Here is an 86,169-nt window from a genome sequence, read left to right as displayed (position 1 = left end):
GTTAGAAGACAAGCGAGCAAGTCATCAAGAGAAGGTCACGCAGATCAAGGAAAGGCCTCCCTTGTTGGCCATTGCGCACCCATTGACGGGCCATCAACGGATGGAATGGGCTTTTTACACAGTCTGGTTTCGTCGGCCATGCATTTCTCCAACCCTTCCATACCCATCAAAGCGCCGCAAGGCGACGGCACACTTCCTCAACATTCGCACGACTGTTAAACGCGCTGATGCGGAAATACCCCTCGCCCGCCGAACCAAACCCACTCCCCGGCGTGATCACCACATTGGCCTCGTTCAACATCTTGTCGAACATCTGCCAGCTGGTCAGGCCATTCGGCGTGCCCACCCAGACATAGGGTGCATTCACTCCGCCAAAAACCGGCAATCCAATCGCCTTCACCGCCTCAACCAACAACGCAGCGTTGCCCATGTAATGCTCAATCAACGCCTTGATCTGCGACTTGCCCTCGTCCGAATAAAGCGCCTCCGCGCCCTTCTGAACAATGTAGCTCGCGCCGTTGAACTTCGTGCTGTGACGCCGACTCCACAGCGGATGAATCGGATAAGCCGTGCCATCCTTCTGATACCCCAGCAGCGTTTTCGGAATCACGATAAACGCACAACGCACCCCGGTGAAGCCACCGTTTTTCGAGAAGCTGCGGAACTCAATCGCGCACTCACGCGCCCCTTCGATCTCGTAAATGCTGCGAGGAATCGACTCATCCTGAATGAACGCCTCATACGCCGCATCATAGAGCAAAATGCTGCCATGTTTGCGCGCATAGGCCACCCACGCCGTCAACTGCTCACGCGTCGCGACGGCACCCGTGGGATTGTTCGGGTAACAAAGATAAATCAGATCCACCTTCTCCTCCGGAATGTCCGGCACAAACCCGTTTTCCGGACTGCACTTCAAATACGTCAGCCCAGCATACGCCCCATTCTCGTCCGCCTCACCCGTGTTGCCGATCATCACGTTGGTGTCAACATACACCGGATAAACCGGATCCGTGATGGCGATCTTGTTCCCCGCACCGAAGATATCGAGGATGTTCCCCGTGTCGCACTTCGAACCGTCACTGATGAAAATCTCATCTGCCGACACCTCAAGCCCACGCGCCTTAAAATCGTTGTCCGCAATCGCATTACGCAAGAAATCATATCCTTGCTCAGGACCATATCCCTTGAACGTCCCGCGATCGCCCATCTCATCCACCGCCTCATGCATCGCATAACGCACTGCCTCAGGCAAAGCCTCCGTCACATCGCCAATGCCGCAACGAATCAGACGCGCCGCGCCTTCAGGATTCGCTTCGGTGAACGCTTTAACGCGACGGGCGATCTCCGGAAAAAGGTAGCCCGCTTTGAGTTTGAGGAAGTTTTCGTTGATAAGAGCCATGAGAAAATAGGGAGAATTCGAAGGACGGAGAGTTTAGCGGCAGATTGATCGTTGCCAACTGATTCTCGCTGCATCACCCGCTCAATTCAAAAGCCTGCCTCCCGCAGGCCCGCCACCGCCGCCATGACAGCCCTTGAACCAAACTAGATTTTTCGCACTACCGTAATCTCGCCGTTGTTCTCCAGCACCGCCAGCTTTACCTCCGCCGGGCTGGTGCAGCCCTCACGACGCAGCGCCATGTCCAGTTCATGATGGGTCAACTTCGCACCCCGCATCACCCCCTCATCCACCTTGCCTTTGTGAATCAGCACCTGCGGCCGTCCCTCCACCAGCGCCTCGATCTTCTTGCTGCGAAACGTCGCCAGTCCAAAACCGTAATTCAACAAGATCAAGGCCCCCGCCGAAATCAATCCGCCAAGCAGTGAATTGTCGCCCGCATTCATCGCATTCTGCACCGAATTCGACAGCAGCAACAACAACACCAAATCAAACGGAGCCAGCTGACCCACCTGCCTTTTACCTGACATCCGCAGGATCACCAGCACAAACACATACACCACCACCGCGCGGAGAACGAGTTCCCACCAGGACACAGACAGCGACCACATATTCACACGACATCCTGCAATTTCAGCAGCTCAATGATTTCCTGAGGCACGCCTGGATACGCGCCGCCCAACGAGATGTTGCCCACATACCCCAGCTGCTTCCACGAACCACTGTGCGTGTAATAACCTCCCAGGGTCAACTTGCGGATCAGCGTGAAAAACTTTGCCCCCAACTGATGCTCCGCCTTCACCTCACCCGCCCCGCAAATGTCATCCACGATTTGAATCTGCCCCGTTGCATTCACCTCATCAAAGCGTTTTTCAAAACGCCGAAAACTTTCCGTATTCAACCACGCTATCCCGCCCCTGATCAACTCGCGATCTGCCACCTTGTCCTCATACGGCGCACTGATCCATTCATTGATAAACTCCGGCACCTTCAACTCACTCGCCGACGGTCCCAGCTCATCCTTCGGCAAAATGATGTCCGCCAAAACCGTCACCGTCTTCATCTCCTCCTCACTCAATAACTTCTCCCAGGGAAACACCGGCTTGAAAAAATCCGGATCATGAATCGGGTGCCGCCCCACCGTCGAAGCCGGGGCCGGACCCGTTTCATTTGGAGCCGCCATGGCCGGTGCTGCCACACCCGCCGCCGAAGTGCCCGCGAGCCATTTCAGAGCATCGCGACGTGAAATAGCAGAACGTTCAGGCTTCATATTGAATCGGAGGTTGAAATGAAAAAGTTATAATTGAGTTTTTGGCAATCCCGCATTGATCTTCCGTGCCAGTGCGTCGGCATCGTCCATCGAAAACTTTCCAGAAATCACCGCCTTCCCACCAGTAATTTGATCCTTGATGTTGGGCGCCGATATCACTTTGCCGTCAATAATAATGGCCAGCCGTTTGCCAATGCTTCGTTTGGTGACTTCAGCAAATTTCTTCGCTCCTAACTCGGTAAAATCGAGTCCAACTGTCGGCCCCATAACGGCATCGGCAAAAGCATAGGCTGACTTGATGTCTGAAGAGTCAATCAACGATACTTTCTCCACTTTGATGGAACTGAACTCAGGTTCGACATACGGATCGGCATACGGCAACACCTCCGAACTTCCCCCTTCAACCTCCGTCACCTGACTAAACCTAAGCGTCACCGCTTCCAGCTCTTCAGCGGCCACACAAAAAGCCATGCCAACCAGTATAAGAACACTTGGAACTATCAGACGTTTCATAGGATTTCCTTCAAATCTCCCCTCGTTTCATCTCCCCCATCAACCATTCACAGCTCCGCCACGCCAGCGCCAGAATTGTCAGCGTCGGATTCTTGTCCGGATTGCTCGGCAACACCGAACCATCCATCAAAAACAAATTCTTCGCCTCCCACGTCTGGCACCATTGATTGGTCACGCTATCTTGATCGCTAAACCCCATGCGCGCCGTGCCGACTTCGTGGATGATCTCACCCGGCTTCTGAATCGCATCCTTGCCCGACTTCGGTTTCGGATCGCCACCCATCTCGCTCAGCAATTCCGCAAACGTGTTCTGCATGTGCTCCGCCTGCTTGATCTCATGATCACTCCATTTCCAATGAAACCGCAACACCGGAATGCCCCATTGATCCACCACATTCGGATCAATCTCACAATAACAATCTTTGTTTGGAATCATCTCGCCACGACCCGAAAAACCAAAAGTCGATCCATAATATCGCCGCGCCGCCTCCTTCAGCTTCGTCCCATAAACCCCCTTCGCCTTGCTGTCCAAAATCCCCAATGAAGTCACCCCCGGCATTTGTCTGCCACCGCTCATCTCAATGTGATAACCCCGCGCGAACCCCAGCTTCGCATGATCGCGCACCAACCACCACGGCGAATAAGTATGCAACCCTCCCGCTCCATCCTCATTGTAAGGCGGCAGGCTCTCCATTGCCGGAATCTGCGCCCCCAGACTCGTCCCCACCGAGTCCATCAAGTTCCTGCCCAACTCGCCCGATGCATTGCCCAAACCTGAACGATCCCTGCCCTTTGAGTTCATCAAAATCCGCGTCGTCTCACACGTGCTCGCCGCCAGAATCACCACCCGCGCCTTCACCACACAATCGCGGCGCGGCTGCTTGTCGATGTAGTGAACCCCCGTCGCCTTGCCATCCGGTCCAACCAAAACCTCACGAACCATCGCATCCGTGATGATGTCCAGATTCCCCGTGGCCAACGCCGGTGGGATCAACACCGTGGTGCTCTGAAAATTCGCACGGATCGAACATCCGCGAATGCAGTTCGTCGCCCAAAAACACGGGGCCCGCGTGCTCATGTCCAATGCCATGATCTCCTGCGCCTTGGGATTGTCAGGAAACAACTCGCCCGCCAGTTTCTTGCCATCCATCGGCACCGACAACACCGCGCGGTGCGCTGCCACAATCGGCACCCCATGCTTCTTGCCCGCCCGCTTCGCCAGCAACTCGCCCACCTTCGGTTTCGGCGGCGGTTGCAACACCCCCGGCGGCGAATCCGGCGCGTTCTCAATCCCGTTCGCCTCGCCATAAATGCCGACCAGCTTCTCCGCCCGATCATACCACGGCGCCATGTCCTCATACGTCATTGGCCAGTCCACCCCCAAGCCATCACGCGACTTTGGCCTGAAATCGTGCTCACCAAATCGCAGCGAAATCCGCCCCCAGTGATTCGTCCTTCCACCCAGCATCCGCGCCCGCCACCACCAGAAGTTGCCCTCCGTTCCCGCCTTGTTCGTGTAAGGCTCTCCCGGCACCTGCCAGCCGCCAATCGTTGCATCGTAATAACCGAAAAACCGGTCCGGCGTCCGATCCCCCCTCAACGGTGCCATCTCCGGCGTATTGAACATCGGCGTCTCCGTTTGCGGTTCGTAATTCCGACCCGCCTCAATCATCAGCACTTTCGCACCGTTGAGCGTGAGAATCAGCGCCGCCATTCCACCGCCGGCACCAGAGCCGACCACGATGGCATCGTATTGCGTTTTCGTCTTGCGATCCGTGAGCAAGGGCATGGGTGAGTGAGAACTGGGTAAAAATGAAACCGCCAGACACCAACCGCCAGTGAGCATTCCGGCGATGGATAAAACCGACACTACCAAGAGCCTTGATCAAAACGCAAGCATGGTTTGTTGGCGATCAAAGAAATGAAGCGAACGTCTGCGCAGCAATCAAGGACGAGTTCAAGCACGAGTAGGAGGACGAGGACGATCTATTTGCCTGCAGCCCACACCTTCGCCAAGTGATCCACCAATCGTAACTTCTGCGCGACCTTCGTCGAAATCACAAACGGATACACCGCCGGCTGACCAAGACTCAGCGAAGTTTCATTCAACACCGTGGACAAACTCACCCAGCCCTGCAACCACGTCACGAACGCTTTATCCGCTTTTTCATCCTGCGGCAAACTGTTCGGCAACTGACCCGCCTCCACCGGAAAATTCACCACCGGCAACGCTATCCGCTTGGTCTCCAAACCCAACCCCTCGAACGTCTCTGAGCCCTCCAAAATCTGCAAATAGTGCGCCCAGGTCTCCGCCCAATCCTCCCAGGGATGTGACGCCGCATAACCACTGATGAACTGATCCGCCCAATCCTGTGGTGCTCCGAACTGATAATGCCAGCTCAACGCCGCCCCATAGTCGCGCCACTCATCCCCGAAACGTTCACGAAACGCCAACCGTTGCGGATCGTCCCAAGCCGCTTCACTCATCCAGCGCTGCCAGAAATAATGACCAATCTCATGCCGGAAATGCCCCAGCAACGTGCGCGTGCTCTCCCCCAACTGCTCACGATTGATCTGCCGATACGTATCGTCCGCCTCGTCCAAATTCACCGTGATCACCCCATTTAAATGCCCCATCGTCACCCCCGGCTGCGCCTGCGCACTCACGATATCAAAAGCCAGACCCGACTGCGCATCCATCACCTTGGAGGCTAATGGAATCCCCATCCGCAGTAGCGAGTAAACCAAACGCCGTTTTGCGCCTTCCATCCGACCCCACAAGCGCACATTGCGCTCCTCCTTCAAATTTGGAATCTTGCGATTCAGCGAACACGAAAAACACAGAGCCGCCTTCTCCGCCGCTGCCCCATTGGCAGGCACCACCCAGTTGCAGATCCCATATTGCACCCCGTTTCCACAGCGCTGACCCCATCCACCTGGCCGGATTACCACCATCTTCTGCGCATCCGGGTCATAGCCCACCTCTTCACCACATTGCAAACACCGTGAGCTCTCAAAGAAAAGCACATTACCGCAGTCACAGACAAATCGTTGCATAATTCATGGGGGATCCTGATTAGCCACATCATCCAGCATCCCAAGCTCAACGATGAAGGGCAGTGTCCGCTCATTCGACAGAATAGCCAGCCAAAACACACGCTTCACTCCACCCAATCGACGGTGACAATCACGCCAGCCGTGTTCATTTAGGTATCATTCCGAGAAAACCATGCGAAGGCTGTTCATGAATATTTCTGTATTGGAACTGGCCGAAATGGTGACTGCGCGTCTCCTCCCTGGAGACAACGACACCATGATCACCGGTTTCGCATCGCTTCGCGAAGCCCGTCGCGGCGACCTCAGCTTCTTTTCCGACCATCGCTACCGCGGCTGGCTCGCCGAAACCAAAGCCAGCGCCGTCCTCATCCCTGAAGGCTGGACCACGCTCCCTCCCCACGTTTCCGGACTCATCGTTAAAGACCCCTCCGTTGCCTTTGAAAAAATTGTCGACGCCTTCGGCTTCCACGCCACCCCCGCCACCGTCGGCATCCATCCCTCCGCCGTCGTCGCCGAGGGCATCATCACCGACCAAACCGGCGTCTCCATCGGTGCCAATGCCGTCGTTGAGGAAGGCACTCAGCTCGGCAACCATGTCAGCATCGGTGCAGGTAGCTACGTCGGTCGCAACGTCACCATCGGCGACAACACCCAGCTTTTTCCCAATGCCACGATTCAGGAAGGCTGCACCCTCGGGGCCCGAGTCATCCTGCACTCCGGCGTCGTCATCGGTGCCGACGGTTTCGGCTACGAATTCATCAACGGCGAACACCGCAAAGTCCGCCAGTCCGGCATCGTGCAGATCGACGACGACGTCGAAATCGGTGCCAACACCACCATCGACCGCGCCCGCTTCGGCCGCACCTGGATCGGCAAAGGCACCAAAATCGACAACCTTGTTCAGATCGCCCACAACGTCGTCATCGGCAAACATTGCATCATCGTCTCCGGCACCGGCATTGCTGGCAGCGCCCAAATTGGCGACTACGTCGTCATCGCCGCCCAGGCCGGCATCGCGGGCCACGTCAACGTCGGTTCCATGGTCACCATCGGCGGTCGTGCAGGTGTCACCAAGGACCTCCCACCCGGTCGCGAATCCTACATGGGCTTCCCCGCCACCACCGCTGGCGAAGAACGCCGCCGCGTCGCCGCCTCCCGCCGCCTTCCTGATCTCCTTGATCGCGTCCGCGAACTCGAACGAGCCAACCGCAATCTCGAAATCAAAGCCATCGTTTAAATTGGAAGGCGAGATTACCCGTCCCGCTCGCCATTCGTCCTCGGCATCTTGCCGAGAACCCGCCACCAGATCAAGCGCTCAACCCAAGTCGGGGATTCATTCCTTGATCACCCCGTGTCCTGACAGGACACTTCATATCAGCCCGGCACAAGGTGCCGGGTAAAGTCCTTACACTCCGCGTCCTGCAAGGACGCCTCATGCACCCAGCGTGCATCGACCACACAAAAACGGCAACCTCACCCCTCCGCCTTCGGCCCAAGGTGCTCCGCGACCAGTTTCCACGTTCCGCCATCCTTCAACATCGACCATGTTCCCCGCCCCGAACCTGCCACCGCCTGCCCTTCCATCCGCCCCGACCACTCAAAAACAAACGTGCAGACCGCAAACCCATCCGACTTCACCATCCAATGAAGCTCCGAAATGGCATACTTCTCATCCTCAATCAGCGCGAAGTTTCTACGAAAAGCCTTCTCCACCTCCTTGATTCCCCGATGCACACTGCCGTCAGAAAAAGTCACCGTGCACCGCGAATCCATCAACGGTTCCACCGCCTCCCACTTCTGTGAAGCCAGAGCCTTTTCATAGGCCACCACCAAATCTTCAGGACTCATCACGTTTTTCTTTTCAGCCTCCAGGATCCCCGCACCGCAAGCCATCATCATTGCAAGCCACAAAATCAAACTCAAATTCCAGTCTGCTAGTCTTTCCACAATCGGTTTAAACATACATTTCGTCGCTCACTGGATTGTCTCCGTTTCTCTTTGATCCACCTCCTCCTCAATACAACTTCCGAATATCGTGATCAAAGCTGGGGGTCTCCTCAACAAACACCTGCGGCTTCTCCGTCAACCAAAACACCACCGCCAACACCGCAAATACCGTGTGCGGCACCAGCAGCGCCACGCATAACCATTCGAACGCTCCAACCTCCTCCGGCCATCCCTCCCAAAACGGCGCGGAAGCCCCAAACGAAATCCCCATCCACACCAGCGTTAGAAAGCCAAACCGCCGGGCTCGAGGCTTGCCAAATTTTTGCCGCGTGCGCCAGCCTCCTCCGCAAATGATGGGCGAATCGGACTTCATACGCAGTTCGTCGATCCTGACATGGTTCGAAGGGCAGGTAAATCACAAAAAACATCGGCCAAGATCGAGGGCACTGAACATTCCTACCGCGCTGCAGCTTTTGCCCGAATTCCAACGTGCCTCTCCAGCCAGAACCCCTTGAAACCGTCCGCAACAACAACATCACTTGCAACCCCGCCCAACTGCCATTATCAACCCCCCGCACGATGAAGAAAGCCATTCTCGCCCTGGAAGACGGACGTTATTTTGAAGGAGAAGCCTTTGGTTCCACCCAGGCAGGCTCGGGGGAAATCTGTTTCAACACCTCCATGACCGGTTACCAGGAAGTCCTCACCGACCCCTCCTACCGCGGCCAGATCGTCGCCATGACCTACCCGATGATCGGGAACTACGGCATCAACCTCCTCGACGACGAAAGCGACGAACCGCATGTGCGCGGTTTTGTCATCGAAGAACTTTGTAATGTCCCCAGCAACTGGCGCAGCACCGAGAGCCTCGACGACTACCTCAAACGCTGGAACATCCCTGGCATCCAGGGCATCGACACCCGCGCCCTCACCAAACACCTGCGCACCCTCGGGGCCATGCGCGCCGTCATCACCAGCGAAGGCACCGTCGCCGACGCCATCCAGCTCGCCCAAAACAGCCCATTGATGAAAGGCAGCGACTTCGTCAAGGAAGTCACCGCCGCCAACCCCTACGCGTGGGACGAAACCAATCAACAAAGCCGTCTCTGGGACATCCCCAACCCCAGCCAGGGCCACAGCGGTCCACCCGAAGGCGTCTTCCACGCTCTCGGCGAAACCAAACACCGCGTGGTTGCCTACGACCTCGGCATTAAACGCAACATCCTGCGCCGCCTGCGCCAGGAAGGATTTGATGTCCACGTCGTCCCCGCCACCACCAAAGCCGACGAAGTCCTCGCCCTGAAACCCGACGGAATCTTCCTCAGCAACGGCCCCGGCGACCCCGGCGCCCTTGACTACATCCACGCCGAAGTCCGCAAACTCGCCGAACAAAAACCCGTCTTCGCCATCTGCCTCGGCCATCAAATGCTCGGTCACGCCTTTGGCGGCAAAACCTTCAAACTCAAATTCGGACATCGCGGCGGCAACCAGCCCGTCCAGGACGTCCGCACCGGCAAGGTCACCATCACCAGTCAAAACCACGGTTTTGCCGTCGATGCCGACTCCCTCCCCTCCAATCTCGAAGTCAGCCACATCAACTTGAACGACGGCACCGTCGAAGGCCTGCGCCATCGCGACCTCCCCGTCTTCAGCGTCCAATACCACCCCGAAGCCGCCCCCGGCCCCAACGACGCCAGCTACTTCTTCAAAGAATTCGCCTCCCTCATCGAGTCCAGCAAATAGCGAGAATTTGGGGAGCATACGCATCTTGCGTGTCGTTCTTGGCATCTTGCCAAGAACACGGACGCGAAGCGCCTCAGACGCTTGCCCAATTTCCCATGGGCCACCGTTGAAACCCGGGGACTTCGTGTTGCGCCGGTTAAAAAACGCCACCAATCGTGCGACCAACCTGCCCGTGCTCAGCCGCCTCCATCCGCCTACCTTCAAGCCCCTCACTCCTCAAAATCTTGGATCTTGGAATCTTGAATCTTGAATCTTTCTTGCCACTCCACCCCCCGACTGCTAAAAACGTCCCCAGTTATGCCAAAAATCAGAATCAACACCACCGACGGCTCGACCCTTGAGTTTGAACTCGAAGCCGAACGCTATCGCATCGGTCGCGCCCAGGACAACGACCTCGTCGTGCCCGACGGCTCCGTTTCCAGCTACCACGGCGAAATTTTTGTGACCCCCAACGGCATCGACTTCCATGATCTCGGCTCCACCAACGGCACCCACGTCAACGGCCAGCGCGTTGAAAAAGCCAGCCTCAGCCACGGCGAAGAATTCCGTATCGGCAGCTGCCCCGTCGTTTACGAAGGCGACGCTCCAGCGTCAGCTCCCGCCTCCGCCGACGAAGGCTCTGCCCCAGCCCCCACTTCCATCTACGAAGACGACGCTTCTGAACCCGACTTCTCCAACGAAAGCGCTGGCAGCGGCTGGGAACCCGCCACCGTCACCAACTCCGCCGCCGCCATTACCGGTCTCGGAGCCACCCCCTGCCCCGCCCACATGCGCCAGGGTTTTGGCCCCAAAGCGAAGAAAAAACAAGCGGGCAGCGGCCTCATGATCCTCGGCATCCTCGGCATCGTCTCCTGCATCGCCGGCGTCGTTATGATCCTGCAAATGGGCTCCTAACCTCTCTCTGCCGAGCACAAAACCCTCATTCGTCGTCCCGATCGGCTTGACGACACCCCTCCGTGCCTGTTTATCAGGGTGGAACATCGCGACCTGACCACGTCTACGTCTGTCTTTGCTCCCACGGCATCCCAGTTAGTCAGTTACCATTCCATCCAAAGCACATGTCAAACACCATCATCGTCGGTCTCCAGTGGGGAGACGAAGGCAAAGGAAAAATCGTCGATTATCTCACCGAGCGCAGTGACGTCGTCGCCCGCGCCCAAGGCGGCAGCAACGCCGGCCACACCGTCATCAACAACGACACCAAATACATCCTCCACCTCATCCCCAGCGGCATCCTCTGGCCCGACAAGATTTGTGTCATTGGCAACGGCGTCGTCATCGATCCCATCGGCCTGCTCGCCGAGATCGACAAACTGCGCGGACAAGGCGTCAACATCACGCCTGAAAACTTGCTCATCAGCGACCGTGCCCATCTCACGCTTCCCTACCACCAGTCCCTCGACAAAGCCCGCGAAACCCGTCGTGGCGAGAACGCCATCGGCACCACCGGACGCGGCATCGGACCTACTTATGCCGACAAAATCGAACGTCAGGGCCTGCGCATCACCGACCTGCGCGACACCTCCAAGCTCGCCGCCGAAATCGAATGGCGCGCCGCCCTGCACAACCAGGAACTCGAAGTCGCCGGTTATGAAAAAGTCAACGTCGCCGAAGTCGTTGAAAAAATCACCGCCGCCGCCATCCGTCTGCAGCCGCACATCACCAACACCGTCGTTTATCTCAACCACGCGTTGGACAACGGCATGAAAATCCTCTTCGAAGGCGCCCAGGGCAGCTACCTCGACATCGACCACGGCACCTATCCCTTCGTCACCTCCTCCAACACCACCGCCGGCGGTGCCTGCACCGGTAGCGGCGTCTCCCCGCGCAAAATCGATTGCGTTGTCGGCGTTGCCAAAGCCTACACCACCCGTGTTGGCGGCGGACCCTTCATCACCGAAAGCCAGGAAATCTCCGACATGCTCCACGGCATGGGCCGCGAATACGGCGCCACCACCGGACGCGAGCGCCGCTGCGGCTGGCTCGACCTCGTTCTCATCCACCACGCCGTGATGATCAACGGTTGCGATCAACTCGCCATCACCAACCTCGACGGTCTCGACACCCTCCCGACCATCCGCATCTGCACCGCGTATGAACTCGACGGCCAGATCATCAACCACCCTCCCTCCACCATCGCCGAGATCGAGCGTTGCAAACCCATTTACGAAGAGCACGAAGGCTGGTTGGAAGACCTCAGCGGCAAAACCGACTATGCCGACCTGCCCGACAAAGCCAAAGCCTACCTCGCCCGACTCGGCGAACTCGCCGGAGCCCCCGTCACCCTCCTCGGCATCGGCCCCTCCCGCGACCAGACCCTGGTGGTAAGTTAACTCCCCCCCTGGGAGCGCCGGACTCCAGGCCGGCTTTCCGAACAAGACCGGCATACGATCATGAAATGTTTCTACGATCCATCTCAAGACGCCGTCGGTTTGTGCCGCTCTTGCCTGAGAGCGGTCTCACAAGAACATCTCGTCGATTTAGGAAAAGGATTGGCATGTAAAGGCCGCTGCGAAACTGATGTTTCAAAGATCATCATGTCGATGGAAACCTATCATCAGTCCATCGAATCAAATCGGAGATCAACCGCCAAATTGGAGAATGCGCTGAAAGTGCAAACAAAGGTGGGCTATGGAAACTCTGTGCTTGCTTGTGTCCTGGGGGCCATGTTTGTAATCGCAGGAAAAGCAAGTTCCGAGATTGCTTTCATGTTTTACCTCGGTCTCGCCCTTTTTGTCTACGGAACTTGGCGGGCCATGTGGATCACCGCATACAGAAAAGCCGCGGCTTCGGATTAGACGACTCGGTGATCGCTCGATTCAGCATCAGCCCTCCATAGCAAAACCCACAGTTGAATCTCCCGTCTATCGAGCCCTGCAAACTGGTGGTCATTTGCATTGCGCCAATACACCATCGACAGCGCCCAAGATTTTCGCTCTACTGGCATTTGTCCTCAGCGAAAATTGCCGCGCCGTCATGTTCCACCGACTGATTCTCTACATCACCATCGGCGCACTGGCATCCGTCGTTCTCCTCACGCTCAATCCCGTCAGCAACACCCTGCTTAAACTCGCCTTTCTTGCCGCGCTGCTGACGTTCTGGTCGGGCTTGATCTACCTCATCTGGAACCGTCGTCCAGCGCGTCTCACCCTCCTGCTTCTCCCTGTCATCCCCTCCGTTCTCCTGCTCCTGCCAGCACGCCCGGTCGATACCAAACAACTCACCTCCAGCTACCTCAGAAATCTCACCAAATATGAATCCGTTCGCTACGTGTGGGGCGGCGAGAGTTTCTTTGGCATCGATTGCTCCGGCCTCCCCCGCCGCGCCTTGCGCGACGCTCTGTTGACCTACGGCCTCTCCCACCTCAACTCCAACGCCCTGCGGACCTTTCTCCAACACTGGTGGTTCGACGCCAGCGCCCTGGCCCTGTCCAAGGGTTATCGCAACTGCACCACCCCCGTTGGCACCAGCGGAACCATCAAGACCATGGACTACACCAATCTCCTTCCTGGCGACCTCGCCATCACCCGCGGTGGGGCCCATCTCATCGTCTATCTCGGCAACGATCAATGGATTCAAGCCGACAACGAAAAAGGAAAAGTCCTCACCCAAAGCGGCCGCACCGACGAGAACGGCTGGTTCCACGCCAAAGTCACCACCCATCGCTGGAATCTCATTTCTTCCCCGCGCTAGCCTTACTCATCCATTCGCCTTTTATCCTTCCTATGATGCGCCGCCACTTTCTCACCTCCGCCCTAGCTTCGATCCCCGCCATCGCCGCTGCCCAAGCCGAAGGCCGCAAACCTCGCATCGTCCTTCGCTCCTCCTGGCAAACCGTCAACATCGGCGACATCGGCCACACCCCTGGCGTCCTCGCCATTCTCGAAAAACACCTCCCCAATGTGGAAGTTATCCTCTGGCCCTCCGACGTCAGCAACGGCGTCGAACCCATGCTGCTCAAACGCTTCCCCAACCTCGTCATCACCAAAGACCGCCGCATCATCGACACCTGCGACTTCCTCCTCCACGGCTCCGGCCCCTACCTCACCGCCCATCGCGACGTCGCCATCTGGAAAAACGAAGTCAAAAAGCCCTACGGCATCTTCGGCATCACCATGGCCCCCGCCGGCGACCCCGGGCTCAAAATCATGAGCAACAACGGCCTCGACGACTACACCAAGGACCTCCTCGACACCGCCTCCTTCGTTTTCCTGCGCGACCCCAAATCCCTCCAGGTCGTCAAAGACGCGAACGTCAAATCCCCCATCATCGAATTTGGACCCGACGGCGCCTTCGCCACCGACCTCCGCAATGACGAAACCGCCCTCTCCTACCTGCAAGCCAACAAGCTCGAAGAAGGCAAGTTCCTCTGCGTCATTCCCAACCTCCGCAACGCCCCCTACTGGCGCATCAAACGCGGCACCAAATTCCATCCGGAAAAACATCGTCGCAACGAAGAAATGAAAGAGCACGACCACGTCCTGCTCCGCGAAGCCATCATCGCCATCCTCCGCGAAACCGACCACAAAATCCTCATCTGTCCCGAAGACTCCACCCAGATGCAGGAAGGCAAGGAGCTCCTTTTTGATCCGCTTCCCGACGAACTCAAACCCCGCGTTGTCTGGCGCGACAAATTCTGGCTCACTGACGAAGCCCTCAGCATCTACGTCCGCAGCGCCGGCCTCTTTGGCAGCGAAATGCACAGCCCCATTATGTGTATCGGCAACGGCATCCCCGCCATCGTCTGCCGTTTCGTCGAACAAACCACCAAAGGTTTCATGTGGGAACAAATCGGTCTCGGCGACTGGCTCTTCGATCTCGACAACCAAGAAAACCGCACCCGCCTCGTCCCCACCATCCTTGCCATGGCCAAAGACCCCAACACCGCCCAGGCCAAAGCAAACAAAGCCCGCCAATACATCCAGACCCGCCAGGCCGAACAATGCGCCATCCTCAAACGCCTGCTTTAACTCGACCATCCATCAAAAAATCTCAGCTTTGACTTTCCTTATCGACCGTATTTTTCTAAGCTGAAAAATCTCGTCCTCCCACGACGTCTCCTAAATCCCCAAGTTCCGCCCGCCCCATGAAGCATTCCCGTTCCCGTCTCCTCGCCCTCAAAGTCTGCGCAAGTCTTTGCATCGCCGCTGCCGCCGCCCCTTCTGGAATCGCCGCCCCCCTTTATTTTGACACGGTCAATGCCAACGGAACCCTCAACGCGGGCTCCTCCAACTGGTCGGCCGCCACCGTGACTTGGAACACCGCCTCCGATGGCAGCGCTGCTCCCCTGGTCGGCTGGACCACTGGCAGCGACGCCATCTTCCAAACCGGCGGCACCAACACCCTCACCCTCACCGAAAACCTCAGCGCCGCCACCATCCAGCAAACGGGAGCCGGAACCCAAACCACCATCGGTGTCGCTGCCGCCGGACCCGTCCTCACCCTCACCGGCAATGCCAACGCCGTCAGCAACAACAGCGGTTCCGCCCTCACCTTCGGCACCAACCTCGACATCCTGCTCGCCCCCATCGACAACCTCGTTGCCCAAACCTGGAACGCCGCCGCCAATTCCAGCATCCTCGTCAACGCGCGCCTCACCGGCGTTGCTGGCAGCGCCGCCACTGGTGGACTCAACAAAACCGGCGCGGGCCTGCTCGCCCTCTCCGGAGCCAACACCTACTCCGGCTTCACACGCCTCAGCGAAGGGATTCTTCGCGCCGATTCCGCCACCGCCTTTGGCACCAGCGGCATCATCTTCTCCGGCGGCACCCTGCAATACGGCACCGGCATCAACACCGACTTCTCTACCCAATTCTCCCAGGCCAGCAACACAGCCGCCTACAACATCGACACCAACGGCAACAACGTCTCCTTCGCCACCTCCCTCGCTGGCAATCAAGGCTTCATCAAAAAGGGCCTCGGCACCCTATCCATGTCGGCCAGCAACACCTTCACAGGCACCGTTATCGTCGAAGCTGGCATGCTCAAAGCCAACACCGGATTCAACCCCAACCCCTTCGGCGCAGCTAACAATCTCATTGATGTCCGGGACGGTGCTACGCTCGACCTCAACTGGCGCCGCGACACCGTCAATACTGCCCTGCAAACCTACACCTCAAGATACAATCTCACCGTCACCGGCAAAGGCATTGTCGATACCACCGGCCTGGTCTTCGGCGGCTACCTCGGAGCCGTCACCTCTTCCGGCACCTACAGCGCCACCGACAACCCCTTCACCAACATCACCATGACCGGTGCCACCACCTTCTCCACCACCCCCGGAGCTGCCCGCTGGGGAATCCTCAACATCAACGCCAACAATCACGACATCACCTTCGTCAACGCCGCCGGCATCAGCTGGCGCGCCACCAGCAACACCCAGGCCGTCAACGTCCGCAACATCAACATCGAACAAGGCCACGTCTACGCCGACGGCAACTTCTTCGGCGACGTCGCTGGCGGCGTCATCAACATCAACGCCAATACCCCCCTCACCACTGGAGGTCCTGTTGTCCGCGGCGCGCTGCAAAATTACGTCAGCACCAAAAACATCGCCAAAAATATCCGTCTCAACGGCGGCTTCATCCAGTTCGAAGGTCTCAATGCCGACCTCACCCCCCAAACCTGGTCCTTCTCCGGCAACATCGAACTCGCCACCAATCCCCTCGCCCGCAACAACATCAACGCCACCAACTACCTCCGCGACATCAAAATCACCGGCCAAATCACCGGCACCAACGGCTTCGACTACACCGGCATCGCCAACAGCACCGACCCCCGCTACACCGTCCTCACCATCGGCAACAACAGCAACAACTTCACCGGAATCATCCGCCACCAACGCGGCATCATCCGCATGTCCGACGGCTCCGTCAGCAGCAACGGCACGCTCGGCAACACCAGCAACGAATTCAACTTCGCCACCGCCGCCAACATCGCCATCCTCGACCTCTTCGGCACGTCTCAAAACATCGGTGCCCTCAACGGCGCCAGCGCCACCAACCACTTCGTTCAAAACAACCGCACCAACACCACCTCCACCCTCACCGTCGGCAACGGCAACACCACCGGTGATTTCGCAGGCATTCTGCGCGACTACGGCACCTTGCTTGCCGGCAACGCCTCAACAGGCAACGCCGCCTACACCGGCGATGGAGCCACCGGAGCAGCTCTCGGCTTCCGTAAAGTCGGCACCGGCACCCAAACCCTGCGTGGCGCGAGCACCCATACCGGCGACACCATTGTCGATGACGGCACCCTCCTCGTCCGCAACACCCCCGGCGCCGGCACCGCCGCCACCGGCCTCGGCAACTTCACCGCCAACGGCACCAGCATCGTCGGCGGAACCGGCAGCATCACCGGCGCTGACTCCAAAGACATCACCCTCGGCACAGGCACCTTTCTGATGGTCGGCAACACCCGCAAAACAACCACCGGCGGTGCCATCGCCTCCGAACTCCTGCTCGGTTCCGCCACCACCGTCGACATCGCCCTCAACGGCACCGTTCAGGTCGACATCTTCGCCAACACCGCCGGCATCGTTTCCACTGAAGCCGACCGGCTCAAACTCGTCAGCAACGGAGCCACAACTGTCGGCGGCATCCTGGAAGTCTTTGACACCACCGGCACCTCCACCACCTGGACCCTCGGCAACTCTTGGCAAATCATCGACTGGACCGGCGTCACCAATCGCACCGGCACCTTTGCCAGCCTCGTCCTGCCTACTCTCAATACCGCCCTCTACGCCTGGGACACCAGCGCCCTCTACACCACCGGCACCATCACCGTCGCCAACGTTCCCGAGCCATCTAGAGCGCTCCTTTTTGTCCTCGGCTTTACCCTTTTGGCCCTACGCCGCCGCAATCGCTGAAAGCATTCGTCAAGGAGGGGAGCACACGCATCCTGCGTGTCGTTCTCGGCATCTTGCCGAGAACCCGGACGCGCAGCGCCCCTTATCCTACACTCCACACGAAAGTGGGGGGTAAACTCCATACAAATTTTCCCCCTAACTCCGTATACTCCCCACAGCCACGCTTTCGAATTTCCCAACTCCGCACCCCGCCTTTCCCATGAACCGCCGCCACTTCCTCAAATCCGCCACCGCCGCAGCCGCGTTCGCCCCCTCTCTGTCGCAAGCCTCCTCCATCGCCCACATGCCCAAGGGCAAGGCCGAACACTGCATCTTCATCTGGCTCGGCGGCGGCATGTCCCAGGTCGATACCTTTGACCCCAAACAACGCGGCAATCCCAAGTCCACCCCGAAAATCGCGGGCTCGGACTACGCCGCCATCGATACCGCCGTTCCCGGTGTCCAATACACCGAACACCTCGCCAAAACCGCCAAACTCGCCGACCGCTGCACCGTCGTCCGCACCGTCAATCACCGCATCGTCGACGAACACGCCTTCGCCACCAACGTCGTCCACACCGGACGCATGATCAGCGGCACCGTCACCTACCCGTCCATTGGTTCCCTCGTTGCCCACCAGCGCGGTTCCGCCAGCGACGACGCCCCCGCCTACATGCTCATCGGCTATCCGAACGTCAGCCGCGGCCCCGGCTACCTCGGACCCAAACACGGCTACATCTACCTCACCGACACGGACAGCGGCCCCGCCGGATTCTCCCGTCCCGCCGGACTGCAAACCAGCCGCATCGAACGCCGCCAGCAACTTCTTAACCAGTTCAATACCGAGATCCCCGACGACTCCGCCCTCGCCGCTTACGAAGAAGTCCAGCAACAAGCCCTGCGCCTCGCCGGACCCACCTTCATGCGCAACTTCAACCTCAAGGAAGAACCCGCCGCCCTGCGCGAAGCCTACGGCAGCGAATTCGGCCAGCGCTGCCTCCTCTCCCGTCGCCTCGTCCAGGCAGGCGTGCGTTTCATCGAAGTCTCCCACAACCTCAACTTCGTCAACGGCACCGGCTGGGACACCCACAACGAAGGCCAGCTCAACCAGCACCTCCTCATCCAGGACCTCGACACCGCCCTCGCCGCCCTTATTGCAGACCTCGAAGACAAAAAGCTCCTCGACAAAACCTTGATTGCCCTCGGCACCGAATTTGGTCGCCCTTCCAGCTTCGACGGCGGCGGCGGACGCGGCCATCAAGGCACCAGCTTCAGCCTCCTGCTCGCGGGTGGCGGACTCAACCATTGCGGCGCTTACGGCGTCACCGATGAGCTCGGCAAAGAGATCCTCGAAAACCCCGTCTCCGTCCCCGACTACCACGCCACCATTCACGCCGCGCTCGGCATCGACCCTTCCAAAGAACTCCACGACGCCGGCCGCCCCGTCCCGATCACCGACGGCGGCAAGCCCATCGCCAGATTGTTCAGTTAAACAAAGGACCGCGAAGTTTCACTTCGCTCTCATCGATTGAGCTATTCACACTCCGGGGTTGAAGCGACGCCAAACGCATCACCGGTTCGGCCCATCCACCACTCCAAAGCGGAGAAAATCTCCGCACTCCAAAAGCCCGTCCCATTCCTCGACCTTTGGCAATCTCCTGCCAAACACATTCACTGCAAACCTTTGCAACCCGTCCATCGTAATCATACGCGATGGCCACCAACCCCGAAATCGACTCTTCCCCACCCTTGCCCGGCGAAATCCCGGTCATGGTTCTACCCGATTGCCATCTCTTCCCCGGCTGCCTGCTTCCCCTCTACATCTTTGAAGAGCGTTACCGCAAAATGCTCGATCATTTGCTCGGCTCCAACCGCATCTTCTGCATCGGCAATCGCACCGGAGAGGGCGATAAAGACATCAGCCCCTGCTCCACCGCCGGCCTTGTCCGCGCCTGCGTCCGTCAGGACGACGGCACCTCCCACCTTCTCCTCCTCGGCCTCCAGCGCATCCGCTTCACCGGCTGGCTCCAGCAGCGCCCTTTCCCCATCGCCTCCATCGAGCCCATCGTCTCCATCCAAGGCAATTTCGAACAGACGCGCCTTCTCAAAGACCGCGTGCTCGACCTTTTTTCCCAACACGGCGAAACCGCCAGCCAGCTTCGCGACACCCTCGCCGAAAGCGAAGACCTCGAACTCGTTGCCGACGTCCTCAGCTATCACTTCACCCGCTGCCCCACCCTTCAGCAAAAGCTGCTCGGAGAAGCCAACGTGCAACGCCGCTTCGAACTGATCATCGAAGCCCTTGAAAAACATAAACCGAGCGCCAAGTAGCCGCCACTCCAGCCGAGCGACAACCTACTTTTCCAACAGCTCGCGCACCATCACCGGATCATCCGTGATGATTCCATCCACGCCCGCCTTCGCCACCAGCGACGCCAGTGCTGGATCATTCACCGTCCACACATACAACTCCATTCCCGCGTCCTTCACCTTCTTCACCAAGGCATCCGACCACGGAAAATCCTTGCTCAACGAAATCCCGTCCAATCCATCCTCACGCGACTCTTCAATCACCCTCTCCACCGGGATCGCCCTCCTCTGTTTGTCCTTCGCCGAAGACAATCGATAAACCTTCAACCACGGCATCGCCTCTTTCACTTCCGCCACCACCGCCCTCTCAAAACACATCACCACCAACTGCTTCGCCCTCAACCTCATTCCTTCCAACTCCCTCTGCAAAGCCGGCACAATCTCCACGCCGCACTTGATCTCGATGAACGCCCTTTGATGCCCCACCGGCAACGTCGCCAAAGCCTGCGTCAACGTCGGCACCCGCTCGCCCTTCCACGTCTCCCCCTTCCAACTCCCCACATCCAGCTTGAACAAATCCGCAGCCGCCGTCTGCGCCACCACCAACCCCGGCTTGCCCCCCGTTTTCAACGTGTCCTTGTCATGCATCAGCACCATCTGCCCATCCGCTGACAACAGAATATCGAACTCACAAGCATCCGCCTTGTGCTCCCACGCCAGATTCAAAGCCGCCACCGTATTCTCCGGAGCCCGCAGCGAAAAGCCCCGATGAGCAATGATCTCAGTCGCCGTGGCATGCTTCACCCCACCACCAAACAAAACCAACAACAAAGCTGCAACAAAAACCTTCATCATCCTCACCAAACGTCATCTCCCATAACAAACCTGCAAGCCCACCACCAAAAAGGCAGTGCACGCTGAAATTGACACCACTGCACCACTGCACCATAATGCACCCATGAGACTCACCATCAATCTTGACGACGATCTCTATGCTATGGCCCGTGCCCACGCCGTCACTTCCAAGCTTTCCATCAGCAAGGCCATCAGTGATTTGCTTCGTCATACTCGCCAACCCGCCATCCAATCAATTCCTCACTCACAGGGCATTCATCCAATTTCGGGTTTCCCTGTTTCAAAAGGCGATGGCCGCCCACTCACCGAAGAAGACATCCGCCGCAGTATTGAAGACGAAGACGTCCGCCACCTCGAACTCATGGGCCTCACGCCCGAACAAATAGAAAAAGCCATGCAATCATGACCTGGCTCCTTGATGGCAGTGTTCTCGTCGCAATGACGCTTCCCGGTCATCCTCATCATGAACGGGTTCACCATTGGCTCGCGAGCCTCCGACTCGACTCCATTGCCACCTGTCCCATCACCGAAGGCACCCTTCTACGACTTCACCTTCAGCACGCCCAAGACAAATCCATCGCCGCCGCCTGGGCCGCCCTCACCTCCCTCCACGCCCATCCCCGGCACGTCTTCTGGACCGACTCCTTCTCTTACACCGCCATTGACCCCACCCGCCTCAGCGGCCACCGTCAGATCACCGACGCCTGGCTCGCCGAACTCGCCCACCGCAAAGGAGCCAAACTCGCCACCCTCGACCTCGCCCTCTCCGTCCTCTGGCCCCACTCCACCCAACTCGTCCCCGTCTAACCCACCGCATTCCTCCCAAGGCTCAGTGATTAGCCTTTATCCCTTATCCTTTATCCTTTCATTATGCCCGCCCTCACCGTCAAAGACCTCCATCGTCGTTACCACCTCGCTGGCCATGAAATCCATGTCCTTCGCGGCCTCACCTTCGACGTCGAGCACGGCGAGAAAGTCTTCCTTCGCGGTGCCTCTGGAGCCGGCAAAACCACCCTTCTTTACACCATGGGCGGACTCGAAAAACCCACCTCCGGCGACGTCCTCATCAACGGCCAGCCTCTCTACGCCGCCAGCAAAAATCAACGCGCCCACATCCGCAACCAGTCCCTCGGCTTCGTTTTTCAAAACTACCACCTCATCCCTGACCTCACCGCCCTCGAAAACGTCGCCCTTCCCTCGCTCATCCGAGGAAAACCCGCCCTCGAACGCGCCAGCCAGCTCCTCGAACGCGTGGGCCTAGGCGAACGACTTCAACACCTCCCCACCGAACTCTCCGGTGGCGAACAACAACGCGTCGCCCTCGCCCGCGCCCTCATCAACGATCCCAAAATCATCCTCGCCGATGAACCCACCGGCAACCTCGATGCCCAAAACGGCAAGCAAATCATCGATCTTCTTTTCGGCATCATTGAGGAATCCAACCGCACCCTCGTCGTGGTGACTCACGACGCCCAACTCGCCACTCGCGGCGACCGCACCCTCATTATCGAGAACGGCCAACTTGCCGCCTAAAGAGAAAATCCTCCTCTTCCTCTTACTCCTCCTCCTACTCCCCACGCTGCGCTCCACCATCACCCAGCGCCAGCAGACCACCCCTCGTTCCCTTTTCAAAAACTCGTCCTCGTCCTCGTCCTCCTACTCGAACTCGTCCTCGACCACCGCGCTGACCATCCGCCAGAAACCTTTTCAAATCACGCCAAGACATCCGACGGCCACCCTCTCCGGCATCCCCTTCCACAATCGAGGACGAGTTCGAGTAGGAGGACGAGGACGATCCCAAACCCAAACCCGTGCCCACCTCCCTCGTCATCCGCCTATCTCTTCTCAGCCTCCTTCTCACGCTGTCCACCATTTCCGCCACAGCCCAGGAAACGGAAAGCACCTGGCTGCGTTGGTTCAGCCGTGACCTCCGCACTCTCGAAACCCAAATCCAATCCACCCGCGACGCCCTCACCCAACTCGGCGTCCCCGTCATGGCTCAAACCACCGCCGAACTCGGCTACCAGCACCAGCAACTGCAAACCCCGCCCCCCACCTCACCGTGGATTCAAATCGACCTCGGCACCTCCCAACCCATCGATTGGGTGGTTCTCGTCCCCGCCCTCGTCGACTGGCAACCCGGCGAACAAAAGACCTACGGCTTCCCCCGCCGCTTCCGCATCGACATCTCCGACGACCCCGCCTTCACCACCTTCACCCCGCTCGCCGTTTTCACCGAAGAAGACTTCCGCTCCCCCGGCCTCGCTCCCGCAGTCTTTCGCGCCCGCGGTCTCCGTGGCCAGTTCATCCGGCTCACCGTCACCAAACTCGCCGAAGAAAACGGCACCCACTTCTTCGCCCTCAGCGAACTCATGATCGTTCAAGGCATCAAGAACATCGCCCTCAACAAAACCACCACTGCCACCGCCTCCAACTCCACCACCCTCCCCCCGCGTTGGAACCTCAAAAACCTCATCGACGGACGATCCCCCCTCGGCCCTCCCATCGAACGCCACCTTCTTCCCTACGACGGACTCTTCGCCGACCAGACCAGCCCCGCTGAACCCGCATGGATCGCCATCGACCTCGGTAAGTCTCAACCCATCGACGAAGTCCGACTCCACCCCGTCCACGCCCGACTCGGTGCCGACGTCCCCGGCTTCGCCTTTCCCCTCCGCTTCCGGGTCGAACTCTCCGACGCCCCTGACTTCACCAATCCCACCGTTCTCCTCGACGCCACCAACGAAGACTTTCCCAACCCCGGCAACAATCCCGTCACCACCCCCGTCAACCAACTCAGCGGACGACACCTGCGCGTCCTCATGATCCAGGACGCCCCCGGCCGCCGCAACTCCTTCGGCCTCTCCGAAATCGAAATCTTCTCCAACCATCAAAACCTCGCCCCCGCCGCCACCGTCACTTCAAGCCCCGACCGCTCCGATCGCCCCGAAAAACGCCCCCCTTCCCTCATCGTCGATGGCCACACCAGCTACGGTCACCTGCTGCCGCTCCCCCAATGGCTCGAACGCTGGCAATCCCGCCGACAACTCCAGGACCAGCTCTCCGACCTCCAATCCCAACACACCGAAATTGAAGACCGCGCCCGCCGTCGCGCCTGGACCCTTGCCGCCTCTCTCGCCCTCATCCTCCCCATCGCCGGCATCACCTTCGCCATCTTCGAACGCCGATCCCGCACCCGCGCCCTGCTCAATCTGCGCAACCGCCTCGCCCAAGACCTTCACGATGAAATCGGCAGCAACATCGCCGGCATTGCCATGATCAGCGAAACCGCCGCCACCCAGCCCGACAGTCCCAGCGCTCAAAAAGAAGACCTCCAGGAAATCAACCGCATCGCCCAAGAAACCACTGAAGCCATGCGCGAAGTGCTCTGGCTCGTCGGCGCCCGCGCCGAATCTGGACCCGACCTCATCACCCTTCTCAAACGCACCGCCAACCGACTCCTCACCGGCCTTACCGTCAACTGGACCCAGCTTCCCGACCAAGCCCCCACCACCTGGCCCGCCGAATCCCGCCGTCAGGTCTTCCTTCTTTTCAAAGAAGCCCTCACCAACATTGCCCGCCATGCCCAAGCCAAACACGTCACCCTCTCACTTGAGTTCGACGAACAAAATCTCATCCTCATCATCACCGACGACGGTCGCGGATTCGATCCTCAGCAAAAATCCAACGGCATGGGCCTCACCAGCATGAAGCAACGCGCCAAAACCCTGCACGCCCGCATGACCATCACTTCCGATCTCAACACTCCCGGCACCCAAATCCACCTCACCGCCCCCATCCAGTAAATCTTACTCTTGCTCCTACTTCCCATCCATCAACCATCGTGCATCATTCCTACTTTATCCTTTAGCCTTTAGCCTTTAGCCTTTCAAAGTGCCCTCCGTCTGGATCATCGAAGACAACCCCGCGTTCCGCCGGGGCATTGAGCGCGTGCTTGCCCAACACCCCATCTTCACCGACATCCAAAGTTTCCGTCGCTGCGAAGACGCCCTCGCGCTTCTCTCCAACAACCCTCCCGAAACCATTCTCCTCGACATCGGACTTCCCGGCATGGACGGCATCGAAGGCATCACCCGCATCAAACAAATCGCTCCCGACACCACCATCCTCATGCTCACGGTGTTTGAGGACGATGACAAAATCTTCCGCGCCGTCTGCGCCGGAGCCTCCGGCTACCTGCTCAAATCCGAGCCTGCCAAACAAGTCATCGCCGCCATCGAACAAGCCCTCGCCGGCGGATCCCCCATGAATCCCCGCGTCGCCCGCCGCGTTCTTGAAATGCTCACCAAATCAGCGCCGCCTCGCACTGTCCCACCCAGCCCTGAGCACGATTTGACCGACCGCGAAATCGCCGTGCTCGAACTCATGGTCGACGGCCTCGCCCGCAAACAAATCGCCGACCAGCTCGACCTCAACCCCCACACCACCGACTACATCATGCGCTGCATCTACAAAAAGCTGCACGTCAACTGCCTCGCCTCCGCCATCTCCATCGCCATGAAAGACGGCATCGTAAAACGATAGCCTCCTTCCATCATCCTCTCCGCACCGTTCACGGGCTCCCGAAAAAACCAATCGGCCCCTTTCCCGTTTACGAACTCCAGTAAGTAGGAAGCCACCTGCATCCATCGTAAGATGTAGTGATGCTTCTTCCGCGCCTTCTCATCTCCAACCATACCATCGCCGTGCTCTGCACTGTGATCATGACCTTGGCAGGACCCGCGTCTGCCGCACCCGCCCCCATTTCATACAATCGCGACATCCGCCCCATCCTCTCGGAAAACTGCTTCTACTGCCACGGCCAAGACGGCAACCAACGCAAAGCCGACCTTCAACTCAACACCCTCAAAGGTCAGCGTGCCGATGGCAACATCATCCCCGGCAAACCCGACGAAAGCCGGCTCATCCAACGCATCCTCAGCGACGATGCCGACGAGTTGATGCCCCCACCCGACTCCCATCGCACCCTCACCCAATCCCAAAAAGACCTCATCATCGAATGGGTCGCCCAAGGTGCCCCCTTCGAAAACCACTGGGCTTTCGAAGCCCCGACCCGACCCGCCGTCCCCACCGACATCAGCGGCCCCATCCGCAACGAAATCGACCGCTTCGTCCTCGCCAAATTACGCGAACATCACCTTCAGCCCTCCCCCGAAGCCGACCGCTCCACCCTCCTGCGTCGCGTCACCCTCGACCTCACCGGCCTCCCCCCCACCCTCGACGAACTCAACGCCTTCCTCGCCGACACCTCCCCCGACGCCTATGAGAAAGTGGTCGACCGCCTCCTGCAATCCCCCCACTACGGCGAACGCATGGCCCTCCCCTGGCTCGACGCCGCGCGCTACGCCGATAGCAACGGCTTCCAACAAGACGGCGACACCTTCCAGTGGATCTGGCGCGACTGGGTCGTCAAAGCCCTCAACGCCGACATGCCCTTCGACCAGTTCAGCATCGAACAACTCGCCGGCGACCTCCTTCCTAATCCCACCAACGACCAAAAAATCGCCACCGCCTTCAACCGCAACCACCTCATCAACGGCGAAGGCGGCGCCATTGCCGAAGAACAACGCAACGTCATCCTCTTCGACCGCGTCGACGTCACCAGCACCACCTGGCTCGGGCTCACCGTCGCCTGCGCGCAATGTCACGACCACAAATACGACCCCATCACCCACCGCGACTACTTCAGCCTGATGGCTGCCTTCAACAACGTCTCCGAAACCGGTCGCGCCGGCGGCGGCGGCTCCCGCATCCGTTCCGCCCCTCCCCTGCTCGAACTCAAAACCCCAGAATTCGACCTCGGCCTCGCCGCCCTCAAACAAAAAACCGCCGACGCCATCACCGCTGCCGAACCCGATTGGGAATCCCAGCGCAACCAGCTTCAGCTCAAGTGGGAGGACCAAATCCTTGCCTCCACCGACCCCCTCGAAGAAAACTGGAAACGCCTCATCGAAGCCGCCCGCGACACCAAACCCAACACCTATGCCGGAGGCCGCGTTCGCGTCGAATTCGACTCCGTCCGCCTCCCCAAACTCAAAGGACACGACCCCATCAAACGTATCGTCGCCGCCAAACTTGCCGAAGAAACTTTCGCCAAGGACGAACTGCCTCGCGTCATGATTATGGACGAAAAACAACCGCGCGAAACCCACGTCCTCGACCGCGGCGACTACCTCAGCCCCACCGAAAAAGTCACCATCAACACCCCCGCCTTCCTCCCCCCGCTCCCCGCCGACGCCCCCAAAAACCGCCTTGGCATCGCCCAGTGGCTTTTTCTTCCCGAACATCCCCTCACCGCCCGCGTCCAGGTCAACCGCATGTGGCAGCACTTCTTCGGCACCGGCCTCGTCAAAACCTCCGAAGACCTCGGCGTCCAAAGCGAAGTCCCCATCCATCAAGACCTCCTCGACTGGCTCGCCGTCGAATTCCGCGACAACGGCTGGCGCATCAAACCCCTCCACCGCCTCATCGTCACCAGCCATACCTACCGCCAAAGCAGCCGCATCACCCCGCAGCAGCTCGAACACGACCGCGACAACCGCCTCATGGCCCGCGCCAGCCGTCTGCGCCTCCCTTCCATGATCCTGCGTGACCTCGCCCTCAGCGCCAGCGGCCTGCTCAACCCTCAACTCAACGGCAAACCTGTCTACCCCTATCAACCCGAAGGCATCTGGGACGGACTCGCCATAACCAAAGAACGCGACTTCACCTATCCCCAATCCACCGGCTCCGACCTCTACCGCCGCAGTCTCTACACCTTCTGGCGTCGCACCGTCGCCCCCGCCAACATGTTCGACGCCTCCACCCGCCAAATCTGCAACGTCAAACCCAGCCTCACCAACACCCCCCTCCACGCCCTCACCACCCTCAACGACCCCACCTGGGTCGAAGCCTCCCGCGTCCTCGCCGCCAACCTCATCCGCCAGACCGCCGATACGGACATCCGTCTCACCCTCGCCTGGCAGCACTGCATCAGTCGCGAACCCACCACTGCCGACCTCTCCCGCCTCCGCCAGATGCTCGACCGCCAGCTCGAACATTTTCAATCCGATCCCTCCGCCGCCAAAAAACTCCTCACCGTCGGCGCAACTCCCACATCCCCCGAACTCGACGCCTCTCACCACGCCGCCTGGACCTCTGTCTGCCTTGCCATCCTCAACCTCGACGCCGCCCTAACACGCGAATAACTCAAAACTCGTCCTCGTCCTCGTTCTCCTACTCGTCCTCGACCCCCCGCGCCAAAAAACGCTCACCCGTCTCCAAACCACCCAGCGCTCACCCCACTCCTCCTCTTACTCTTACTCCTCCTCCTACTCCCCACCCAAAGTCCCCATCCGAGGACGAGTAGGAGAACGAGGACGATCCAGCCGAAGCACCCTTTATCCTTTCGCCTTTAGCCTTTAGCCTTTCTATGGACCCCATCCAGCTCAACCAAGCCCGTGTCACCCGACGCCAACTCTTCGGCAAAACGGCCACCGGCCTCGGCATTGCCGCCCTCTCCAGCCTCATCAAAAACGACGCCCTTGCCGGCAACAGCAACGCCCCCGCCATCCCCGGCTACCCCACCTCCACCCCTCACGCCAAACGCGTCATCTACCTCTGGCAAGGCGGCGGACCCTCCCACGTCGACCTCTTTGATCCCAAACCCCTCCTGCAAAAGATGGCCATGCAGGACCTCCCCGAGAGCATCCGCGGCACCACCCGCCTCTCCACCATGACCTCCGGCAACAAAGCCTGGCCCATCATCCCCGCCCTCAAGCCCTTCCGCAAAAACGGCAAATCCGGCATCGAAATCAGCGACATGCTGCCCCACACCGCCGCCATCGCCGACGACCTCTGCCTCATCCGTTCCATGAACACTGAGGCCGTCAACCATGCCCCCGGCGTCACCTTTTTCCTCACCGGCTCCCAAATCCCCGGCCGCCCCAGCCTCGGCGCCTGGACCACCTACGGCCTCGGTTCCGAATCCGAAGACCTCCCCGCCTTCGTCGTCATGACCTCGTCCGACCGCCAAAAATCCTGCGGCCAGCTCTTCTTCGACTACTACTGGGGCTCCGGCTTCCTCCCCAGCCGCTACCAGGGCGTGCGCTTCCGCAGCACCGGCGATCCCGTCCCCTATCTCACCAATCCCAACGGCGTCAGCCAGGCCGCCCGTCGCTCCCTTCTCGACGACATCCGCTCCATCAACCAGGCCCACCTCGCCGACTACGGCGACCCCGAAATCGACACCCGCATCAGCCAATACGAAATGGCCTATCGCATGCAAACCAGCGTGCCCGATCTCCTCGATCTAAGCGACGAACCCCAACATATCCTCGACCTCTACGGCCCCGACGTCCTCGAGAAAGGCAGCTTCGCCAACAACTGTCTCATGGCCCGCCGCCTCATCGAACGCGGCACCCGCTTCGTCCAGCTCATGCACGCCGGTTGGGACCAGCACAACAACCTCCACACCCAGCTTGCCATCCAGTGCAAAGACACCGACCAACCCTCCGCCGCCCTCGTCACCGACCTCAAACAACGCGGCCTCCTCGACGACACCCTCGTCATCTGGGGCGGTGAATTCGGCCGCACCCCCTTCGGTCAAGGCGACCCCACCAATCCCAAAGGCCGCGACCACTTCGGCAAAGCCTTCTCCCTCTGGATGGCTGGCGGCGGCGTCAAAGCCGGGCACGTCCACGGTGCCACCGACGACTTCGCCTGGAACATCACTCAGGACCCCGTCCACGTCCACGACCACCAGGCCACCATTCTCCACCTCCTCGGCATCGACCACACCAAACTCACCTATCGCTACCAAGGCCGCCAGTTCCGCCTCACCGACGTCCACGGCCACGTCGTCAAAGGCATCCTGGCCTAAAGGAGGAGGGACATTCCTGTCCCTCTCAGTCCTGCCGTCCAATCATGGGGAGCACACGCATCTGGAAAGTGTCGTTCCCGGCATCCTGCCGGGAACCCGACGCGAAGCGCCCATCAGTCCTGCCACCTGCAAAGATCCCTGCAACTTCCTACTCCCCCCCCACCCTCACCATTTTCAAAAACGCCACCTGCAACACATCCCCCAGCACCCCCTCCGGTTTCCAAACCCCGATCACCCGCTGACTCCCCGACTCCACCGTCAAACTCGTCGTGGTCTCGAAACAACGAAACTCCCATCCCCCGCTCGCCTCATCCCAATCCGGCGGCGCATGGTGAAACTCAAAAGCCAGATTCAAATCCATCGTAAACCCATCCGGCCCCAACAACGGATCCATCTCGAAACACATCCCCGCCCAACCCGTCTCCAACTTCGATTTCATAACCCCCTTCCTCTCCCCATCCGTCTCCACCTCCTTCCCATCCTGCCGCACCTCCTCCTCAAATTTCAAAGACGGAAAATCACCAAATTCCATTCCCGATTTAAACACTGCCCGCTGGCCGGAGCGACATTCCAACCGCATCGCATCCACCGCCGAAAACTTCCCTTCCTTCATCCCCACCTGCACCTCTTCCCACAACGCCGAATGATCGCCGCTCTCCCCCATCCGCCCCATCAATTCCCTCACCAACGCACTATCCCCCTGAACCACCCGGACCGTCGCAGACAGAGTGAGCGGTCTTTTGCGAGGGTGCCCCACATACATCTCGATCGCCTCCAAAGTCTCCTCCGTATTCTTTACCCACAGTGTTCCGCTTGCCGCTGAAAACACCGCCTCTGCGCCTTCAGGAAACTGAATCCCCCACCCCTCCAAAACTTCACGAGCCGACGAAAACACCCGCTTGGTAGGGGTATTCGAAAACGGATCCACCGGTGTGCCATCTTCCCCCACCATCACATGCTGGATCAAAAAATCGCCCGGCACCGAAAACACCCGCACCTTCAAACCTCCATCCACGCCGCTCTTCTTCTCTACCGGAATTATCTCCACCAGATCCGCATATTTCTTCAACCCCTCCTCCAACCGCTCGTCCGCCTTCTTCGCAAACAGAGGCACCACCTCACACTTCAAAAACGCCGCCCGCATCCTCCTCGCAACAACTCCCACCGACCACACCCCTACCAACCTCACATCCCCATCAAGAAAAGTCCCGGTGGTTGTCACCGACACGCCGCTTCCATCTAATACCGGCATCTCAATCCCCAGATCCCCCGGCTTCGACCTCAAAATTTTCATCCTCTTCGCTGAAGGCGCGTCGTCATCACTCCAAACATAATTCACATCCACCTGATTCAAATCAGGCCTCAATACTGGATCAACCTCCAACCTCATTCCCGCCCGCCTCTCTTCTTCCACCAGCTCCATCCGACCCTCTGCATCCACCGATACTGACACAAACTCCGTCAACCTCTTCCCTGTCTCCAACACCCCTCGCTGACCCGACTTCACCTCAAGCCGCGACGTTTCACGCACCAGCAACTTCTCCTCCTTGATCAACCCCTCCAACCGCTTCCAAATCTCCCCATGCTCCCTTAAATCTGCCGCCTCGCTCACCATCTCCTGTATCATCCCAGCATCCCCTTCCACCACCTCCAAACGGAACACCAACGAGCGCTGCACCTTGTCGAGCGCCGATTTCTCCAATGTTTCCGCCCACTGCATTCCCGCCACCGTCGATCGCATCGCCAGCGTGTCGCTTTTACGATCATAAACCAACACCGTTCCTTCAGGAAAGCTCACCAAACCACCCCCAAGCTGTCTCTTCATCCACTCCGTGTGCATCCGTAGCACCGATACCCACTCACCTTCAGAAGCACCCTTTCGCGGCAACTCCACCAACCGCCCCGTCTCATCACCCCACCCCGCTTCCACCGACACCATCCCACCCGGCATCCAAAACGATCGCGTCACCCACGCATCCGGATCCACCTCCGCCGCAAGGCAAACCCCTCGACACAAAACAATCAGCAAACCGAGCAACAAACAGCATCTCATTGACCACATTCTCTCAGCCTCAACCATTTACTGTCCAGCCAAACCCCGTCCCACCAGCAACAAAATCCAACCTCACCCTTAAAATGACTGTGATTCTCCCCCTTTTCCCTTATCATAAAAATTCCCTCCGACCCGCCACGCGTTCATGACCCCACTCAACCCTCTCCAAACCCTGCGCCGCAGTTTTCTATCGCTCCTTTTCGCCGCGACCCTCACCCAAACAGTAAGCGCCCAGGCGCTTTGGAATGGCAACGGAGCCGCCGACAACTGGAATGACTCCGCCAATTGGATTAGCGGAGCCACCACCCCTTTCGACATCTCCGCTGGCAGCTTCGCCCTGCAATTCTCCAACACCGGAGCCGCCACCCTTACCAACGACTTTGCCGCCGGCTACGCCGTCAACTCCATAACATTCCTCGCTGGAGCCTCCGCCTTCACCCTCACCGGCGACAACAGCATCACCCTCAACACCAACGGAGCAATCGCCAACAGCAGCGCCAACAATCAGCGTATCGAATTCGACATCAACACCCTTACTGGCGGAAACCGCGCCGTCTCCAGTGCCGGCTCCACCACCCTCACCTTCACAGGCGACATCACCGGCTCCGGCACCTTCTACGTTACTGGCGGCAACGTCACCATGGAAGGCGTCGTCAGCGCCTACGTCTATCGCACCAATGGCGGCACCCTGACCCTCTCCAATCCCAACAACAGTTTTGCAGGCGAAGCCCGCGCCGCAGCCGGCGTCCTTAGCGTCAACAACATCGCCAACAGCGGCGTCAACTCCGCCATCGGCAGAGGCACCACCATCACCCTCGGCCAATCCTACGCCCAGTCCGTCAGCGTCGCCACCCTGCGCCTCACCAACGACTACGCCATCCTCGGCGGCAGCTACGGCACCGCAGGCTCCGGCACCACCAACCGCACCATCAACATCGCCAACGGCACCTCTTCCGTCGGCGGCAGCAACCTTGCCGGCATGGGCAACTATGGCGGTGGCATCCTCGAAAATGCCGTCGCAGGCGAAACCGCCACCTTCAACGGCAACATCACCACCTCCTCACGCGACCGCTTCTCAAGCCTCGGACTGCAAGGAATCGGCAATGGCATCGTCAACGGCGCCATCACCAACCAGGCCAAAATGACCGTCACCAAAGCCGGCACCGGCACCTGGACCATCAACGGCGCCAACACCCACGCCGGCCAGACGATTGTCAACGGCGGCACCCTCATCATCGGCAACTCCCAAGCCCTCGGCAGCACCGGCTTCACCACCAACGGCACCAATGGCGGCACCACCGTCACCACCGGCACCCTCGACCTCAACGGCCAGACCAACGTCAACGAAGTCTTCACCCTCAACGGCACCGGAAATGGCGGAGTGGGAGCCCTCACCAACAACAGCGCCACTGAAGCCAGCATCGGCAACGGCATCGCCTCCATCACCGTCACCTCCTCCAGCGCCAACGTCGGAGGCACCACGCCCACCGTCACCATCTCTGGCGGCGGCGGAACCGGGGCATCAGCCGTCGCCACCCTCGGCGTCACCGCAGCCAGCTTTACTGTCACCGACGGCGGCAGCAATCAAACCGGCACCGGCTCCAACACCTACTCCACCCCGAACATCACCGCTGGCGGCGGCCAGGGTGCCTCCGCCAAGGTGACCGTCGCAGGCGGCGTTGTCACCGGTGTGGAAATCCTCAGCATGGGCAGTGGCTTCACCTCCGCCCCCTCGATTTCCTTCGCCGTCCCCGGCTCAGGCAACGTCAATGGTGTCGTCAATCCCACCTTCACCACCAACAACAACAATTTCGCCGCTGAAGTCGCGGTCACCAACGCCGGCAGCGGATACACTTCAGCCCCCACCGTCACCCTTAGCGGACCCGGAACCAACACCGCCGTCGCCAACCTCTCCTCCGTCAACCTCGCCAGCGCCTCCTCCATCGGTGGCAGTGGCGACCTCACCATCGACGCCGTTGTCTCCAGCACCAACGACACCTCCCACCTTACCAAAATTGGAACCGGCAAACTCACACTCAACGCCGCCAACACCTACACCAGCAATACCGCTCTCAATGGCGGCACCCTGCTCGCCAACAACACCACCGGATCAGCCACCGGCAGCGGCAGCCTGACCAGCCTCACTGGCAGCAACGCCACGCTCGGAGGCAACGGCACCCTCCTCGGCGGCGCAGGCAAAAACATCACCATCAATCAGGGAACCAACCTCATGGTTGGCAGCACCCATGGTTTGAACGCCGGAGGCCCTCAAATCCTCACCATCGGCGACGCCCTTGCCCCCACCGCCCTCGACGTCAGCCTGTTCGGCACCCTTCAGTTCGACCTGTTCGGCAATGATGGCTCATCAACGTCACTCGCTGAAAACGATCGTTTGCGCGTTTACTCGAACACCGGCGTCGATCTCACCAACAGCATTCTGCAAGTCTCAGCCACCGGCCTCACCACCACCACCTGGGCGATCAACGACACTTGGAAGCTCATCGACTGGACCGGTGCCCCCACCTCCACTGGCACGCCGACCATCAACCCAGCCCTCCTCCCCACCCTCGCGCCCAATCTCGTCTGGAACAGCTACACCACCTCCGACGGACTTTACCTCACCATCGCCGACGCCATTCCTGAACCTTCGCGCATGCTGCTCCTAATTGGCGCACTTGGCGCCCTCCTTATCCAGCGCCGCCGTTAACCTGCCGTCAAAATCATTTGCCGATCCAGCGATTCCGTCCATATTCCCAACCCTCCCGCCGCAAGGCAGAACTTTGAAAATCAAAGCCGGTTTAGCTCAGTTGGTAGAGCAGCTGATTTGTAATCAGCAGGTCGTCGGTTCGAGTCCGACAACCGGCTCCATTCAGAATCAACGATTATGGATGTTCACGGTGTTCATGTAAAAATCAGACTTGGACACTTTTGAAATTCTCCCTTTTGATGGCTTGTCCCATTTCTGACTCAGCCATATTCGAGACAACAGTTGTCAGTTGCCGCCATCGCCAGCGGTGACCACCTCTCCCCGATCAGGGTATGCTGTCGCCATAGCCATCGGCTCATCACCTCCATTTAATTTGCACGGCTTGAAGATTGAAAATAATTGCTGCTTTGCCTCAAAGAATCTAATATTTGCCCTTATGAAAGTCGCTCTTTCTCTCGTCTTCATTTTGTCCACTTCGGCATTTGCTCAAGTCGCTGAATTGAAATTGGACGAGTTACGCGTCAAAAAAGACTTCGGGGGAGAGACCGTCTACACGAACGCAACCCTCACAAAAGTTGATCCTGACGGCCTTCGATTTGTTCATGATTCCGGAACTGTGAAAGTGCCGTTCGAAAAACTCCCGACTGAAATTCAACAGAGGTTTGCGTTTGATTCTGAAGCGGCGGCGAAACATCGAAAAGAAATGGCGGCCGCTGCGATGAAAGAGGAGGAGGAGGTCAAGCGAATCAGGCAAGCGGAAAATGACCGCATTCAGGCAAACAAAGACCATCAGGCAAAATTGGCTAAGTCAGTGACGATGCTCGTGAGAGTGATTTCGGTCGATAAAAAGGGGGTGATTGCAGAACAAATGGGCCCGGGTCGTCCCGTCGCCAGCAGCATGGCGGCAGTAGGCGGTGGAGGAGGCGTCGGTTCGGGCGGCTTGGCTCCCTCAGGTCCACCCATGTATTTATTTGGCAATCTGCCAGTAGGGTTGTTCGATGATGCAATGTTCCGCGTGCAGGCTACACCAGATGGAACTTTCTCCTACACAACCGTTCTTGGGTCAAAAAGCACAGTCAAAAGCTTCGAGGTGTTGAATTACGAGGGCCAAAAAAAGAACAGAACCCCATAGCTGACTTGCCCAGCGCTGCATCTCTCCCCAAAAAATCGCGAGCGGAAACCAAAACTTGAACCGCTGTTCATAAAGTGTTCTAATGAACAATATGAACGCGATTGATTTCAGTTCAGTTCCCGGCGTGCATAAGCTGCGACCGATGCCGGGAATGGTTGGCAGGTTCCACCGATTGGATGAATGCGAGCTTGATGCAACCTGGGAAGATGGGGTGGCGGTCACCGTGCTGGGGTGCGCTTCTGGTAGGTTCGCCATTCAAGACGAGCGAGGGCGCGGCGTGGTGGTCGACGAGGCCGAGATCGATCTGGACTATCAGATTTGGATCGGTGGAAAGTGGCAGCCCCTCGACTGCGCCGAGGCGGTGCAGTGGTTCGATGAGTGTGGCTTGTGGCTGTTCGTGAACGCTGGGAGCGACGATGAAACGTCAGAGCGGCGGTGCAACACGGCCAACCAGTTCCTTCAGCTCACCCGACTTTGAAAGGGGTGCGGATCACATCGCCCTCTTCCTGGTTTCCAACGCCGTGTTAGTGAGGTGGCGAGAGGTTAGCCAGTGACGTTCAGGGGGTTCCACTCGTTCCACATTTCAGCAGCTAGTTTGATATACTGGAGGGCTTGATCGCCTGCCTCGAAAGCCTCACATATTTCCATAAATGTGTTCTTTTGAACCATTTATTAGGTGCATGATTGAATCTTGTTGTTGATTTTATACAACATTCGTAGTTAATATGTGATCCCCATACCCTTATTCCCAATGAATCAAACGACCATCACTACATTCGGGGGCTACCTTAAATCTCTGAGGATGCTCAAGAAAATATCACTGCGTAGCTTCAGCATCGCCGCACAAGCTGACCCGGGAAATATTAGTAGAATCGAGCGAGGCCTTTTGCCGCCTCCTCACGATAGAGCGATTTTAGAGCGATACGCGACCGCTCTGGGTTTAATTGAAGGCGATGACGCTTGGCTTCGTTTTTTTGATCACGCGGCGGCGGATCGAGGAAAGATCCCTAGCGATCTTATGAATGAAGATTCCATTGTGAAATTTTTACCAGCTTTTTTCAGAACTCTTAGGGGTAAAAAGCCAACAGATGAGGAGATGCAGGCCATCATTGAGAAAATTCAGAATAGCTAATTGTTTATATGCCTGATCCTCCACTTTTTCGAGCCCCTTATTATCCTGCCAAAGTTTGCTGGTCTCGCGCTGATGAATTCCGAGAAGAATTTTGGCCCAGTGGTGATTACCCAATCGACGTCCTGGCCATAGCTGAGTTTGGTTTAGGTTTGGAAATGCGCGTTGTAGATAATCTCCTAAATGACCTTGGAGTTGATGCCTTACTGGGGATAGATTTCAACACGCTTGCCGTCGATCGGGATCAATATATGCAGGGTCGATTTCATGGGCGAATGCGATACAGTGTGGCTCATGAAATCGGACACTATGTATTACATCGCGAGTTGGCTGAACAGTTCCCGAAAGATGAGAAAAAGTTGAGGGAATTCTATTCCGAGATTCCGGAACGAGAATATAGTTTCCTGGAATATCATGCGAATGAATTTGCTGGTGCATTGTTGGTCCCACGCAATGAGTTGAGTTCCCGATTGGCGCTTTACGTGGACTCATCCAAACCCATTGAGGAGGGCATCCTTGTAGAGGCCGTGGATGCCCTTGCGGGCCACTTTGCGGTGTCTACAACTGTGATAGAGATACGTCTGATTAAAGAAAAATTAATCGGCTCCTCATAGTCGAAACAATCCTCACTCTCGGATTCTCGTAATCACCCCTCTACAACCGCCCATACAACTCCACCAGCGGCCCCACCGCCTCCTTTAACTCCACCTTCTGCGCGGGGGTGTAGGCTTCGATGTTCTCTTGAAGGATCTTCAGCTTCACCCGGCGTGCCCATGTGACGGGGCGCATCCATGCGTCACGGATGGACTTCCCGCGCTGCGTGTTCGCTGGCAATGCACCAGATAGGATGAACGCTTGATGGAGGTTGCTGGCCTGCCTTAAATCGAAATTTCCGCCCTCCACTTTGGCAGCCAGGCGTTGAAGCCGTGGATGCAACGATTGATGCTAGGCAGATTCTCGGCGAACCAGTCGCCCCGCTTGGCGTAGGGAATGCGCGGCATCCACTGATTGACCTGTCGACCGATCTCCACGCCGATCTTGATCCGTTGGCCAGCAAGCGCGGTGAATGCCTTCGACCCGCCAAGCAAGGCTTCCACCTTTGCACGGAAGGCGGCAACCTCCTCAGTGGTCGGCATTGCTGCCAAACGCTCTTGTTGCACGGCGAGTGCTTTCTGTTGACGCCTTAAAAGCGGCGGCGCTTCCGTGTGATTCGGTGGGAGGTTTTCAATCAGCAGGTCTCGATTCGAGTCCGACAACCGGCTCCATTCCTGCCAGGAAAACGCTTCTCAAAAAATCGCCTGCAACACACAGCCAACGACGCAGGCGATAATCCCTGCCAGAAAGGCCCCGTAGGCAAACCTCAGGGTCTTCAATTTGCGACGGACAATGATGCCGCCCATCTGATAAATGTCTCGTGACAAGGCTTCAGAAATTGACGCGTCGCGATCAATGGTCGCCTTCATCCGGCGAATGAACTCATCCTCGCTCAAGTTGATGAAGTGACTGCAAAATAGCAGGTTAAATCCGGGTTGTTTCGGGTCATGAAAACGGATCCGCGGGATCAAAGTCAGACAGCAGAACACCAATGCAAGAACCGATCCCGCTGCCAAAACAAGAAATGGCAGGCCGATGGAGGCTTGCTGATTCGCCGTCGCGACGAAACCGAGGATCACGATGGTTCCACCAAGAAGAAAGCTGGCCTTCTGATCGGCAAGCGCACTGAGGGCCACGTGATGCTGATGAACCGTGCGCAGCAGATAGATCGCGTTCCCGGTCATCGAATCTTGATTGGCATTAGGAGGGAATTCGGATGGATCAGAAACAGTGGGCTCGGACATTGGGCCGCGATCTTCCGGGGCGATTGACCATCGGGCAAGCACGGAGCCCTTATGTGACGGAATCGTAACTTATTGAATTGGGAAGGCCAAATCCCTCAATTTCCACCAGACTTCCGAACGATTCGTTCATCTTTTCTCTTCGCTCACCGCCCAACTAAGCCGATTCAGGCAGAAACGTCGGAAAGACGATCCCGCTTCCTTCAGGAGTATCTCCATAGGCCTGAGCCACATGCAATTCAATGTTGCGTGCACCCCATCCATAAAGCGTTCTCACCAACCCCGCAGCAGCAGCCGGAGCCAGCAAAACATAACTCTTTCCCCCCAACTCATTCAGCGCCGTCCAGATCATCGCCAATGCCGCCGCCTCATCACCTGCAACCCCGGGACCGAGCATCGGCATTGCCGCATTAAGGCTGACCACCAAGACTCCATTGATCCGCCCATCGCCACCTTCACTCACCCAAACCTTCCAAAGTCCAACACGGTCCTCCAAAAAAAACGCGTAGTCTTTCTCACGACGGATTCCCTGCAACGACGCCTCAAAATCGGCAAGCGCCGAAGCCTCATCCGCACGCGCCACCCGAACTCGATCCACGCCCTGCGGTGCTTGCACCGTCATGCCGCCCTCTGGCACCGCCATCATCAGATCCTGAAAAATCGTGCGCGGCACAAAGCCCATTTTGGTATACAGCGAATACGAATCCAGATTCAACAAACTCGACACCAGCCGCACCGGTTTACCCTCTGCCTCCGCACGTTTGATGGCCTCCTGCATCATCGCCCGCGCCACCCCTCGCGCCCCCGCATCAGGCAAAGTCGCCACGATCCCCACCGCAAAATGCGTTTCGCGTCGATGCACAAAACATACCCCGAGGATCTGTCCGCCTTCCTTTTCACGAGCAACCATCGCTTCACCCGGATCCAGCGCTTCATACACCTGTGGAAAAATCAAAAACGGATCCGGGCTGTCCCCAAATCGATACCCCTGACGCAACTTTGACTCATACCAGTGCACCAACGAGCCATGCAACAAGGCGGCAATAGCTGGATGTTCATCACTGCGGACGGTGGAAAATTCAAAGGACATGGCTGTCCCTCCAGCTTAGCCAAATGACTTGAACAGCCCAGCAAAAAATTGACTCTCACGTCTGTCTGCGCCGGCTTCACGACAACCCTCAACATCACCATCACCATCATCTCCAAATTCCGAGCCCCCACCTCCTCTCTTCAAACGGCCATGCAGGCCAACAAAAACCGGATTCTCCCGCGACGACAGCAGGAAAATCCGCTCCATTGCTCCTCATCTTCAAGAGCCACCCGGCAAAAAATTTACCAGGCGGGATGAGATCTCAGTGAGAGCCCCAAGACACCCGTTCAACGAGTGAACGTGATGCTGAAACCCGAGCGATGATAACGCCGTGGTTGATGGCAGGGCTCCACATACACCGGACGCGGCGCACACACGGGGCGATGCACGTAAACGGGCGGACGAACATAGACCACACGAGGAGGAGGGCATTCGCGCACATAAACCCTTCTCTCAGGTTCACAGTAGCGGGACTTGCTGTATCTCCTATAATGATCACCGGCTTCAGCTTGTGAAGCGAAGGCACCCAAAACCAATGTGGCGGAAAGAATGGCGAGGATCGTTTTCATAATCGTTTGGTTGATTGACCCCACATCTGACGAAAGGGTTCCCCGCCTATTCAAAACATTTGGGCATTTTTTAGTCTGCCACTTAGTCCACACCAGCGCCATTTCCAGCGCCCAGATTGATGACCGCTATCCCCTTTTCACGCTCCCCAACAATGCCTCTGCACACGCCTTCGCAAACTCTGGATCATTGATCGCGCAGTCCATCTCCACCACCGCGATCCCTTCGCGCACCCCATGCTTGATCGCCTCAAACAACGCCTCATCCGCCACTGGATCATAAAACGGCTGTCCCGCAGCGCTGATGATGCTGATCGCCTTCTTCGGCAACAACACCGTCACCGGAGCCTTGTAGGCATTCACCTTCTCTGCCAGAATCCGACCCAACTCCGCACACTCCGTTGCATTGGTCCGCATCAGCGTCACCTGCGGATTGTGATGATAAAACGTCCTTCCCGCAAACTTCGCCGGCACACTCTGCGGTTCTCCAAAATTCACCATGTCCAGGCAACCCGGCACCACCACCGCCGGCACTCCCGCCTTCGCCGCCGCATCCAGCCTGTCCGGCCCCGCCCCCAAAATTCCGCCCACCAGCTCATCCGCCCATTCCGTTGTCGTGATGTCCAAAACTCCTGCCACCAATCCACTGGCAATCAACGACTCCATCGCCCGACCACCCTGACCTGTTGAGTGAAAAACCAGCACCTCAAAACCCGCCTCTTCCACCAGTCGCCTTGCCTCCGTCACGCAATCCGTCGTGTTGCCAAACATGCTGGCCACCACCAATGGCTTGTCAGCCGCAGGACGATCCGCCCGCGCCACCGCCGCCTCCACCATCCCGCAAATTGCCCCCGCCGCGTTTTCAAAAATCGTCCGCGAAATCCGATTGATGCCCGCCACATCCACAATTGCGGGGATCATCACCACATCCACCGAACCCACATACGGCGCGACATTGCCGCTCGCCAAAGTCGACACCATCACCTTCGGAAAACCAATCGGCAACGCCCGCATCGCCGCCGTTCCAATCGCCGTGCCACCGCCACCTCCCAAGGAAATGATGCCGTCAATCGTTCCCTTTTCCACCAACCCGGCCACATACTTCGCCGCCGCATTCGCCATCCATGTCACCGCCAGACCACGATCTTTTTTTCCTAGCACCTCTTGCCATTCATCCCCACCACACGCCGCCACCTCTTCCGATCCCACATCCGGCTCAATCAGCGGTTTCTCCAAACTGCCCACATTGATCAACAACGTCTCATAACCTCGCTGCCGGATCATGGCCGCAATGAATGCGTGCTCGTGACCCTTCGTGTCAAACGTCCCTAAAACAGCAATGGTCGGCATGGTATCTTCAGTTTAAGACCAACTCAATAATGCATCCACTAACCTTCAACCGGCGGATGGTTCAGCAACACTTCATTCGAGGTCGACCTCAAACGAATCGTCTTCTCCTGAAGATTGTGATGCGTCTCCATGTAACGAACCGTCTTCGTTTTCGCCCGCATCAAAACACTGTAAGTCGTCGCCACCTGGCCCTTCACGTTCACCCCGCGCAGCAACGGACTATCAGTGATCCCCGTTGCGCAAAAAATGATCTCGTCTGCAAACGCAAGGTCACGCGAAAGGAAAACCTTGTCCAGCTTGTCACCCCAGCCATCCGCAATCAACGACTGCCGCTCCGCCTCGCTCGACACCCAAATTTTTGATTGCATCCCGCCGCCCAAACAACGCAACGCCGCCGCCGCCAGCACCCCTTCCGTTGCGCCGCCAATCCCGCAATAAATGTCAATCCCCGAACCCGGCAACGCAGGCCCCAGTGCTGCGGTGATGTCCCCATCCGCAATCATTCGCAACGAAGCCCCGCACCGCCGCACCTCCTCCACCAAATACCCATTGCGCGGACGATCCATCACAATCACCACCACATCGCGCACCTCCTTGCCCAAGATCCGCGCCACCAAATGAATCACCTCACCAATCGGCGCATCCGGATGCAACGGCAAACTCGGATCCGCCATCCACGCACGACGCACCGCCTGCGGATACGACAGCTTCTTCATGTAATAAGCCGGCATGTCGAGCAACTGCGACCCGCCATCTGCATCCCGGCTCACCGCCGCAATACACGAGATCGAGTTCGGCATGCCCTTGCTGCAGTTCGTCGTGCCATCCACCGGATCCAGCGCAATCGCATAACTCGGCGTCCCCTCCAGCCACGTCCCCATCCGCTCCCCTTTAAAAATGCCCGGCGCATTGTCCTTGATCCCTTCACCAATCACCACCTCACCACGAATGTTCATCAAATCAAACATCCCACGGATCGCATCACACGCCGCCTCATCCGCCATCTCCTTCTCCCCCTTGCCCACCCACTGCATCACATTCAACGCCGCCGCCTCCGTCGCACGCAGGAAATCGAGCTGCACCAGTCGTTCGATATCACGATTGGAACTGAGCGGTGCAACAAAGGAATTCGAAATCGACATGGGAAAAAAGAAGGGTGGACCGTCATAATGGGCAATTCACTGCCCTCAGTCAATCATAGTTCCTCGGCTCCGACGCCTAAAAAAACCCGACACCTTTGCGCTTCCCCAAACCGGCTCGCAATGACACATTGAAGTCCGTCGCCATGGAAAAAAATCCCGTCCTTCCCACCAAGGAAATCACCATCAACGGACCACGCACCCAACGCTGGACCCTGCAAGGAGACGACTGCAGCGAACTCGCCACCCATGGCATCGCCCGACTCGGCATCGACCACGCCTTCTCTCCTTACTGCCGTGTCCGACTCCGACCCACCGGCAGCTTCTTCCTCGCCTGCCTCGAAGGCGAAGGCAGCATGCTCCTTGAGGGCCACTGGGAACGCATCAAACCCGGTTCCCTCTGCCTCGCCCCACCCCGCGTCCTCAACGCCCTCCATGCCGAACCACCCCAAAAATGGACCTTCGCCTGGATCCGCTACGAAGAACCCCCATGGACCAAACCTCTCGTCGGCGCCGCCTCCCCGCTCCGGCTCACCCAAGGTGCCGAGGACCTCGGACGCATGATCCAGGGCCTGCGCGCCGAATGGCTCAGCGACAAAGACCCCGCCCAAATCCATCACTGGCTCAGCCTCATCCACGGTTACATTCGACGCCTCGTCACCCCATGGCGCAGCAGCTCCCGCATTGCCGAACTCTGGCAACTCGTCGCCCGCGACCTCACCATCGACTGGAAACTCAACTCCCTCGCCGAGCAATCCCACATCAGCGCCGAACACCTGCGCCGTCTCTGCCTGCGCGAACTCGGTCGCACCCCCATGGAGCACATCACCTACATGCGCATTCAAAAAGCCAAGGAACTCCTCGAAACCACCGACGAAAAACTCGAAGCCATCGCCCCCCAGGTCGGCTACCACAGCGCCACCGTCTTCTCCCGCGCGTTCATCCGCTGCGTCGGCATGTCACCCACCACCTATCGCAGCGGCACTAATTCTGTTTACTAAAAACAAACAATCGTCTACTTTTGGTGAACAAATCTCATGTCCCTCCTCAACAAGCTCTTCCCCAAAGCACGCGCGGAAATCCTTCGCCTGCTTTTTGCGGATCTTGATCGCGAAATCCATCTCCGCGATCTCGCCCGCCACGCCGGACTCACCGCACCCGCCTTGCAAAAGGAACTCGCCCAACTCACCGCCACCGACCTCGTCCTCTCCCGTCGCGACGGCAACCGGCTTTATTTCAAAGCCAACACCAACCATCCCCTTTACCCCGAACTCCACGGCATCGTCACCAAAACCACGGGTATCGCCGAACGCCTGCGCACCGCCCTCGACTCCATCCCCGGCATCGACCTCGCCTTCGTCTTTGGATCCATCGCCGCCGGCACCAGCACCGCCGACAGTGACATCGACCTCTTCATCATCGGCACCACCGGACTCCGCAAACTCACCCCCCACCTTCGTCCCCTCTCCTCCGAACTCTCGCGCGAGATCAATCCTTATTGCCTTTCCCCCGAAGACTGGCTCACTCAAAAAAAACGCAGCGACGCCTTCATCACCCGCGTCATCAATGAACCCAAACTTTGGCTGAAAGGAACTCCGCATGAGCTTGCAAGACTGGGCTGAAAACGGCTGGCTTCGTCCCCACAAAACCACCGCCCAACAAATCATCGACCTGCTTGCCATCGTCGAGCGCGACCTCAAAGACGCCGAAGGCAACATCTCCGTCGACTGGCAGTTCGGCATCGCCTACAACGCCGCGCTGAAACTGTGCACCATCATCCTTTACGCCTCCGGTTACCGACCCGAGAAAAACCTCGCCCACTACCGGACCTTGCAAGCCCTCCCTCTCATCATGGGTCACGATCTCGCTGATGAAGCCGATTATCTCGACACCTGCCGATCCAAACGCAACACCGCCGAATACGACACCGCAGGCACCATCAGCCGATCCGAAGCCAAAGAACTCCGCGACTTCACCCGTCAACTCCACCAACAAGTCCTCGCCTGGCTCCAAAAACACCACCCCATGCTAAGTCCTTGAGAGCATCCAAACCTCGACAAATTCACGATACCGATTACGCTAATTCCATGGCCACCACGGTTGAGCAGATCAAGCAGGAGATTCGCAATCTTTCGCCCGCCGAAGTTGATCATCTGCTCCGCGATCTTCAGGTCGAATACACGATGCCCGCGTTGGAAGATCAGGATGAAGCCCGCATCGAAGCCACTTGGAACGCCGAGATCGACCAGCGACTCCGTGAAATCGAACATGGCACCGTCAAATTGATTCCCGGCGAGCAGCTTGAGCGCGAGATTGACGCCCTGTTTGTCCAGCATGGTCACCGCCGCCGCGACTCATGACGGCCTGGCAAATTCACCCTGCCGCGCGGCATGAACTCATCGAAGTTCTCAGCTACTACCTGACCATCGATCCCGAACTGGCCCATGCTTTCGACGATCACTACCGACGATATCGCACCCAAATCTGCGAGACACCACTGCTCCATAACGCCCGGCGCAACCAGATCCGCCGCGTAAATCTCACCCCGCGTTTCGGTGAATACTACATCGCCTACATGCTTTGGAAACACGAAGTGGTGATCCTCGCCATCGCTCACGCCAAACGCCGACCAGGATATTGGCGTCAGCGAATCTCCGAATCCAAGCAGATCTTCTGAGACTCTTTATCCCTTATCCTTTAGCCTTTATCCCTTTAAAATGTCCAACTGGTATGACACCCCGCTCTATTACGACATCATCTTCGACGAAGACTCCCAGAAGGAAGCCGCCTTTCTCGAAACTCTGAACGCCCAACACGGAGCCGATCCCACCGCCAAAATACTCCGCATCCTCGAACCCGCCTGCGGATCAGGTCGACTCATCGCTGCCCTCGCCCAACGCGGCCATCATATCAGCGGCTTCGACCTCAATTCCCACATGCTGGACTACGCCCATCAGCGCCTCCAAAAACAAAACCTCAGCGCCCCCCTCTGGCAGGACCGACTCGAGGACTTCACGCTCCCCACAACCACCCCACCCTTCGACCTCGCCCACTGCCTCGTCAGCACTTTCAAATACATCCTCGACGACCTCGGCCCCACCTCCCATCTCCATCACGTAGCCAACGCCCTGCGCCCCGGCGGTCTCTACATCCTCGGCTTTCACCTAACCGATTACTCCGATCAAAAACCCCAGCACGAACGCTGGGTCGCCGAACGTGAAGGCATCCATGTCATCTGCAACACCCACACCTGGCCCGCCGATCGCAGCACCCGCCAGGAAAAACTTCGCAACCGACTCCGCATCACCCGCGACGGCCAGACCACCCATCAGGAAACCCACTGGCAGTTCCGCACCTACGACCTCCCCCAGGTCAAAGCCCTTCTCAAATCCGCCCCCCAGTTCGAACTCGTCACCTGCCACGACTTCAACTACAACGCCACCGCACCTCTCAAGCTCAACCACACCACCTTCGACCTCGTCCTCGTCCTCCGCAAAAAACCTAACCCCAATCTTATCCCCACCCCATCCAATTCTCCGCCGTTTCCCGATTCAATTGTGTAACCCAAAAAACACCATGAACACGAAACGATCCCTCATCCTTCTCTTTCTCGCCATCGGCACCCTTACCCTCAGCCAATGCCGCACCACTCAAGGCCTCGGCGAAGACGTCCAACATCTCGGCAACCGCATCGAACGAACCGCCGAACGCGCCACCCCTTATTGAATGTAGAAGGTCCGTCCCGGGCCTTGTTTCATCTACCCTCGCCGCAGTCCCCATCCCGTCCGCGTCTGCCAAGCCTCCAGCAACAAAACCCCCAACAGCGCCATCAACAACCACGCCCGAACCTCCCTCCATGCCGGTGGTCGCGGCGCATGCCAGACATCGCTCAAATCCACCCGCTCCCCGCCCCCGCTGCGCGCACTTAACTCGCGCAATTCCTTGATCCGCGACTTGTCAAAAGACCACTCCGGATTCGTCACCGCATTCACCGGTCCAAAAGGAAATGCCACCCCTCCGACCTGCACCGCGCCACGCACAAAATCCGTGCCCTTCACTTCCATCACCGCGCGGAAATGCCCCGGCTCCAGCCGCTCCCAAGCCACCTTGCGCGCCTCCCCCGCCTCCCCCTGAGCCAGCACCAACTCGGGTCCTGCGGCACTGATCCGCTCATTCCAACTCTCATCAAAAAACAAATCCGCCCGCAGTTTGCTCCCCTCCATCGTGGTCCGCAACCCCATCCCCGGCGGCTCCTTCTCCCCCATCAACCAGCGGGTCAAACTCTGCGCAAATCCGCCATATCCCTCCCAGCCTCGCGTCTTCGCTGAAAACTCCCCGCCCAGCGGAAACGACACCGACGCCACCCTGCCCGCCCCACGCTGCCAGAACGCCACCAACGGCGCCGCATACTCATCCCCACTCACCGCCGCCTGCGTCGCCCCCGGCCGAAGATAACTCAAGTTATACCCATCCGCCTGCGGCAGCCAGTTCATCGAACCCGCCGCCATCTCCATCCAACCCGGCGTCCCTTTCACCTCCACCGGCTCCTCCACAAAAGCCGACCGCGCCACCGCCACCGTCTCCTGTGCGAACAAAGCCGGCAGCTCTCCTGCATTCGCATTGAAAAAAATCCGCCCCTCCCCGCGCTTCGCCACATCCTCCAAAAACGCCGCATCCGCATCCTTGTCCGATCCCAATCCGATCACACTCACCGTCGCCTTCTCCCTCTTCATCTCCGCCAGCAATTGCACATACTCCCCCGGCTCCTCCGCATCCGCAGCATCGGCAAACAAAATGATATGCCGCTGCCCCACCGGCGCCTTCTTCAACTCCGCCCACGCCGCCTTCAACCCCTGATAAACAAAAATCCCCCCACCCATGCTCTGGACCCGGCGCGCCGCGTTCTGCAACGTGCCCCGATTCTTCCCCACCGCCACCAACGGCGTCACCTGATGCGCGGTGCTGTCGACCGCAAAAATGGTCACCATGTCATTGTCGCCCAACAACTCAATCGCCCGCGCCGCCCCCTCATTCGCCAGCTGCATTTTCAACAACGAAGTCCCCGGTGCCGTCATCGCCATGCTTCCCGACCGGTCCATCACGATCGCCATCGCCACCGCCAGCTTCCGATGCTCCTGCTTCAACTCCATGCTCACCGGCAAGAGTGGCTCCACCGGCGATCCAAACCATCCGCCCGCTGCAAAACTGCGTTTCCCGCCGATCATCACCAACCCGCCCCCCTGCTCATTCACAAAAAAATCCAATCCCTTCACAAACTCCGCCTTCATCTCATAAGCCGGCACATTGTTTAAAATCACCACCTTCGTCCCGCTCAACATCCCGACTCCCAACGCCCCAATTTCCGTCACCACCGTCACCTCAAACCCCTGCGCCCTCAACACCGTCGCCATCGGATCATCCGCATAACCCGTCGCCAGCACCACCCGCGGTCCCCCCTGCACCTCCACCCACTGCGCCGCAAAATTGTTCCCCGGATGCGCATCCCGTTCGCGATCCGCCATCAACCTCACCTCATAACGAAACGCGCCCGCCGCTCCCAGCCGATCCGTAAATCGCAACCTTCCCACCCCATTCACCATCTCCACGTCGCGTCTGCCAATCGACACCCCATTGCGCATCAACTCCACCGGCACGACCCCGTCTACCGAACTCGAACTCGACCCCAACACCACCACCTCTGCTAAAAACGCCTCACTCAACTGCACCCTGCGCGGCAGCAAAAACGACGCCACCCGAAAATCCTCCCCCGCCATTTCCCCTGCCAGCCGGTAGTCCAACGCCACCTCATCCTCCGCCAGCCTCTCCCCCAACCCATCCAGCGGCTCCGTGCTATAACCATCCGAAAAACCAAGCAATCGCGACGCCCGCCCCTCCTCCACCTGCGCCAGCACATGCTGCACCGCACTCTTCACCCGCGTCGCCGACCTCCCCCCTGCATACGTCATCCCGTCCTGGCCCAGACCCGACCGCATTTGCGCCCCGCGCTTAACCGCTTCATCTGCGAAATCGACAAAAAACAACCGGTCACCCGCCCCCTTCGACCGCTCCAAAATCGTCTCCCATTCCCCCAGCTTTGGTCCCAACACATCGCCCGCCGACTCCGACCGATCAACGAGCACCCATAAATCCAGCCCATCCCCAAACCGGCGCATCTGCGGCTGAGCCAGCAACAAAACCACCAACAACAAACACAACGCCCGCAACGGTTTCCCCAACTTCAACCCACGCCAAAACCACCCCATCGCCAGCAACAGCGGGATCATCAAAAACCATTCAGGAGAAGCAAAGCGCATCGGTAAAAATCGAGTTCAGTTTTCAGTCCACGGCCCGGGCCTTTCGATACCAACTTCCTAACAAACATCCCAAAATTCCCAACACCCAAAGCGGCATCCACGGATCCGCCTCTGTCTGTTTCAGCGCCGCCTCCCACTGCCGATCCTTCGCCGTATCCAGCGCCTCCGACTTCGAAAAATCCGCCTCCCGCGCATCCGCAAACCCCGCCGCCCCACTCACCAAAATCTCATCGCCCAAACCCACCTCAAAGAAGCCCACTTCCTCCGACACCCGTCCCTCAAACGCCATCTGCTCATCCCCCACCTTAATCGTCAATCCCGTCCCCAGCGCTTCCACCTTCAAGACCTGACCCACCTCAAAATTCCCCGACCACGGCTCGCGCAACCCCTGCCTCACCTCCTCCACAAAACGGTGCAACATCACCAGCACCGCCGGATGCCGCATCGCATTCGACCCCGCCAGATCCCAGTTCAAAATCAAGCGCCTCCAGCGCCGACCATCCGCACCCACCTCCGTCCGCACCATCGCCAGCACCCGGTCCGACTTCCACAACAACGGCTCATCCATCGCCGTCAACGTCAGCTCCCTCGGTTTGTTCGTCAGCAACCCCATCCAGTTCAATCCGCGCGTCAGCCCATGATCCTCCGCCACCGTAAATGCCCCATCCAGTCTCCCGCCCCCTTCACCACCACCACCACCCGTCACCACCTGAATCGCATTCCCCACCACCATCGTCCCCACCTCCGCCACCGTCATCGCTTCATCACCATTCCCCACCGCCACATGTGGCAGCGACTCCACCATCTTGCGCAACACCTCCCCCTCCCGATTCCCCAATCGAAAATCCACCTTCAACACCCTCTCCACCGGCAATTGCAAAGGCATCGCATCGTCCCAAACAAACCCATCCCCCTCCAGCCTCAACCACATCCGCCTTTCCCCAGGTGGCAACTCCCCTGACAACACCAGTGTCTGCCCCGGCTGCAATATCACCGATTCCCGCCGCCCCTCCGGCAATCCTTCCCGCTCCACCCACCACGCCCTCGTCGCCACCCGTTCCCCATAATTTTTCACCAACACCTGCCAGCGCATCCCCCCCCCACCCCCCACCTTCGCATCCCCACCCGCAAACCCCACATTCTCCATCTTCTCCCCCGCCGAAACCACCGCCACATCCGACGCCACCTCCATCGCATGATCCGTCACCAGCACCACCATGCCCGCCTCCTTCACCAACCCGCGCGCCACCAGTAACACCTCCTCCACCTCATGCGTCCCCATCATCGGCCGCCACTCATCAAAAGCCGACAACACCCCGCGCCAGTCCTCCCCCGCATACAGCGTCTTCTTGCGACCATCCGTCTCCAACACATGCCAGTCCGTCCGCACCGCGCCCTTCGCCCAATCCTTCAACCCCTCCTCCAACATCCTTCGCGTCGACTCCTTAAACGCACTCATCGACACCGACGAATCCAGCACTACCACCACCGTCTGTCGTGAATCCTCCTTCATCCATCGCGGCTCACACAACACCCACGTCAGCATCAACGCCGCCAGTATCTGCAGCCACAACGGCAGAGAATTCCGCAACTTCTCAAACCGCGCCCCACCCACACTCTCGGGTGCCACCCGATCAAGCAAAAACAACGTGCTCACCCGCACCCTCCGCGACCGCTCTTGAAGAAAATGAATCCACAAAATCACCGGCACCGCCAACAGCGCCCATAACCCCGCAGAATTTGCCAGCATCACATTCATCAATCTTCAAATCTCAAATCTCATATTCATCCTTCATCTTCATCCTTCATCCTTCATCCTTTCAAAACCGCCCCTGCCACCATCGCCTCCACCCGCAACGCACTTAAAAACTCTCCCTCCGACGGCACCCGCGCAAAGCTCGTCCCCCTTCGCGTGCACTCCTCCCGCCACAACGCAAAATGCCGCGCATAAGCCTTCAAATATCGATCCATCACCTCCCCCTCCACCCGACGCCGATCCAACCATCCCCGCTCACAATCATCGAACTCGATGTTCCCCGTCCAGTCCGGATGCGCCTCCTCCACACACGTTGGCACCAAAACCACCCCGCGACCCCGTTCCCTCGTCAGCCCCGCCACCAATCCCGCCGGAGCCTCCGCAAACAAAAGATCACTGATCCACACCCGCAACGACCCCGCCCGCAACCGCGCCTCCGAAACCATCAACGCCCGCGCCCGATCCTCTTTCTCCTTCACCACCCCCTCCACCTTCACCTCATAAGCCAGCAATCGCTCCATCGGCCACTCTTCCACTCCTCTCGATCCCATCCCCCACACCTTCACCGAGGCCCCCAGACGCAACCCGCTCTCCACACAAAAAAACAGCAACTCCCAGCTCCGTCGCGCCTTCGTCTCCGTCAAAAACATCGACGCACTCCCATCAAACAACACATCCACCCGAGGCGTCACCTCCTGCCGGTATAACTTCATCGTATAACTCCCCGTCCGCGCAAACGCCTGCCAGTTGATATGTCGCGGATCATCCCCCGGCAGATACGGACGCTGATCATGAAAGTCCACCGAACTCCCCGTCCCCTGTCCCAGCACACTTCCCGACACCCCGCTCCACTGACCTGTCCCCAACGGCAAACGCGCCACCCCCGTCACCGCCTTCATGCGCTGATGCACCTCCCGCAACAAAACCTTGTCCACCAGTTCGCTCATGACTTCGTTCCCGAATCCGACCCCACATCGCCAAGCGACTCACGTTCCAATCCGCGAATCACCCGGAACTCCTTCCACATCACCACTCCCAATCCCATCCAAACCAACCCGCAAACCGGCAAACTCACCACCATGTAAGCCGACACCAAATCCCAACTAAAGTTCCGCGTCATCAACCCCAGAAACGCGCTGAACGGAAACGGAGCCAGCCAGACATACGCCGAATCCCTGTCTCCTCTTGTCGCCCCCGGCACCTCCGCAATGATCCACGCCACCAAGAACAGCAGCACAAACAACGCCTGCACCAAAAGATATACCCACACCGGCTGCTTCATGCGCGGAAACAACCTCATCACCAGCACCGGCAGCACCAGCGACGTCATCAACAACGGAACCGCCACGCCCCACTCATCAATATCCGACCAAACTCCATCGAGATCATTGTGGAGGTAATCACCGATCAATATCATGCCCCCCAGTAACACCATCATCAGACCCACGAACACCACTCCCGACGCCCACCCCGGATAAAACACCCTGCCCGCCAGCCGACCCCAAAATCCCCGCCGCGCGAATGGCCGATAAAGACTCGGCACCATCACCGTCCGCTCGCACAACGCCTCCAGCACCGACCACGCCCACAACGGCAACATCGAATACACCAGGCCCACCAGCGCCATATTCGGATCATCATTCATCCAGATGATCAGCGGCAAAATCAGCACCAACCCCAGCGCCACCGCCCGCCTCCTGCCCGAATGATTCTCCGCCAGCGGTGCAATCCGTCCCGCCGCCATCTCCAGCAAAAAATACACCGTCACCACCGTCCCCAAAATCCCGAACAACCACATCCACACCCCTGCCCCCGCAGACGTCGCCCCCACCAATCCACTGCCCGCCGTGCGAAACGTCATGAACATCCCCACCGCACTCACCAAAGCCGCGCTCAACGGCAGCGCCGCCAGCACCACCAAAATCCGCACCACCAGATGCATGCTCGAGAGCATCACCGCCATCGCCGTCAACACCAGTGACCCCTGCACCATCCCCAACAGCATCGTTAAATCCATCACCACATCCACCCGGCCAAAGAAATATCTCAACACCGTGTAAGGCAACACCGCCGCCACCAGCAGCAACGTTTGCGCCACCAGCGCCACCCACTTGCCCAACACAATCCGGAATGCCGTCAACTTCGTCAACTGCACCAGATCCAGCGTGTTCGCCTTCAATTCCGAACTCACCGCCGCCAACCCCCGCGCTGGCATCACCACCAACAAAGGCACCCAGATCACCGCCCAAAAGAACCAGTCAAACTCCTGCATCTGCGACCGCCCCGCCCCCCTTGCCATGCTCAACAACTGCAAGCCCACAATGATGATCATTACCGCCTGCAACAAGATGAACACCGACACAAACATCCGCGTCTTCAACCCCTGCCGCAACTCCTTCACCAGGATCGGACTCAGCCAGTCGGCGAAGTCACTCCCAGCCGCCATCGGCTTGAATGTGGATATGGTCAAAGTGCTCATAAACAGAAATTTAACTAACTCTCAAATTCGAATCATACTTCGCCGCCCCCACCGACATACAAAAAACAAACAGCACACCAATTCCCACCAACCACATTGCCACATACGCCAGAAACTCCCAAAGTCCCGCCCCGCCTCCTGTCCCCGCCATCAACGCATTTACTGTCAGCATGAGCAAGCCCTCAAACAAGGGCACAAAAATCAGCAGCAATACCCCCATGACCACTCGACCACTGACTGTCATCGTCATCATCCAATTCGCGACTCCTGCAACTGCGGCCACCCCGAAAACCATCCAACCCATCATCATCAACTCTTTCACCAAATCCACCCCACCCGTGTAATACCGCGCCAATGCGTAGGGCAGCATCGCAGAACCCAATAGAACGGCCTGAACCATCATCGACACCCACTTGCAACCTAACAGCCAATCGGCCGAATACCCCGCCATCCTCAACAACGGCAACCGGGATTCATCCAGATCCTCATCGATCGCCAGCATCCCTTTCACCAAGGGAGCTCCGTGCAAAACCAGGCCCATATTCAGCCAGTAAGCCCAGTCAAGTCTTGCCCGCATCTCCTCCCCCACCAACCCTCTAAAGCCCACCAAAAATGCCATACTGAGGCTCACCCACACAAACACCCACGCAAACCAGTGTCCTCGCAGCCCCTGACGAAATTCCTTCACCAGGACCGGACTCAACCAATCCCCGAAGTCTTCACCACGAACTGCCGTTGACGCTGTTTCCGACTTTCTCATGCACTTCAGGTCACTCCTTTGGTTTCACTCCTTCCTTCCTCAACATCTCTACAAACGCATCCTCCAATCTTCGTTCTTCGCGCCGAAATTCTACTACGCTGATTCCACCCAAACCCATTTTGCGCAAACCCGCCGCAAGCCTCATTTCGTCATCGCTCGCAAGCGCCAACCGGACACCCCCACGCCTCTCCTCCACGAAACTCCAACCCTCATTCAAAGCCGCCCATTCCTTCAACCCTTCCGACGATCCCAGCACCGTCACATCCACCACAAACTGCAGCGCCCCATGCACATCCGTCCCATTGCCACGCTTCAGCGTCTCTGATGCCCCATGATACACCAGCTTGCCCCCATCAATGAACAACAGCGTGTCGCACATCTCCCCAAGCTCACTTAGAATGTGACTGCTGATAAACAAGGTCTTCCCGCGCTGCGCCAGCAACCTCACCAGATTTTTGAACTCCAACCGCGCCTTCGGATCCAACCCCGCCGCCGGCTCATCCAAAATCAACAACTCTGGATCCGGCAACAACATCCTTCCAAAACAAAGCCGCTGCCCCATCCCCTTGCTCAGCTTGTCCATCGGACGATCCGCCAGCACCGTCAAATCCGCAAAATCCATCACCTCCTTTACTCGCGCCGTGCGCTCCGCTTTTTTAAAGCCATAAGATCTGGCGAAAAAATCCAGATACTCAAAGACCGTCATGTAACTGTAAGTCCCGTAGTTGTCCGGCATCCAGCCAATCAACCGCCGCACCTTCTCCGGCTCCTGCACCACATCCTCGCCATTGATGAAAATGCGACCGCGCGTCGGCAGATCCAACGTCGCCATCATCCGCATCGTTGTCGTCTTGCCCGCCCCGTTCGCCCCAATAAAACCCACCACCTGACCACGCTGTATCTCAAACGACAACCCCCTCACCGCATGCACATTCTCAAACACGCGATCCACATCACGCACTTCAACCAAAGCCTTCGGCAACGGCGGCGGTTCGTTCATCATCATAAATTTTAAATCTCAGATCTCAAATTCATCCCTCATCCTTTAGCCTTCATCCTTTTGAACTGGCCCCACCACCAGCAACCGGCTGCCCTCCCAGCGAATCGAATCCAAACTCTCCATCGCCAGATCCCCCGTCTCATCTGCCACCGCAAAAACAAACCCCTCGCGCGACCTCAATCCCTCCAGCATCGCTTTCATGGTCGGCCCAGCCTGCACCTCCATCTCCTTCTCCATCCATTCCAGCAACTCCTTCAACGACGAAGCCTCCATCCTCCTGCGCTCACCGGTGCCCAGATCCGACACCTTCCACACCGCCCCCTTCATATCCCTTACATACACCTCATCCAACGCCACCCCCACACTCGACAACACCTCAGGCGCTCCGCCCGGTTCCGCTGACGCAAAAAATTCCACCGCGGCCCGCGTTGGTCGCACCGACATCATCAGCTGCGCCTGAATGGACCGGCTGGCAAACCACGATCCGCTTGCCGACTGATTCGTCTCCTCAAACTCATCCTTCATCTGCGAAGACGATCTTGAACGCTCGACATTCAACGGCGTCAACATCATCGGCTCACCCTTTGCAAAAGCACTCCCCACCAACACCCCCGTCTTGCTCGCCTGCTCTTGCACCACCCCCATTCGTTTGCTCTCCGGCTGTAGCATCACCAGCACCTGACGCACCCCCGTTCCTCCAAATCCATCCTGCACAATCATCAACACCATCAAGACCAAACTGCCTGCAATCGACAGCAGCGGCGTTGTCCAAAACAATCGGCTTCTGCGACCCGCTCCTGCGAACCAAAACAAATTCACCGGTCCCACCAACAACCCAAACACCACCATAAAACCAAACACCAGCGGCGTGTTCAGATTCAAACGTCCCATCTGTTTCACCAGCGTCCAGCGATCATCATACTTCACCAACACCCGGTTAAGATCCTCATGCTCCTCTCGCACCCATTTCGCCACCTCCTTCACCGGCAAAACCTTCCCATCCCACTCCACCCTGCGCACCCAACCTGCTCCCATCGGATGCCCCTCCCCGATCATCGGCGGCAACCCCAAAGCCGCCACGCGTTCAATTCCCAAATCCTCCACCAACACAAACATCCGTCCCCCAAACCCCACCCAATCCTGCACCGCCGCCCGCGCCACCTCACTCATCGCCAGCCATTCCCCCTCCGTCATCCATAGTTGTGCCAGCCCCGTGTATCCCCTCCAGTCCTCGGGTGCCTTGCGCATGTCCAACTCCGTTCCGCGCAACTCCTTCGCGCTCGATCCACTTCCCAACTCTGTGTCGAGAGCATTCCACCCTCCCGTGCCCACCGCCCCCTCACTCAACCCCACATACTGGGTTCCCGACGAAGAATGCCCAATAGAATCGAGCGATCCACTTCCACGCACGCCATGTCCCGTCACCTTCCATTCCAAATCACGACCTCCATAATATCCCGACATCATCTGCGTCACCGGCACATACAAAGTCAACTCTCCCTTCTGACCCGCCTGCACGGTTATTGAGTAACTGCTGTTCCTCACCGCCGACGACCCATATCCATTCCCGCTCGAAAAATCCAGCTGCCAGGTCAATGGCACCCTCGTCGCATTGCTCACCTTCCAAGTCACCGGCACCATCCCTGCCTGTGGACACCTCTCCAGCCAGCTCTCCAATTCCATATCGATCCCGCTCTTCGGATCAATGTCCGGCTTCATCACCGAACCCGCCATCAGCCCACCCGCCGCGAGCCAGAAACCCACCATCAGCTCCACAACCTTCACCCATCTGTGTCTATCTGTGTTCATCGGTGGTCAAAAATTTATCCTTTATCCCTTATCCTTTAGCCTTTCTTCATCCCAGCTTCGCCGCCGCCAAACTCGTCGGCAATGGCTTGTCCTGCGCCGGCACCGCCTCCAGCAATCGCGTCACCAAAAGATCCGTGGTCAACCCTTCTAGCTTCGCGCCATAATCCAATAACAAGCGGTGCCGCAACACCGCATGCGCCACCGCCCGCACATCCTCAAAACTCGCATTCAACCGCTGTCCCATCAAAGCGCGCGCCTTCGCCGCCGCCGCCATCGCCAGCGCCGCCCGCGGACTCGCCCCATACTTCACCCCCGCCGCATGCGGCTCCCCCGGATGAGTCGCCTGCACCAACCGTGCAATGAAATTCGCCACCGGTTGCGGCATAAAAATCCGCCTGACCTGATCCAGCAACAAATTCAACGCCCCCGCATCCATCACCTCCGCCACCTCCGGCTCCACTCCGATCTCGCGATGCAATACAATCTTCTCCAACGTCGCCGCATCATTCACCTTCACCTCCAGCTTAAACAAAAACCGGTCCAACTGCGCCTCCGGCAGCGGATAAGTCCCCTCCAACTCAATCGGATTCTGCGTCGCCAAAACAAAAAACGGATTTGGCAACCTATGCCCCTCTCCCATCACCGTCACCCTCCGCTCCTGCATCGCCTCCAACAACGCCGACTGCGTCTTTGGCGACGCCCGGTTGATCTCATCTGCCAACACCAGATTCGCAAAAATCGGCCCCGGTTGAAACACAAACCTCCGTCCCTCCGCCGTCTCCTGCAGCATCGGATTCCCCGTAATATCCCCCGGCAAAAGATCCGGCGTAAACTGCAAGCGCTTCGCCTCCAATCCCAGCGCTTTCGCAAGCCCCTTCACCAACTCCGTCTTCCCCAACCCCGGCAGCCCCTCCAACAGAATATGTCCCTTGGCCAGCAACCCAATCAGCACATGCTCAATCAAAACCTCCTGACCAAACAACACCGACTGCAACGCGGTCCGCAACTTGCCCACACTTTCTGCCGCATGAGTAAGTTCTGCCTCTGTAAGTGAAATCATATTATTCGTCATATCATCTTCTAAAAAAAGTAGAAGGCTCGTCCCGAGCCTTGCATTCAGTCATCCACCAAGGGCCGGGACGGCCCTTCTACATTCACTTAAAATACCTCCGTAAAGTTTCGCGTTCATCCGGGAGCAACGAGTTCTGCCATACCGCCGCCCCGCCGTCCCCTGCACTCTCGATCACCCCACCCTGTTGCGTTCCCGTTTTCGTCTCATCCACGTGATGTTTCCCATCCGTCGTCCCCATCATATCTCCCGGAGCCAATCGGCTCACATCCAGCTCGGCCTGCAAACGTTCCATCGCCTTCGTATTCAAATTCGTCTCCTCGCTCTCCAGTGACAGCGGCGCTTCACCCGGCCCCCGATCAATTCCACCCCGACCCGGCCCTTCCTCTTCACCCTCTCCGGGCCCTTTTCCCTGACACATCGCCAGCTCCAACTGCGGCGCATTTTTTAATGCCTCCTGCAAGGCCTCCGAATTTTTCTGCAACTGCTGTGCCAAATCCTTCAACTGCTGATCGCTCAAATTTTGCAACCCCTCCGCCCCCATCTGCTGCAACTGCTTAAGTAACTGCTCATTCGGCTTCATCCCGCCCGCCATCATCCCCTGCGCCGCCTCCTTCATCTTCTCCGCCAAAGCATCCTTCGCCGCCTGCGGCAATCCCGCCCCTGCCGACTGCAACGCACTCGCCGCCTGCTCCGCATCTGCCAGATTCTGCGCCAACTCGCGCAACATCTCGCCCGTTTGCTCCTTCAAATTCCCCGCCGCCTCAAGGCTCCCATGCTCATACCAGTTCTCCGCCGGACGCTTCAACAAATCCGCCACCTTCTTCTCCACCTCTTCCACCGACTCCTCCTGCACCGCCTCCTCCTTGCGAATCTCCGCCATCCACTGCTCCACCTCCTTCACCGCCGTCGGCTTTTCGATCACCCGCTTCTCGACCACCTCCCGCGCTGAAATCGGCACCAGCACCGCCACCCACAACATCAATCCACTGAACAAAATCACTCCCACTGGCCGATGCCAGCGCCACCTCACCGGAAACTCCAACCCCTCCCTCGGTTCCGGCCATTCCCCCACCCCCGCCGCCGCCGCACTCAACCTCGACCTCATCCCCAACGCATCCTCCAGCCTCACCCGCGCCATCACCGCACTCTCAAAACGACGCCTCTCCATCCCCCACGCCACCATCACCCCTGCGAACATCAGCGCCCCAATCCCCATCCAAACCCAACGCACCTCCACCAGCATCAACCACCGTGCCAGCAACAACGCCACCACCCCCACCAACGCCGATCCCAACACCCATCCCGTCCAGCGGTCCAGCCACCAGCCGAAATTGATGCGCCGAGCCAGACGCCTTGAAGCCATCTGCCAGAAGTGCTCGGATCTTTTTTCCGCCGACATGCCCCCTATCTAACCGGGATCACTCCCCCTTGGCAACGATCAACTCATCTCTTCACCACGAATTCACCCTCCCTTCACAAACCTCAGCTTTTAGCCCTTATCCTTTATCCCTTAGCCTTTCAATCCTACCCCGCCGGTAGCCCATCGCCTTCAAACCGGATCACTCCGTTCGACTTCTTCGCCCTCGCCTCTTTAAAAAACGACTTCAACATCCCCACACACTCCTCCTCCAACACTCCCGACGTTACCTCACTCCGATGATTCAAATTCGCTGCCTGCAACAGATTCCAAAACCCGCCCGCCGCGCCGCCCTTCACATCCGGACACCCAAAAATCACCCGTCTCACCCGGCAATGCATGATCGCCCCTGCGCACATCGGACACGGCTCCTTCGTCACATAAAGATCACACTCCGTCAGCCGCCAGTCTTCCATAAAACTCTGCGCCTGAGTCAACGCCAGCATCTCCGCATGCGCCGTCGCATCCTTCAGCATCTCCACCTGATTCCAAGCCCGCGCAATGACCGACCCCTCATGCACAATCACCGCCCCAATCGGCACCTCTTCCGCCTTGTAAGCACGCGAAGCCTGCCTCAACGCCTCGCGCATAAAAAACTCATCGCCCAGCAGCGGCTGAAAAAACTCAGAATCATCAATCACCCCCTAAACTACCCAACCCCTCCCCAAACGCCACCGCATTTCCTTTATCCCTTCGCCTTCATCCTTTAGCCTTTCTTTCCTTCTCCCTTGACCCTGAACCCGAGCCACCTGACCTTTCCCCCATGGACCACCACACGCCCCTCATCCTTCCCTCCCTCCTCGCCGCCGACTTCGCCAATGTGGAATCCGAAGTCAAACGCGCCGCAGACGCCGGAGCCCAATGGCTGCACCTCGACGTCATGGACGGCAACTTCGTCGACAACATCTCCTTCGGCCCCGCCATGATCGAAGCCGTGCGCCGCCACACCGACATGTTCCTCGACGTCCACCTCATGATCCACCGGCCCGATCACTACCTCGACCGCTTCGTCGCCGCCGGAGCCAACAACATCAGCATCCATGTCGAGGCCGACTACGTCTCCAGCGTCGCCCAAACCCTCGCCCGCATCAAAGCCGCCGGCATCAGCGCCGGACTCGTCCTCAACCCCGCCACCCCCTTCGAAGCCGCCCTTCCCTACCTCGACCAGATCGACCTTCTGCTCATCATGACCGTCGTCCCCGGCTTCGGTGGTCAGCCTTTCATGGAAACCGAAACCATGCCCAAGCTCGCCGCCGCCCGTGACCACCGCGACGCCCATCACCTTAAATATCACCTGCAAGTCGACGGCGGCATCTACCCCCACACCATCCCCATTGCCCGTCGCAACGGTGCCAACCTCCTCGTCTGCGGCACCTCCAGCTACGGCAAACTCAACACCAACCACGACATGAAAGCCGCCATGCAGGAACTCGCCGCCGCCGCAAAGTAAAAACTGGAAGTCCGACGTCTCAATCCTGAAACACCCGTCTCCCCCCGACGTTACCCCTTCATGCGTCGCATGTTCCTCCTCCTCACACTTTTAACCTCCCTCTCCCTTCACGCCCAAACCCCCAAGCCCCCCAACATCATCTTCATCATCACCGATGACCAGGGTTACGGCGACATCTCCGCCCACGGCAATCCCATCTTAAAAACGCCCCACCTCGACCGGCTCCACCGCGAATCCGTCCGCTTCACCGACTTCCACGTCTCCCCCACCTGCGCCCCCACCCGGGCCGCCCTCCTCACCGGTCGCCACGAATTCAAAAACGGCGTCACCCACACCATCCACGAACGCGAACGCCTCACGCTCGACGCCACCACCCTCCCCCAAATTCTTAAAACCGCCGGCTACACCACCGGCATTTTTGGCAAATGGCACCTCGGCGACGAAGCCCCTTACCGACCCGACCAACGCGGCTTTGACGAAACTTTCATCCACGGCGCTGGCGGCATCGGTCAATCCTATCCCGGCAGCTGCGGCGACGCCCCCGGCAACACCTACTTCGATCCGCTGATCCTCCACAACAACACCTTCGTCAAAACCAGCGGCTACTGCACCGACGTCTTCTTCACCCAGGCCCTCACTTGGATCAAACAAGCCAGTGAAACCGAGACCCCCTTCTACTGCCACATCGCCACCAACACCCCGCACACCCCGCTCGACGCCAGACCCGAGGACGAAGCCCGCTACACCGGCAAACTCCCTCCCAACCCCGCCGAGGGTAAAGGAAAAGGCAAAGGCCCCTTCGCCCAACCCGGAGCCACCGAAAAATTCTTCGGCATGGTCGCCAACATTGACGACAACATCGGCATCCTCCTGCAAAAACTCGCCGAATGGGACCTCGAACGCGACACCCTTGTCATCTTCATGAACGACAACGGAGGCACTGGTGGCGTCCGCATCCACAACGCCAACATGCGCGGCCAAAAAGGCACGCCCTGGCTCGGCGGCACCCGCGCCGCCTCCTTCTGGCGCTGGCCCGGCACCCTCACCCCCGCCGATGTCCCCGCCCTCACCGCCCACATCGATTTCCTCCCCACCCTCATCGACATCACCCACGCCAAACCCGACTCCAAAACCCTCGCCCAGATCGAAGGCCGCAGCCTGCTCCCCCTCCTCAAAAATTCCCAGTCTGAGTGGCCCGACCGAACCCTCATCACCCACGTCGGACGCTGGGAACAAGGCACCAATCCCGACACCGGCAAATACACCAACGTCTCCATCCGCACCCCCGAATGGCAGCTCATCCAACCCACCAAGATCAATCAACCCAACTGGCAGCTTTACCAGGTCAAATCCGACCCTTCACAAACCATCGATGTCGCCGCGCAACATCCCGACATCGTCAAAGCCCTCGCCGCCCAATACGAAACCTGGTGGCAACAAACCCTCCCCCTCATGGTCAACGAAAACGTCCCCCTCGCCCCCGCCAACCCCTTCAAACTCCTCTACGAAAAACAATTTGGTCCCGCCTCACTCCCCGAGTAAACCAAACCTCCCCAACCCGGCGTAATCAAACCCTCAACCACATCGCCTCTCCCGCCAGCGTTTCCGAACCAATCTCATGCCCACCAACTTCGACACCGTCATCGACCGCCGCAACACCGGCACCCTCAAATGGGGTCGTTATGAAAATCGCGACATCCTCCCCCTCTGGGTCGCCGACATGGACTTCGCCGCCCCGGATGTCGTGCTCGACGCCATCCGCGCCCGACTCGATCACGGCGTCCTCGGCTACTCCGCCCCCCATCCCGGAATCAACGAATCGATTCTCGCCTACCTCAAACGCGACCACCAAATCGACGCCGAATCTGAATCCATCCACTGGCTTCCCGGACTCGTCCCCGCCAAATCCATGGCCTGCCGCGCCGTTGGTCAACCCGGCGAAGGCGTCATCATCCAAACCCCCGTCTATCCACCTTTCTTCCAAGTCCACAAAGACGCCGAAATGCGCCTGATCCGCGTTCCCCTCGGACGCAACGACGCCACCAACGGCTCCTGGGCCATCGACTTCGACGCCCTCGAAGCCTCCGTCACCCCCGACACCCGCGTCTTCCTCTTCTGCAATCCGCACAACCCCGTCGGCCGCGCCTGGAGCGAACAAGACGTGCGCCGCATCGCCGACTTCTGCCTGCGTCACCATCTCCTTCTCGTGTCCGATGAAATCCATTGCGACCTGATCCTTGATCCCACCATCCGCCACTTCTCCGCCGCCCGACTCGAAGGCCCGATCCGCAAAAACCTCATTGTGCTCATGGCCGCCAGCAAAACCTACAACCTTCCCGGACTCTCCCTTGCCTTCGCCCTCATCCCCGACGCCTCACTCCGCATCAAGTTCAAAGCCGCCGGAGGCAAGCTCATCCCCGAACTCAACCCCCTCAGTTATCACGCCACCCAGGCCGCATTCGATCACGCCGAACCCTGGCGTCAAGACTTACTAAGTTACCTCCGCGCCAACCGCGACTACTTACAAAGCTATCTCGCCGAACATATTCCCCAAATCAAAATGGCCCTCCCCCTTGAGGCGACTTATCTCGCCTGGCTCGATCCGAGAGAGTTGGCCATCGAACGCCCCCAACCCTTCTTCGAAGCCGCCGGTGTCGGACTAAGTGAAGGTGCCGACTTCGGTGCCCCCGGCTTCCTCCGTCTCAACTTCGGCTGCCCCCGCTCCACCCTCGAAGAAGCCCTCAACCGAATGAAAAACGCCCTCGCCGCCCGCAAGTAACACGGGCTTCCAGCCGGTGCCGTCTAGCGGACATCCTGTCCGCAACTGTCCTCGACACTATCCCTTCCACGCCCAAAACCCCAACCCATCACCCATCATTTCACCCAACCCTTCGGCGATGGAGTCCCGCGAACGCCACCCCAAGCAACAACAGCACCGCGCGCTGCGGCTCAGGCACCGCGAATGCCACATCGTCAACCGTCATCATGGCGAGCGAACCACCGCTTCCCGTTGTCGTATCCGTCCAACGCAGCCATAGTTCCTCTCCACTGTCCCAACCAAGCCCGGAAACCACCCCACCAGAAAGTGCCACACGACCATCATCATTTCCATCAACCGGCGTGCTGGTTCCTGGCGTCGGAAACGGAGCGAAAAAATCCAAAGCAGAAACACTCGTCCACGTTCCACTCGCGGTGATGCTGCCAGCACCCGCCGCGAAAACCTGATATTCAAAAGTCAGCTTGTCCACTCCCGCGCCAGCAATCGCACGCCATTGCTCCCCATTGTAGCTGAGCGTAAACCCGTCGTGCGTCATTCCCGTCGCGTTAGTCAGACCCAGCCCGAAGTAAATCGTGTGTCCCGCCGAAGACGAATTCTGTCCCCCGAAGGCACGATCCCCTGGAATCCCCGCACTCAATACCACATTTTGCGCAACGGTTCCTGGTGTAGCTGTATAGGTTGCAGGAGTAGCATTGGTCGATGAACTCCAATGCCAGCCCGGCAGGGTCGTTCCTGCTACCCAGGCATTCGTCGTGCCGGTTGACGCAAGCGAATCAAAATTCTGATTATACGACGGTCCCGCAAGACTAACTGTCACCGCCGCCAAAACTGTCGAAGGCACAAATCCTACAGCCATTGCGACCGTAACGCTTGATTTGACAAGAAAATGAATGGGTGGCCAACAGGGCATGCTATCCATTGATTAGTTCATGAAACGAAAAATGGAAAGCCAAATCGGCGAACTTCGAAACTCCCAAGCTCCTCCGCCTTTATTCGATCCATGAAAACTCCCAGTCCATGATCTCATCCGCCCATCATCGGTTCGTCTAAAGCCAGGGCTCACTCATTTTTTTCCTTCTCCTTCTTAGCAGCTTTCGCTTCCTTCCTCTTCACCTTCTTCGGCGGCCCCTCACCTTCCCGCGCCGCATCGTAAGCCGGGTTCACCGTCATCATCTGCGCCCCCACTCGCTTCCGCCACTCCCTCAACTCCGTCAGCATCGCCGCCGTCCTCTCTGGTTCCTCCGCCGCAAGATTCCGCGCCTCCGAAACATCCTTCGCAAGATCATACAACTCCGCCTCCCCCGTCTCAAACCACTCAATCAGTTTCCAGTCCCCTTTTAAAATCGAACCTGACGGCTTCTCCGCATGATAATGCGGATAATGCCAGTAAAGCGTCTCACGCTCAAGCGACCCAGCACCCTTCAAAACCGCCGTCACATCCACCCCATCCACATCCGGCGGCACCGCAGCCCCTGCCAGAGCCGCAAAAGTCGGCAAAAAATCAATCGTGCTCAGCGCCACCTCACTCGTCTTCCCCGCAGCCACCTTTCCCGGCCAGCGGGCAATCAACGGCACACGCACCCCACCCTCATACAACGTCCCTTTCCCCGCACGCAGCGGCGCATTGTTCGTGTAACTCTCCGCACCCCCATTATCCGAAGTAAAAATCACCAGCGTGCTCTCCGCCAGTTGCTGCTTCTGCAACCAATCCAGCATCTGCCCCACACTCTCATCCAGCGACTCCACCATGGCCGCATAACCCGCATTCGTCTGAAGCGGCTTTTTCTCATCAATGATCTTCTGATACTCATCCCTCAACCCCGGCTCAAACCGGATCGGCCCATGCACGGAATAATGAGAGATCGCCACAAAAAACGGCTTCCCCTTTTCTTTCTCAATGAATGCCATTGCCTCCGCATTCAACGTAAACGCCCCCTTCACATCCTCCGGTTCATCCTTGCGATTATGAATCCACTTTTGTTCCCCCGCCTGAAACCCATGACTTAACGCACTCCCTCCCACATGCCACTTGCCCAACCACGCCGCTGCATAACCCTGCGGCACCAGCACCTTGGCCAGCGTCATCTCCGACTCCGGCAATCCCATCGTCCAGTCCGGCACCAATAACTTCGCAAAAGGTCGTTCATGACCCTTCATGAAATCCGTCACCCGCGTCCGCGCCGGATATTTCCCCGTCAGCAAAGCCCCACGAGTAGGCGAACACACATGCGCCGCTGCATACGCCCGCGTAAACCGGGTTCCCTGCGCCGCCAACCGGTCAATGTTCGGCGTGCGGTAAAGATCCGAGCCATAACAACCGAGATCCATGAACCCCATGTCATCCACAAAGAACAGCAGGATGTTTGGACGTTCCGCAGCTCGAAGGGTGAGAGCCGGAATCGTGACACAGAGAAGGACAAGCAGAATATTGACGCGCATGGTGAGTTACAGCAAAAATGATGCTCTCGAAAACGGACTGAAACCCGCCACCTTTCGCGAGATTGGCACTGCCGCATCCATTGCTTCTTGAAACCCTCGCCAATAGTATTCCGACCAATCTCTGTCCAACATTCATCCTAACGGACTTCTCCCATCGCCATGCGCCTCCTCGCCCTCTTCATCATTCTGCTCCTCTCCCCTCAACTCCCCGCCGCCGCCACCACCCACGACCTCATCGTCTACGGTGCCACCCCCTCCGGCATCGCTGCCGCCGTCACCGCCGCGCGCGAAGATAAAAACGCCTCCATCCTCCTCATCGAACCGACTGCTTGGATCGGCGGCCTCGTCACTGGTGGACTCTGCCGCAGCGACATCGGCAACGCCGCCACCATTGGTGGATTCCCCCTCGAGTTCTTCACCCTCGCCGCGAAAAACGCCGACCCCAAATTCATGTGGTATGCCGATCCCAAATACAACATGACCACCTTCCAAACCCTTCTCAAAAACCACCCCAACATCACGCTCATCACCACTCAGCGACTCCAATCCGTCACCACCGAAGACCGCCGCATCCAGTCCCTCACCACCACCGACGGCAGCACCCACACCGCCGAACAATTCATCGACGCCTCCTACGAAGGCGACCTCATGGCCCAGGCAGGCGTCAGCTACCTCGTCGGTCGCGAATCCCGCGACCAATACAACGAACCCCTCGCCGGATTCACCATCATGCCCATCCGTGAACGCTCCGACGAAATCATGTCCCGTGCCGGCAATCCCAGTTACATCCACGGCACCCCTGCGAAAATTTCCGCCCTCGACGATAACGGCAACATCCTCTTCGGCGTGTTCAAAGCCGATCCCACCAAAAAACCCGGCGACGCCGACGGCCTCACCCAGGCCTACAACTACCGCATCGTCGTGACCCAACGCCCCGACCTCCTCGGTCCTTTCCCCAAGCCCCAAAACTACGACCCCAAACGCTACGAACTTCTGCTCCGACTTACTGAAGCGTTCCCCAAAGTCGCCTTCGGACGCATTTTCCACCTCGGCGAAATCGCCAACGGCAAATACGACCTCAACGCCCAGGGCCTGTTCTCCACCGACCACCCCGGCTTCAATACTGACTATCCCGACGGCGACTGGACCAGCCGTGAAAAAATCATCCAGGAACACATCGACCACCTCCAGGGCATGCTCTGGTTCCTCAGCCACGACCCGCGTGTCCCACAAAACATCCGCGACGAAGCCAACACCTGGGGCCTCTGCAACGACGAATTCACCGACAACCAAAACTGGCCCTACGCCCTCTACATCCGCGAAGGCCGCCGCATGATTGGCAGCTACGTCATGCGCCAGCAGGACCTCACGGCCGACATCAAAAAGCCTGACTCCATCGCCATGGGTTCCTTCCTCATCGACTGCCACATCGTCCAACGCGTCGTCACCGAAGACGGCCATGTCACCGACGAAGGCTCCTTTCAGGACACCCCCGCCCGCCCTTATCACATCGCCTACCGCAGCATCACGCCAAAAATCGAAGAATGCGAAAACCTGCTCGTCACCGTCACCTGCTCCGCCTCGCACATCGCCTACTGCTCCATGCGCATGGAACCCGTCTACATGGCCCTCGGCCACGCCGCCGGACTCGCCTCCATCCAGGCCCTCAAAAATCAGCAACCCGTCCAATCCATCGACGTCGCCGCCCTCCAGCAAAAACTCCTCGCCCAAAAAGCCGTCATCGACCTCAACCTCCCTGATATCACCCTCTCCACCAAACTCCCCGGCATCGTCCAAGACGATCAAGCCGCCACCTACACCGGGCACTGGACCAGCAGCGGCTACGGCAATCCCATCGACGGCTCCAGCCATCACGACGGCGGCGACGACCAGGGCAACAAAACCGCCACCTTCACCATCGCCGTTCCCGAGAACGGCAAGTATCAAGTCCGTCTCGCCTACGCCCCCGCCCCCAACCGCGCCAGTAACGTGCCCATCATCATCACCCACGCCGACGGCGAAGCCACCCATCAAGTCAATCAAAAGACCCCACCCAAAGACGATCCCCACTTCACCACTCTCGGCAGTTACTCATTCAAAAAAGACCAGCCCGCCATCATTCAAATCACCAACAAGGACGCCAACGGCATTGTGGGCATCGACGCCATCCAGCTTCTTCCAGAGTCGAAGTGACCTCCCTTCTCACTTCTTCACCGGCAAACCCGCCTTCATCCAGGAACGCAGACCGCCTTCCATGATCTGCACGTCTTTGTAACCCAGTTCCACGACGATCACCGCCGCCCTTCTCGCCCGCTCTCCCAGCGCGCAATAAATCAAGATTGGCTGATTTTCACGCAACACCGCCATCTTGAAATGGTCCTTGAAGGTCTGGTGCAGAAAACTCAACTGACTGGCTCCCTCGACATAACCACGCTCCTTCACCTCCCAAGGCTCGCGCACATCCACAATGTTGACCCCCGGATTCTGACGGATAAAACCATACGACTCAATTGCCGAAAGCACCGTCACCTGCTCCGGCAGTTTCACCTCCGGCGGCACCACCTCGACTTCGCTGCCGCGCAAATCCATCGCCATCATTAGCAGCAGCGGCAACACCTGCCACAGCGTGCAGCGCAATTTTGAAGGTAACATCGGAATCGGCATCAGGGGTTCAACCATCCTTCGCCGCAGAACCGGCAACTTCCAGCCGCTTTTTCTCCAACGCCTCCAAATAAACGTCCTCCAGCGCCGCAATCTGCGCTTCACTGCCAAAATTCGCCCGCACGCTGGCCGCTGCATGACGCGACAACTCCGACAGCTTCGACTCATCCCCCATCACCGCCAATAAATGAGCCGCCAGCTGATTCGGACTCGCCTCCGGTGCCAGCAGTCCATCATGACCATGCGTCACCGCTTCCGGAATGCCGCCATGATTCGTCGCAATCACCGGCAACCCCGCCGCCATCGCCTCCAACATCGAATTCGGAATCCCTTCCTGATCCGAATCCTTCGTCGTCTCACTGGCATGCAAAAACAAATGCGCCAGCTGATACTGCTCCAGCAACGCCGCCTGATCCAGCCAGCCCAAAAATTCGACATTCTCCTCCAGATCCAGCTCCCGCGCCTTTTGTAAAATCTTCTCCTTCAGCGGCCCTTCCCCACACAGCACATACTTCAACTGCGGATACCGCGGCTTCACCACCGCCAGCGCCCGCAACGTCGTCAAAATCCCCTTCTTCGGAATCAACCGGCACGCCTGCACCAGCCGCCACGCCCCATCCGTCGGCGCCGTCTTGACCGTTGAAGGCAAATGATCCAGCGGAATCGGCGTGTGATTAAGCCGCAACTTCTCTGCCGGACATCCCAAGAATTCCAGCCGCTCCAACAACGACTGACTGCGCCCCATCAACAACGTCGCCTTGGCAAAAACCTCCTGCAGTTTTTCCATATACCCCGGACGGTCAATGAACTTGGCCACGTCCACCCCATGAAACGACACCACAAACGGCCCCTCCCAATCCACCAGCATTTCGAGAAAATGCACCGCCTTGTGACCATAATACACATGCACCAGATCCGGCTTGTCGGCCCTCAATCGTTCCACCAGATCATACGGATAATACGGGCTAACCTCCCGGTTCACCGGACGCGGCGGCGGCCATTGCTTCGTCACATGTTTATACCAAAACCTCAGCAAAAAATTCCCCTTCAACCTCGGCCTCGGCAGCTTCTTCAAGACCGTGACCGGCTCAAAAGGAAACAACTCCGGATTCTCCAGCGACTGCGTGTAAACATGCGTGCGCACCCGTTGAAAACCATTCACCTGCCGGTAGATACTCTGCATCTCCGGCTTCAAAAAAGTGCCGCACAGGCTGATCACCAATGGCGGCTGCGGCGTCGGCGTGTTGTCGTTGCTCATGAATAAATGCGTCTGGCCTCGTCGTAACTCGCCTCCAGTTTGGCGATTTGTGCGCCCGATTCAAAGTTTTCCTGCATGTCCTTCGCTGCAGCGATCACCATTTCCTTCCAGCGTCCCGGATTCCCCGTCAAATTCAGCAGCGCCTCCGTCAATCCCGCACGATCCCGCTCCGACACCAAAACCCCCGTCACCCCATTCCGCACCGCCTCCGGAATCCCCCCATGCAAAGTCGCCAATACCGGCAACCCCGTCGCCATTGCCTCCAACATCGAATTCGGAATCCCCTCCTGATTCTGATCCTCCGTCATCCGACTCGGATGAATGAAGAGATGCGACTTCTGATAAAGCTCATTCAACTGCAACCCGTTCAAAAACCCCGCAAACGTCACCTTCCCCTGCAACCCCAGCTCATCCCTCAACCCCTCCAGCTCCAACAACAACGGCCCCTCCCCCGCAATGGTAAAATGCGCTTTCGGATCTCTCTCCACCAACGCCGCAAACGCCACCATCGCGTCATCCAACCCCTTCTTCTCCACCAACCGGCACGCCTGCACCAAATGCCACGCACCATTCTCCGGCGCCGTCCGATCCGCATTCAACGGAAACTGCTGCAACGGAATCCCCGTGCGATTCATCCGCAATTTCGATTCCGGACACCCCAACTCGCGCAACCGATCCAACAACGAATCCGATCTCGCCAGCACCAGCGTCGCCGCCTGCAACAACTCCCGCAACCTCACCTCATAAGACGGATCATGCGCCCTCCGCTGCACATCCATGCCATGAAACGAAACCACCACCGGCTTCGGCCAGCGTTTGATGAACGGCAACAAATGAACCCCCGTGTGACCAAAATACACATGCATCAAATCCGCCTCGCGCCGCTCCAGCAACTTCGCCAGCACCCCATACTCTCCCCGATACACAATTGCCGGCTCCCTCTTCACATACTTGAGCCAAAACCTCCTCACAAAATTGCTCCTCACTCCCGGCGCCAATTCCACCCCATCCTCTGGCATTGGATACCGCTCCTGCGACTGACGCTCCTTGCAAATCACAAACGTCTCAAACCGCCGCAAACCCGTGATCTGCCGGTAGATGTGCAGCATCTCCGGCTTCAAAAACGTCGTGCAATAACTGGCGACAATCGGCTTGCTCATGATCAACAAAAAAGTGTCTCCCGACCTCCCTCACTGCGCCGCCGTTTCCCCACCCGGAGCCTTGGTGTCCAGCCGGAATGACTTCCCGTCCGCACTAAACTCAAACCCGCCCACCCGCTTCATCGTCTCCGCCACCTGCGCATTCAGCTTCGCCAGATTCAACCACGGCCAGTTCTGCAAACTCCGCAAAAACCCCTCGCTCACCGTCTTCCCCGGCACCGCCAGCGTGCCAATCCGCAAGTCCATCGACTGCCCGTCGATATAAGGCTCAAACGAGGCCTGCCCAACCAAAAACCGCTGAGACTTGTCCGTCAGTGAAAGCCGGTTCATTGGCCACACCAGATCCGCCAAAAACGCCTTCCCTGTCGCATCCATTCCCGTAAACCGCACCATTCCCCGGTAATCCGCGATCCCCGCCTCCCCCGCCAGCACCACCAGCGCATTCATCTCCGGCACATCCAACGTCAAACTCGCCGCCCCACCCGCGTTCGCCGTCAGGAAAGTCGTCAGTTTTTGCTCCAATGCCGACCTCGTCTCCACTGAGACCTCCGCCACCGGCAACGGCTCCGCCACATCCACCGCAAACTTCCCGATCTCCTCATTCTGCTTCAATCCGCTGTAAATCACCCAACACACAATCCCCCCCACAATCGACAGGATGATCACAAAGATCGCACAGCCATACAGCGGATTCGATTCGCCCGTAGGCACTTTTTCTTGAGCAGACATGAACCGCATTGGTGATGTCTACTTCCCTTCCGGTCAAGGCAATCTCATCAATCCTTCCCTCCAAACGCGCGATAAGCCTGCTCCATCACCCCCACAACCCGTTCCCCTATCTTTTCCGTGACAAATTCCCTACCTGCAACCTAACATCGACTAGCCATGCCTGTTCGATTCCCAACCTTTCGCCCCACGTCCTCTAGTCACGGATGGCTCATCGTCCTTCTCGCGATCGCCTTGACCACCCAATCACTCATCGCGCGAAAATCCGAACCCGTCGAACTGACCGCCTTGCGCAGCGACTTCGAAACCAAAGCCCTCGCCACACTGCAACCCCTCTCCCATCTCCAAACCCAGTTCGAAGCCGCCTTGATTCGACAACGCGCCTCCAGCCAGGACCCCGCCCTGCATCAAGCCGTCGACCAACTCTTGAGCGCCCTGGCCAGGGCAGAAATTCCCCAACCACCCGGTCATCCAGAAATCGAAAAACTTTGGACCATCCGCCAGCAGCAATACGAAACGCTTAAAACCCAACAATACCAGGCCTGGATTCAGCTCGCCAACGACCACCGCGCCGCCATCGACCAACTCAAACAAACCCCCGGCCCCCGCCTCACCCGCTGGGAAAACGCCGCCCTCAACCAGGAAATCGCCTGGCTCGAAGCCGAACAAGCATGGCTCGCCCAAAACTACGCCCCCTGGCAGTCCGGCGACCACTGGCGGGAAATCCTGCACAACATGAAGTGGCAGGGCCGGGCCAAAAAACAGGAATCCAACGGCCTGACCTTTCTCACCTCCCGCCCCCGCGAAGAGACCCAGGTCCTTCTCGGCCATCCCGTGCCCCCGCCCTTTGAAATCGAAATGCTTGTCACCCCCGATCAAAAAGAGCTCACCCTCCCCATGGATGCCGCTCGTCTGACCTTCAACCTTTCAAGCGAGCCCTCCGCTACCCAATTGGCCGACTTCTCCTTCCGCGACGCCAAATCCTTCAAGATCACCAAAGCCCCCGGCAAATCCCTCAAAGCAGGTGTTGAACAAAAAGTCACCGTCAAAGTCCACCTCCAAGGCGTCGACATCCGCGTCAACGACACCCCCTTCCACAGCTTCAGCGCCGACTTCACCAACCTGTCATTCCGACCCGCCATCGGTGCCTCCAACGGTTCCACCGTCGTCCTCAAGTCCGTAAAATTCCGCCGCCCCAACGCCATCCACCGCCCCCTCTCCACCTCCGGCCCGTCACTGGCTCCCAACTCTTCGGCGGCCCCTTAATTTGATCCGAGCAGCCAAGATCAAAGCGAACTGCCGAGTGAAAAATCAACAAAGAGTATGCGGACAATCTCAATTCATCCCGGAATGCGCCCAACCAGGCACCTAGTCCCATTTCACGTCGTTGTCTGTCTAACGCTTTTCCTGAGCTTCGCCCCTATCGCAACGTCCGAAACCACTCCCACCAAATCCAGTTCATCACTAATCGCAACCGAGTCGCAGATCACAGGTGAGCCTAACCTCACAGTCTCGGTCAAAGTCATCGGAGACGACCCTGCACTCGCTGGATTGATGGATCGACTGGGAGGCTATCTCGTCGACTGCAACTCCGACCAAAGTTCTCCTATTTTGGTTTTTCCTGACAACCAGCCAACGCCTGAAACTCCTATGGATGGGCAAACTGAAATCAGGATGAATTTCTCTGGTGTGAATCCGGGACGATATACTTTTGTTTTCGACAGAATCGGAGCTCTGGCCTTCAAGCATGTCCCCTTTTCCCAGTCGATCCAAGTTCAAAGTTCCAGACACATTCTCGACGAAATTCAAGTCACCCTACCACTCAACCTGGTGCCAATCCGAGTTACCCTTCTTGGCGATGAAAAAACGTGGCGATTCTATTCGAACAGGCCTCCTTTCATTGAGCTTTACAACTTCCAATCCGGTAAAGAAGGACCGCGAAAAGTAAACATGCGGGCTCCATTGTCGAAAAAAGTTGGTGATGCCCCGCTCACTCTTGAAACTGCTCTCCCGATGTTGACCGACGGCATCTACCACGTCAACTTGACCTACCATCTTTTCGGCAAACGCGAGAGAGAATCCAAAAAGCTTGTTGAAATTAAGAACGGGAAATTGATTGGCGAATCCATCAATTTTTCTCATGCAGATGGAAAAAAGACCCCGGACTAGTCTCCCCCACGGCCCGCGCGGATTCGGCTGCCGGCCTCATAGACATCGCGATAGCAAATCGACTGCCCATCCCTGGTCGCGATCCATCGACTGTCGCCACGCTTGAACTCCACAGCAGACACCCCGTTTTCCGCCGCAGGCCATTCACTATTTTGCGCCACCCTCCCATTCCGACCCGTCCAATATTGAGTTTGCCAGCCAAATACTGCGAAGAAAACCGCGATCACAGCCAGTCCCCCCAATCGAGGCCAAACGCCCCGCTCCTTGATCATTGGTTCGACCACCTTCCCCAACCCGACGGCAATCCCCACGATGGCTGCCGGCAAAAGATAAGAGAGATACCAGTAATAAAAATAGAGCGATGTGAATTGCTGATGAACCAGCGCCACCAAGGGTGCCACCAATGCAAAACCCAATACCCATGCCGCAGGAGCCCCCTTGCCTTGCCTCCCACGAACCAACCACGCCATGCCCGCAATGATCAGCCCGGGCAGCAGCAACCATTGCATTCCCGCAAGAATCGGTTCCATCGCAGCGAAGCGACTCACCAAAACCTCACCGAGCGAAACCGTCCCCGCCTTCAAATCCCGGACATCACCGGGCGAAGGGAAACTCGTCCCCGTGCTGTATTGCGACCACGCATAAAAAAACCAGTAGGGCTCCAGCTCGATCAATTCAAAAATCTCACGAAAAATGTAACTGGCCTGGGGAACATGCGGCGCAATCACCACGATGAACGGCAACGCGACCGCCACATTCACCGCAAACAGCCGCGAGATCGGCCCCGACCACGCTTTGTCCCGGCTGCGCCACCACCGCCACCCGAGCAACGCAAACAGCCCCGCATTCATCACGAAAGCAAAATGCATCGACCCGGGATACGACAGCAAACACAACAGCACACTGATCGCGAACCCCCACCAATACCGCCATCGATCATGCCGCAGCGCCATCCACGCAAAGCCAAGCGCCAAAGGCACCAGCAGCAACACAAACGCATAACCTCGCGCCTGCAGGCTGTAGTCGATGTGCATCGGATGAATGGCTGCCAGCCCGGCGGCAATGGCCGCTCCCACTCGCAATCCCCAAATCTGCATCAACCACCAGACCGTGACAACCGCCCCAATCCCGGCGAGAAAAACGGGAACTCTCAGCGCCACCACGTTGAATCGTTGCCGATCAGTTCCGGTCGCCCAACGCCAAATACGCAGACTGGATTGGGTCGCCAAACTCAGAAGAATCGGATTGTTCCCCAACATGTTTTCCCAAAGCGCATCCTTCCATCGCGCCTCCCGCCAACGCTCCGTCCCGTCTGTTCGAATCTCCAGATGACCATGAAAATTTCTACGCAGATTGTCCTGCTCATCAAAGTAGATCATCCGGTCCAGATGCGGAGCCCGATAAGCCGTCGCCACTCCCACCAGCACCAACAACAACACCAGATCGATCCTCTTTACTTGCCATAGAGCCACCCCCGTCACCCCTTCCACCCCATGCCATCGACACGCAGGACGCATGACCATCGGCACCCACCAGCGCACCGTCAACGCCGCCAACAAAAGGATCACCCCGACCGCCAGAACGCCCTGCCACACCCCAATCTGCACATAGGCATCCACGCCAATCCGGTATTCCCCAAGGCTCTTCACATCAAAAAAAACACTGCGCGGCACCTCTTCCTTCGGCACCTCCATCGCTTTGGCGACCGTCCTCAATGCAGGACCTTCCCATGGCGCGTTGGCCAGCACTACAAACAAGAAACACAGTGCAGAAATGGCTCCCAGAATCAGGGCACAACAGCGCGGGCGGGTCGAAATCAACTTTTCAAACATCGGAACAAAAATTTACTCAAGCAAGTGTTCCAATTTTGCATACCTACAAAACGCCCTTACACAATACCGGATCTCGTCGAACCAAAAAGAAATGCCTCACGATGCCAAAGCCGGGCCAGCATAAAAGCCGCCCTCTGGCTCTAATGAGCCAATCACCACCTCAAATTGAAATTTGGTTCCCCAAATTCCCCCGCCAATCTTCGTCGGCGAACAGCATTCTTCTGCCTCAAAATCGAATCATCCAAGCGGGCAACCACCGACCACTCACTCCAACCCACCACGAATCAACGCAATCGCCCCATCCGCAAAATCCTCCGCCGACCCCGGCCTCACCCGATACAGCCACTCCCAAGCCGCCGCATAAATCGACCAGCTCCACAACGTCGCCTTCAACTCCGCCTGTCCACCCTTCTCAATCTCCGCCACCCACGGCACCAAAAGATCCCTCAACACCTCCTTCACCTGCGCCTCCAAAAATGGCTCGCACATGCGATTCTTCGGACCGTCCTTGCACTTCGTTTCCAACCCACCGACAAAATCACACACCGCCAGCAGCATCTGCCGCGGTCCCTCCTCCGTCACCACTCGCCCCACCATCCAGCGATCCAACACCTCCAGAAACGCCGCCCGGATCGCATCTGCCAACAAGTCATACTTGTCCTGGTAATGCGCATACACCGTCGCCCGGTTCACCGTCGCGCGATCCGCAATGTCCTGAACGGTAATCACCTCAAAATCCTTTTCCTCCAACAACCCCACCAACGCCTCCCGCAACAACTGGCGGGTGCGAACGATTCTTGGATCTAGAGTGGCATTGATGACTGGAGGCATAAGATAAGATAACGACCTTCAACATTGACAGTTGCGACAATTCATCAAATTTATCCAACATTTGTTGTTTAGGCAACATCTGACATCCGCCGAGCCACGTAATTGGCTTCCGATCACCTCTCGTCTCCCTGCATGAAGCGCCCTATCTCTCTCCTCGCCCTCGTCGCGACTCTGTCAGCCTGCAAACCCGCCGCCGATCCCCAGGCCGCCATGCAAATGCCCCCGCCAACGGTGACCATCGCCAATCCCGTGAAACAAAAAATCACTGAATGGGACGAATTCACCGGCCGCATCGAAGCCTCCGAATCCGTGCGCCTCTATTCGCAAGTCACCGGTTACCTTCAAAGCACCCACTTCCAGGACGGTTCCGAAGTCACCAAAGGCCAGCTGCTCTTCCAAATCGATCCCCGTCCCTTCCAGGCCACCCTCGATCAGGCCAGCGCCCAGCTCGAACAAGCCCGCGTTCGTCATCAACTTGCCAAAAACGAACTCGACCGCGCCACCAAACTCGTCGAAGCCAAAGCGATTTCCGCCGAAGACTTCGACACCCGCTCCACCGCCCTGCGCGAAGCCGATGCCGGACTCAAAGCCGCCGAAGCCACCGTCGCCAAAGCGTCCATCGACGTTGAATACTGCGCCATCAAAGCCCCCATCGCCGGTCGCATCAGCCGTCGCATGATGGACGTCGGCGGACTCGTCATCGGCGGCCCCATGGGAGCCACCGAACTCACCAGCATCGTCGCCCTCGACCCCATCTACGCCTACATCGATGCCGATGAACTCTCCGTCCTTCGCTACCAGCGCCTCAACCGCGAAGGCACCGGAGCCGCCACCAAAGAAGAAGACATCATCCCCTGCGAAATGGCCCTCGCCGACAGCACCGATTTCCCCTTCAAAGGCGTCATTGATTTTGTCGACAACCGCCTCGATCCCAGCACCGGCACCATTCAAGTTCGCGCCCTCTTCGACAACCCCAAACCCCCACGCGGTCAGCGCATCCTTCAACCCGGTTATTTCGCCCGCGTCCGTGTTCCCAACAGCGGCGAATACGAAGCCCTGCTCATCGACGACAAGGCCATCGGCTCCGACCAGGCCAGCAAGGTCGTCATGGTCGTCGGCGAAGGCAACATCGTCGCCCCCCGTCCCGTCATTCTCGGACCCGTCATCAACGGCAAACGCGTCATCCGCGAAGGACTCACCGAGCAGGACAAGGTCATCATCAACGGTCTCTCCAAAGCCTACCCCGGCACCCCGGTGACCCCCATGACCGAAGCTGAAGCCAGCGCCGCCGCAGCCGCCGCAGCCCCTCCTGCTGCCACCGCCGCCCAGTAATTCTCCGCCCCGCCTTGCCTCCGCCCAGTTAGCTCAGCCTCGCCCCGTCCAGTCCCGCCACTCCCAGCCACCCGCAATGAATTTCGCCAAGTTCTTCATCGACCGCCCCATCTTCGCGGCGGTGCTCTCCATCGTGCTCACCCTCACCGGTGGCATCGCCCTCTTCACCCTGCCCATCGAGCAATACCCGCAGGTCGTCCCCCCCACCGTCCTCGTCACCGCCCGCTACCCAGGCGCGAACCCCGAGGTGCTCGCCCAAACCGTTGCCCGTCCCATCGAACAGGAAATCAACGGCGTTGAAAACATGCTCTACATGAGCTCCAACAGCACCTCCGACGGCACCTGCACCATCATCGTCACGTTCAAACTCGGCACCGATCTCGACATCGCCCAGGTCCAGGTGCAAAACCGCGTCGCCGTCGCCGAAGCCCGACTCCCCGAGGACGTGCGCCGACTCGGCGTCACCACCGTCAAACAGTCGCCCAACTTCACCCTCGTCGTCAACCTCATCTCGCCCGACAACAGCCTCAGCGATCTTTACGTCGGCAACTACGCGCTCCTCAACCTCAAGGACCAGCTCGCCCGTCTCCCCGGCGTCGGCCTCGTGCAAAACTTCGGCGGTTCCGAATACTCGATGCGCATCTGGCTCGACCCCGACAAGATCTCTTCGCGCAACATGACCGTCACCGACGTCGTCAATGCCATCCGCGAACAAAACGTGCAGGCCGCCGCCGGGATTCTCGGCGCCCCGCCTGCTCCGATGGGCACCGACTACCAACTCACCATCAGCACCCAGGGCCGGCTCATTGAAGTCGCCGAATTCGAAAACATCATCGTCAAAAGCGGCGACGACGGCCAGGTCACCCGCGTCAAAGACGTTGCCCGTGTCGAACTCGCCGGACGCGACTACAACATGGAATCTTATCTCGACGGTCAGGCCACCGGCTCCCTCGGCGTCTTCCAGCTCCCCGGTTCCAACGCCCTCGAAACCAGTGCCGCCGTCCGCGAACGCATGGAGGAACTCAAACAATCATTCCCCCCCGGACTCGACTACCGCATCGTTTACGACACCACGATGTTCACCCAAAAGTCCATCGACGCCGTCATCCATACCTTCATCGAAGCGCTCATCCTCGTCGTTCTCGTCGTCATCATCTTCCTGCAAAACTGGCGCGCCTCCATCATCCCGCTGCTCGCCGTTCCCGTCTCCATCATCGGCACCTTCCTGGTCATGAAACTGTTCGGCTTCTCGCTGAACAACCTCACCATGTTCGGTCTCGTTCTCGCCATTGGGATCGTGGTCGATGACGCCATCGTCGTGGTCGAAAACGTCGAGCGAAACATCGCCCTCGGACTAACCCCTCTCGCCGCCACCCGACGCGCCATGGAGGAAGTCTCCGGACCCGTCATCGGCGTCGCCATCGTCCTCACCGCCGTGTTCGTGCCCACCGCTTTCATGACCGGACTCACCGGCCAGTTCTACCGGCAGTTCGCCCTCACCATTGCGGTCGCCACTGTCATCTCCGCCTTCAACTCCCTCACCCTTTCCCCGGCTCTCAGCGCCATCCTGCTCAAACCTCACGGTGCCAAACCCGACTGGTTCCAACGCCTCATCAACTTCACCCTTGGCTGGCTCTTCAACGGCTTCAACTGGCTGTTCGAAAAATTCACCAACGGCTACACCGGCATCGTGCGACGCGCCCTGCGCTTCTCCGTGATCGCCCTGCTCATTTACGTCGGCCTGCTGTTCCTCACCGGACGCACCTTCACCAGCGTCCCCGCCGGCTTCGTTCCCACCAGCGATAAAGGTTATCTCATCGCCTTTGCCCAGCTGCCCGATGCCGCTTCCATCGAGCGAACCCGCAAGGTCACCAACGAAATGACCCGCATCGCCCGCAGCATCCCCGGCGTTGCCCACAGCATCGAAATCCCTGGCTTTCACCTTCTCTCCGGCGGCTCCGCCATGCCCAACGCCGGCACCCTTTTCATCATCCTCGAAGACTTCGAACTCCGCGCCAAAGACCCCAACAAAAGCATGGGCGCCATCCTCGGCCAGATCAGTGGAGCCTACGGTGCCATGCAGGAAGCCATGGTGTTCTGCTTTCCCCCTCCGCCCGTGGACGGACTCGGCAACACCGGCGGATTCAAACTTCAAATCAAAGACAACAACGCCCAAGGCAAAGACGCCCTCGCCGGCGTTGCGTTCAACATGATGCAAAAGGCCAACACCCTCCCCGGCCTCACCAGCGTCTTCACCACCATGCGTCCCAACGTCCCGCAGATCCGCGTCGACGTCGACCGCTTCAAAGCCAAGTCCATGGGCATCCGCCTCGCCGACATCTTTGAAACCCTGCAAACCTGCCTCGGTTCCATTTACGTCAACGACTTCAACCGATTCGGTCGCGTCTATCAAGTCACCGCCCAGGCCGAAGCCAAGTTCCGTGTCAAACCCTCTGACATCACCCGCCTCAAGGTCCGTAACGACCAAGGCCAGATGGTCCCCCTCGGCACCCTCGTCACCATTCACGAAACCACCGGACTCGACATCGCCGCCAGCTTCAACACCGCCGCCAGCGCCGACCTCTCCGGCAGCACGCTCCCCGGCGTCTCCTCCGGTCAGGCCATCGCCATGATGGAAAACCTCGCCAAAACCGAACTCCCGCGCGGCTTCACCTTCGACTGGACCGAGCTCACCCTTCAAGAGATCCTCGCTGGCAACTCTGCCATCTTCATCTTCCCCCTCTGCGTCATCTTCGTGTTCCTCGCCCTCGCCGCGCAATATGAAAGCTGGTCCCTTCCTCTCGCCATCATCCTCATCGTTCCCCTCGTCATCCTTGCCGCTCTTTGGGGCGTCATCTGGCGCGGCATGGACAACAACATCTTCACTCAAATCGGCTTCGTGGTGCTCGTTGGACTCGCCTCCAAAAACGCCATCCTCATCGTCGAGTTCGCCAAACAACTGGAAGACCAGGGCAAGAACATCTTCGACGCCACCGTCGAAGCCGCCCGTCTCCGACTCCGCCCCATCTTGATGACCTCTCTCGCCTTCATCCTCGGCGTCACCCCCCTCGTCCTCGCCTCCGGTGCCGGTTCTGAGATGCGTCAAGCCCTCGGCACCGCCGTGTTCTTCGGCATGATCGGCGTCACCATCTTCGGCCTCGTCCTCACCCCGGTATTTTATCTGGTCATCCGCAAACTCACCGTCAAGTTCTCCCGCAAAAAAGCCGTTTCAGAAGACCACCCCCAACAACCACCCGCCTCCCCCGCCCTGCCCCAACCGCATTAAGCGGATGCCAAACATCTGGGAACTGAGATAACACATCATCAAAAAGCAGGATGCGAAAATGTGCCCTGTTTAATGTTTTAGTCTCGTCAGGAGGATATCTTAAAGACGACTTATGCCCTGACCGCTTCTGCTCTTGGCTCAAGGAGGAGAAAGTCCAATAGTTTATACCGGCCACACGCGCAAATTCGGCACCGCTCAATCCAGACCTATTGCACCTCTCAATCTAGACCTGTTGAACTGCTTAAACAACGCCATGCGTTGGCAGAATGTCGTCAATACCTTCCCCTGCGGTCCTACTTCAAAACCGCCACCGACTCTGGGTCAAATTCACTATCCGTCATAGTCCTATTCAATATAAAAGATGCAATCGGTCAATTTTTTGCATACTGCCCCCTGACCCCATTCATCCCCGCGTTGAGTTTGACAGGTCGCTTCTGGCGGAAAAACACAAAACAATCCTCAAATTGATTCCTAAGGCATTTCTGGACGATCGTTTATCGTGAAAACGTTCACGAAATTACGTCGCGAGCTGATAGCAAAAATCCGACATTTTCCGAGGAGATGGGTTATGACACTTGGCTCAGGCTTTTGTAGAACACCACTTCCCAGAGTGGAAGGTCTATCCAGCGCAAGTCGAACATGAACCCCTCAGGATCTTCAGCTCTAAACGCCTCGATGAGATCTTCTTTCTCAATCGATTCGACGCCAAGGATTTCCGCAATCTTCTTGCGCGTGAGAACTGGCTGTTCTGCCGTTTTCAGCATCTCCCGAGCATGGTTCCAAAGCAGTTCGTAGGACATGGAAAGCTAAAAGCACTTTGTCCGCATTGTGCAAAGGGTTTTTTGTTTTGAAATACACTATTGCCAGACTTTACTCGATACCGCAGGTGTGTTTAGTAACCGCTAACAACATAACATCTTAAACACCATGTCCTACCGTAGCCACGAAATCAGCCACGAACTAATTTCACTTGTGAATGCTCTACAGTCACCGCCTTCATCCGATCCCGCCAAGCAAACGCAAAGGGGTATACAACTTGAACGGGAATTAGGAAAATTCGCCGATAAGGTCATCAAAATTGCCGAGGAGGCAGCTGTTGAAAAGGTTAAGGAGATTTACGGCAGCAGGTAATTCAAAGCGCCAACACTGAGTGAAATTGCCCTCTACTCAATGAGGGGAATGTGGTGTTCGCCGAGTTCAACAATGAATGCAGAAGCCCAAAAGTAGCACGTGATCAGAAGCTGCAAATATTGCCTCTATTCGTGCAACGGTAAACGCTTCTACGATTAATGAATGAAAAAGCGCAACTACCCTCGGAGAGGAAGATGGAAGGTCTTCGATACTGATTCGGGACAAAAGATAAAAAGTATTGATGGGAGTGATCAAAGGACAGCCGGGGGAATCCTCAGAAGATGTATCGTGTGCGGAACGCGCTCTTCGCTTCGTCTTAGCCACATCATTCCAAGTTGGGCATTCGATTGGCATAAAACTGCATGGGGCGGAGTAGTGAATATTTCACAACTGAACAATGGCCTAAAAATACAACTCCAAGATAGCAATAAACACTATCTGTTGTGCTCTTCATGCGAGCAGAAAGCCTCGATAGTAGAAAACTACGCTAAATCGATTGTCAATAGGGATAGGAAAATGCTCCGCAAGTATGGGACAACATATCTTTTTGGAGATAGATATTGGAGGTTGAGGTTCGACCTTATTGAACTGTTTGTGGCATATGTTGCCATTAGGGTTCATTATTGCACGAGCGTTCCTTGGGGAAGCAGAAAGCTCCCAATATATTTAGTAAAGCGACTAAGAAGGACGCTATTGGGGCGACCGACTGAAAAAATAATGACCACCGCTTGGCGCTTTACCACTCCTAAATCGGATCCGAAGCACGACCCGCGTGAAGATATTGGAGTTGACTGCGAAGAAAACACTCTCGGTTGGTGTATTATTTGCATGATAGGTGGCATTGAATGGGCGGCATTCTTTGAGCCCGCCAAGGCAATCAAAATAGGTTTTGTTGGGTTTGGTATGGGAATCACATCCCGAATAGTTAACTTGCCATACACGGAACATCGAATATTCAAATATCCCGAGAAATGGACGAAGTCACCTCCCGCCGACTGGAGGTAAAATTGAACGGGAAGAAATGGGGTCAGTGAGGAAGAAATGGGGTCAAAGCAATGGGGTCAGGGGTCAGCAAAGCAATGGGGTCAGGGGTCAGCAAAGCAATGGGGTCAGTGTGCAAAACCTTGACAGGGTGAGCACCCACAACAAGAATGCAGCGGACAATGAAGAATGGGCATCACGCGGTTGGATGAGGTTAGCCTTGGCGTCAGGACAGGATCGATTCAAACCAAAATGCGGCAACAACGTGTTGCGGTAGCGCACTAACCGCCAAAATCTTGCTTTCGCGTGCGGGGTGTATTTCCACAGAGTGACCTAATGCCTCACTTTATGACCGATTTGCCTCGCTACTGCCTAGGTAAAGATGGCGACCCCTACGAGAAGCCTCAAATCTCAAAATGGTGCGTTGATTATCAACGGGTTACGCTTCTGACACAACAACGCTTGGATGGGAGCATTGTATCAACTCAAACATTATAATACCCCCCAATCTATACATCAAGCTTCGGAATCCCTTAAAAGATATTTTTTCGAAGGATTAGGCCGTGAAACTGTGATAAGTAGCCAAAGCCATTTCTTAAACAACCTCCTGAGCCACAAAACCATGCACACATTTTCCCTTGGCCCTTCAGGGGCAGGCAAGTCCTACCTCAGCGAGCAGCTAGCTGAACACGAGAGGCTTGTTTTTATTGAGGCTGATTTGTGGCCACCAGTAGATGGTATGATTCATCACGGGCTGAAACCTCAGTGGGATAGGTTTTTTCTGAGCTGTGATCCGATACCACTTCTTACTGAACTCGATCAACGCGCAAAAACCGCCAAAAAGTCGGGAATTGTTTTGTCTTTTCCTGGCTTTCCCATCTTAAGACAGAAGCACATTGCAGCAGCCCGTGGAATGTTTAGAATCATCTATTTCGAAGGATCACCGGGGCAATGCCTCTATTCCTTTTTGACTAGAGAGCGTGATACCGGACGCAACCTCAACATTTCACACTGGTCTTCAAATATTGACGATTTTTTTGCGTTTCTGGCTTCTGGCGAGGTTGCAGCGAACACCGTGTCAGTATTCACAACAGAAGGCAAAAAACGCCCTTTCAGGGAAATAAACAACGACATCAGCCTGATCATCTAGCAAGCAAATTCTTCCAATTAGCATTCCTCATGAATCAAGGCGACATTGTCAAAGCGCACTGCAACCAGTGTTCAGGAGATCGAAACCACTTCCTTATTCACTACCATAAGACTGCCCGGAACGAGATTCTTTCTGAAGACCCACCGGCTCGAATCCACGGTGAAGACTTTTATGAATTGTTGCAGTGTGCCGGGTGTGAATCTATCACATTCCGGCATACGTGCTTACAATCAGAAGTGACAGATGAAGATGGGCGAGAAGTTCCCTCCATCAATTACTATCCCCCAGCCACCTTCCGAAGAATGCCCACATGGACGCACGCAATGACACTTGTAGATGGTCAGAAGCTTGCAATCATCTGGCTGCCCGAATTCGTAACCCGACTAATTCCAGAAATTTATTCTGCGCTCCATAGCAAATGCTATGCCCTGGCAGCCATGGGGGTCCGGGCGCTCTTAGAAAGCATTATGATTGATCAGGTCGGTGACAATGGCTCGTTCCAAAAACAACTTTATAATCTTCAGATTGCAGGAGGTATCTCGCCACGTCAAAAGAAGATTATTGAAGATACTCTTGAAATAGGCCACGCGTCCATTCATCGGAACTTTTCCCCTTCGCGACTGGACATAATCAGCTCTCTAGATATTGCGGAGGGTTTAATCGAAACTATCTATATAAACGAAGGCAAAGCTCAGTTTTTGAAGAATAAGGTTCCTCAGAGAAGAAAAACAATCAAAGGGTGACAAGCTAGACGACCATTTTACAATTTTTGTCTTATGGTTTTAAAGAATGAGCACACAAACTTGTTACATGTGCAAAAACAAAGCAACCTCAGTGGAGCATGCTCCGGCGAAGTGCTTTTTCCCGAAAAAACAACGCAGCCAACTGATCACGGTTCCCTCGTGCTCATTCCATAATGAAAAAACGTCAAAAGACGACGAGTATGTGCGAAATATTTTTATCGGATTTGCCGGTGCTCAAGATGCTGGAAAACAGGAAGTCTTAGCAACGACATTTAGATCCTTTGATCTGAGTCCATCGCTGAAAGCCAGTGTTCGCTCTTGCATGGAGCAAGTTAGTTACCAAGGAAGGGACTTTTGGACTGTTCGTCTCAATTGGGAGAGAATTGAGCGAACAATGCATAAGATAGCGTGTGCTCTCCACCGCAGTCATTACAGAACGCCGCTGAATGTTAGCACATCCACTGTCATGAGAGCCGGCCTAAACATAGGTATAGAAAAACAGGATGACACCAATGAAATCTTTGGATTTATTGAGCGTGCATCACTAAGCTGGCACGGAAAAAATCCATGACAGGGGTCAGTCCGCGCATTGCAACATTAGCTTCAAAGTGACAGGGGTCAGTCCGCGCATTGACAGGGGTCAGTCCGCGCATTGCAACATTATCTTCAATTTTTATACCTCTTTTGAGGTGAGCTAGATTTCTGGACCATCCACTCCAGAATACCATCCAAATGACATCGAAGCCACGCAAACGATACACCGCCGAATTTAAAGCACAGGCCGTTGAACTCATCAACACCGGCAGGCCAGT

Annotated in this window: 78 protein-coding genes and 1 tRNA gene; 42 read left to right on the top strand and 37 right to left on the bottom strand. The window is 57.7% G+C overall.

The features are described 5' to 3' along the window. Positions 1-166 precede the first annotated feature (166 nt). From FEM03_RS21455 to FEM03_RS21430, 6 genes are all read right to left on the bottom strand, one after another. Positions 167-1,399: an LL-diaminopimelate aminotransferase gene (locus FEM03_RS21455; RefSeq protein ID WP_138088363.1), complete on the bottom strand. Its 1,233-nt coding sequence runs from the start codon at positions 1,397-1,399 to the stop codon at positions 167-169. Positions 1,400-1,542: 143 nt separating this feature from the next. After that, positions 1,543-2,007, bottom strand: a complete 465-nt coding sequence (locus FEM03_RS21450; protein ID WP_138088362.1) for a DUF421 domain-containing protein — start codon at positions 2,005-2,007, stop codon at positions 1,543-1,545. A gap of 2 nt (positions 2,008-2,009) precedes the next feature. After that, positions 2,010-2,666, bottom strand: a complete 657-nt coding sequence (locus FEM03_RS21445) for a gluconate 2-dehydrogenase subunit 3 family protein (RefSeq protein ID WP_138088361.1) — start codon at positions 2,664-2,666, stop codon at positions 2,010-2,012. A gap of 27 nt (positions 2,667-2,693) precedes the next feature. Beyond that, a complete protein-coding gene (locus tag FEM03_RS21440; protein WP_138088360.1) occupies positions 2,694-3,179 on the bottom strand; it encodes a SecDF P1 head subdomain-containing protein in 486 nt (161 codons plus the stop codon). A gap of 10 nt (positions 3,180-3,189) precedes the next feature. Then, on the bottom strand, positions 3,190-4,968 hold the full coding sequence (locus tag FEM03_RS21435; protein ID WP_138088359.1) for a GMC family oxidoreductase: 1,779 nt from the start codon (positions 4,966-4,968) through the stop codon (positions 3,190-3,192). Positions 4,969-5,165: 197 nt separating this feature from the next. Continuing rightward, positions 5,166-6,236: a zinc-binding metallopeptidase family protein gene (locus tag FEM03_RS21430; RefSeq protein ID WP_138088358.1), complete on the bottom strand. Its 1,071-nt coding sequence runs from the start codon at positions 6,234-6,236 to the stop codon at positions 5,166-5,168. Between the two features lie 187 nt (positions 6,237-6,423). Here FEM03_RS21430 and lpxD point away from each other — a divergent pair, with 187 nt between their 5' ends. Then, positions 6,424-7,473: a UDP-3-O-(3-hydroxymyristoyl)glucosamine N-acyltransferase gene (gene lpxD / locus FEM03_RS21425; RefSeq protein WP_138088357.1), complete on the top strand. Its 1,050-nt coding sequence runs from the start codon at positions 6,424-6,426 to the stop codon at positions 7,471-7,473. Between the two features lie 236 nt (positions 7,474-7,709). Here lpxD and FEM03_RS21420 read toward each other — a convergent pair whose 3' ends face one another. Together FEM03_RS21420 and FEM03_RS21415 are read right to left on the bottom strand one after the other, a co-directional pair. After that, positions 7,710-8,084, bottom strand: a complete 375-nt coding sequence (locus FEM03_RS21420; protein ID WP_166443050.1) for a YybH family protein — start codon at positions 8,082-8,084, stop codon at positions 7,710-7,712. A gap of 166 nt (positions 8,085-8,250) precedes the next feature. Next, the gene (locus tag FEM03_RS21415; protein WP_138088355.1) at positions 8,251-8,556 is read right to left on the bottom strand and encodes a hypothetical protein; all 306 of its coding nucleotides are present in this window, start codon (positions 8,554-8,556) and stop codon (positions 8,251-8,253) included. A gap of 206 nt (positions 8,557-8,762) precedes the next feature. Between FEM03_RS21415 and carA the strand changes: the two genes are divergently transcribed. From carA to FEM03_RS21370, 9 genes are all read left to right on the top strand, one after another. Then, positions 8,763-9,926 (top strand): glutamine-hydrolyzing carbamoyl-phosphate synthase small subunit, encoded by a 1,164-nt coding sequence (carA, locus tag FEM03_RS21410; RefSeq protein ID WP_138088354.1) that lies wholly within the window; start codon positions 8,763-8,765, stop codon positions 9,924-9,926. A 297-nt stretch (positions 9,927-10,223) separates the two neighbouring features. Further along, positions 10,224-10,820 carry an FHA domain-containing protein gene (locus FEM03_RS21405; protein ID WP_138088353.1) on the top strand — a complete coding sequence of 199 codons (597 nt, stop codon included), beginning with the start codon at positions 10,224-10,226 and terminating at the stop codon, positions 10,818-10,820. A gap of 164 nt (positions 10,821-10,984) precedes the next feature. Then, complete coding sequence (locus FEM03_RS21400; protein WP_138088352.1) at positions 10,985-12,259, top strand: adenylosuccinate synthase; 1,275 nt, start codon at positions 10,985-10,987, stop codon at positions 12,257-12,259. Between the two features lie 60 nt (positions 12,260-12,319). After that, entirely contained in the window at positions 12,320-12,724 is a 405-nt protein-coding gene (locus FEM03_RS21395; protein ID WP_138088351.1) for a hypothetical protein, read from the top strand. Between the two features lie 178 nt (positions 12,725-12,902). Next, the gene (locus FEM03_RS21390) at positions 12,903-13,619 is read left to right on the top strand and encodes an NlpC/P60 family protein (RefSeq protein WP_138088350.1); all 717 of its coding nucleotides are present in this window, start codon (positions 12,903-12,905) and stop codon (positions 13,617-13,619) included. Positions 13,620-13,651: 32 nt separating this feature from the next. Next, positions 13,652-14,896, top strand: a complete 1,245-nt coding sequence (locus tag FEM03_RS21385) for a polysaccharide pyruvyl transferase family protein (RefSeq protein ID WP_138088349.1) — start codon at positions 13,652-13,654, stop codon at positions 14,894-14,896. 116 nt (positions 14,897-15,012) lie between these two features. Continuing rightward, the gene (locus FEM03_RS21380; RefSeq protein ID WP_138088348.1) at positions 15,013-17,796 is read left to right on the top strand and encodes a beta strand repeat-containing protein; all 2,784 of its coding nucleotides are present in this window, start codon (positions 15,013-15,015) and stop codon (positions 17,794-17,796) included. Positions 17,797-17,995: 199 nt separating this feature from the next. Beyond that, positions 17,996-19,267, top strand: a complete 1,272-nt coding sequence (locus FEM03_RS21375) for a DUF1501 domain-containing protein (RefSeq protein WP_138088347.1) — start codon at positions 17,996-17,998, stop codon at positions 19,265-19,267. Between the two features lie 221 nt (positions 19,268-19,488). Continuing rightward, positions 19,489-20,106 carry an LON peptidase substrate-binding domain-containing protein gene (locus FEM03_RS21370; RefSeq protein ID WP_138088346.1) on the top strand — a complete coding sequence of 206 codons (618 nt, stop codon included), beginning with the start codon at positions 19,489-19,491 and terminating at the stop codon, positions 20,104-20,106. A 24-nt stretch (positions 20,107-20,130) separates the two neighbouring features. On the opposite strand, the gene FEM03_RS21365 is transcribed toward FEM03_RS21370, so the two are convergent. Beyond that, a complete protein-coding gene (locus FEM03_RS21365; protein ID WP_138088345.1) occupies positions 20,131-20,940 on the bottom strand; it encodes a glycerophosphodiester phosphodiesterase family protein in 810 nt (269 codons plus the stop codon). A 103-nt stretch (positions 20,941-21,043) separates the two neighbouring features. On the opposite strand from FEM03_RS21365, the gene FEM03_RS21360 reads away from it, so the two are divergent. The 7 genes from FEM03_RS21360 to FEM03_RS21330 all read left to right on the top strand — a co-directional run bounded on the left by FEM03_RS21360 (position 21,044) and on the right by FEM03_RS21330 (position 29,821). Continuing rightward, the gene (locus FEM03_RS21360; protein WP_138088344.1) at positions 21,044-21,346 is read left to right on the top strand and encodes a hypothetical protein; all 303 of its coding nucleotides are present in this window, start codon (positions 21,044-21,046) and stop codon (positions 21,344-21,346) included. Further along, on the top strand, positions 21,343-21,747 hold the full coding sequence (locus tag FEM03_RS21355) for a TA system VapC family ribonuclease toxin (protein ID WP_138088343.1): 405 nt from the start codon (positions 21,343-21,345) through the stop codon (positions 21,745-21,747). The genes FEM03_RS21360 and FEM03_RS21355 overlap by 4 nt, the downstream gene beginning before the upstream one ends. 63 nt (positions 21,748-21,810) lie before the next feature. Continuing rightward, positions 21,811-22,473 (top strand): ABC transporter ATP-binding protein, encoded by a 663-nt coding sequence (locus FEM03_RS21350; protein WP_138088342.1) that lies wholly within the window; start codon positions 21,811-21,813, stop codon positions 22,471-22,473. Between the two features lie 278 nt (positions 22,474-22,751). Beyond that, complete coding sequence (locus FEM03_RS21345; protein ID WP_138088341.1) at positions 22,752-24,746, top strand: histidine kinase; 1,995 nt, start codon at positions 22,752-22,754, stop codon at positions 24,744-24,746. Between the two features lie 88 nt (positions 24,747-24,834). Beyond that, the gene (locus tag FEM03_RS21340) at positions 24,835-25,485 is read left to right on the top strand and encodes a response regulator transcription factor (RefSeq protein ID WP_138088340.1); all 651 of its coding nucleotides are present in this window, start codon (positions 24,835-24,837) and stop codon (positions 25,483-25,485) included. Positions 25,486-25,604: 119 nt separating this feature from the next. Beyond that, a complete protein-coding gene (locus FEM03_RS21335) occupies positions 25,605-28,148 on the top strand; it encodes a PSD1 and planctomycete cytochrome C domain-containing protein (protein WP_240772869.1) in 2,544 nt (847 codons plus the stop codon). Between the two features lie 224 nt (positions 28,149-28,372). Continuing rightward, positions 28,373-29,821, top strand: coding sequence for a DUF1501 domain-containing protein (locus tag FEM03_RS21330; protein WP_138088339.1), 1,449 nt, complete (start codon positions 28,373-28,375; stop codon positions 29,819-29,821). 148 nt (positions 29,822-29,969) lie between these two features. Here FEM03_RS21330 and FEM03_RS21325 read toward each other — a convergent pair whose 3' ends face one another. Continuing rightward, a complete protein-coding gene (locus FEM03_RS21325) occupies positions 29,970-31,874 on the bottom strand; it encodes a hypothetical protein (protein ID WP_138088338.1) in 1,905 nt (634 codons plus the stop codon). A 145-nt stretch (positions 31,875-32,019) separates the two neighbouring features. Between FEM03_RS21325 and FEM03_RS21320 the strand changes: the two genes are divergently transcribed. The 6 genes from FEM03_RS21320 to FEM03_RS21295 all read left to right on the top strand — a co-directional run bounded on the left by FEM03_RS21320 (position 32,020) and on the right by FEM03_RS21295 (position 37,456). Beyond that, positions 32,020-34,581, top strand: a complete 2,562-nt coding sequence (locus tag FEM03_RS21320; RefSeq protein WP_138088337.1) for a beta strand repeat-containing protein — start codon at positions 32,020-32,022, stop codon at positions 34,579-34,581. A gap of 85 nt (positions 34,582-34,666) precedes the next feature. Continuing rightward, a tRNA-Thr gene (locus FEM03_RS21315) sits at positions 34,667-34,742 on the top strand. 275 nt (positions 34,743-35,017) lie between these two features. Beyond that, positions 35,018-35,713, top strand: coding sequence for a hypothetical protein (locus tag FEM03_RS21310; RefSeq protein ID WP_138088336.1), 696 nt, complete (start codon positions 35,018-35,020; stop codon positions 35,711-35,713). A gap of 82 nt (positions 35,714-35,795) precedes the next feature. Continuing rightward, entirely contained in the window at positions 35,796-36,191 is a 396-nt protein-coding gene (locus tag FEM03_RS21305) for a hypothetical protein (RefSeq protein ID WP_138088335.1), read from the top strand. 273 nt (positions 36,192-36,464) lie between these two features. Next, positions 36,465-36,845: a helix-turn-helix domain-containing protein gene (locus FEM03_RS21300; protein WP_138088334.1), complete on the top strand. Its 381-nt coding sequence runs from the start codon at positions 36,465-36,467 to the stop codon at positions 36,843-36,845. A gap of 8 nt (positions 36,846-36,853) precedes the next feature. Then, positions 36,854-37,456 (top strand): ImmA/IrrE family metallo-endopeptidase, encoded by a 603-nt coding sequence (locus tag FEM03_RS21295; RefSeq protein WP_138088333.1) that lies wholly within the window; start codon positions 36,854-36,856, stop codon positions 37,454-37,456. 40 nt (positions 37,457-37,496) lie between these two features. Here FEM03_RS21295 and FEM03_RS25730 read toward each other — a convergent pair whose 3' ends face one another. The 7 genes from FEM03_RS25730 to FEM03_RS21265 form a co-directional block, all read right to left on the bottom strand. Beyond that, positions 37,497-37,631 (bottom strand): hypothetical protein, encoded by a 135-nt coding sequence (locus FEM03_RS25730; protein WP_276609665.1) that lies wholly within the window; start codon positions 37,629-37,631, stop codon positions 37,497-37,499. A gap of 89 nt (positions 37,632-37,720) precedes the next feature. Next, positions 37,721-37,978 carry a hypothetical protein gene (locus FEM03_RS21290; RefSeq protein WP_138088332.1) on the bottom strand — a complete coding sequence of 86 codons (258 nt, stop codon included), beginning with the start codon at positions 37,976-37,978 and terminating at the stop codon, positions 37,721-37,723. Positions 37,979-38,128: 150 nt separating this feature from the next. Continuing rightward, positions 38,129-38,722 carry a Pycsar system effector family protein gene (locus FEM03_RS21285; protein ID WP_138088331.1) on the bottom strand — a complete coding sequence of 198 codons (594 nt, stop codon included), beginning with the start codon at positions 38,720-38,722 and terminating at the stop codon, positions 38,129-38,131. Between the two features lie 112 nt (positions 38,723-38,834). Then, entirely contained in the window at positions 38,835-39,767 is a 933-nt protein-coding gene (locus FEM03_RS21280; RefSeq protein ID WP_138088330.1) for a GNAT family N-acetyltransferase, read from the bottom strand. 287 nt (positions 39,768-40,054) lie between these two features. Continuing rightward, positions 40,055-40,336 (bottom strand): hypothetical protein, encoded by a 282-nt coding sequence (locus FEM03_RS21275; protein WP_138088329.1) that lies wholly within the window; start codon positions 40,334-40,336, stop codon positions 40,055-40,057. Between the two features lie 126 nt (positions 40,337-40,462). Further along, a complete protein-coding gene (locus tag FEM03_RS21270) occupies positions 40,463-41,683 on the bottom strand; it encodes a Tm-1-like ATP-binding domain-containing protein (RefSeq protein ID WP_138088328.1) in 1,221 nt (406 codons plus the stop codon). Positions 41,684-41,721: 38 nt separating this feature from the next. Beyond that, a complete protein-coding gene (locus tag FEM03_RS21265; RefSeq protein ID WP_138088327.1) occupies positions 41,722-42,825 on the bottom strand; it encodes a class II fructose-bisphosphatase family protein in 1,104 nt (367 codons plus the stop codon). A gap of 143 nt (positions 42,826-42,968) precedes the next feature. Between FEM03_RS21265 and FEM03_RS21260 the strand changes: the two genes are divergently transcribed. From FEM03_RS21260 to FEM03_RS21230, 7 genes are read left to right on the top strand one after another with little or no spacing between them, the layout of a single operon-like run. Then, complete coding sequence (locus FEM03_RS21260; protein ID WP_138088326.1) at positions 42,969-43,823, top strand: helix-turn-helix transcriptional regulator; 855 nt, start codon at positions 42,969-42,971, stop codon at positions 43,821-43,823. A gap of 36 nt (positions 43,824-43,859) precedes the next feature. Further along, complete coding sequence (locus FEM03_RS21255; RefSeq protein ID WP_138088325.1) at positions 43,860-44,444, top strand: nucleotidyltransferase domain-containing protein; 585 nt, start codon at positions 43,860-43,862, stop codon at positions 44,442-44,444. Next, the gene (locus FEM03_RS21250; RefSeq protein WP_138088324.1) at positions 44,422-44,862 is read left to right on the top strand and encodes a hypothetical protein; all 441 of its coding nucleotides are present in this window, start codon (positions 44,422-44,424) and stop codon (positions 44,860-44,862) included. The genes FEM03_RS21255 and FEM03_RS21250 overlap by 23 nt, the downstream gene beginning before the upstream one ends. A 47-nt stretch (positions 44,863-44,909) precedes the next feature. Further along, positions 44,910-45,182, top strand: a complete 273-nt coding sequence (locus tag FEM03_RS21245) for an addiction module protein (RefSeq protein ID WP_138088323.1) — start codon at positions 44,910-44,912, stop codon at positions 45,180-45,182. Further along, entirely contained in the window at positions 45,179-45,499 is a 321-nt protein-coding gene (locus tag FEM03_RS21240; protein ID WP_138088322.1) for a type II toxin-antitoxin system RelE/ParE family toxin, read from the top strand. Before FEM03_RS21245 ends, FEM03_RS21240 begins: the two co-directional genes overlap by 4 nt. A gap of 40 nt (positions 45,500-45,539) precedes the next feature. Beyond that, complete coding sequence (locus FEM03_RS21235; protein WP_138088321.1) at positions 45,540-46,385, top strand: class I SAM-dependent methyltransferase; 846 nt, start codon at positions 45,540-45,542, stop codon at positions 46,383-46,385. 13 nt (positions 46,386-46,398) lie between these two features. Next, a complete protein-coding gene (locus tag FEM03_RS21230; protein WP_138088320.1) occupies positions 46,399-46,548 on the top strand; it encodes an entericidin A/B family lipoprotein in 150 nt (49 codons plus the stop codon). 32 nt (positions 46,549-46,580) lie between these two features. Here FEM03_RS21230 and FEM03_RS21225 read toward each other — a convergent pair whose 3' ends face one another. The 10 genes from FEM03_RS21225 to tadA all read right to left on the bottom strand — a co-directional run bounded on the left by FEM03_RS21225 (position 46,581) and on the right by tadA (position 60,070). Further along, positions 46,581-49,136, bottom strand: a complete 2,556-nt coding sequence (locus FEM03_RS21225) for a vWA domain-containing protein (RefSeq protein ID WP_138088319.1) — start codon at positions 49,134-49,136, stop codon at positions 46,581-46,583. 22 nt (positions 49,137-49,158) lie between these two features. Continuing rightward, positions 49,159-50,886, bottom strand: coding sequence for a BatA domain-containing protein (locus FEM03_RS21220; RefSeq protein WP_166443049.1), 1,728 nt, complete (start codon positions 50,884-50,886; stop codon positions 49,159-49,161). Between the two features lie 62 nt (positions 50,887-50,948). Next, positions 50,949-51,839 (bottom strand): DUF58 domain-containing protein, encoded by an 891-nt coding sequence (locus tag FEM03_RS21215; protein ID WP_138088317.1) that lies wholly within the window; start codon positions 51,837-51,839, stop codon positions 50,949-50,951. Beyond that, positions 51,836-53,371 (bottom strand): hypothetical protein, encoded by a 1,536-nt coding sequence (locus tag FEM03_RS21210; RefSeq protein ID WP_138088316.1) that lies wholly within the window; start codon positions 53,369-53,371, stop codon positions 51,836-51,838. Before FEM03_RS21210 ends, FEM03_RS21215 begins: the two co-directional genes overlap by 4 nt. A 10-nt stretch (positions 53,372-53,381) precedes the next feature. Continuing rightward, entirely contained in the window at positions 53,382-54,131 is a 750-nt protein-coding gene (locus tag FEM03_RS21205) for a hypothetical protein (RefSeq protein ID WP_138088315.1), read from the bottom strand. Between the two features lie 10 nt (positions 54,132-54,141). After that, positions 54,142-55,137 carry an ABC transporter ATP-binding protein gene (locus FEM03_RS21200; protein ID WP_206171103.1) on the bottom strand — a complete coding sequence of 332 codons (996 nt, stop codon included), beginning with the start codon at positions 55,135-55,137 and terminating at the stop codon, positions 54,142-54,144. A gap of 39 nt (positions 55,138-55,176) precedes the next feature. Continuing rightward, on the bottom strand, positions 55,177-56,940 hold the full coding sequence (locus FEM03_RS21195) for a hypothetical protein (RefSeq protein ID WP_138088314.1): 1,764 nt from the start codon (positions 56,938-56,940) through the stop codon (positions 55,177-55,179). Positions 56,941-56,986: 46 nt separating this feature from the next. Then, positions 56,987-58,000: an AAA family ATPase gene (locus FEM03_RS21190; protein ID WP_206171102.1), complete on the bottom strand. Its 1,014-nt coding sequence runs from the start codon at positions 57,998-58,000 to the stop codon at positions 56,987-56,989. A 94-nt stretch (positions 58,001-58,094) separates the two neighbouring features. After that, the gene (locus tag FEM03_RS21185) at positions 58,095-59,411 is read right to left on the bottom strand and encodes a hypothetical protein (RefSeq protein ID WP_138088313.1); all 1,317 of its coding nucleotides are present in this window, start codon (positions 59,409-59,411) and stop codon (positions 58,095-58,097) included. Positions 59,412-59,536: 125 nt separating this feature from the next. After that, positions 59,537-60,070 carry a tRNA adenosine(34) deaminase TadA gene (gene tadA, locus FEM03_RS21180; RefSeq protein ID WP_240772868.1) on the bottom strand — a complete coding sequence of 178 codons (534 nt, stop codon included), beginning with the start codon at positions 60,068-60,070 and terminating at the stop codon, positions 59,537-59,539. A gap of 122 nt (positions 60,071-60,192) precedes the next feature. Between tadA and rpe the strand changes: the two genes are divergently transcribed. The 3 genes from rpe (at position 60,193) to FEM03_RS21165 (ending at position 63,658) form a co-directional block, all read left to right on the top strand. After that, positions 60,193-60,879, top strand: a complete 687-nt coding sequence (gene rpe, locus FEM03_RS21175; RefSeq protein WP_138088312.1) for a ribulose-phosphate 3-epimerase — start codon at positions 60,193-60,195, stop codon at positions 60,877-60,879. A gap of 69 nt (positions 60,880-60,948) precedes the next feature. Next, a complete protein-coding gene (locus FEM03_RS21170) occupies positions 60,949-62,421 on the top strand; it encodes an arylsulfatase (protein WP_425501971.1) in 1,473 nt (490 codons plus the stop codon). 76 nt (positions 62,422-62,497) lie between these two features. Then, positions 62,498-63,658 (top strand): MalY/PatB family protein, encoded by a 1,161-nt coding sequence (locus tag FEM03_RS21165; protein ID WP_138088310.1) that lies wholly within the window; start codon positions 62,498-62,500, stop codon positions 63,656-63,658. A gap of 100 nt (positions 63,659-63,758) precedes the next feature. On the opposite strand, the gene FEM03_RS21160 is transcribed toward FEM03_RS21165, so the two are convergent. Together FEM03_RS21160 and FEM03_RS21155 are read right to left on the bottom strand one after the other, a co-directional pair. After that, positions 63,759-64,514 carry a hypothetical protein gene (locus FEM03_RS21160; RefSeq protein WP_138088309.1) on the bottom strand — a complete coding sequence of 252 codons (756 nt, stop codon included), beginning with the start codon at positions 64,512-64,514 and terminating at the stop codon, positions 63,759-63,761. 203 nt (positions 64,515-64,717) lie between these two features. Beyond that, entirely contained in the window at positions 64,718-66,097 is a 1,380-nt protein-coding gene (locus FEM03_RS21155) for a sulfatase (RefSeq protein WP_138088308.1), read from the bottom strand. A gap of 159 nt (positions 66,098-66,256) precedes the next feature. On the opposite strand from FEM03_RS21155, the gene FEM03_RS21150 reads away from it, so the two are divergent. Then, positions 66,257-68,290, top strand: a complete 2,034-nt coding sequence (locus FEM03_RS21150; RefSeq protein WP_138088307.1) for an FAD-dependent oxidoreductase — start codon at positions 66,257-66,259, stop codon at positions 68,288-68,290. Positions 68,291-68,299: 9 nt separating this feature from the next. Here FEM03_RS21150 and FEM03_RS21145 read toward each other — a convergent pair whose 3' ends face one another. The 4 genes from FEM03_RS21145 to FEM03_RS21130 are packed head-to-tail and all read right to left on the bottom strand — an operon-like array spanning position 68,300 to position 71,905. Beyond that, positions 68,300-68,749, bottom strand: a complete 450-nt coding sequence (locus FEM03_RS21145; protein WP_166443048.1) for a rhodanese-like domain-containing protein — start codon at positions 68,747-68,749, stop codon at positions 68,300-68,302. Positions 68,750-68,768: 19 nt separating this feature from the next. Next, positions 68,769-70,016, bottom strand: a complete 1,248-nt coding sequence (locus FEM03_RS21140; RefSeq protein ID WP_138088305.1) for a glycosyltransferase — start codon at positions 70,014-70,016, stop codon at positions 68,769-68,771. Further along, the gene (locus FEM03_RS21135) at positions 70,013-71,176 is read right to left on the bottom strand and encodes a glycosyltransferase (RefSeq protein ID WP_138088304.1); all 1,164 of its coding nucleotides are present in this window, start codon (positions 71,174-71,176) and stop codon (positions 70,013-70,015) included. Before FEM03_RS21135 ends, FEM03_RS21140 begins: the two co-directional genes overlap by 4 nt. Before the next feature lie 30 nt (positions 71,177-71,206). Next, positions 71,207-71,905: a hypothetical protein gene (locus FEM03_RS21130; protein WP_138088303.1), complete on the bottom strand. Its 699-nt coding sequence runs from the start codon at positions 71,903-71,905 to the stop codon at positions 71,207-71,209. Positions 71,906-72,136: 231 nt separating this feature from the next. On the opposite strand from FEM03_RS21130, the gene FEM03_RS21125 reads away from it, so the two are divergent. Further along, on the top strand, positions 72,137-73,168 hold the full coding sequence (locus FEM03_RS21125) for a hypothetical protein (protein WP_166443047.1): 1,032 nt from the start codon (positions 72,137-72,139) through the stop codon (positions 73,166-73,168). Positions 73,169-73,453: 285 nt separating this feature from the next. Then, the gene (locus FEM03_RS21120) at positions 73,454-74,071 is read left to right on the top strand and encodes a hypothetical protein (protein WP_138088301.1); all 618 of its coding nucleotides are present in this window, start codon (positions 73,454-73,456) and stop codon (positions 74,069-74,071) included. Here FEM03_RS21120 and FEM03_RS21115 read toward each other — a convergent pair. Together FEM03_RS21115 and FEM03_RS21110 are read right to left on the bottom strand one after the other, a co-directional pair. Continuing rightward, positions 74,068-75,903, bottom strand: coding sequence for a glycosyltransferase family 39 protein (locus FEM03_RS21115; protein WP_138088300.1), 1,836 nt, complete (start codon positions 75,901-75,903; stop codon positions 74,068-74,070). The two genes, FEM03_RS21120 and FEM03_RS21115, sit on opposite strands and share 4 nt — an antisense overlap. Before the next feature lie 264 nt (positions 75,904-76,167). Continuing rightward, positions 76,168-76,734 carry a TetR/AcrR family transcriptional regulator gene (locus FEM03_RS21110; RefSeq protein ID WP_138088299.1) on the bottom strand — a complete coding sequence of 189 codons (567 nt, stop codon included), beginning with the start codon at positions 76,732-76,734 and terminating at the stop codon, positions 76,168-76,170. A gap of 132 nt (positions 76,735-76,866) precedes the next feature. Here FEM03_RS21110 and FEM03_RS21105 point away from each other — a divergent pair, with 132 nt between their 5' ends. Both FEM03_RS21105 and FEM03_RS21100 read left to right on the top strand, forming a co-directional pair. Next, positions 76,867-78,066 carry an efflux RND transporter periplasmic adaptor subunit gene (locus FEM03_RS21105; protein WP_138088298.1) on the top strand — a complete coding sequence of 400 codons (1,200 nt, stop codon included), beginning with the start codon at positions 76,867-76,869 and terminating at the stop codon, positions 78,064-78,066. Positions 78,067-78,142: 76 nt separating this feature from the next. Further along, positions 78,143-81,352, top strand: coding sequence for an efflux RND transporter permease subunit (locus FEM03_RS21100; protein ID WP_138088297.1), 3,210 nt, complete (start codon positions 78,143-78,145; stop codon positions 81,350-81,352). 566 nt (positions 81,353-81,918) lie between these two features. Here FEM03_RS21100 and FEM03_RS21095 read toward each other — a convergent pair. Continuing rightward, positions 81,919-82,152: a hypothetical protein gene (locus FEM03_RS21095; RefSeq protein ID WP_138088296.1), complete on the bottom strand. Its 234-nt coding sequence runs from the start codon at positions 82,150-82,152 to the stop codon at positions 81,919-81,921. 127 nt (positions 82,153-82,279) lie between these two features. Here FEM03_RS21095 and FEM03_RS21090 point away from each other — a divergent pair, with 127 nt between their 5' ends. The 4 genes from FEM03_RS21090 to FEM03_RS21075 all read left to right on the top strand — a co-directional run bounded on the left by FEM03_RS21090 (position 82,280) and on the right by FEM03_RS21075 (position 85,357). After that, positions 82,280-82,483, top strand: coding sequence for a hypothetical protein (locus FEM03_RS21090; protein WP_138088295.1), 204 nt, complete (start codon positions 82,280-82,282; stop codon positions 82,481-82,483). 162 nt (positions 82,484-82,645) lie between these two features. Beyond that, positions 82,646-83,488: a hypothetical protein gene (locus tag FEM03_RS24860; protein WP_138088294.1), complete on the top strand. Its 843-nt coding sequence runs from the start codon at positions 82,646-82,648 to the stop codon at positions 83,486-83,488. 598 nt (positions 83,489-84,086) lie between these two features. Further along, positions 84,087-84,614: a nucleoside/nucleotide kinase family protein gene (locus FEM03_RS21080; RefSeq protein WP_138088293.1), complete on the top strand. Its 528-nt coding sequence runs from the start codon at positions 84,087-84,089 to the stop codon at positions 84,612-84,614. A gap of 29 nt (positions 84,615-84,643) precedes the next feature. Further along, a complete protein-coding gene (locus FEM03_RS21075; RefSeq protein WP_138088292.1) occupies positions 84,644-85,357 on the top strand; it encodes a DUF4145 domain-containing protein in 714 nt (237 codons plus the stop codon). A 527-nt stretch (positions 85,358-85,884) separates the two neighbouring features. On the opposite strand, the gene FEM03_RS24855 is transcribed toward FEM03_RS21075, so the two are convergent. Further along, the coding region (locus FEM03_RS24855; protein WP_206171101.1) for a hypothetical protein at positions 85,885-86,169 on the bottom strand (285 nt) is incomplete at its 5' end.

The organism is Phragmitibacter flavus (assembly GCF_005780165.1).
GTDB lineage: Bacteria > Verrucomicrobiota > Verrucomicrobiia > Verrucomicrobiales > Verrucomicrobiaceae > Phragmitibacter > Phragmitibacter flavus.
The sequence above is the reverse complement of the archived record's forward strand: the minus strand, read 5'-3'. Positions and strand labels throughout refer to the sequence as shown.

Bases quoted from the DNA above. Each gene is read 5' to 3' on its own strand.
- FEM03_RS21350 (WP_138088342.1), top strand. From the start codon at position 21,811: ATGCCCGCCCTCACCGTCAAAGACCTCCATCGTCGTTACCACCTCGCT.
- FEM03_RS21360 (WP_138088344.1), top strand. From the start codon at position 21,044: ATGAGACTCACCATCAATCTTGACGACGATCTCTATGCTATGGCCCGT.
- FEM03_RS21330 (WP_138088339.1), top strand. From the start codon at position 28,373: ATGGACCCCATCCAGCTCAACCAAGCCCGTGTCACCCGACGCCAACTC.
- FEM03_RS21275 (WP_138088329.1), bottom strand. From the start codon at position 40,336: ATGAAAACGATCCTCGCCATTCTTTCCGCCACATTGGTTTTGGGTGCC.
- FEM03_RS21090 (WP_138088295.1), top strand. From the start codon at position 82,280: ATGTCCTACCGTAGCCACGAAATCAGCCACGAACTAATTTCACTTGTG.
- FEM03_RS21215 (WP_138088317.1), bottom strand. From the start codon at position 51,839: ATGAGCGAACTGGTGGACAAGGTTTTGTTGCGGGAGGTGCATCAGCGC.
- FEM03_RS21420 (WP_166443050.1), bottom strand. From the start codon at position 8,084: ATGAGTCCTGAAGATTTGGTGGTGGCCTATGAAAAGGCTCTGGCTTCA.
- rpe (WP_138088312.1), top strand. From the start codon at position 60,193: ATGGACCACCACACGCCCCTCATCCTTCCCTCCCTCCTCGCCGCCGAC.
- FEM03_RS21145 (WP_166443048.1), bottom strand. From the start codon at position 68,749: ATGTTACCTTCAAAATTGCGCTGCACGCTGTGGCAGGTGTTGCCGCTG.
- FEM03_RS21265 (WP_138088327.1), bottom strand. From the start codon at position 42,825: ATGTCGATTTCGAATTCCTTTGTTGCACCGCTCAGTTCCAATCGTGAT.
- FEM03_RS21300 (WP_138088334.1), top strand. From the start codon at position 36,465: ATGAATCAAACGACCATCACTACATTCGGGGGCTACCTTAAATCTCTG.
- FEM03_RS21130 (WP_138088303.1), bottom strand. From the start codon at position 71,905: ATGTCTGCTCAAGAAAAAGTGCCTACGGGCGAATCGAATCCGCTGTAT.
- FEM03_RS21440 (WP_138088360.1), bottom strand. From the start codon at position 3,179: ATGAAACGTCTGATAGTTCCAAGTGTTCTTATACTGGTTGGCATGGCT.
- FEM03_RS21385 (WP_138088349.1), top strand. From the start codon at position 13,652: ATGATGCGCCGCCACTTTCTCACCTCCGCCCTAGCTTCGATCCCCGCC.
- FEM03_RS25730 (WP_276609665.1), bottom strand. From the start codon at position 37,631: ATGCGCCCCGTCACATGGGCACGCCGGGTGAAGCTGAAGATCCTTCAA.
- lpxD (WP_138088357.1), top strand. From the start codon at position 6,424: ATGAATATTTCTGTATTGGAACTGGCCGAAATGGTGACTGCGCGTCTC.
- FEM03_RS21375 (WP_138088347.1), top strand. From the start codon at position 17,996: ATGAACCGCCGCCACTTCCTCAAATCCGCCACCGCCGCAGCCGCGTTC.
- FEM03_RS21260 (WP_138088326.1), top strand. From the start codon at position 42,969: ATGGAAAAAAATCCCGTCCTTCCCACCAAGGAAATCACCATCAACGGA.
- FEM03_RS21105 (WP_138088298.1), top strand. From the start codon at position 76,867: ATGAAGCGCCCTATCTCTCTCCTCGCCCTCGTCGCGACTCTGTCAGCC.
- FEM03_RS21280 (WP_138088330.1), bottom strand. From the start codon at position 39,767: ATGTCCTTTGAATTTTCCACCGTCCGCAGTGATGAACATCCAGCTATT.
- FEM03_RS21155 (WP_138088308.1), bottom strand. From the start codon at position 66,097: ATGCGCGTCAATATTCTGCTTGTCCTTCTCTGTGTCACGATTCCGGCT.
- FEM03_RS21390 (WP_138088350.1), top strand. From the start codon at position 12,903: ATGTTCCACCGACTGATTCTCTACATCACCATCGGCGCACTGGCATCC.
- FEM03_RS21435 (WP_138088359.1), bottom strand. From the start codon at position 4,968: ATGCCCTTGCTCACGGATCGCAAGACGAAAACGCAATACGATGCCATC.
- FEM03_RS21335 (WP_240772869.1), top strand. From the start codon at position 25,605: ATGCTTCTTCCGCGCCTTCTCATCTCCAACCATACCATCGCCGTGCTC.
- FEM03_RS21290 (WP_138088332.1), bottom strand. From the start codon at position 37,978: ATGCCGACCACTGAGGAGGTTGCCGCCTTCCGTGCAAAGGTGGAAGCC.
- FEM03_RS21100 (WP_138088297.1), top strand. From the start codon at position 78,143: ATGAATTTCGCCAAGTTCTTCATCGACCGCCCCATCTTCGCGGCGGTG.
- FEM03_RS21205 (WP_138088315.1), bottom strand. From the start codon at position 54,131: ATGAGAAAGTCGGAAACAGCGTCAACGGCAGTTCGTGGTGAAGACTTC.
- FEM03_RS21165 (WP_138088310.1), top strand. From the start codon at position 62,498: ATGCCCACCAACTTCGACACCGTCATCGACCGCCGCAACACCGGCACC.
- FEM03_RS21135 (WP_138088304.1), bottom strand. From the start codon at position 71,176: ATGAGCAAGCCGATTGTCGCCAGTTATTGCACGACGTTTTTGAAGCCG.
- FEM03_RS21185 (WP_138088313.1), bottom strand. From the start codon at position 59,411: ATGTCGGCGGAAAAAAGATCCGAGCACTTCTGGCAGATGGCTTCAAGG.
- FEM03_RS21200 (WP_206171103.1), bottom strand. From the start codon at position 55,137: ATGATGATGAACGAACCGCCGCCGTTGCCGAAGGCTTTGGTTGAAGTG.
- FEM03_RS21310 (WP_138088336.1), top strand. From the start codon at position 35,018: ATGAAAGTCGCTCTTTCTCTCGTCTTCATTTTGTCCACTTCGGCATTT.
- FEM03_RS21305 (WP_138088335.1), top strand. From the start codon at position 35,796: ATGAACAATATGAACGCGATTGATTTCAGTTCAGTTCCCGGCGTGCAT.
- FEM03_RS21320 (WP_138088337.1), top strand. From the start codon at position 32,020: ATGACCCCACTCAACCCTCTCCAAACCCTGCGCCGCAGTTTTCTATCG.
- carA (WP_138088354.1), top strand. From the start codon at position 8,763: ATGAAGAAAGCCATTCTCGCCCTGGAAGACGGACGTTATTTTGAAGGA.
- FEM03_RS21225 (WP_138088319.1), bottom strand. From the start codon at position 49,136: ATGCGCTTTGCTTCTCCTGAATGGTTTTTGATGATCCCGCTGTTGCTG.
- FEM03_RS21150 (WP_138088307.1), top strand. From the start codon at position 66,257: ATGCGCCTCCTCGCCCTCTTCATCATTCTGCTCCTCTCCCCTCAACTC.
- FEM03_RS21295 (WP_138088333.1), top strand. From the start codon at position 36,854: ATGCCTGATCCTCCACTTTTTCGAGCCCCTTATTATCCTGCCAAAGTT.
- FEM03_RS21400 (WP_138088352.1), top strand. From the start codon at position 10,985: ATGTCAAACACCATCATCGTCGGTCTCCAGTGGGGAGACGAAGGCAAA.
- FEM03_RS21255 (WP_138088325.1), top strand. From the start codon at position 43,860: ATGTCCCTCCTCAACAAGCTCTTCCCCAAAGCACGCGCGGAAATCCTT.
- FEM03_RS21430 (WP_138088358.1), bottom strand. From the start codon at position 6,236: ATGCAACGATTTGTCTGTGACTGCGGTAATGTGCTTTTCTTTGAGAGC.
- FEM03_RS21160 (WP_138088309.1), bottom strand. From the start codon at position 64,514: ATGGCTGTAGGATTTGTGCCTTCGACAGTTTTGGCGGCGGTGACAGTT.
- FEM03_RS21250 (WP_138088324.1), top strand. From the start codon at position 44,422: ATGAGCTTGCAAGACTGGGCTGAAAACGGCTGGCTTCGTCCCCACAAA.
- FEM03_RS21195 (WP_138088314.1), bottom strand. From the start codon at position 56,940: ATGAACACAGATAGACACAGATGGGTGAAGGTTGTGGAGCTGATGGTG.
- FEM03_RS21455 (WP_138088363.1), bottom strand. From the start codon at position 1,399: ATGGCTCTTATCAACGAAAACTTCCTCAAACTCAAAGCGGGCTACCTT.
- FEM03_RS21365 (WP_138088345.1), bottom strand. From the start codon at position 20,940: ATGATGAAGGTTTTTGTTGCAGCTTTGTTGTTGGTTTTGTTTGGTGGT.
- FEM03_RS21170 (WP_425501971.1), top strand. From the start codon at position 60,949: ATGTTCCTCCTCCTCACACTTTTAACCTCCCTCTCCCTTCACGCCCAA.
- FEM03_RS21405 (WP_138088353.1), top strand. From the start codon at position 10,224: ATGCCAAAAATCAGAATCAACACCACCGACGGCTCGACCCTTGAGTTT.
- FEM03_RS21075 (WP_138088292.1), top strand. From the start codon at position 84,644: ATGAATCAAGGCGACATTGTCAAAGCGCACTGCAACCAGTGTTCAGGA.
- FEM03_RS21325 (WP_138088338.1), bottom strand. From the start codon at position 31,874: ATGAGATGCTGTTTGTTGCTCGGTTTGCTGATTGTTTTGTGTCGAGGG.
- FEM03_RS21445 (WP_138088361.1), bottom strand. From the start codon at position 2,666: ATGAAGCCTGAACGTTCTGCTATTTCACGTCGCGATGCTCTGAAATGG.
- FEM03_RS21190 (WP_206171102.1), bottom strand. From the start codon at position 58,000: ATGATTTCACTTACAGAGGCAGAACTTACTCATGCGGCAGAAAGTGTG.
- FEM03_RS21450 (WP_138088362.1), bottom strand. From the start codon at position 2,007: ATGTGGTCGCTGTCTGTGTCCTGGTGGGAACTCGTTCTCCGCGCGGTG.
- FEM03_RS21140 (WP_138088305.1), bottom strand. From the start codon at position 70,016: ATGAGCAACGACAACACGCCGACGCCGCAGCCGCCATTGGTGATCAGC.
- FEM03_RS21370 (WP_138088346.1), top strand. From the start codon at position 19,489: ATGGCCACCAACCCCGAAATCGACTCTTCCCCACCCTTGCCCGGCGAA.
- FEM03_RS21210 (WP_138088316.1), bottom strand. From the start codon at position 53,371: ATGAGCACTTTGACCATATCCACATTCAAGCCGATGGCGGCTGGGAGT.
- FEM03_RS21110 (WP_138088299.1), bottom strand. From the start codon at position 76,734: ATGCCTCCAGTCATCAATGCCACTCTAGATCCAAGAATCGTTCGCACC.
- FEM03_RS21270 (WP_138088328.1), bottom strand. From the start codon at position 41,683: ATGCCGACCATTGCTGTTTTAGGGACGTTTGACACGAAGGGTCACGAG.
- FEM03_RS21380 (WP_138088348.1), top strand. From the start codon at position 15,013: ATGAAGCATTCCCGTTCCCGTCTCCTCGCCCTCAAAGTCTGCGCAAGT.
- FEM03_RS21080 (WP_138088293.1), top strand. From the start codon at position 84,087: ATGCACACATTTTCCCTTGGCCCTTCAGGGGCAGGCAAGTCCTACCTC.
- FEM03_RS21230 (WP_138088320.1), top strand. From the start codon at position 46,399: ATGAACACGAAACGATCCCTCATCCTTCTCTTTCTCGCCATCGGCACC.
- FEM03_RS21240 (WP_138088322.1), top strand. From the start codon at position 45,179: ATGACGGCCTGGCAAATTCACCCTGCCGCGCGGCATGAACTCATCGAA.
- FEM03_RS21245 (WP_138088323.1), top strand. From the start codon at position 44,910: ATGGCCACCACGGTTGAGCAGATCAAGCAGGAGATTCGCAATCTTTCG.
- FEM03_RS24860 (WP_138088294.1), top strand. From the start codon at position 82,646: ATGAAAAAGCGCAACTACCCTCGGAGAGGAAGATGGAAGGTCTTCGAT.
- FEM03_RS21395 (WP_138088351.1), top strand. From the start codon at position 12,320: ATGAAATGTTTCTACGATCCATCTCAAGACGCCGTCGGTTTGTGCCGC.
- FEM03_RS21220 (WP_166443049.1), bottom strand. From the start codon at position 50,886: ATGCTGGCAAATTCTGCGGGGTTATGGGCGCTGTTGGCGGTGCCGGTG.
- FEM03_RS21095 (WP_138088296.1), bottom strand. From the start codon at position 82,152: ATGTCCTACGAACTGCTTTGGAACCATGCTCGGGAGATGCTGAAAACG.
- FEM03_RS21415 (WP_138088355.1), bottom strand. From the start codon at position 8,556: ATGAAGTCCGATTCGCCCATCATTTGCGGAGGAGGCTGGCGCACGCGG.
- FEM03_RS21355 (WP_138088343.1), top strand. From the start codon at position 21,343: ATGACCTGGCTCCTTGATGGCAGTGTTCTCGTCGCAATGACGCTTCCC.
- FEM03_RS21115 (WP_138088300.1), bottom strand. From the start codon at position 75,903: ATGTTTGAAAAGTTGATTTCGACCCGCCCGCGCTGTTGTGCCCTGATT.
- FEM03_RS21235 (WP_138088321.1), top strand. From the start codon at position 45,540: ATGTCCAACTGGTATGACACCCCGCTCTATTACGACATCATCTTCGAC.